The 115,064-nt window shown below is 71.2% G+C and carries 95 protein-coding genes and 2 pseudogenes (2 of these 97 running past the window's edge); 44 read left to right on the top strand and 53 right to left on the bottom strand.

Going from position 1 to position 115,064, the window contains the following annotated elements:
* The 7 genes from WMF46_RS44940 to WMF46_RS44970 all read left to right on the top strand — a co-directional run.
* Positions 1–631: the 3' portion of an MBOAT family O-acyltransferase gene (locus WMF46_RS44940; protein ID WP_437982850.1), read on the top strand. The gene continues 833 nt to the left of window position 1, outside the view; 631 of the gene's 1,464 nt are visible here — the last part of the coding sequence; its start codon lies beyond the left edge, outside the window; its stop codon occupies positions 629–631.
* Positions 632–932: 301 nt separating this feature from the next.
* Complete coding sequence (locus WMF46_RS44945; RefSeq protein ID WP_437982851.1) at positions 933–1,274, top strand: hypothetical protein; 342 nt, start codon at positions 933–935, stop codon at positions 1,272–1,274.
* Positions 1,275–1,476: 202 nt separating this feature from the next.
* Complete coding sequence (locus WMF46_RS44950) at positions 1,477–1,989, top strand: hypothetical protein (RefSeq protein ID WP_437982852.1); 513 nt, start codon at positions 1,477–1,479, stop codon at positions 1,987–1,989.
* A 19-nt stretch (positions 1,990–2,008) separates the two neighbouring features.
* On the top strand, positions 2,009–2,695 hold the full coding sequence (locus WMF46_RS44955) for a hypothetical protein (RefSeq protein WP_437982853.1): 687 nt from the start codon (positions 2,009–2,011) through the stop codon (positions 2,693–2,695).
* A gap of 233 nt (positions 2,696–2,928) precedes the next feature.
* A complete protein-coding gene (locus tag WMF46_RS44960; protein WP_437555623.1) occupies positions 2,929–4,041 on the top strand; it encodes a tryptophan 2,3-dioxygenase family protein in 1,113 nt (370 codons plus the stop codon).
* Positions 4,038–6,083: a DCC1-like thiol-disulfide oxidoreductase family protein gene (locus WMF46_RS44965; protein WP_437982854.1), complete on the top strand. Its 2,046-nt coding sequence runs from the start codon at positions 4,038–4,040 to the stop codon at positions 6,081–6,083. The genes WMF46_RS44960 and WMF46_RS44965 overlap by 4 nt, the downstream gene beginning before the upstream one ends.
* A 9-nt stretch (positions 6,084–6,092) precedes the next feature.
* On the top strand, positions 6,093–8,303 hold the full coding sequence (locus tag WMF46_RS44970; RefSeq protein ID WP_437982855.1) for a hypothetical protein: 2,211 nt from the start codon (positions 6,093–6,095) through the stop codon (positions 8,301–8,303).
* Between the two features lie 83 nt (positions 8,304–8,386).
* Here the strand turns inward: WMF46_RS44970 and WMF46_RS44975 are convergent, their stop codons facing one another.
* The 3 genes from WMF46_RS44975 to WMF46_RS44985 form a co-directional block, all read right to left on the bottom strand.
* Positions 8,387–9,271 (bottom strand): hypothetical protein, encoded by an 885-nt coding sequence (locus tag WMF46_RS44975; RefSeq protein ID WP_437982856.1) that lies wholly within the window; start codon positions 9,269–9,271, stop codon positions 8,387–8,389.
* 547 nt (positions 9,272–9,818) lie between these two features.
* On the bottom strand, positions 9,819–10,730 hold the full coding sequence (locus WMF46_RS44980) for a hypothetical protein (protein WP_437982857.1): 912 nt from the start codon (positions 10,728–10,730) through the stop codon (positions 9,819–9,821).
* Between the two features lie 540 nt (positions 10,731–11,270).
* The gene (locus tag WMF46_RS44985) at positions 11,271–12,167 is read right to left on the bottom strand and encodes a hypothetical protein (protein WP_437982858.1); all 897 of its coding nucleotides are present in this window, start codon (positions 12,165–12,167) and stop codon (positions 11,271–11,273) included.
* 146 nt (positions 12,168–12,313) lie between these two features.
* On the opposite strand from WMF46_RS44985, the gene WMF46_RS44990 reads away from it, so the two are divergent.
* From WMF46_RS44990 to WMF46_RS45025, 8 genes are all read left to right on the top strand, one after another.
* Positions 12,314–12,844, top strand: a complete 531-nt coding sequence (locus WMF46_RS44990) for a hypothetical protein (protein WP_437982859.1) — start codon at positions 12,314–12,316, stop codon at positions 12,842–12,844.
* Between the two features lie 423 nt (positions 12,845–13,267).
* The gene (locus WMF46_RS44995) at positions 13,268–14,362 is read left to right on the top strand and encodes a PEGA domain-containing protein (RefSeq protein WP_437982860.1); all 1,095 of its coding nucleotides are present in this window, start codon (positions 13,268–13,270) and stop codon (positions 14,360–14,362) included.
* Positions 14,363–14,742: 380 nt separating this feature from the next.
* Positions 14,743–15,606, top strand: a complete 864-nt coding sequence (locus WMF46_RS45000) for a hypothetical protein (protein WP_437982861.1) — start codon at positions 14,743–14,745, stop codon at positions 15,604–15,606.
* Between the two features lie 231 nt (positions 15,607–15,837).
* Positions 15,838–16,860 (top strand): hypothetical protein, encoded by a 1,023-nt coding sequence (locus WMF46_RS45005; RefSeq protein WP_437905551.1) that lies wholly within the window; start codon positions 15,838–15,840, stop codon positions 16,858–16,860.
* Positions 16,861–16,917: 57 nt separating this feature from the next.
* Positions 16,918–18,195, top strand: coding sequence for a PP2C family protein-serine/threonine phosphatase (locus tag WMF46_RS45010; protein WP_437982862.1), 1,278 nt, complete (start codon positions 16,918–16,920; stop codon positions 18,193–18,195).
* A 120-nt stretch (positions 18,196–18,315) separates the two neighbouring features.
* A complete protein-coding gene (locus WMF46_RS45015) occupies positions 18,316–21,996 on the top strand; it encodes an FIST N-terminal domain-containing protein (RefSeq protein WP_437982863.1) in 3,681 nt (1,226 codons plus the stop codon).
* 67 nt (positions 21,997–22,063) lie between these two features.
* Positions 22,064–25,423: a protein kinase domain-containing protein gene (locus tag WMF46_RS45020; protein ID WP_437982864.1), complete on the top strand. Its 3,360-nt coding sequence runs from the start codon at positions 22,064–22,066 to the stop codon at positions 25,421–25,423.
* A 224-nt stretch (positions 25,424–25,647) separates the two neighbouring features.
* Positions 25,648–27,324 (top strand): protein kinase domain-containing protein, encoded by a 1,677-nt coding sequence (locus tag WMF46_RS45025; RefSeq protein WP_437982865.1) that lies wholly within the window; start codon positions 25,648–25,650, stop codon positions 27,322–27,324.
* Between the two features lie 117 nt (positions 27,325–27,441).
* Here WMF46_RS45025 and WMF46_RS45030 read toward each other — a convergent pair whose 3' ends face one another.
* From WMF46_RS45030 to WMF46_RS45060, 7 genes are all read right to left on the bottom strand, one after another.
* Positions 27,442–28,107 carry a superoxide dismutase family protein gene (locus WMF46_RS45030; protein ID WP_437982866.1) on the bottom strand — a complete coding sequence of 222 codons (666 nt, stop codon included), beginning with the start codon at positions 28,105–28,107 and terminating at the stop codon, positions 27,442–27,444.
* Between the two features lie 243 nt (positions 28,108–28,350).
* Positions 28,351–29,388, bottom strand: coding sequence for a hypothetical protein (locus WMF46_RS45035; protein ID WP_437982867.1), 1,038 nt, complete (start codon positions 29,386–29,388; stop codon positions 28,351–28,353).
* Between the two features lie 187 nt (positions 29,389–29,575).
* Positions 29,576–30,745 carry a response regulator gene (locus WMF46_RS45040; protein ID WP_437982868.1) on the bottom strand — a complete coding sequence of 390 codons (1,170 nt, stop codon included), beginning with the start codon at positions 30,743–30,745 and terminating at the stop codon, positions 29,576–29,578.
* A complete protein-coding gene (locus WMF46_RS45045) occupies positions 30,742–32,418 on the bottom strand; it encodes an ATP-binding protein (RefSeq protein ID WP_437982869.1) in 1,677 nt (558 codons plus the stop codon). The genes WMF46_RS45040 and WMF46_RS45045 overlap by 4 nt, the downstream gene beginning before the upstream one ends.
* 255 nt (positions 32,419–32,673) lie before the next feature.
* Positions 32,674–33,855: a hypothetical protein gene (locus WMF46_RS45050; protein ID WP_437982870.1), complete on the bottom strand. Its 1,182-nt coding sequence runs from the start codon at positions 33,853–33,855 to the stop codon at positions 32,674–32,676.
* A 121-nt stretch (positions 33,856–33,976) separates the two neighbouring features.
* Positions 33,977–34,657, bottom strand: a complete 681-nt coding sequence (locus WMF46_RS45055; RefSeq protein ID WP_437982871.1) for a sterol desaturase family protein — start codon at positions 34,655–34,657, stop codon at positions 33,977–33,979.
* A 66-nt stretch (positions 34,658–34,723) separates the two neighbouring features.
* Positions 34,724–34,921, bottom strand: a complete 198-nt coding sequence (locus tag WMF46_RS45060; RefSeq protein ID WP_437982872.1) for a hypothetical protein — start codon at positions 34,919–34,921, stop codon at positions 34,724–34,726.
* A 303-nt stretch (positions 34,922–35,224) separates the two neighbouring features.
* Between WMF46_RS45060 and WMF46_RS45065 the strand changes: the two genes are divergently transcribed.
* The 3 genes from WMF46_RS45065 (at position 35,225) to WMF46_RS45075 (ending at position 38,829) form a co-directional block, all read left to right on the top strand.
* Positions 35,225–38,032, top strand: a complete 2,808-nt coding sequence (locus tag WMF46_RS45065; RefSeq protein ID WP_437982873.1) for a DUF4388 domain-containing protein — start codon at positions 35,225–35,227, stop codon at positions 38,030–38,032.
* Positions 38,033–38,177: 145 nt separating this feature from the next.
* The gene (locus tag WMF46_RS45070) at positions 38,178–38,402 is read left to right on the top strand and encodes a hypothetical protein (protein WP_437982874.1); all 225 of its coding nucleotides are present in this window, start codon (positions 38,178–38,180) and stop codon (positions 38,400–38,402) included.
* Between the two features lie 43 nt (positions 38,403–38,445).
* Positions 38,446–38,829: a nuclear transport factor 2 family protein gene (locus tag WMF46_RS45075; protein WP_437982875.1), complete on the top strand. Its 384-nt coding sequence runs from the start codon at positions 38,446–38,448 to the stop codon at positions 38,827–38,829.
* 71 nt (positions 38,830–38,900) lie between these two features.
* Here WMF46_RS45075 and WMF46_RS45080 read toward each other — a convergent pair whose 3' ends face one another.
* Positions 38,901–41,714 carry an AAA family ATPase gene (locus WMF46_RS45080; protein ID WP_437982876.1) on the bottom strand — a complete coding sequence of 938 codons (2,814 nt, stop codon included), beginning with the start codon at positions 41,712–41,714 and terminating at the stop codon, positions 38,901–38,903.
* Positions 41,715–41,810: 96 nt separating this feature from the next.
* Positions 41,811–43,280, bottom strand: a complete 1,470-nt coding sequence (locus WMF46_RS45085) for a hypothetical protein (RefSeq protein WP_437982877.1) — start codon at positions 43,278–43,280, stop codon at positions 41,811–41,813.
* Between the two features lie 474 nt (positions 43,281–43,754).
* Here WMF46_RS45085 and WMF46_RS45090 point away from each other — a divergent pair, with 474 nt between their 5' ends.
* Complete coding sequence (locus WMF46_RS45090) at positions 43,755–45,257, top strand: SBBP repeat-containing protein (RefSeq protein ID WP_437982878.1); 1,503 nt, start codon at positions 43,755–43,757, stop codon at positions 45,255–45,257.
* Positions 45,258–45,383: 126 nt separating this feature from the next.
* Here the strand turns inward: WMF46_RS45090 and WMF46_RS45095 are convergent, their stop codons facing one another.
* From WMF46_RS45095 to WMF46_RS45105, 3 genes are all read right to left on the bottom strand, one after another.
* Positions 45,384–46,514: a glycosyl hydrolase gene (locus WMF46_RS45095; RefSeq protein WP_437982879.1), complete on the bottom strand. Its 1,131-nt coding sequence runs from the start codon at positions 46,512–46,514 to the stop codon at positions 45,384–45,386.
* A gap of 233 nt (positions 46,515–46,747) precedes the next feature.
* A complete protein-coding gene (locus tag WMF46_RS45100) occupies positions 46,748–47,455 on the bottom strand; it encodes a hypothetical protein (RefSeq protein WP_437982880.1) in 708 nt (235 codons plus the stop codon).
* A 209-nt stretch (positions 47,456–47,664) separates the two neighbouring features.
* The gene (locus WMF46_RS45105) at positions 47,665–50,655 is read right to left on the bottom strand and encodes a beta-propeller domain-containing protein (protein WP_437982881.1); all 2,991 of its coding nucleotides are present in this window, start codon (positions 50,653–50,655) and stop codon (positions 47,665–47,667) included.
* Between the two features lie 339 nt (positions 50,656–50,994).
* On the opposite strand from WMF46_RS45105, the pseudogene WMF46_RS45110 reads away from it, so the two are divergent.
* The 4 genes and pseudogenes from WMF46_RS45110 to WMF46_RS45125 all read left to right on the top strand — a co-directional run.
* Positions 50,995–51,102 (top strand): annotated as a pseudogene (locus WMF46_RS45110) (dehydrogenase); the annotation flags it as partial.
* Between the two features lie 379 nt (positions 51,103–51,481).
* Positions 51,482–51,784, top strand: coding sequence for a hypothetical protein (locus tag WMF46_RS45115; RefSeq protein ID WP_437982882.1), 303 nt, complete (start codon positions 51,482–51,484; stop codon positions 51,782–51,784).
* Between the two features lie 238 nt (positions 51,785–52,022).
* Positions 52,023–52,577 carry a hypothetical protein gene (locus WMF46_RS45120; RefSeq protein ID WP_437982883.1) on the top strand — a complete coding sequence of 185 codons (555 nt, stop codon included), beginning with the start codon at positions 52,023–52,025 and terminating at the stop codon, positions 52,575–52,577.
* Positions 52,574–53,554: an HTTM domain-containing protein gene (locus tag WMF46_RS45125; protein ID WP_437982884.1), complete on the top strand. Its 981-nt coding sequence runs from the start codon at positions 52,574–52,576 to the stop codon at positions 53,552–53,554. The genes WMF46_RS45120 and WMF46_RS45125 overlap by 4 nt, the downstream gene beginning before the upstream one ends.
* A gap of 1 nt (position 53,555) precedes the next feature.
* Here WMF46_RS45125 and WMF46_RS45130 read toward each other — a convergent pair whose 3' ends face one another.
* The 3 genes from WMF46_RS45130 to WMF46_RS45140 form a co-directional block, all read right to left on the bottom strand.
* The gene (locus tag WMF46_RS45130; protein ID WP_437982885.1) at positions 53,556–54,893 is read right to left on the bottom strand and encodes a serpin family protein; all 1,338 of its coding nucleotides are present in this window, start codon (positions 54,891–54,893) and stop codon (positions 53,556–53,558) included.
* A 182-nt stretch (positions 54,894–55,075) separates the two neighbouring features.
* A complete protein-coding gene (locus WMF46_RS45135; RefSeq protein WP_437982886.1) occupies positions 55,076–56,029 on the bottom strand; it encodes a class I SAM-dependent methyltransferase in 954 nt (317 codons plus the stop codon).
* A 55-nt stretch (positions 56,030–56,084) separates the two neighbouring features.
* Positions 56,085–57,092, bottom strand: coding sequence for a LysR family transcriptional regulator (locus WMF46_RS45140; RefSeq protein WP_437982887.1), 1,008 nt, complete (start codon positions 57,090–57,092; stop codon positions 56,085–56,087).
* A gap of 51 nt (positions 57,093–57,143) precedes the next feature.
* On the opposite strand from WMF46_RS45140, the gene WMF46_RS45145 reads away from it, so the two are divergent.
* Entirely contained in the window at positions 57,144–57,776 is a 633-nt protein-coding gene (locus WMF46_RS45145) for an NAD(P)H-dependent oxidoreductase (protein ID WP_437982888.1), read from the top strand.
* A gap of 138 nt (positions 57,777–57,914) precedes the next feature.
* Positions 57,915–59,168, top strand: a complete 1,254-nt coding sequence (locus tag WMF46_RS45150) for a P1 family peptidase (RefSeq protein ID WP_437982889.1) — start codon at positions 57,915–57,917, stop codon at positions 59,166–59,168.
* A gap of 72 nt (positions 59,169–59,240) precedes the next feature.
* On the opposite strand, the gene WMF46_RS45155 is transcribed toward WMF46_RS45150, so the two are convergent.
* Entirely contained in the window at positions 59,241–59,672 is a 432-nt protein-coding gene (locus WMF46_RS45155) for a hypothetical protein (RefSeq protein WP_437982890.1), read from the bottom strand.
* 337 nt (positions 59,673–60,009) lie between these two features.
* Between WMF46_RS45155 and WMF46_RS45160 the strand changes: the two genes are divergently transcribed.
* Positions 60,010–60,249, top strand: coding sequence for a hypothetical protein (locus WMF46_RS45160; protein WP_437982891.1), 240 nt, complete (start codon positions 60,010–60,012; stop codon positions 60,247–60,249).
* On the opposite strand, the gene WMF46_RS45165 is transcribed toward WMF46_RS45160, so the two are convergent.
* The 3 genes from WMF46_RS45165 to WMF46_RS45175 form a co-directional block, all read right to left on the bottom strand.
* The gene (locus WMF46_RS45165; RefSeq protein ID WP_272096158.1) at positions 60,246–60,656 is read right to left on the bottom strand and encodes a response regulator; all 411 of its coding nucleotides are present in this window, start codon (positions 60,654–60,656) and stop codon (positions 60,246–60,248) included. The two genes, WMF46_RS45160 and WMF46_RS45165, sit on opposite strands and share 4 nt — an antisense overlap.
* Positions 60,657–60,884: 228 nt before the next feature.
* Positions 60,885–62,123: a hypothetical protein gene (locus tag WMF46_RS45170; protein WP_437982892.1), complete on the bottom strand. Its 1,239-nt coding sequence runs from the start codon at positions 62,121–62,123 to the stop codon at positions 60,885–60,887.
* Between the two features lie 16 nt (positions 62,124–62,139).
* Positions 62,140–62,331 (bottom strand): DUF350 domain-containing protein, encoded by a 192-nt coding sequence (locus WMF46_RS45175; RefSeq protein WP_437547324.1) that lies wholly within the window; start codon positions 62,329–62,331, stop codon positions 62,140–62,142.
* Between the two features lie 215 nt (positions 62,332–62,546).
* On the opposite strand from WMF46_RS45175, the gene WMF46_RS45180 reads away from it, so the two are divergent.
* The 6 genes and pseudogenes from WMF46_RS45180 to WMF46_RS45205 all read left to right on the top strand — a co-directional run.
* Positions 62,547–64,457 carry an insulinase family protein gene (locus tag WMF46_RS45180; RefSeq protein ID WP_437982893.1) on the top strand — a complete coding sequence of 637 codons (1,911 nt, stop codon included), beginning with the start codon at positions 62,547–62,549 and terminating at the stop codon, positions 64,455–64,457.
* Positions 64,458–64,492: 35 nt separating this feature from the next.
* The gene (locus tag WMF46_RS45185; protein ID WP_437982894.1) at positions 64,493–66,160 is read left to right on the top strand and encodes a M16 family metallopeptidase; all 1,668 of its coding nucleotides are present in this window, start codon (positions 64,493–64,495) and stop codon (positions 66,158–66,160) included.
* A complete protein-coding gene (locus WMF46_RS45190) occupies positions 66,157–67,206 on the top strand; it encodes a hypothetical protein (RefSeq protein ID WP_437982895.1) in 1,050 nt (349 codons plus the stop codon). Before WMF46_RS45185 ends, WMF46_RS45190 begins: the two co-directional genes overlap by 4 nt.
* 128 nt (positions 67,207–67,334) lie before the next feature.
* Complete coding sequence (locus WMF46_RS45195) at positions 67,335–69,257, top strand: hypothetical protein (RefSeq protein ID WP_437982896.1); 1,923 nt, start codon at positions 67,335–67,337, stop codon at positions 69,255–69,257.
* Between the two features lie 273 nt (positions 69,258–69,530).
* Positions 69,531–70,958 carry a serine/threonine-protein kinase gene (locus tag WMF46_RS45200; protein WP_437982897.1) on the top strand — a complete coding sequence of 476 codons (1,428 nt, stop codon included), beginning with the start codon at positions 69,531–69,533 and terminating at the stop codon, positions 70,956–70,958.
* A 422-nt stretch (positions 70,959–71,380) separates the two neighbouring features.
* Positions 71,381–73,249, top strand: a pseudogene (locus WMF46_RS45205) (transketolase); the annotation flags it as partial.
* 355 nt (positions 73,250–73,604) lie between these two features.
* Here WMF46_RS45205 and WMF46_RS45210 read toward each other — a convergent pair.
* Both WMF46_RS45210 and WMF46_RS45215 read right to left on the bottom strand, forming a co-directional pair.
* The gene (locus WMF46_RS45210) at positions 73,605–74,066 is read right to left on the bottom strand and encodes a hypothetical protein (protein ID WP_437547332.1); all 462 of its coding nucleotides are present in this window, start codon (positions 74,064–74,066) and stop codon (positions 73,605–73,607) included.
* Between the two features lie 203 nt (positions 74,067–74,269).
* Positions 74,270–75,088: a metallophosphoesterase family protein gene (locus WMF46_RS45215; protein ID WP_437982898.1), complete on the bottom strand. Its 819-nt coding sequence runs from the start codon at positions 75,086–75,088 to the stop codon at positions 74,270–74,272.
* 165 nt (positions 75,089–75,253) lie between these two features.
* On the opposite strand from WMF46_RS45215, the gene WMF46_RS45220 reads away from it, so the two are divergent.
* Together WMF46_RS45220 and WMF46_RS45225 are read left to right on the top strand one after the other, a co-directional pair.
* Complete coding sequence (locus WMF46_RS45220; protein ID WP_437982899.1) at positions 75,254–77,749, top strand: DUF2169 domain-containing protein; 2,496 nt, start codon at positions 75,254–75,256, stop codon at positions 77,747–77,749.
* A 199-nt stretch (positions 77,750–77,948) separates the two neighbouring features.
* On the top strand, positions 77,949–78,272 hold the full coding sequence (locus WMF46_RS45225) for a hypothetical protein (RefSeq protein ID WP_437982900.1): 324 nt from the start codon (positions 77,949–77,951) through the stop codon (positions 78,270–78,272).
* Positions 78,273–78,335: 63 nt separating this feature from the next.
* Here WMF46_RS45225 and WMF46_RS45230 read toward each other — a convergent pair whose 3' ends face one another.
* The 7 genes from WMF46_RS45230 to WMF46_RS45260 all read right to left on the bottom strand — a co-directional run bounded on the left by WMF46_RS45230 (position 78,336) and on the right by WMF46_RS45260 (position 87,737).
* Positions 78,336–78,737 (bottom strand): DUF4150 domain-containing protein, encoded by a 402-nt coding sequence (locus WMF46_RS45230; protein WP_437982901.1) that lies wholly within the window; start codon positions 78,735–78,737, stop codon positions 78,336–78,338.
* A gap of 28 nt (positions 78,738–78,765) precedes the next feature.
* Positions 78,766–79,407, bottom strand: coding sequence for a DUF3540 domain-containing protein (locus WMF46_RS45235; RefSeq protein ID WP_437982902.1), 642 nt, complete (start codon positions 79,405–79,407; stop codon positions 78,766–78,768).
* 88 nt (positions 79,408–79,495) lie between these two features.
* A complete protein-coding gene (locus WMF46_RS45240) occupies positions 79,496–80,566 on the bottom strand; it encodes a pentapeptide repeat-containing protein (RefSeq protein ID WP_437982903.1) in 1,071 nt (356 codons plus the stop codon).
* Positions 80,563–83,193, bottom strand: a complete 2,631-nt coding sequence (locus tag WMF46_RS45245) for a DUF2169 domain-containing protein (protein WP_437982904.1) — start codon at positions 83,191–83,193, stop codon at positions 80,563–80,565. Before WMF46_RS45245 ends, WMF46_RS45240 begins: the two co-directional genes overlap by 4 nt.
* A 98-nt stretch (positions 83,194–83,291) precedes the next feature.
* Complete coding sequence (locus tag WMF46_RS45250; RefSeq protein WP_437982905.1) at positions 83,292–83,483, bottom strand: hypothetical protein; 192 nt, start codon at positions 83,481–83,483, stop codon at positions 83,292–83,294.
* A gap of 111 nt (positions 83,484–83,594) precedes the next feature.
* Positions 83,595–85,946: a type VI secretion system Vgr family protein gene (locus tag WMF46_RS45255; protein WP_437982906.1), complete on the bottom strand. Its 2,352-nt coding sequence runs from the start codon at positions 85,944–85,946 to the stop codon at positions 83,595–83,597.
* Between the two features lie 273 nt (positions 85,947–86,219).
* Positions 86,220–87,737: a hypothetical protein gene (locus WMF46_RS45260; RefSeq protein WP_437982907.1), complete on the bottom strand. Its 1,518-nt coding sequence runs from the start codon at positions 87,735–87,737 to the stop codon at positions 86,220–86,222.
* A 301-nt stretch (positions 87,738–88,038) separates the two neighbouring features.
* Here WMF46_RS45260 and WMF46_RS45265 point away from each other — a divergent pair, with 301 nt between their 5' ends.
* Positions 88,039–89,223 (top strand): 2-isopropylmalate synthase, encoded by a 1,185-nt coding sequence (locus WMF46_RS45265; RefSeq protein ID WP_437982908.1) that lies wholly within the window; start codon positions 88,039–88,041, stop codon positions 89,221–89,223.
* On the opposite strand, the gene WMF46_RS45270 is transcribed toward WMF46_RS45265, so the two are convergent.
* Positions 89,207–89,536 (bottom strand): hypothetical protein, encoded by a 330-nt coding sequence (locus WMF46_RS45270; RefSeq protein WP_437975416.1) that lies wholly within the window; start codon positions 89,534–89,536, stop codon positions 89,207–89,209. The genes WMF46_RS45265 and WMF46_RS45270 overlap by 17 nt on opposite strands.
* An 89-nt stretch (positions 89,537–89,625) precedes the next feature.
* Here WMF46_RS45270 and WMF46_RS45275 point away from each other — a divergent pair, with 89 nt between their 5' ends.
* From WMF46_RS45275 to WMF46_RS45300, 6 genes are all read left to right on the top strand, one after another.
* Complete coding sequence (locus WMF46_RS45275) at positions 89,626–89,799, top strand: hypothetical protein (RefSeq protein WP_437982909.1); 174 nt, start codon at positions 89,626–89,628, stop codon at positions 89,797–89,799.
* 755 nt (positions 89,800–90,554) lie between these two features.
* A complete protein-coding gene (locus WMF46_RS45280) occupies positions 90,555–90,911 on the top strand; it encodes a helix-turn-helix domain-containing protein (RefSeq protein WP_437982910.1) in 357 nt (118 codons plus the stop codon).
* Positions 90,908–91,546 (top strand): ImmA/IrrE family metallo-endopeptidase, encoded by a 639-nt coding sequence (locus tag WMF46_RS45285; RefSeq protein ID WP_437982911.1) that lies wholly within the window; start codon positions 90,908–90,910, stop codon positions 91,544–91,546. Before WMF46_RS45280 ends, WMF46_RS45285 begins: the two co-directional genes overlap by 4 nt.
* Positions 91,547–92,223: 677 nt before the next feature.
* Positions 92,224–92,487, top strand: a complete 264-nt coding sequence (locus tag WMF46_RS45290) for a DUF1883 domain-containing protein (protein WP_437982912.1) — start codon at positions 92,224–92,226, stop codon at positions 92,485–92,487.
* Positions 92,488–92,514: 27 nt separating this feature from the next.
* Positions 92,515–93,030 carry a J domain-containing protein gene (locus WMF46_RS45295; protein WP_437982913.1) on the top strand — a complete coding sequence of 172 codons (516 nt, stop codon included), beginning with the start codon at positions 92,515–92,517 and terminating at the stop codon, positions 93,028–93,030.
* Between the two features lie 51 nt (positions 93,031–93,081).
* Positions 93,082–93,303, top strand: a complete 222-nt coding sequence (locus tag WMF46_RS45300; RefSeq protein ID WP_437982914.1) for a hypothetical protein — start codon at positions 93,082–93,084, stop codon at positions 93,301–93,303.
* Positions 93,304–93,607: 304 nt separating this feature from the next.
* Here WMF46_RS45300 and WMF46_RS45305 read toward each other — a convergent pair whose 3' ends face one another.
* From WMF46_RS45305 to WMF46_RS45330, 6 genes are all read right to left on the bottom strand, one after another.
* Complete coding sequence (locus WMF46_RS45305) at positions 93,608–94,030, bottom strand: hypothetical protein (protein WP_437982915.1); 423 nt, start codon at positions 94,028–94,030, stop codon at positions 93,608–93,610.
* A gap of 2 nt (positions 94,031–94,032) precedes the next feature.
* Complete coding sequence (locus tag WMF46_RS45310; protein WP_437982916.1) at positions 94,033–94,605, bottom strand: hypothetical protein; 573 nt, start codon at positions 94,603–94,605, stop codon at positions 94,033–94,035.
* 2 nt (positions 94,606–94,607) lie between these two features.
* Positions 94,608–95,417, bottom strand: a complete 810-nt coding sequence (locus tag WMF46_RS45315; RefSeq protein ID WP_437982917.1) for a hypothetical protein — start codon at positions 95,415–95,417, stop codon at positions 94,608–94,610.
* A gap of 964 nt (positions 95,418–96,381) precedes the next feature.
* The gene (locus tag WMF46_RS45320) at positions 96,382–97,551 is read right to left on the bottom strand and encodes a baseplate J/gp47 family protein (protein WP_437982918.1); all 1,170 of its coding nucleotides are present in this window, start codon (positions 97,549–97,551) and stop codon (positions 96,382–96,384) included.
* Positions 97,548–98,003, bottom strand: coding sequence for a hypothetical protein (locus WMF46_RS45325; RefSeq protein ID WP_437982919.1), 456 nt, complete (start codon positions 98,001–98,003; stop codon positions 97,548–97,550). The genes WMF46_RS45320 and WMF46_RS45325 overlap by 4 nt, the downstream gene beginning before the upstream one ends.
* On the bottom strand, positions 98,000–98,509 hold the full coding sequence (locus WMF46_RS45330) for a hypothetical protein (RefSeq protein WP_437982920.1): 510 nt from the start codon (positions 98,507–98,509) through the stop codon (positions 98,000–98,002). The genes WMF46_RS45325 and WMF46_RS45330 overlap by 4 nt, the downstream gene beginning before the upstream one ends.
* Positions 98,510–98,838: 329 nt before the next feature.
* On the opposite strand from WMF46_RS45330, the gene WMF46_RS45335 reads away from it, so the two are divergent.
* Positions 98,839–99,129: a hypothetical protein gene (locus WMF46_RS45335; protein ID WP_437982921.1), complete on the top strand. Its 291-nt coding sequence runs from the start codon at positions 98,839–98,841 to the stop codon at positions 99,127–99,129.
* 2 nt (positions 99,130–99,131) lie between these two features.
* Here WMF46_RS45335 and WMF46_RS45340 read toward each other — a convergent pair whose 3' ends face one another.
* The 9 genes from WMF46_RS45340 to WMF46_RS45380 form a co-directional block, all read right to left on the bottom strand.
* Positions 99,132–99,812: a hypothetical protein gene (locus WMF46_RS45340; protein ID WP_437982922.1), complete on the bottom strand. Its 681-nt coding sequence runs from the start codon at positions 99,810–99,812 to the stop codon at positions 99,132–99,134.
* The gene (locus tag WMF46_RS45345; protein WP_437982923.1) at positions 99,809–100,372 is read right to left on the bottom strand and encodes a hypothetical protein; all 564 of its coding nucleotides are present in this window, start codon (positions 100,370–100,372) and stop codon (positions 99,809–99,811) included. The genes WMF46_RS45340 and WMF46_RS45345 overlap by 4 nt, the downstream gene beginning before the upstream one ends.
* Positions 100,369–102,357, bottom strand: coding sequence for a hypothetical protein (locus WMF46_RS45350; RefSeq protein ID WP_437982924.1), 1,989 nt, complete (start codon positions 102,355–102,357; stop codon positions 100,369–100,371). Before WMF46_RS45350 ends, WMF46_RS45345 begins: the two co-directional genes overlap by 4 nt.
* A 203-nt stretch (positions 102,358–102,560) precedes the next feature.
* Complete coding sequence (locus WMF46_RS45355) at positions 102,561–103,076, bottom strand: hypothetical protein (RefSeq protein ID WP_437982925.1); 516 nt, start codon at positions 103,074–103,076, stop codon at positions 102,561–102,563.
* Positions 103,077–103,078: 2 nt separating this feature from the next.
* Positions 103,079–103,579, bottom strand: a complete 501-nt coding sequence (locus WMF46_RS45360) for a hypothetical protein (RefSeq protein ID WP_437982926.1) — start codon at positions 103,577–103,579, stop codon at positions 103,079–103,081.
* A 3-nt stretch (positions 103,580–103,582) separates the two neighbouring features.
* Positions 103,583–105,040 carry a DUF2586 family protein gene (locus WMF46_RS45365; RefSeq protein ID WP_437982927.1) on the bottom strand — a complete coding sequence of 486 codons (1,458 nt, stop codon included), beginning with the start codon at positions 105,038–105,040 and terminating at the stop codon, positions 103,583–103,585.
* Complete coding sequence (locus WMF46_RS45370) at positions 105,041–105,577, bottom strand: hypothetical protein (protein WP_437982928.1); 537 nt, start codon at positions 105,575–105,577, stop codon at positions 105,041–105,043.
* Positions 105,574–105,981, bottom strand: a complete 408-nt coding sequence (locus tag WMF46_RS45375; protein ID WP_437982929.1) for a hypothetical protein — start codon at positions 105,979–105,981, stop codon at positions 105,574–105,576. The genes WMF46_RS45370 and WMF46_RS45375 overlap by 4 nt, the downstream gene beginning before the upstream one ends.
* Before the next feature lie 98 nt (positions 105,982–106,079).
* The gene (locus WMF46_RS45380; RefSeq protein ID WP_437982930.1) at positions 106,080–106,262 is read right to left on the bottom strand and encodes a hypothetical protein; all 183 of its coding nucleotides are present in this window, start codon (positions 106,260–106,262) and stop codon (positions 106,080–106,082) included.
* A gap of 479 nt (positions 106,263–106,741) precedes the next feature.
* Between WMF46_RS45380 and istA the strand changes: the two genes are divergently transcribed.
* Entirely contained in the window at positions 106,742–108,229 is a 1,488-nt protein-coding gene (gene istA / locus WMF46_RS45385) for an IS21 family transposase (protein WP_437982931.1), read from the top strand.
* Entirely contained in the window at positions 108,226–108,987 is a 762-nt protein-coding gene (locus WMF46_RS45390) for an ATP-binding protein (RefSeq protein WP_437982932.1), read from the top strand. The genes istA and WMF46_RS45390 overlap by 4 nt, the downstream gene beginning before the upstream one ends.
* Positions 108,988–109,031: 44 nt before the next feature.
* On the opposite strand, the gene WMF46_RS45395 is transcribed toward WMF46_RS45390, so the two are convergent.
* The 6 genes from WMF46_RS45395 to WMF46_RS45420 all read right to left on the bottom strand — a co-directional run.
* Positions 109,032–109,532, bottom strand: coding sequence for a phage protein Gp36 family protein (locus WMF46_RS45395; RefSeq protein WP_437982933.1), 501 nt, complete (start codon positions 109,530–109,532; stop codon positions 109,032–109,034).
* Between the two features lie 76 nt (positions 109,533–109,608).
* Positions 109,609–110,613, bottom strand: a complete 1,005-nt coding sequence (locus tag WMF46_RS45400; RefSeq protein WP_437982934.1) for a Mu-like prophage major head subunit gpT family protein — start codon at positions 110,611–110,613, stop codon at positions 109,609–109,611.
* Between the two features lies 1 nt (position 110,614).
* Complete coding sequence (locus WMF46_RS45405) at positions 110,615–111,052, bottom strand: hypothetical protein (RefSeq protein WP_437982935.1); 438 nt, start codon at positions 111,050–111,052, stop codon at positions 110,615–110,617.
* 3 nt (positions 111,053–111,055) lie between these two features.
* A complete protein-coding gene (locus WMF46_RS45410; RefSeq protein ID WP_437982936.1) occupies positions 111,056–112,177 on the bottom strand; it encodes a hypothetical protein in 1,122 nt (373 codons plus the stop codon).
* Complete coding sequence (locus WMF46_RS45415; protein WP_437982937.1) at positions 112,167–113,555, bottom strand: phage portal protein family protein; 1,389 nt, start codon at positions 113,553–113,555, stop codon at positions 112,167–112,169. Before WMF46_RS45415 ends, WMF46_RS45410 begins: the two co-directional genes overlap by 11 nt.
* Positions 113,552–115,064: the 3' portion of a hypothetical protein gene (locus tag WMF46_RS45420; RefSeq protein WP_437982938.1), read on the bottom strand. It continues 53 nt past the right edge of the window; the window shows 1,513 of its 1,566 coding nt (coding positions 54–1,566); its start codon lies beyond the right edge, outside the window; its stop codon occupies positions 113,552–113,554. Before WMF46_RS45420 ends, WMF46_RS45415 begins: the two co-directional genes overlap by 4 nt.

Here is a 115,064-nt window from a genome sequence, read left to right on the forward strand (position 1 = left end):
CAAGGCGCACAACCTCGCCGATTTCTGGCGCCGCTGGCACATCTCGCTCTCCACCTGGCTCCGCGACTACCTGTACATCCCGCTCGGCGGCAACCGTGGCTCCGAGCTGGCGACGTACCGCAACCTGATGATCACGATGCTGCTCGGCGGCCTCTGGCACGGGGCATCGTGGAACTTCGTCTTCTGGGGCTTCCTCCACGGCCTCGGCCTCGCCGTGACGCGCGCCTTCCAGCGCTGGCGATCCGCCGGCGAGGGCGAGCGCGGGGGCGCGACCGCGGGCTCGCCCCTCTCCCGCGTTCCCCTCCGCGCGCTGTGCGTGCTGCTGACGTTCCACTACGTCTGCTTCGCGTGGATCTTCTTCCGCGTGCCGACGTTCTCGCAGGCCGTGCTCATCCTGCGGCAGATCGGCACGCTGACGACCTTCCACCCGAACCTCCCGCCCGTGCTCGTCGCGCTCCTCGGGGTCGCGCTCCTGTCCCATTACGTGCCGGAGCGCCTGTACGAGCGCGCGCGCGGCGCCTTCATCGCGGCGCCTGCGCCGGTGCAGGGCGCGCTGCTGTTCCTTGTCGCGATCGGGCTCCACGAGGCGGCGAGCGCGGCCGCGGTGCCGTTCGTGTACTTCCAATTCTGAGAGCGGCGGTCACCCGCTTCGGATACGGGCCCATCTCGGCGTTTTCGGTGCTCAGCGCACTGGAGTGCGCTTCCGCGCCGAAAACGCCGATCTGGACCCGTCTCCTGTGCGGGTGACCGCCGCTCTGGGGCGCGTGTGCAGAGCGTGCGCGACGGGGCGGAGGGAGCGGGCGGGCAAGGCTGCGCAAGAGGCGGAGGGCGCCGGGATCGAGGGCGAGCGCGGTGGGCTCGCCGGCTCGCCGCCGGCTTGCCGCGGTTCATTTCTCGGGATTTCGAGCCGAACGGTGCACTACGCTCCCGCCGTGCGCCCGCCCCCTCTCGCCGCCCTCGCCCCCCTCGCTGTGCTCCTCGCCGGCGCGCTCTCGCTGGCGTGCAGCGTGTCCAACGTGCCAGCGAACGCGATGCCGATGGTCCGGGCGCGCGCCACCTCCGACCTCGATTGCGCCGACAAGGACGTCCGCATCGAGGAGCAGCTCGGCGGTCATTTCAAGGCCGTCGGCTGCGGTCGCAAGGCGTACTACCGGGCCGCCTGCGAGGCGCTCCGCTGCGTGGTGAGCGGCGAGGGCGAGGCGATGGTCCCGTGGCGAGATCGCCCGGATCCGGCCGAGGTCGATCGGCAGCGGAACCGGCTGCCGTTCGAGTAGGCCGGGGCGCATCGGATGAACGCGCCGCGCGCCCGGCGCTCGCCACCGGAGCGCCCGGGCGGTCCGCCGGTGGCAAGCGCCGGCGGACAGCGGCCTTTCGGGCCTTTTTCGGGCACGCGCGGCCGGGCCTGAGGTAGCCTGCGCCGTCCCGGGGCTCTGCCGCGGGTTCGGCCATGGCCTACATCACCACCGAGAGCTGTACGTGACGGACACGGAGCAGGCCGACACCGACGCCCGGCCCGAGCCGGATGCGAGCTCGCCGCCGGACGCGCAGTCCGACGCCGAGCCGCGGCGCCCGCCGAAGAAGCGCGGGAAGCGGCGCGACGAGAAGACGGCGCCGCCCCCCGGCGACGCCGCGCCGGCGCGCCCTCGCCATCCCGAGATCGAGCGCCTCGAGCAGGCGTTCGAGCGCGGCGACTACGCGCTGGTCCGGGAAGGCGCGAGGCGGCTCTTGGCCGGGGAGATCGAGCGCGACAGGCCGAGCCGCCAGCCTCCGGAGGAGGACCATCCCTACCGGGCTCGCGACGACGTGAAATCCTCGCATGACCTGGCGGAGCAGCACGAGCGCGAGCGCGACGAGCTCCGCCGCGCGGCGCGGGCGCTGCTGCGCCGGATCGACCCCGACCCGCTGGCCGTCGTCCTGCTCGTCGCGGCCATGGCGCTGCTCGCGTTCCTCGCGCTCTGGTACTGGTCCCACGGCCACGCGGCCCCGTGATCCCCGAGGAGGCAGCGCGGTGAACGCCGAGCCCGGACGTCCCTCAGGCCGCCCCCCGGCGCGCTGGCTCGCAGCGCTCGCGCTCGCGCTGATCGCCTGCGGGGGCGCCCCCCGCCCGGGTCGGCCCGCGGCGTGGAACGCGGCGCCCGACGGGCAGCGGGGCGCCGCCTCGGGCACGCGGGCCGAGCGCTACTTCCCGCTCGTCGACGGGCACATCTACCACTACGCGACCCTGAGCGAGGGCGGCGAGCAGGGCCTCCTCGTCGCGCGCGTGCACCGCGCGGACGCGCGCAGCGGCGAGCTCCGGTTCCCCTCGGGCGTGAAGCGCTTCGAGTTCACCGGCGAGGGCGTGATCCGCGGCGACACGGGCGTCTTCGTGCTCAAGGAGCCGATCGCGCCCGGCACCACGTGGACCGGCGAGCACGGCGGCCGCGCGCGGATCGCCGCGGTCGACGTGGCGATCGAGGTGCCCGCGGGGCGGTTCACGGGGTGCGTGCAGACCGTGGAGGAGCGCCTCGGCGACAGGCCCGCGCGCTACGTGTCGACGTTCTGCCCGGACGTCGGTGTGGTGGTGATCGAGGCCGCGGGCGGGGCGAGCTACGAGCGGGCCGAGCTCAAGAGCTACGCGCCGCCCGTCGACATGGGCCCCGACGGCGTGCGGCGCGCCCCGGCCGATCCGCCTCCCGGCGGCGCGAGCGCGCCCTGAGCGCGCCGCGCGCGCTCCGCGGTGGAGGGCGCCCGCGTGCGCCGCGCCACGCCGCGCGCGCTCGCCCGGCGGCGCATCCCGTTGCTTTTTGCGCAGACGCGCAATCCGTGCGACCCGTGCCAGGCCCTTCCGTTTCCTGGGGGGCGGGAAGTAGACTCCCGGCGCCGCTCGTGGCGCGGGCGCACCGCTTGCTGCGAACACGCCGCACGAACGCCGCTGGCGGCGCCTCTCGAATCACCAAGGACATGAATTACTGGGATTACATCCACGTCGAGGAGCTGCTCGCCCTCCAGGGTGGATTCGACGACGACGAGCAGAAGGTCGGCAACGACGAGGCCCTGTTCATCGTCGTCCACCAGATCTACGAGCTCTGGTTCAAGCTCATCCTCCGGGAGCTCACCTCGGCGCGCGAGCTCTTCCGCCAGAACCCCGTGCCCGATCAGAAGCTCGCCTCCGCGGCGCGCTCGTTCCGGCGGGTCGTCACCATCTTCGAGCAGGCGATCGAGCACTTCCGGGTCATGGAGACGCTCACGACCCGCGATTACCTCGATTTCCGCGATCGCCTCATCCCCGCGAGCGGCTTCCAGTCGGCGCAGCTGCGCGAAATCGAGCTCCTGCTGGGCCTCGACGACGCGCTCCGGATCCCGCTCGGCCGGGAGGGCAGCTACAAGGAGGCGCTCAAGACCGCGGACGGCGCGCCCTCGGCGGCCACGCGCCGCGTGGAGGCGAGGCTCGCGAGCGGGCCGAGCCTCAAGCACTTCCTGGACGAGTGGCTCTCGCGGACGCCGATCGACGGATCGAGCGAGCCGGAAGGCGTCATGAGCTTCCTGCGCGGCTACACGCGCTCGATGCGCCAGGAGAACGAGCGCCGCGTCCAGATGGCGATCGACAAGGCGCTCACCCCGCCGGACGTCGAGCGGCTCCGCGCGCGCTACGAGGCGGAGAGCGCGGCCGCCGAGGCGTTCCTGCTCGCCGAGGACGATCCGGCGGCCGACGCGGCCACGCGCGAGAAGCGCCGGGCGGTCCGCGCGGCGATCGTCTTCATCGAGAGCTACCGCGAGCTGCCCCGCCTCGCGTGGCCGCGCGAGGTGCTCGACCGCATCCTGGAGATGGAGCAGGCCATGCTCATCTGGCGGCAGCGCCACGCGCGGATGGTCGAGCGGGTGATCGGCCGGCGCACCGGCACGGGCGGCTCCGCGGGCGTCGATTACCTCGACCAGACCGCGCTGCGCTACCGCGTCTTCGGCGATCTCTGGACGGTGCGCTCCCTGCTCTTGCGTAAGCCGAGCGTCCCTGAGCTCGAGCACGCATCGGATTACGGATTCCGTGTCGAGGATTCTCCGTGAAATCACTTCGCGATCACTTCTTGCGTCTTGATGCCCGTTCGCTCGGGTTGTTTCGCATCACCTTCGGGCTGGTCCTTATCGCCGACCTCTTCGGTCGGTGGCGATGGGTGCGGGACTTCTACTCGAACGAGGGCGTCCTCCCGAACCACAACCACCTCTTCAACCTCCGGGGCAAGCAGCAGGTCTTCAGCCTGTTCCACGCCATCTCGACGGAGGGAGAGGCCCACTTCGCCTTCTCGCTGGCGCTCGTCGTCTACGCCCTGTTCCTCATCGGCCACAGGACGCGCGTCTTCCATGTGCTCTCGCTGCTCGTGCTGGTGAGCCTGACGTCGAGGAACGTCCTGCTCGAGAACGCCGGCAACTACGCGGCGATCGCGATCCTCGCGCTCACGGCGTTCCTGCCGTGCGGGAGCCGCTTCTCGCTCGACAGCCTCCGCGCCTCGCTCTCCCTGCGGGACGAGAAGCGCGACACGGAGCTGAACGACAGGTCGAGGGCCTCGGAGGCCGAGATCGCGGCCGAGCGCCTGCCCGGGTGGTCGCCGACGTCGCTCGCCGCGCTGGCCGTGCTGCTGCAGCTCGCCCTCATCTACCTCTGTACGGCGCTCCAGCAGCGCGGCGAGGCGTGGCGCGACGGGACGGCGTTCTACTATGCGCTCCACGCCGAGCGCCTGGCGAGCGACGCGGGCATCTGGCTCCGCGACCTCCTGCCGCTCGGCACGCTGCGCGGGCTCACCTTCGGCACGTGGGCCATGCAGCTCGCGATCCCGGCGCTGCTCTTCGTCCCGGCGCTCTTCCGCTGGACGCGCGGGGTCGCGGCCGCGCTGATGGTCCTGCACGGGCTGATCCTCGGGGTCTTCTTCGATCTCGGGCTGTTCGGCTGGGCGCTCGCCGCCGCGGCGCCGATGGTGCTGCCCGGCGAGCTCTGGGACGTGTACGAGCGCTCCTGGAGCGAGGGGCGCGCGCGCACGCTCGTGTACGACGCCGACTGCGGCGTTTGCCTCCTCCTGGCGCGCCTGGTCAAGCGGCTCGATCTGCGCGAGCACCTGACGTTCCAGGGCAATGTGACGCTCGACGAGCTCTACGTCCGCAACCAGACGGGGGCCGAGGAGCGCGTGCCGATGCCGAAGGAGGTCACGCCGGAGCTCGTGGAGCGGACGGCGCTCGCGATCGACCGGAAGGGGCGCGTGTACATGCGGGGCGCCGCGGTGACCGAGGGGCTCTTGGCGTTGCCGCTCGGCTGGCTCGCCTGGCCGCTCAAGCTGCCGGGCATCTCGCACCTCCTGAACGCGCTCTACGACGTTGTCGCGGCCCGCAGGCACCGCATCAGCGAGCTCCTCGGGCGGCAGGCGTGCGGGGTCCCGCTGCCCGACGAGGGCGGAGCGGACGGCGGCGACGCGGGCCTCGCTCCGGACGTCCCTGCGCCGGCGGTGCGGACGGCGCGGCTCGCGCTGGGGTCGCTGCGGGAGGCGGCGGTGCTCGTGGTGCTCGCCGCGGTGCTGGCGCAGACGGCGAAGGAGAACCCGCTGCCCGGCGCGGCGGCCGTCCCGCAGGGGGCGGTGCTCGCGGGCGTGGCGTCGTGGCCGCGCATGCTGGCGAGGTGGAACGTGATGGCGCCCGAGCCGCCGCGGGCCAACGCGCTGATGGTGATCGACGGCCAGACGCGCGCGTCGGAGCCGATCGATCCGCTGACCGGGGAGGAGCCGCGGCTCCAGCCTGCGGGGCATTCCGGGGCGCGGCTCGGCCAGCTCTGGTCCGACTACCTCGATCGCATCCGGCGGCCGGAGTGGTCCGATTACCAGCGCGCCTTCCGCGACTACCTCGCGAAGGGCGGGCCCCAGGCGTCCGGCAAAGGGCGCGAGGCGTCGCTGTCGGGCTTCGATGCGTACTGGGTCTCGGCGCCGATCCCCGCGCCTGGCGAGCCCGCGCCGAGCAGCTTCGAGCGGGACAAGCTGTTCTCGCACTCGCGAGGTGGCACGGGAAAGCTGGGCGAGCGGAGCCTACCCCTCGCGCCGAGCCTCCTCCGGCACGGCAAGCCGAACTGAGGCGCTCCGATGGGTCGGCCTGACGAGGACCCGAGCGCCGCGGACCCGGACGCGGCGCTCGGACGTGGCGCGGGCGCGCCGCCCGGTGAGGGCGCGTCGACAGAAGATGCGCCGCCCGGCGAGGGCGCGTCGACAGGGGATGTTCCGCCCGGCGAGGGCGCGTCGACAGAAGATGCGCCGCCCGGCGAGGGCGCGCCGCCGGCGCCCGAGGGCGGGGCTCCGAGGCGTCCGGCCGAGGGGCGCCTCCGGCGCGTGGGGCGCTGGATCAAGGAGCGTTACTGCACCATCGACGTGCGCACGCTCGGCCTGTTCAGGCTGGTGCTCGGCTTCCTGCTCTCGGCCGACTGCGTGCGCCACTGGGCCGAGGCGAGCTGGATCTACAGCAACGACGGGGTGCTCACCAACCACTATCACCTCTTCCATCCGAGCAGCGGATACAACTTCAGCCTGTATCACGCGTTCTCGTCGACAGCAGAGGTCCACGTCGCGTTCGCGCTCTCGCTCTTCTGCTTCCTCTGCTTCTTCGTCGGATGGAACACGCGGCTGTTCTCGATCCTGTCGTTCGTGCTCGTGGCGAGCAGGGACAACCGGATCGTCATGATCGAGAACGGCGGCTATGTCGTCGTGAATATCATCACCTGCTGGGCCATGTTCATGCCGACCGGCAGGCGCTTCTCCGTCGACGCGCTGATCCGCTCGTACCGCGAGCGGCGGGAGCGGACGGCCGCCGATCTCGCGGATCGGAGGCGCCCCGAGTGGGCCGAGCGGCCGTACGTCTCGGGGATCGTGCTCCTCGCGATCCTGAACCTGGCGACCATCTATTATTTCAACGTCGTCAACAAGTCGGGCCAGATCTGGCGTCGCGGCGAGACGGTGCACTACGTCTTGCACCTCGATCGCATGGTGACCGGGATCGCCGTCCTCGCGCGGGAGCTCATCCCTTTCTGGGCGATGAAGGGGCTCACCTGGGGCGTGCTCGTGCTCGAGGCGCTGCTCATCACGTGGATCCTCTCGCCCTATGGTCGCCGCTTCACGCGGGCGCTCGCGATGGGGGGGATGTGGGCCCTGCACGGGACGTTCGGGGTGATGATGCGCCTCGGCCCGTTCTCGTGGTTCATGATCGCCTGGTCGTTCCTGCTGCCCACGGCGCAGCACTGGGACGCGCTCGCGCGCTGGTATCGCCGCCGCGCGGAGCCCCGGGTCGTCGTTTATGACGGCGATTCACCGTTCGCGTTCGCGCTCATGCGGTTCCTTGTCCGGCTCGATGCGCTGGAGCTGCTCCGGTTCGAGGAGGCGCGCGCTGTCCCGGCGGGCGGCGCGGAGGCGGACGGGGGAGGGGAGCCCCGGCCGGAGCTCTTCGAGGTGCGCGACGCGAGCGACCCGGCGGATGGTCGGGTGTTCCGCGGTGCGGCGGCGCTGCGCGAGATCGTGCAGGCGCTCCCTGGAGGTCGCTTTGCCTGGCCGTTCGTCTGGGCGCTGGCCCTCGGCGCGCCGGGCGCGCTGCTCGGGGTCGTCTCGAGGCGGCGCGACGGGATCGCGCGGTATTTCGGGCTGGATCGGGCGCCGCGCGGGCGGGGTGCGGGCGGGGTGGAGAGCCCGTCGCCGCTCGCGGAGCGCTTCGCCCGTGGAAGGACGATCGCGCGGGAGGCGCTTATCGCGTACCTCGGGCTCTGCGCGGTGAGCCAGGCCATCAACGAGAACAAGAGCGTTCCGGCGTTCCTCAAGCACACTCAGCCGAAGTTCGTGCAGGCGACGATCGTGTATCCGCGCATCCTCCAGGGGTGGGGGATGTTCGCGCCGAACCCGATCACGGATGACGGGTCGATCAGCGTGGACGCGATCACGGTCGACGGCCGGCATGTGGATCCGTTCACCGGGCTCCCGCCGGATCTGAACCTCTCTGACGCGCGGGGGCTGGGGCTCGGGCAGATCCAGCAGGACTATTTCAACCGGATCCGGCTCGATCGGAACAAGGCATTTCGCAAGCCGGGCCTCCAGGACTACCTGCTCAGGTATCATGAGCGGACCGGGCGGCCGGAGGACGAGATCGTGGCGTACGACGTGTACTGGGTGCGAGATCAGTGCCCGAAGCCGGGGGAGCGCGCGCCGTACAAGAACGAGGCGATCCCGATCCTGTCGTATCGCAAGCCGGGGTATCGTCCGCGGCCGGGGCTGCCAGCGCTGCCGCCGCCGCTCAAGGAAGCGAGCGCGGAGAAATAGGGTGGCGTGCAGGGGACACCCTGCATCGCCGTCTGGCGAGAGGGGCGGCGCGCTCGGCTGCTCCTGGGGCCCGGCGCGTTGGTTCAGGAGCCGGTCGTGGCGAGGAGCTCCCGGGCGTCGCTGATCACGGCGGCGCGGCGGATCCAGCGATCCAGCTCGTCGATGTCGGTGCTCGCGAGGATGCGTTCCCGCACCTCGGCGGGGACCTCGAGCCCGCGGGCCTCGAGGAAGGCGAGCACGTCGTGCGCTTTGGCTTCGACGATTCCCTCCTGCCGACCTTTCGCTACGTAGCCGCGCGCGAATTCGCTCTGAAACTGGTAACCGCTCTTCATCATCGCCTCCAACTTCCGCCTCGCCGCTGCGTTCAGCGAGGATAGCACCAGATCCCCATAGACGGCTCGGCGCTCCTCATCGAGGTTGTCCGCCGCCGCCAAGAAAGCCAAGCCGATCGCCTCCGCCACCTCGCTCTGTCCGTGCGCCATGGCCGAGAGCACGGCGACCTCGGGCGCCGCCTTCGCCTGCTCGGCGTCGGTGACGACCGGGACGCCCTGGGGCCCGAGCACCAGCGGCGTCAGCGTCCAGCCAGGGTGGCCCGTGTCGATCGGCCGCGCGCTCCACCGCGCCATCGCCGCGTTGATGGTCACGACCAGCAGCCGGGTCGGGCAGCGGTGCCGGGCGCGCGTCTGGGTGACGTACACCGGCCAGACGTAGGGCTTGTCCGGGTCCACGCCGAGCTGGACCTCGACCACGATGGCTATCGCGGGCTGCTGCTGCTCGCCGACCAGCAGCACGACGACGACATCCGCCCGGCGGTCGGAGGGCACGATCTCGGTGAAATCGGAGGACTCGACGCGCGCCTCCGTGAACGTCGGGACCGGATGACCGAGCGCGTCGTGCAGCATCTCGGCGGCGAGCGTCGGCCGGTTCTTGAACAGCTCCACCAGGGCTTCATGGGTCACTGAGGGCATCGGGTCTTCTCATGAGTGGTTGCAATCATGCTGGATTTGCGTGGCGCGCCAGGCTCATGCGGTGGGGCCCGCAGGGGCCGAGCGGCGCCTTCCCACTCATGAATTCCGGGGAGAGCCTCGAGGTCGTCACGCCGTGTGACCCGCGTGTGCGCCGGCGGTCATGGCACGCAGCTGAACGAGAGGGAGGGCGCTCGGGCGCACGAGCGGAATCAAGCCTTCGACGGTCGCCAACGCCGTACCGATCCCTCGGGCATGGCGTCCGGTGTGGCTCTTGCGTAGCTGGCCTCCGATTCAGCTCCGGCTTGGACTCCCGGCGCCCTCACTCGGACGACATGGCAAGAGCGGTGTGTTTTCGTTCTGAAAAGCGAGACGATCCCGATCGTGTCGTACCGGAAGCCGCGGTATCGGCCGCGGCCGGGGCTGCCAGCGTTGCCGCCGGTGCTCAGGGAAGCGAGCGCGGAGAAGTAGGGAGGGCAGGGGGCACCCTGCATCGCCGTATGGCGATAGGGGCAGCGCGCTCGGCTGCTCCTGGGGCCCGGGTGTCGGTTCAGGAGCCGGTCGTGGCGAGGAGCTCCTGGGCGTCGCTGATCACGGCGGCGCGGCGGATCCAGCGGTCCAGCTCGTCGAGGTCGGCGCTCGCGAGGACGCGTTCCCGCACCTCGGCGGGGATCTCGAGCCCGCGGGCCTCGAGGAAGGCGAGCACGTCGCGCGCCTTGGCTTCGAGGATTCCCTCCAGCCGCCCCTGCTCCCGGCCCTTCTCCACGCCTTTTGCCACGTAGCTGCGTGCGAACTCGCTCTGAAATTCGTAACCGCTCTTCATCATCGCCTCCAATTTCCGCCTCGCCGCTGCGTTCAGCGAGGATAGCACCAGGTCCCCGTAGACGGCCCGGCGCTCCTCATCGAGCCCCTCCGCCGCCCCCGAAAAAAAGGCCACACCGATGGCTTCGGCCGCCTCGCTCTGTCCGTGCGCCATCGCGGAGAGCACGGCCACCTCGGGCGCCGCCTTCGCCTGCTCGGCGTCGGTGACGACCGGAACGCCCTGAGGCCCGAGCACCAGCGGCGTCAGCGTCCAGCCAGGGTGGCCGGTGTCGATCGGCCGCGCGCTCCACCGCGCCATCGCCGCGCCGATCGTCACGACCAGCAGCCGGGTCGGGCAGCGGTGTCGGGCCCGCGTCTGGGTGACGTACACGGGCCAGACGTAGGGCTTGTCCGGGTCCACGCCCAGCTGGACCTCGACCACGATGGCCATCGCGGGCTGCTGCTGTTCGCCGACCAGCAGCACGACGACGACATCGGCCCGGCGATCGGAGGGCACGATCTCGGTGAAATCGGAGGACTCGACGCGCGCCTCCGTGAAGGTCGGGACCGGATGGCCGAGCGCGTCGTGCAGCATCTCGGCGGCCAGCGTCGGCCGGTTCTTGAAGAGCTCCACCAAGGCTTCGTGGGTCACTGAGGGCATCGGGTCTTCTCATGAGTGGTTGCAATCATGCTGGATTTGCGTGGCGCGCCAGGCTCATGCGGTGGTCCCGCATGGGCCGAGCAGCGTCCTCCCACTCATGAATTCCGGGCAGCTCCGTGAGGTCATCACGCCATGTGACCCGCGTGCGCGCCGACGGTCATGGCACGGGGCTGAACGAGAGGGGAGGGCGCTCGGGCACACGAGCGGAATCAAGCCCTCGACGGTCGCCAACGCCGTACCGATGCCTCGGACATGGCGTCCGGTGTGGCTCTTGCGTAGCTGGCCCTCCGATTCAGCTCCGGCTTGGACTCCCGGCGCCCTCACTCGGACGACATGGCAAGAGCGGTGTGTTTTCGTTCTGAAAAGCGAGACGATCCCGATCGTGTCGTGCCGGAAGCCCGGGTATCGCTCGCGTCCGTGGCTACCGCCACTGCCGCCGGCGCTGAAGGAGGCGAGGGCGGAGAAGTAGGATGTTGTCCGGCCGGCCTGCCATCGCCTGCCAGGACAGAAGCAGCGCGCTTGTCCGCTCCTGGGGCGCTCTCAGGAGCCGGTCGTGGCGAGGAGCTCCCGGGCGTCGCTGATCACGGCGGCGCGGCGGATCCAGCGGTCCAGCTCGTCGAGGTCGGTGCTCGCGAGGACGCGTTCCCGCACCTCGACGGAGACCTCGAGCCCGCGGGCCTCGAGGAAGGCGAGCACGGCCTGCGCCTTGGCTTCGAGGATTCCCTCCTTCCGGCCTTCCTGACGGCCCTTGGCCACGTAGCTGCGCGCGAATTCGCTCTGAAACTGGTAACCGCTCTTCATCATCGCCTCCAAATTCCGCCTCGCCGCTGCGTTCAGCGAGGATAGCACCAGATCCCCGTAGACGGCCCGGCGCTCCTCATCGAGCCCGGCCGCCGCCGCGAAGAACGCCTCGCCGATCGCCTCCGCCGCCTCGCTCTGTCCGTGCGCCATCGCGGAGAGCACGGCCACCTCGGGCGCCGCCTTCGCCTGCTCGGCGTCGGTGACGACCGGGACGCCCTGGGGCCCGAGCACCAGCGGCGTCAGCGTCCAGCCAGGGTGGCCGGTGTCGATCGGCCGCGCGCTCCACCGCGCCATCGCCGCGCCGATCGTCACGACCAGCAGCCGGGTCGGGCAGCGGTGCCGGGCCCGCGTCTGGGTGACGTACACGGGCCAGACGTAGGGCTTGTCCGGGTCCACGCCGAGCTGGACCTCAACCACGATGGCCATCGCGGGCTGCTGCTGCTCGCCGACCAGCAGCACGACGACGACATCCGCGCGGCGGTCGGAGGGCACGATCTCGGTGAAATCGGAGGACTCGACGCGCGCCTCCGTGAAGGTCGGGACCGGATGGCCGAGCGCGTCGTGCAGCATCTCGGCGGCCAGTGTCGGCCGGTTCTTGAACAGCTCCACCAGGGCTTCATGGGTCACAGAGGGCATGGAGTGGTCTCACGAGTGGTTGCAATCATGCTGGATTTGCGTGGCGCGCCAGGCTCATGCGGTGGGGCCCGCATGGGCCGAGCGGCGCCCTCCCACTCATGAATTCCGGGGAGAGCCGTGAGGTCGTCACGCCATGTGAACCACGGGTGCCCCGACGCTCAGTGCTCGGTCCGGCCGTCGTCCCCGAGATCACCGACCCTGTCGAGGCCGAGAAGGAGGCGGAGCTCGCCGTGCTGTCGGCGGTGGCGCACGGCAACGGGCCGAACGGGCTCACCGTGGTTCAGGCGGCGCTCGTTGCCCTCGGTCGGCTCGACCAGGAGCACGCGAGGGTCTACTTTCAGGTCATCTGGAACGGGTTGCGTGAGCCCATGCGGCGGGCTCTGGAGGCGTTGGTCATGGAACGGCAGATCGAAGGCGAGGCGACGTTGCCCCCGTTCGTGCAGAAGCTCATCGATCGCGGCAAGCTCGAGGGCCTCCGTGAGGGCGAGCTCAAGGGCATGCGTGAAGGGAAGCTCGAAGGCAAGAGGGACACCCTGCTTCGGTTGCTCGCGCGGGCCGGGATCGTGCTCAGCGACAGCGAGAGAGAGCGCGTCCAGGCATGCACGGACATGGCGACCCTCGACCGCTGGATCGATAACGTCCTTGGGGCGACGACGGCCATCGAAGTGCTCTCGTGACCGTTGACGGATGCGGGCGATCGGGCTGGCGATGAGATAGCTCACCAGACCGAGAGACTCGTGCTCGGTGCTGATCGAAGAAGGCGAGTAGGGGTCGAATCTACCCCTCTGCCTCACTGTGCTCTGTGCTGGACCGGCGTTGGGCCTGGGACAGCGATGCTCGATGAAGACCGCACGGCGTCTATCGTCGAGCCTGTCGACGAAGCGCCGCAGAACCGACCCTCGCCGCCGGGCGCTCAGGCTTCCGGGGCGCGGCCGCTCGTCCGGAGCGCCCTTGCCGTGAGTCCGAGGGGACGACGGCACGCCGGGGCCTCGGTCGGTTGCATTCCAGAGACGACGTCAAAATCGCCGTGCCAAGGCGCGCCGCGGCGCGGGCGTGCACGGTTGCCGGGCTGGCGACGTCGTTGATAAGGTTGGCTATCCATGACGCGCTTGCGCTTGCGGTCGGTCCTGTTGCGGTGCTGCCTTCTCGGCGCGTTGATCAGCGCCACGGCGCCCTCGCGCGCGGCGCCGCCGCCCGGGGGCTCGCCGCCGGCGGCCGCGGCGCTGCGCCAGCAGGCGCGGATCGCCTTCTTCGGGCGGCGGTGGGCGGACGCCGAGGCGCGCTTCGAGGCCGCCCTGGCGGCGCCCGACGCCGCCGGGATGACCGAGGCGCAGCTGGCCGAGGTCCTCGGGTATCTCGGGCTCTCCGAGCTGGAGCAGGGCAAGCACCGGGAGGCCGCCGAGCACCTGGGGGAGAGCCTCGAACACGACGCAGCCCTGAAGGAGCCGCTCGTCCGCCGGTTCACGACCGGGTTCAACAAGGCGCTGGAGCACGTCGGAAGGATCTACGTGGCTGCCGCCCCGCCCGACGCCGAGGTTCTCCTGGACGACGAGCCGATCGGCACGGGAGCCACGGTCCTCGAGCTGTTCGTCGATCCGGGGAAACACACGCTCCGGGCCCGCCTGCCGGGATACGAGGAGCTCTCTCATCGGGTCGAGATCGCCGGCGGGGCGACGGTCGGCGCGACGCTGACGCTGTCGCGCGTGGCCCCGCCGCCCCCGCCCGCCCCCGAGCCAAGCGCGGCGAAGCGCGGACCGGTCGCGCCGGCCGCGGCCCCGGCGCCTGGGCCCTGGGCGTCGTGGCCGGGAACACTGCGGATCGCGGGGCTCGCCGTCACGACGGCCGCCATCTCCTCGGGGACTGTCTTCATGCTCCGGGCGAACGTCCTCGATGGAGACATCGATGAGCGCGGCGAGGGCCTCAACCGCGATCCAGCATGGACCTCGGACGCGTGCCGCCAGGTGCCGCAGCCCTCCGCATGCCCCGAGCTCCACCGCTTGCGCGTCCAGCGCGACACGTCCCGCGCCCTCGGGGCCGCGCTTGTCGCGACGGGGGTTGTCGTTGGCGCCGCGACCGTTGTGTCCTTCTTCGCGGGCTCCTCGTCCCCGCGAGCGAAGGCGGCGCCGGCCGCCCTCCATGTCTTGCCGGTGACGACGGCTCAGCAGATCGGCGTTGTGGCGCTCGGGGCGTGGTGAGTCCGCCACCCATGAAGGGGATCACCGTCGACGCGGCCGGCGGGGTATCCCCCGCGGAGGCCCGCGACACTCCATCTCCGTGACAGCACGCAGCCCCGTAGCCCGGCAGGCTTTGCCGGTTACGTCATGTGGGTGTCAATGTGCAGATCTGGCAGTCGCCGCGCGCTCTGTCGCCGCGCGCTCCGTCGTCGCGCGCTCCGTCGTCGCGCGCTCCGTCGTCGCCAACGACTCCTGACCTCCTCCTTCATGCTTCATGTCGGTGAGGAGGCGCTGACTCAAAGTTAACCGTGTTGACAAACCGCCGTCGGAAAAGATAGAGGTCGTAGTGTTGTCCTGAGCTTGAAATCGATTCACTTCCCCTCTGCCAAGGAGCACCCCCCATGAGATCGAATCCGCTGCTGAACAAGCCCTGGAGCGCTCATCTCGGCTCGGCGCTGGCGCTGATCGTCGCTCCCCTGGCGCTGGGCTGCGTGAGCGAGATGGGCGATGAGGGCGAGGGGACCCTGGACGAGCCCGTCGGGGAGGCCCAGGCGGCGATCGGCTGGTCGGGGCACAGCTGGGGATGCGGCGGGAGCTGCGAGCTCAACCTGGGGACGGACGTCGACCGGACGTGTTTCCTCGCAGGCGTCTGGGGCAAGCTCGGGGCCAGCTCTCAGGCCGCGGTGCGCGTACAGCGGTCCGGCGGCGATTGGATCCTCGACGTCGACGCCGCCAGCGGGCAGAACCTGGGCGCCAACGCCGTGTGCGTCAACACGGCGGAGAACAGGACGGGTCAATACACCTGGACCTGGGGACCGGGGGAGGGCCTGCCGACGAGCCTGGGATTCGGCACGTCGTCACGGCGGTGCTTCCTCACGCAGGTGATCAGCAACGGCGCGTTCAGGTTCAACAACTGGATCACGGACTACGCGAGGGTGCGAAAGGATGCCTCGGGCGAATGGTTCCTCGAGGGCGTCAGCACCACGGGCGTGGATACCCCGGTGACGGTCACGGTGAAGGCCATCTGCGTGGACGTGCCGCAAAACTACGGTGCATGGCAGTGGCTCGCCGGCAACAACCATCGCATCGATCCTCTGGCGAGCAATTCGGTCGGCGGGGTGGCGTGCGGCATGACAGGGCTGGGCGGGCCCTTCACGTCGAACAACTGGACCGATGGCGCCTGGCTCGAGTACAATCCAACGACGCTCGACTGGGAGCAGCACACCGTCAACAACAAGACGGCCTGGTCTCAGTGCGTCCGGTGACCGGCACGGCGGCTCGACGGAGGAATGCCGTACAGGGCCCGGATCCGGCGCTCGGCGGCGCCGCCGCCTCCGCATGTGCGACCGTCTGCGGCGGCGAGCGTCCCCCGCGCCTCCACGCCCACGCGGCGGCTCGGCGTCTTCACGGCACCTCTCGGACGCGCGCTGTGATGTAATGGGCCGTGTCCACCCCCCGGGCAGCGGCTGCCCAGGGGGATAACCCGCGGTGAGCCCTTGAGCGCCTCTCCTCCCAAAGCGACGATCGCCGTCCTCGAGCGGAACCGCGTCGTCGGCCAGCGCATCGCCCGCGCGATGTCCGCTGCCTCCGGCCTGCAGGACGTCCCCGTCGCCAGCGATCCCGCCGAGCTGCGCGCCCGGCTGTCCGAGCGACCCCTCCTGCTCGGCTGCGACGCCGCCGATCTCGACCTCGCGCTCGAGTGGGTGGCCGAGCGATACCCCAGCATGCACCTGCTCGTGTGGACCTCGGGCAGCACCGACGCGATCCTCCACGCCGCCCTGAAGGAGCCCCGCCTCTCCAGCATCGTCGGCTGGCCGAGCTTCGCCTCCATGCCGCGGCCCTGGGAGATCGCCCTCGCCGTCCGCCGCATCCTCAAGCCGCTCGCCCTGCCGCCTCGGCTCTCCGACCTGCTCTCGTGGGGCGCCACCATCGTGAAATGGCGCCCCCGCACGAGCGACGACCGCGACCGCACCGTCGCCGAGGTCGCGCACTGGGCCGAGCGCTCCGGCGCCCCCGCGCGGGTCGCCGAGCGGATCGCCTCGCTCGCGCACGAGCTGCTCATGAACGCGATGTACGACGCGCCCGTCGACCGCCGCGGCCGGCCCCGCTACGCGCACGACAGGCGGCGCGACCTCGTGCTCGAGGAGAACGAGATCCCCACCCTGCGCCTCGGCACCGACGGCGCGTACCTCGCCCTCCAGGCCCACGATCCGTTCGGCGGCCTCCGGCGGCACCACGTCTTCGAGGGCATCACCCGCGGCCTGAGCGCCCGCGGCGCCGACTCGACGAGCGCCCCCGTGCTCGATACGTCGCGCGGCGGCGCCGGGCTCGGCATGCTCAAGATCTACGCGGCCGGCGCCGTGCTGGTCGTCGATGTCTCGCCCATGGCCTCGACGATGGTCACCTCCTTCTGGGACCTCGACGTCAACCCCCGCGAGTTCCGCTCGCTCCCGGCGTCCCTCCACTTCTTCGAGCGCTCCACGCCGGCGATCGAGACGCTGGAGCGGACCGGGTGGTGACGCCCGCGCTCGCCGCGCGCGGCGCGAGAGGACGGCGAGCCGGCCGAGGCGGGCGCCATGGCTGAGATCGATCCGCTCCTCGCGCGGCAGCTCAGGCGCCTCGGGCTCGAGGACCTCGACGCGCCGCCCGACAAGGAGACCTGGCACAAGGTGGTCGCGCGCATCAGCGAGCACTACCGCCACGTCGCCGACGATCGGAGCCTGCTCACCCGCTCGCTCGACCTCTCCACGAACGAGATGGGCGCGCTGCACCGGCAGCTCCTGGCCGAGCGGGACCGCCTGCGCAGCGTCGTCGTGGCCATCGGGGACGCGCTGACGATCTTCCACGACGCCGCGAGCTCGCAGGTCGAGCCGTCGCGGCCGATCGAGGTCGGCTCGACGATCTCCACGGCCAAGCGGCGCTTCGCGTCGAAGCTCGGCGAGCTCTTCTCCCTGAGCGGCGCGGCGCCCGGCGGCGCGACCCAGGCCGCGCCTGGCAGCGCGACCCAGGACGCCGCAGGCGCGAGCGGCTCGGACGAGGCCATCAACGAGGTCCGCGTGCAGCTGGTCGCGCTCGGGGACCGGCTGGTGCAGCTGCTCTACGACACGGCGGAGAAGGCGTCGCTGAAGAAGCAGCTCGAGGTCGCGCGCGCCGTCCAGCAGATGCTCGTGCCGAGCGAGGACGTCATCGAGCGGCCCTCCCTGCGGCTCGCCAGCCACTTCCAGCCCGCGGCGGAGTGCGGCGGCGACTGGTGGACGTTCCACGATCTGCCGGACGGCAGGCTGCTCACCGTCGTCGGCGACGTGACAGGGCACGGCATCTCGTCCGCCATCATCACGGGGGCGGCGAAGGCGGCCTGCGACGTCGTGCGCACGTTCGCGCGGGAGGCGATCAGCCCGGCGCAGCTGCTGCGGGTCATGAACTGCTCGATCTTCGAGGCGGGGCAGCAGAAGTTCCTGATGACGTGCGCGGCGTGCATCTTCGACCCCGGCGCCGGCTCGATGACCCTCGCGAACGCCGGGCACCCGTTCCCCTACCTGGTCAGGAACAACGCGATCCGGCAGCTCGCCGCGCAGGGAGAGCCGCTCGGGGCGGCGAGCTCGGCCGAGTACACGTCGAGCACCATCGCCCTGGAGGGCGGCGACGCGCTCCTCTGGTTCACCGACGGCGTGACCGAGTGCGAGAACGAGTCGAGCGAGCAGTTCAGCGAGAAGCGGCTGCGATCGCTCTTCCAGAGCGTGGCCGCCAGCGCGCCCGAGGAGGCGAGGGACGCGATCGTCGAGGCGGTGTCCAGGTTCCGCGGCGAGCGCGCCCTCGACGACGACGTGACGCTCGTCGTGGCCCGCGTGTCGTGAGGATTTTGTAGAGGGCCAGGGGGATACGAGCGAGCTCGACCGCCGCGTCATGGCGCCCGCCCCGTCACGTCCCGGCGCCCGCCGTCGCCCGCGTGCTGTAGCCTGAGAGCGCGGAGCTCCATGATCCTCGAGACCTTCCACTACGATCGGGACACCAAGAAGTGGTCCGTGCGGGTGCTGCCGGTGCTCGACAGCGAGCGGACGCTGGTGCTGGCGTTCGGGGCGCCGGAGCTCCTCGACGACCCCGGGGCGATCCGCGAGCTGCGGCGGGCGTACCCGCGGTCGCACGTGGTGGGGTGCTCGAGCGCGGGGGAGATCGCGGGCACGTCGGTGCGCGACGGGACGCTGACGGTGGCGGTGGCGCGGTTCGAGCGGACGACGCTGGCGACGGCGCAGGTGGAGGTGGCGAGCGCGTCCGCGTCGTTCGCCGCGGGGCAGGCGCTGGCGCGCAAGCTGGAGCGGCCGGGGCTGCGCGGGGTGCTCGTGCTGTCGGAGGGGCTCGGGGTGAACGGCAGCCAGCTCGTGCGCGGGCTGAACACGGTGCTGCCGGAGTCGGTGGTGGTGACCGGGGGCCTGTCCGGGGACGGCACGCAGTTCAAGCGGACGTGGGTGTGCGCGGGGGACGTGGTGCGCAGCGGGCTCGTGGCCGCCGTGGGGCTGTACGGCGACCACGTGGTGATCCAGCACGGGTCGAAGGGGGGCTGGGACAAGTTCGGGCCGGAGCGCGTGGTGACCCGCTCGGAGGGCAACGTGCTCTACGAGGTCGACGGCCGCCCGGCGCTCTCGCTGTACAAGGAGTACCTCGGGGACAAGGCGGCGGAGCTGCCGGCGTCGGCGCTCCTGTTCCCGCTGGCGTTGCGCGCGACGGCGCAGGACGAGAAGGCGCTCGTGCGGACGGTGCTGGCGGTGGACCACGACGCGCAGTCGCTGACGTTCGCGGGCGACGTGCCGAGAGGGCACCTTGTGCAGCTGATGAAGGCGGACTTCGAGCGGCTGATCGGGGGCGCGGAGCAGGCGGCGAGGGCGGCGAGCCAGGCGGGAAGGGCGGGCGGGGACAGCGCGCTGGCGATCGCGATCAGCTGCGTGGGGCGCCGGATCGTGCTGGGCGACCGGACAGAGGAAGAGGTCGAGGCGGTGGCGGACGTGCTGCCGAAGGGCACGCAGGTGACGGGGTTCTACTCGTACGGGGAGATCTCGCCGTACGCGACCGGCCACTGCGACCTGCACAACCAGACCATGACCCTCACCGTCCTCTCCGAGGCGCCCACGCCGCTCGCCAGGAGCGAAGGCCCGCGGGAGCGAAGGCCGCGCGCCGCGAAGCGGGAACCGGCCGTGGCGGCGCGCGTCGTCGCGCAGCCGGCCGGCGGGATGGCGGAGTTCGAGGAGCTCGAGATCGCGTCGGACTCGACCTTCACGTCCGAGACCTCCTTCGACGCGCCGGCGTCGGCGTCGAGCGCGACGCCCGGGCCGTCGCCGCTGTCCCCGGGGCCCGAGGGCGAGGAGCCGCGGCCGACCATCCGCGTGCCGCCGCCGAACGGCCGCAGGGCGTCGCGCCCGCACAGCGCCGAGCCCGCCTCGGAGCCGGTCTCGTCGGGGCACAGCCCCACCACCGTGGACCGGCCGCCGCCCGCCGCCTGGGCGCACCGCGCCGCGCCGACGCGGAGCGTGCCGCCCGCCGGCGCCGCCGGCCGCCTCGACAGCCTCGCGTTCGATCGGCGCACGATCGGCGACGTGCTCGTCGTCCGGCTCGCCGGGCGCATGACCGAGGCCTTCAAGGGGGCGGCGCTCGCGCGGGAGCTCGAGGGCAAGGTCCTGCTCGACCTCGCCGGCGTCGAGCGGATCACGTCGTTCGGCGTCCGCGAGTGGCTCCAGATGATCCACGCGGCCCAGCCGCGCCTCCGCGCCCTCTACCTCGCGCGCTGCTCCGAGCCGGTCATCAACCAGCTCAGCATGATCCGGCGGTTCGCCGGCAACGGGCGGGTCGTCTCGTTCTACGCGCCGTACTGCTGCGAGTCGTGCGGCGCCCAGTTCGAGCGCCTCGTCGACTGCGCCCACGACGCGGCCTCGCTCGCCGAGGGCAAGCCGCCCGACGCGGTGTGCCCCCGCTGCGAAGGCGCCGGCGCCTTCGACGACGACGCGGAGACGTATTTCGGGTTCGTCGCCCAGCACGGCGTCGGCGCGATCCCGAAGGAGGTGCGCGAGATCCTCCTCGAGCTCGAGCGGGCCGACGAGCCCGCCGTCGGCGACGTGGTGGAGAAGTCCGTCGAGGGGCGCGTCACCCGCTTCAAGGTGGGCAGCAAGCTGACCGCGACGATCCGCTGGAGCCGCATCATCGACGGCCTCGAGGGCCAGGTCGTCTTCGATCTGAGCAACGTCCCCGCCGTCACCGCCGACGGCGCGGCGCGCTTCGAGTCGGCGCTCCGCAAGCTCGACGGCGCCGTCGAGGCGATCCGCATCGAGGGCTGTCCCCGGCTGCTCGCCGAGCGCACGGCGGGCCCCTCGTGGCCCGAGCTCGCGCGGATCGAGTCCGCGGTCGTCGAGGGCCGCTGCGCGTCCTGCAGCGCGACCCGGACGGTGCTCGTCGAGGTCGATCGACACGCCCCCCTGCTCCGCGGCGGCCAGGACCCGAGCGTCACGTGCAAGCGCTGCAACACGCCGCTCGCCTTCGACGGCTCCCGCTCGCTGCTCTACGTCCTCGGCGCCCACGCGGCGCGCGTCCCCTCGGTCCCGCCGCCGCCCGCCCTGCCTGCGGCGATCCCGCAGCAGCAGCCGGCCGTGGCGTCCGAGGGGCAGGGCGCCGCCGCGCCGCAGCAGCGCGGCGCGGGCGGCAACGCGGGGTTCCTCGCGCTGCTCGGCGGGGTGGCGCTCGCGGCCGCCGGCTTCGCGGCGTGGCGCGGCGGCGTAGGCCCCGCCGCGGCGCCAGCGGCCTCGGCGCCCGCTGCTTCGGCAGCGCCCGCGGCCTCGGCGGCGCCAGCGGCCTCGGCCCCTGCGGCCTCGGCCGCGCCTGCGGCCTCGGCAGCACCCGCGGGCGAGGCGCGCGCGCCGGCGCCGCCCGCGAGCGGCCCCGGTACGGCGGGCTGGTCGGTCATGGACGACCTCCCGCCCGCGTGGGTGGAGCGGCCGTTCGTCGTCGAGGGCGAGAGCGTGCTCGTCGTCGGGCGCGGCGGCCCCGCGGCCAGCGAGTCGGGCGCGCTCGCGGCGGCGCGCAACGGCGCGATCGAGCGCCTCACGTCCGGCCTCGCCGCGGAGCTCGCGGGCTCTCCCGCGGCCGAGCTCCTCGTCGCGCAGCCGCCGGCCGATGCCGGGGCGGCGCAGCGCGCGGAGGTCGTCGAGCGCATCGCCGGGCGCTTCCTCGCGCAGGTCGGCGCGTTCGCGACGCCCGAGCGCGTGGACGCCGTCGTGCGGCGGGAAGGCGACGGCGTGCTCGCCTTCGCGCGGTACAGGCTGTCCCGGCAGAGCTTCGACGCGGCCGCGGAGCTCTACCGCCAGACCGCCACGTTCCAGGGGCTCACCGTGGCGCGCTTCTTCCCGCAGCTCGAGGCGCGGGTACGCACCTCCGGCGAGCTCGTCGTCGTCGCGGCGGAGCGCCCGCGGCGCGGCGCGGATCCAGGGGTCGTCGCGGGGGACGTCGTGCTCTCGGTCAACGATCGCCCCGTCCATTCGGTCGAGATCTTCGGGAAGGCCGCGGCGGACGCGTGGGCGCGCGCGCCGGCCGGTGGTACGATGACCCTCCAGATCGAGTCGCGCGGTGAGCGCCGCAGCGTGAGCTTCGCGAAATCCCAGGCCGAAGGCCCTCGATGAGCACCATGACCGCCCGCCGCGCTCCTGGAGAAGTGACGCCGCCGGCCCGCGCGATGGAGGCGGTCGAATGACCGAGCGCCACGCCGCCGGCCCCATGAGCGTCGGCTCGCGCCACCCCACCACGCTCGGCAGGTACAGCCTGATCAAGAAGATCGGCATGGGCGGCATGGCCGAGATCTGGGTGGCCTCCGTCGCGGGCATCTCGGGCGTGAGGAAGATCTGCGTCGTCAAGCGCATCCTCCCGCACCTCGTCGACAGCCCCGAGTTCGTGCGGATGTTCCTCGACGAGGCGCGCATCGCCGCCACCCTGGACCACCCGAACCTCGTCCAGATGTACGACATCGAGGACGTCGACGGCGTGCCGGTCATCGCGATGGAGTACCTCCACGGCGAGGATCTCAGGACCGTCCGGAAGGCGCTCCGGTCGGCGAACCGGCGGATGCCGATCGAGCACGCGATCACCATCGCGGCGGGCGTCGCGGCCGGGCTCCACTACGCGCACGAGAAGGTCGGCTTCGACGGCAAGCCGCTCGACATCGTCCACCGCGACGTGTCGCCGCACAACGTCATCGTCACCTACGACGGGGCCGTGAAGATCCTCGACTTCGGGATCGCGAAGGCGGCGAACCGCGTCAACGAGACGCGCGACGGCGCGCTCAAGGGCAAGGTCCCGTACATGTCGCCCGAGCAGTGCACGAGCGAGCACCTCGATCGCCGGAGCGACATCTACTCGGTCGGCCTGCTGCTCTACGAGATGTCGACGGGGAGCCGGATGTTCCGGCGCGGCGCCACCGAGTTCGAGCTGATGCGGGCGATCGTGGAGGACCCCGTGCTGCCGCCGAGCGAGGTCTGCGCCGACTACCCGCCGGGGCTGGAGCGCATCCTGCTCAAGTGCCTGGAGCGGGATCGGGAGAAGCGATACGCGACCGCGAGGGATCTCCAGATCGACCTCGAGGCGTTCGCCCGGGAGGAGCGGCTCGCCACCTCGGCGCTCGCCCTGTCGTCGTTCATGTCGGAGCTGTTCGGCCAGCGCGTGGAGGTGTGGCGGGGCTCGCTCGCCTCGGGGGCGGACCTCGAATCGCACATCGTCGAGAAGCAGGAGACGAACCAGAACGAGGACTCCTTCGCGAGCGCGCTCGACGCCGTGGGCGGGGCGCCGCAGGCCGCCGAGACCGGCCGCCCCGGCGGGGTCGCCACGAAGCTTTCGGCGCCGCTCTTCGCGGCGTCGCGGCCCGACGCCGCGGGGGATCTGGACACGCCGCCGCGCTCCAGGAGGCTCCCCGCGCTGTCGCTCGCGGACGCCGGCGCCGGCGTGGAGGGCGCGGAGCCCGAGGGGGCGCACGGGCACGGGCCGCGGGCCCTCACGGTGACCAAGCGGAGGCTGGGCAGCCTGCTGATCGTCTCGCTGTCGGGGCGGATGACCGAGGAGCTCCAGGGCCTCGCGGTCGCGCGCGGCATCTCCGGCCGCGTGCTCTTCGATCTGGGCGGGGTGCAGCGGGTCACGTCGTTCGGCGTGCGCGAGTGGATGGCGATGCTGGCCGAGGTGTCGCGGAGCGCGTCCGAGATCTACATCGGCCGCTGCACCGAGCCGCTCGTGAACCAGATCAGCATGATCCGCCGCTTCTTCGGGGACGGGCGCGTCGTGTCGTTCTACGGCCCGTACCGGTGCGAGCGCTGCGGCGCCGCCTTCGACCGGCTGTTCGACTGCGACAGGGACGCGCACCTCGTCAGGACGCACGAGCCGCCCGCGAGCCCCTGCCCGCGCTGCGGCGCGGCGGCGGTGTTCGACGACGACGCCGAGAGCTACTTCGCGTTCGCGGCGATCCACGCGGGGATCGATCTGCCGGAGGACGTGCGGGCCGCGCTCGACGAGCTCGCGCGGCTCGACGCGGGGACCCACGAGGCGATCGAGAAGACGGTCGACGAGCGCGGGACGCGCATCCGCGTGCGCTGCAAGCTCGACGCGCACGTCCGGTGGAAGCGCGCGCTCGACGGGATCGAGGGGGCGCTGGTGCTCGATCTCGCGGGCGCGGCAGGGGTGACGTCCGAGGGCGCGAGGGCGCTCGCGCTGTCGCTCCGCGCGCTGGGCGGCGAGGTGACGTCGATCCAGATCGAGGGCTGTCCCGTGGTGCTGCTCGAGCACCTCGCCGCCGAGAGCCCCCCGCTGCGAGCGGAGGTGGTCTCGGCGATCGTCGAGGGCACCTGCGAGCGGTGCAACGCGCCCCGGCAGACCCTGCTCGACGTGAAGGAGGCCGCGCTCGCCGCCCGCGAGGACCGGGAGCCGTACGTGCCGTGCAAGCGGTGCAACGCGCCGCTCGCGTTCCCGTGGCTCCGGCCGGCGCTGAAGCGCCTCGGCGCCGCGCCGGAGCCGGCGCCCACGCTCGCCGGAGCGCCCGAGCCGGCGACGAAGCGCTCTGCCGCTGGGGGGCACGTGACGACGGCGGGGGCGCCGGCAGGGGCGCCCGCGGGTGCAGCGGCGCCGGCTGCGGCGCCCGCGGGCGCAGCGGCGCTGGCGGGGGCGGGCGCGGGCGCAGCGGCGCCGGCGGGGGCGTCTCCGCCGGCCACGGCCGTCTCGGCGGCCGGCGGCTCCAGCTCGCGCGGGGTGCTCGCGGCGTTCGCGGCGGGAGCGCTGCTCGTCCTCGCCGTGGCCTTCGCCTACCAGAGCCGGGGACGCCCGCGCACCGCCGCCGGGGCGGACCCGCCGCCCGCGCCGAGCTCGGGGTGGCGCGCGGCGCCGCCGGCCGAGGAGAGCCCTCCGTGGATGGACCGGCCGTTCACCGCCGAGGGCGACGCGATCTTCGTGGTCGGCGAGGGCTCGGGCCCCAGCCGAGAGGCGGCGCTCGCGGTCGCGCGCGCCGACGCGATCTCCCGGCTCGCGAGCAACGTCGTGCCGGCGCTCGCGGGGTCGCAGGCGTACGGCTTCATCCAGGCGCACGGCGGCGGCGCGCGCCGCGCCGGCATGGCGGAGGCCGAGGCGAGCCGCTACCTGAAGCAGGTCGGCGCGTTCGCCACCCCCGAGCGCGTCGACGCGCGCTTCCAGGAGCGCGGCGGCGCGGTGGCGGCCGTCGCGCGCTACCGCATGCGCAAGGAGAGCTTCGACGCCGCCGTGCAGAGCTACCGGAGGACGGTCAGCGCGCTCGGGCTGACCGTGGCCCCCCTCTTCCCGCTGCTCGAAGGCGCGCTGAAGACGAGCGGAGACGCCGTCGTGGTCGCCGTGGAAGACCGCGGCCCCGCCGCGGCCGCGGGCGTCCGCGTCGGCGACGCGGTGGTCGCGATCAACGGCCGGCCGCTCGTCAGCTTTGAAGCGATGCGTCATGCGCTGCCGAGCGCCCAGGAGGGCGCCACCCTCGAGCTCACGCTCGAGTCGGGCGGCGCGCGGCGGACGATCGCGATCAAGGGGCCGAGCGGGGCGCGGGAAGGGGGCTGAGCCAGGGCGGGCCGCGCCGTCGTGGCGCGCTCCCGCGAGCGCCGCGGCGCGCGGTGAGGGCGTCCGCGACATCACGCGGCGCCGGCAGGCGAACGTCGCGCCGGCCGGCCGAGGGCGCAGGGGGCCAGATGCGCGTCGCTTCCTCGGCATCGGCTGTCCGGCCGGCGATCGGCTGCGCTATGCTGGCTGCCGCGGCGCGGCGCTCTCGGTCGGAGGTTTCGAACATGCGCGGCCTGGAAGAGATCGAAGGGCTGGAGGTCGGGACCCTGATCGCCGGCAAGTACCGCGTGGACCGGCTGCTCGACAAGGGCGCGATGGGCGCCGTCGTCGCCGCGACCCACGTCGATCTCGACGAGCTCCGGGCGATCAAGGTGCTGCTGCCGGCCACCGCGGCCGATCCGGAGATGTGCGGGCGCTTCCTGCAGGAGGCGCGGATCGCGTCGCGGCTCAGGAGCGAGCACGCGGTCAAGGTGCACGACGTCGGGCGGCTCGAGAGCGGGCTGCCGTACATGGTGATGGAGTTCCTCGACGGCCGCGATCTGCGGGTCATCCGCAAGCAGCGGGGCCCGCTGCCGGTGGAGGAGGCGACGCTCTACGTCCTCCAGGCGTGCGACGCGCTCGCGGAGGCGCACGCGCTCGGGCTTGTGCACCGCGACGTGAAGCCGGCCAACCTCTTCCTGACGCACACGCGCGAGGGGACGCCGTGCATCAAGGTGCTCGACTTCGGCGTCTCCAAGGCGTCGCAGGCGGCGCTCCTCGGCGTCGCCGAGATGCGGACGAGCACGGGCCAGATGCTGGGGACGCCCCACTACATGCCCCCCGAGCAGATGCGCGGGCAGCGCGACGTCGACGCGCGCGCGGACATCTGGGCGGTCGGGTCGCTCCTCTACGTGCTGCTCACCGGCCGGTATCCCATGCACGCGCGCTCCGTCCAGACAGTGTCGCTCGTGCTCGGGGGCAAGTTCGTGCCGCAGCTGCCGTCGAAGGTCGTCCGCGGGCTCTCGCCGGACATCGATCCGATCATCATGCGGTGCCTCGAGCGGGATCGCGACAAGCGCTGGCCCGACCTTGCGGAGCTCACGCTGGCGCTCCGCCCGTTCGCGCCGCCCGCGGCGCAGCCGCTCGTCGACCGCATCCAGCGCATCCTGCGCGGGAGCCTGCGCGACTCGCTGTCCGGGGTGCGCCCCGGCGTGGATGGCGTCGACGCGGGGGAGCGCGGCGCGATCCTCACCACCATGGGCTCCGGCCCATCCACCGGCGGCGTGGCGATCGAGCTTCGCCCGGAGCTGCCACCTCCCGTGTTCCACGGGGCTCCTGAAGAGGCGGATCCGGTGGAGCGGAGCGAGGCCATCACGGTCTCGGACCGCTCGCGCGTCCGGGCGGAGACCGACCTGGTGGAGCGGAGCGAGGCGGCCACGGTCTCGGACCGCCAGCGCGCCCCTGCGGAGGCGGATCCGGCGGAGCGGAGCGAGGCCGTCACGGTCTCGGAGCGCCCCCGCGCCCGGGCGGAGGCAAGCCCTGCGGAGCGGAGCGAGGCCGTCGCGGTCCCGGACCACGCGGGCGTCCGGGCGGAGGCCCGCCCTGCGGAGCGGAGCGAGGCGGCGGCCGGCTCGGACCGGCCGCAGCCCCGGGTGGAAGCCGGCCGTGTCGGGCTCGGCGCGGCCGGCCCAGCTCCGGAGAGGGCGCGCGTCGAGGAGGACGCCGACGAGACGACGCTCGCGGACACGCTCCGGCGGCTGCGCTCGCCCTTCAGGGCGGGCTTCGTCCTGGCGGCGGTGGCGGCGGCGATCGTCGTCGCGCTGCTGGCCAGCGGAACGCGGCCCGAGGAGCGGCCGGCGGGCTCCAGCGCTTCCGGGCCCCCGGGGGCGAAGGGCGTTCCGGTCAGCGCTCCGCCCCGGTGACACCGGAGAGGGAGACTCCCGCCCTGCGGGCGCTCGGGGAGAGGCCCTCTCGGGACGGGCGGTGAGGTGGAGTCGACATGTCGTGAGCACGGAGCGGCGGGCCGCGCCGCGCGCGCGTCACTTGGCCTGCGAGATGACGCCGCAGCCGATGCGGCCACCGGCGTTGCCGGCGGGCTGGCCGCCGTCATCCGCCTTCTCGTGGACGATGATGGCGCGGCCGAGGAAGGTGTTCGGAGCGCCCTGCTTGAGATTCGCGCCCGTGGCGATGATCTCATGGGTGCCGGTCCCATCGGCCTTGACCTCGATATTGCCGAGATCGCCGAGGTGGCGGGCCGCGGCGTCGGGGAGGCCGTGCGGGTGGTTGTCGGGGTTGTAGTGCGCGCCCGCGCTCTTCGCGTCCGGCGCGCTGCAATCGCCGGTCTCGTGCACATGGACGGCGATCTTGCCCTTGGGAGCGCCCGAGACCTGGACGGCGACCTTCACGCCGCCCTCGACCTCGGTGAAGGTCGCGGTGCCCTTGAGCTTCGACTTGGTCCGCGCCTCGATGGGCACCGAGACGCTCACCGGCGGCGCAGGCGGCGCGGCCGGCGGCGCAGCGGCCTCCGGCGCCGCGGCGCCCGCCGGCGGGCTGGCCTCGGGCGGCGCGGCCGCGGGCGTCTCCGGCGCAGGCTGCGGCTGGGCGGGGACGTCGGGGACCGCAGGGGCCGGCTCGGGCGCGCCGCCACAAGCGGTGGCGCCCAGGACGAACGAGGCAAGCAGCGAGAGACGATAGGCCGGTTTCATCACAGCGGAGACCTCCAGGTTCGTGAAGCGTTGGACCTCCGCCGTCTCGTAGAGCGGTCCTGGCGAGCGATCAATCGGCGAACCCGACATTCGTCAGGTGCGCCGGCTCGAGGCGCGCCGGCGCGCGGCCTGCGCCGCTCGCGCCGGCCCCGGCGCCGCGGGCAGCGCGCGCCCGACCCTTGGACAGAGATCAACGAGGCGCGGAGTCCGCCTCCGCGCCTCGCCGAGCTCAGCGGCGCGCGCTCACTGCGCGGGCGGGCAGCCGATGGGCCCGGTGCCGATCACGACGTCATCGATCCACATCGAGCGGGCGGAATCCGCCTGATAGGACTCCCAGCCGAGGCCGATGCTGTCGAACGCCGGCGCCTTCCACGTGTAGTTCGCCTCGTTGTTGGCGCAGCCCTGGCCCGTCCCGGACACCTTGAGATCGGCCAGCTCCGCTCCATTGAGCCAGAAGCGCATCTCGTTCTTCGGCCCGTCGAAGCTGAACTCGACGCAGGTCCACGCGCCGGTCGGGACCACCGTCGTCTCCTCCGCGTGGTGCCAGCAGTCCGTCTGCGGGCCGGTCTTCGGGTCGCTCCAGTACCCGGGCGTATCGTAGTTCGCCATGAGCTGGCTGCCCGCCGTGACCGGGTGCTGCCCGCCGTAGCGATACTGTGCCGCGTAGGGCATTCCCTCGAAATCGCTGCCAGGGATGGTCCCTGAACCGTCGATGATCGTCCAGTGCACATCCCCCGTCGGCGCAGCCTCGAGGAAGAGCATCATGCGACCATGGATGACGTTCGCCTCGGTGGGCAGGGCGTCGGTGTCCGTGAACTTGATCATGGCCGACTTGTAGTTGTTGTCTCCGGTGCTCGCGGGCGTGGTCACCTTGATGGACTTGGCGCCGCTGTAATGCTTCGTCGTGTCGACCGACACGGTGGAGCCCGCCATGGCCGTGTAGACCGTCCACGCGCCCAGCTTCTCGCCGTTCGCGCCCTGGCCCTCGTACGACTCGAAGTCGTCGCAGAGCAGCGCCGCACAGGCCGGGCCGCCGCCGGTCCCGCCGCCCTCGCCGGCGCCGCCGCCGCCGGTCGCGCCGCTGCTGGTGGTGGCGGCGCCGCCCTCGCCGGCGCCGCCGCCGCCGGTCGCGCCGCCGCTCGTGGCGCCGCCGCCCGTGCCGGTGGTCGAGGACGACGACGACGACGACGTCGTGCCACCATCGTCATCCGAGCACGCAACCGCGCCCGCCGCAAAGGTCGCGAGCAGGCCAAGCAAAGTAACGCTAATTCGAAGATTCATGTTCGTTTCCATCCTCCGCGGCGACTATTGCACGAGGTCATCGCGTGGTTCAAGAACGAACGTTTTCGGCAGATCGCACGATCCAGGCGCTGGAACTCGAATGGCCCCGGCGGTGCGGGGCAACACGAAAATGCCCGGGAGCAGCCTTGAACAGCCAGCCTATCGGGCCGTGAGCGAGCGTGAGCGATCAACCGCCGTCCGCCCCGCTCCGCTCCGCGCCTGAGAGCATCGCCTCCGGCGAGATCGCATAGAGCCTCTCCTCTCCCTGCTTTCCCCGGATCCGCACCAGCGCGGGCATCGCTTCTCCCGGGCTCCCGGCCGCGGTGAACGTCGCCTCATCCATCAGCAGGCCGCCGGCCTTCGCCTGCGCCTGAATCCGAAACGCGGTGTTCACACGATCGCCGATGATGGTGAACTCCCGCCTGCCGCTCGACCCGATGCTCGCCAGGAGGACGGGCCCTGTCGAGAGCCCGAGCCGCGTCGGGAAGGCGGGCCGGCCCTGGGAGCGCTGGTGTTCGTTGAAGGCCGCGATGCTCTGCTGCATCCGCTGCGCCGCCGCGAGCGCGTCACTCGCGCGCCGGAAGAACGCGAGCATGCCGTCGCCAACGTACTTGTCGACCTCGCCCGCGTGGTCGTAGACGATCTGCGCCACCGTGGCCATGTAGAGGCTGAGATCCGCGAGCAGCGGCCCAGGATCCTCGCTCTCCGAGAGCCGCACGAACTCCTCGATGTCGCTGACCAGCACCGTCAGCACCTCGCGCGCCGGCGGGCTCGGCCGGTTCGACGACACGCTCTCCTCGATGCTCTCCCACGCCCGGTCGGACAGGTAACCGCGCAGCGCCGCCTGCATCTGGCGCACCTGCGCGTAGCGCTCCTCGAGCTCCCTCCGCTGCCGCTCGAGCTCCCGGCGCTGCCGGTGCAAGAGCAGCTGCGTCCCCACCCTGGCGAGCACCTCGCGCAGCTCGAACGGCTTCGTGACGTAATCGACGCCGCCCGCGTCGAACGCCATCACCTTGTCGCCGATGCCCGTCATCGCGCTCAGGAAGATGACCGGGATGTCCGCCGTCCCGGGATCCCCCTTGAGCCGGCGGCACACCTCGTAGCCGTCCATGTGGGGCATGCTCACGTCGAGCAGGATGAGGTCCGGAGGCGCCGCCGCCGCCGACATCAGCGCCATGGCGCCGCTGATCGCCGCCCGCACCTCGTAGCCCTGCGCCGTCAGCATCGAGGTCAGGAGCGACAGGTTCGCCGGCATGTCGTCCACGATCAGGATGCTCGGGGGCTCTTCCCTGGGGCGCTCCGGCCGCGCGCCCGGGGCCGCCCCGCGGGGGGCTGGCTTTGCGTCGGTGTCCGTCATGACGGCTCCTCCTCGTCGGCGCTCGATAGCGCCAAGATGCTGTCGAAGCGATACCCCCGCGCGAGCTCGGCCACAGCCCCCGCGAGGTCCGCGTCCTCCGGCCGGAACCGATCGAGCGTCGCCTGGACGGCCTTCGCGTCGAGCCGCGTCGCCGCCCGCCGGAGGTCCTTGCGGAGCGCGGCGGGCAGCCCGGCCGCCGCCCGGGCGAGGTCGACGGCAGGCGCCCCCTGGGCAGCGCCGGGCTCGGCGGCGCGCTCCTCGTACTCGAAGCGGGCCCCGAGGTGCTTGGTCAGGAGGCCGAGGATGTCCGCGTCGCGGAACGGCTTGCTCACGAAGTCGTCGCACCCCGCCTCCGCCGCGAGCGCTCGGTTCTGCTCGAACGCGCTCGCGGTCATCGCCACGACGACCGTCTCGTGCCCCCGCGCGCTCGCCTTGATGCGGCTCGCCGTTTCGTAGCCGTCGAGCAGCGGCATGCGGAGGTCGAGCAGGACGAGGTGCGGCGCCCACGTCTCCCACTGCGCCACGGCGCCGAGCCCGTTCGTCGCGCTGCGCGCCTCGACGCCCACCGAGTCGAGCAGCTTGAGCAGGCAGTGGCGCACGTCCCACCGGTCGTCGACGACGAGCACGCGGTACCTCGGCTGGTCCGGCGAGAGCCCCACGGCCCGGAGCGCCCGCGGCGTCGCACCGCCGGCGGGCGCGTCGGCCAGCGACAGGCGCACGTCGAAGCGGAGCGTCGTCCCGCGGCCGACCTGGCTCTCCACCCGGATGTCGCCCCCCATCATCCGCACGATGCGCCGGCTGATGTGCAGGCCGAGGCCCGTGCCCTCGCGCGACTGGCGCCCGGTCGCGGTCTGCGCGAACGCCTCGAAGAGCTGCGCGAGCTCCGCCGTGGCCATGCCCCGGCCGGTGTCCGTCACCTCGAACGACACCCGCACCCGCCCCGCCGCCGCGCCGTCGTGCGCGCCGCCCTCACGCACACCGCCCTCACGCACGCCGGCAGAGCGCCGCGCCGAGGCGCGCAGCGTGACCGACCCGCGCGGCGTGAACTTCAGCGCGTTGCCGAGCAGGTTGATCAGCACCTGCCGCAGCTTCCCTTCATCGCCGCTGACGTGCCGCGGCACGTCCTGCTCCCGCTCGACCGTGAGCGTGAGGCCCCGCTTCTGGGCCTCGACAGCGAACATCTCCGAGAGCCCCGAGAGCGTGTCGTGGAGGTCGAACTCGGCGTCGACGAGCGTCATGCGGCCCGCCTCGATCTTCGCCATCTCGAGGATGTCGTTGACGAGGCCGAGCAGGTGCTCGCCGCTCTTGCAGATGACCGCGAGGTTCTCGCGGTGCCGGTCGGCGAGCGAGGGGTCGCGCTCCACGAGCTGCGCGAAGCCGAGGATCGAGTTGAGCGGGGTCCTGAGCTCGTGGCTCATGTTGGCGAGGAACGCGCTCTTCGACCGGCTCGCGGTCACGGCCTCGTCCCTCGCCCTGCGCGCCTCCTCCTCGGCCCGCCGCGCCTCGGCGAGCTCCTCGCCGAGCCGCTGCTCCGCGGCGCGGCTGGCCGCGAGCTCCTCCGCCTTCCGCGCGAGCTCGAGCTCGCGCGCGTGGAGCCGCCGGCGGAGCGCCCAGAGGGCGACCAGAAGGAGGGTCCCGACGACCACGGAGGCGGAGATCCCGACGACCTGCATTCGATGTGCCCCACCCGCCTCCTGCACGGCGGGAAAGACCGGAGCGCCGATCCCGTCGGAAGGCACCGATCAGGTTACAGGAGTTCGGGGCAGCCCGTGGGGGCCCGATCGGCCGCGCCGCGCGGCTTTTGGCGATGGAGCGGCGCGCTCGTCAGGCAGACCACGGAATCGACGGAACCGCGCCGCGGCAGCGCGACGCGGCGGTCGGTTCTCCCCAGCGCGTTCACGCGCTGCTCCCCAGCGCGCGTTCACGCGTCATGGCGCGCCGCCGTCCGGCTTCGCTCGCTGCGGGGGGGTGACAACCTCATCCGTCGGCGGCGGGGCGGCGTCTCCGCGCGGCGGCACGCCTGCGTCTCCGCGCGGCGGCGGGGCGGCGTCTCCGCGCGGCGGCGGCGCATCGCTGTCCGCCTGGGCGGGCGGCCGCCTGGGCGGGAGCGCGGGCTGGCGGAGGCCGCGCAGCGAGGCGAGCCGATCGACGAGGACGCCGGCCTCCTCGGCCGACAGCTTGACGCGCGCGTGGAGCGCCTTGCCCTCGGCCGCGATCGCGATGCGCTCGAGCACGGCGCCGAAGCCGATGAGCCGCGTCGCGAAGTCCGCCGCGCGCGTGTCTCGCGCCGCGCGCAGCTCCGCGCCGAGCGCCTCGCAGGGGGCCTCCGCGTCGCAGAGGACGGCGGCGTGGACGGCGATCTCCGGGCCGAGCGCGACGCTGGCGCCGCCGGAGAGCAGGGACGCCGCGGGCGATCGGCCGGAGCCGCTCAGCGCGAGCTCGCGCCCGATCTCGGCGCGCTGCTCGGGCGTGAGCACCACCGTGACGCGCGCCGCCCCCTCGCCCACGGCGCGGGCGATGTCGTCGTGCGCCCCGCTCGCGCCGACGCTCCCGCCGCGGCCTTCGGCGGCGTCGATCATCGCGCGCAGGTACGCGCCCCCGCCGAGCAGGATCGGCCCCCCGGGGCGCACGGCGATCTCGCCGTGGCCCTCGGCGCTCGAGTCCCGCACCGCGCGGAAGCTGCCGATCTTGGAGACGACCGGCCGCCCGCCGCGGGCCTCGATGACCTTGGAGGCGCACGCGAGCAGCGCCTCGTCCTGCACGGCGCCGGCCGCGACCAGCCCGAAGTCGCCGCCCTCGCCCGCCGCCGGGATGGCGATCGCGACCTCGGTCAACGCGGCCACCGGGTCGAAGCCGCACACGTCGCGCACCTTGCCCAGCCCCGGGATCTCGCGCTCCTCGCGCAGGAACGAGGCGAACGCGGGAGAGGCGCGCAGCGCCGGGAGATCGAGCGTCGCGACGAGCATCGCGCCCGCGGGCACGGCGTCGAGCGCGCGCGGCGCGGCGGCGGGGGGGCTCTCCCGCCGGCGGCCGAGGAGCCAGGCGACGCCGCCGCCGAGCAGGACCCCGACGAGCAGGAGGACGAGGCCGTCTCTGGTCCGCGGCTGCACGCGCGACCCGTTAGCACACGGCCGCGGCGGACGCCCCGGCGCCCGCGCCTCGGCGGGGTCAAGGATGGCGCTGCGCCAGGGCGCGCCCTGGCGTTTGCGGCTGCGCGCCCCCGCGCCGCGGCTACGCGCCCTTGCGCGGCGGCGGCGACCAGCGCGTCCCGCGGACGAGATCGAACACGGGCACGGTCACGTTGAAATTCCAGCGCTTCATGAGCCGGGGATCATGGTGCCTGCGGTGGTGCTCGCGGAGCCGCGCGAGCCCCGGGATCCGGTACACCGGGCTGTCCGCCGGCAGGTGATACGCGAGGTGCAGCCACTCGTAGCTGACGAAGAACGCCATCGCCGTCGCGAGGCCGAGCAGCGCCGCGTCCCGCGAGAACAGCGCGCCCGCCGCCGCGGCGAGCGGCAGCAGCGAGGCGAGGACCAGGAGCGCCGAGGCGGGCGGCGTCAGCACCAGCCAGAGCTCGCGCGCGCTCCGCAGCGCCATGTCGTCGGCGGTGAAGGCGAGGTGGTGCTCGCGCTCGTGGCGCTCGCACAGCGCGCCGAGCAGCGGCGCCCGCCGGTGCAGCACCGACCTGTGCGCCCACCACTCGAAGGCGAAGCCGAGCAGCAGCGTCGCCGGCACCGCGAGGAGCTCGACGGCATCGACGGCGTCGAGGAGGCGCACCGCCGCCGCCAGCACGAGCGCGCCGAGCAGCGTGGGCGCCGCGAGGTGGAGCGCCGGGCGGTACCCGCGTGGGATCCGCGCCGCGATCTCCGCGCGCCGCCGCGCCCGCGGCCGCGCCGGCTCGTTCACGACCATCGAAAACTATGAATTCTAAAAAAACAGAACGCAAGCGCGGGCGAGGCCGCCGGCGAGGGGGCGCGCTCAGCTTTCCTGGCGTTCTTCCTGCTGTTCCGCCTGTTCCGCGCCGTCCGCGGGCGCGCCGCCGTCCGTCGCGGGCGCTTCCCGCTCGAACAGCCCGCCGATGGCCTCGCCGATGCGGCCGATCTTCGCGGCGAGCAGCACGACGAGGAGCAGGAAGGCCGCCAGGGCGATCTCGTTGTGGGAAGCGCCGAGCACCATGCGTCGACGTCTACCACGCGGCGCCCACAGCGGGGGGCGCCGCCGCGGCGCCGTACGTGAGCGCGGCGACGCGGCGGCGCCGACCTCGCGCTCGCGGAGGCGATGTCGGCCGGGCGCTCCCAGCGCGGCAGGGGCGGAGACCTCGCCGCGCAGGTGGGGCTGTCGTGGAGGGAGCTGCGCTGCGCGGCGGGAACGCGAGCGGGCCGCGATCGCGTTTGACAGCCCGCCGACGACCGTCGAGAGTCCAGTCGATGCGGGCCCCTGGGCGCTGCTCCGCCGGGCCGCCGCCACAAGATGACCGCCGTGTCCGAGCCCCGCGACGACTACGAAGCACTGCAGGCGCGCCCGCGCGAAGGGGCCATCCTGCTGGTCGACGCGTCGGAGGACGGGGAGGCGATCGGCGCGGCGCTGCGGGGCCGGGGCTTCGAGGTGATCGCGGCGCCGATCGCCGAGCTCGACGCGCGCCTCGCGAGCGACGCGCCGCGCGTCGTGATCGTCGACATCGACGAGCCCGGCACGATCGAGGTGCTCGAGCGCCTCTACCTGCGGCCGGGCGGCGTCGCCGCGTCCGTGCTCCTCGTGGGGGATCCGGTCCGCTCGGCGGAGCTCGATCCCCAGCTGTTCGGGCAGGTGTTCGAGCGCCCGGTCGACACCGCCGAGCTCGCCGCGCACGTGAGCGCGGTCGCCGAGCCCGGGCGGTACCGCGGGGAGCACGCCGTCGAGGCGCGCCTCGCGGCGGGCCTGCCGGGGCCGCTCGACAACGACGTCCCGTCGAACCCCGACTTCTCGAGCGATCTCGACCCGCTCGACGTCGGCTCGGTGCTACCGCCCCCGGAGGAGGACGGCGACGAGGTCGGTCCGCGCCTCCTGCCGGCGCGGATCAGCCCGGAGCTCGAGGAGATCCTCGTCGCCGCCGAGCAGCGGGTCACGGCGAAGGCGCACCCCTCGAGCATCCCGGCGGCCGAGGAGGAGGTCGACCTGATGCTGTCGTCGGAGCTGCTCTCCGCCCTCGACGAGCCCCTGGATCCGGAGGAGGACGAGCCGCGGACCGGCGCGAGCGCGGCCGTCGCCCCGGTGCCCGCCGGGTCGCCCTCGCAGCCGAGGACGAGCGACGGCCCGTACGGCGTCGCACCCGCGCCGCAGCCGGCGGCCACCCGCGCCGAGCACACGGGGCCCGGCGACTCCCTCGTCGAGCTCGCGGAGCCGGGCGACGAGCACGAGGACGAGCGCGACGCCGAGCCCGCGTTCGACGGGGCGCACGCGACGAAGCGCGCGGGCCCCGAGCTCGCGGCGCTCTCGCTCGACAGGGAGGCGCACCCGTACGGCAGGGAGGAGCGCGATCACGGCGGTCCCGCGCGCCGGAGCGGCGGCCGCGACGCCGCGCCGCCGACGCCGCGCGACGCGGGGCGGCCCTACGCCTTCGCGTCGCCGCCGCCGCGCCCCGAGCCCGCGTGGGATCGGTCGCCCTCGCCATCGCCCGCGCCGCGAGAGGAGCCCGCGTGGGACCGCGCCGGCCCTGCGCGCGGCGGCGAGGACGTCGACTGGGCGCGCGCTCCGTCCGGCCGCGTCGAGCCGAGCTTGCGCCAGCGCGTCACCGAGCCGCCTCCCCGGTCGCGCGATGCCCGCGACGCCCGCGCGCCTGGCTTTCCGTCGCCGCCGTCTCCAGGCGTCGCGTTCGTGTCGCCTCCCTCGGTCGAGGTGAAGACCGCGCTGCTGTCGCCCGTCGGGAGGGCCGAGCCCGAGCCGCTGCCGCCCGTGCCGTCCCAGGCCCGCTCCGCGCCGGCGGGGCGCGCCCCGGCGCCTCCTGGCGGGCCCGTCCCGGCGAGCGCGGGCGCCGGCTCGCTCGGGCGCGGCCTCCTGGCGCCGAGCCCGTCTGCCGGGCCGAGCACGGCCGCGTTCGGCCGCGGGCACCTGCCCGCTCCGCCGTCCATGGCCATCTCCGGCGCGTCCCTGCGTGGGCCTGCGCTGCCGCTGGTGCCGCTGGTGCCGCCCGCGCCCGCCACGGTCACCGCGGCCGGGCTCGGCCGCGCCATGGCGCTCGAGCCGATCGACGAGGCGCCGAGCTCCGGCGGGGCGTCCTCGGCCACGGTGCTCGGCCCGGGCGACGCGCCGCGCGCGCTGGCCCGCGCGGTGGGCAGCCGCACCTCCGGCGCCCTCGCGATCACGACCGAGGAGGGCGCGCGGCGCATCGTCCTGCACGAGGGCGATCTCGTCACGGCCGGCTCGAGCATCCCCGAGGAGACGCTGCTCGCCTTCCTGGTCGGGCGCGGCGACCTCGAGCGCGAGGTCGCCGCGCGGCTCGCGGGCAAGCTCCCCGCCTCGGGCCGGCACGCCGGCGCGGCGCTCATCGCGCACGGCCACCTCGGCCAGGACGACCTCTGGCCGGTGCTGCGCGCGCACGCCGAGTGGGTCATCGGCCACGTCGTGCTCGTCGAGGCCGGCACGTGCGACCTCGAGCCCGAGCCGCCGGGCCGCCTCAAGGCGGAGCCGAACGTCTTCGGCGGCGCCACCGGCGCCGAGGTCTTCGTCGAGACGATCCGCCGCGTGATCGCCCCGGAGGTCGCCCTGCGCCGCCTCGGCGGCCCGGGGGCGCGCCTCGACGACGGCGTCCGGCGCAACCTGCTCGGCGAGTGCGCGCTGCGGCGCGAGGAGGAGGAGCTCGTGCGCACCGCGCGCGGGCGCAGCGTCGGCGAGCTCGTGAGCGTGGCGGAGCCCGAGAACGCGAGCGTGCTCTACGCGCTCGTGTGCCTGGAGGTGCTCGACGTCCTCATCCCGCCGTCGATCACCGAGGCGCCGCCCCCGCCGGTGGAGGATCCGCTCGACGAGGAGGCGATCCGGCAGCGCGTGCGGGCGCGGCTCGCGCTGGTGGAGGACGGGGACTATTTCTCGATCCTCGGCATCCCGCGCGACGCGACGAACTACGAGATCCGCCGCGCGTACCTCGCGCTGAGGAAGGCCTTCGAGCCGTCCGCCCTGCTCACCGCCGCGACCGTGGACCTGCTCGACGACGTGCGGCTCGTCATCGAGGTGCTCGACGAGGCCTACGAGATCCTGCGCGAGCCGCACAGGCGCGAGCGGTACCGGCGGGCGATCGAGGCGGGGCCGCCGTAGCGGGGACCGGGGCAGCGCGCGCTCCGTACGGCGCGCGGCGGGCACGGTTGATGAAGGCACGGCGCGGCTGTGCAATGTCACCCTCGTCGAGGAGGGCTCGGGCGCCGCGGCGAGGGCCGCGGCGCGCGAGGGGACGGCAGAGCTCATGGAGCAGCTCGCCGGGTGCCCCGCCGGCGACCCGGGCTGCTCGAGCGCCGCGATCGAGCGCGCGAGCAGCGCCGCCGCCACGGGCTTCGCGGACGGCCTGGGGAGGGCGATGCAGCCCTGGATCATCGGCCTCGCGTTCGGCGGGGGGGTCCTGCTCGCCGCGCTGCTCGCCGTCGCCGTCGCGGTCGTCACGCGGCGGCACGAGCGCTCCGCCGCGCACTGAGAGAGGTCCGCGCCTTGCACGCACCAGCACCGCAGGAGGCACCATGTCCAAGGCGAGCGAGTTCATCGAATCCCTGCGTCGGATCGAGGAGAGCGGCGACGTCGAGCCCATGGCGCGGCTGTTCGCGCCCGACGCCGAGCTCAGCAACTCGACGATCTCGAGGCCGCTCCACGGCCCCGACGGCGCCCGCAACTTCTGGCGCAGCTACCGGCAGACCTTCGTCGAGGTGCGGTCGGAGTTCCGGTGCATCGTCGAGTCGGACGAGGCCGCCATCCTCGAGTGGACGAGCCGTGGAAAGCTAGTCAATGGAGGGGATTTCTCGTACGACGGCGTGAGCGTCATCGAGTACCCGGCCGGCGCCATCAGGAGGTTCAAGGCGTACTTCGATCCGAGGGCCCTCGGGCTTCAGCTGGAGCACGCGGCGTAGCGCCGCGCTTCAGCTGGAGCACGCGGCGTAGCGCCGCGCTTCAGCTGGAGCACGCGGCGTAGCGCCGCGCTTCAGCTGGAGCACGCGGCGTAGCGCCGCTCGCCGGCCCGCGCGATCGCGTCCACAACGATCTCGCCCTGCTCGACGCCCACGAGCGCCGCCGACCCTTCCTCGAGCTGGCCGCGCAGGATGAGCTCCGCGAGCGGCGCCTCGACGAGGCGCGCGATCGTGCGCTTCATGGGCCGGGCGCCGAGCTCCGGGTCGAACCCCCCGGCGTCGAGCAGCGCGTCGATCGCCTCGGGCTCGACCTCGAGCTCCACGCCGCGCGCCTCAAGCTCGCGCTCCAGGCCGCCGAGCAGCCGCCGCGTGATCTCGGCGACGTCCGCCCGCGTGAGCGGCGCGAAGCAGAGGACCTCGTCGATGCGGTTGTAGAGCTCGGGCGGCAGCGTCGCGCGGGCCGCGGCGAGCATCGTCTCCCCGAGGCGCTCGGGCGACACGGCCGAGGAGGCGCGGGCGAAGCCCACGGAGCGCTCGGACCGGAGCGCGCCGGCCTCCGCCGCGCCGAGGTTCGAGGTCATCACGAGGACCGTGTTCGTGAAGTCCACCCGCCGGCCTCGGCCGTCGGTCAGGCGCCCCTCGTCGAAGACCTGCAGGAACGCCTCGAGCACGTCGCGGTGCGCCTTCTCGATCTCGTCGAGCAGCACCACCTGGTAGGGCCTCCGCCGCACCGCCTCGGTGAGCTGGCCGCCCGCCTCGTGGCCGACGTAGCCGGGCGGCGCGCCGACGAGGCGCGCGACGGCGTGCGACTCCGCGTACTCGGAGAAGTCGAGCCGCGTCATCGCGTCGGGCGAGTGGAACAGCGCCTCGGCGATGGCCTTCGCCGTCTCCGTCTTGCCCACGCCGGTCGGCCCCAGCAGCAGGAACGATCCGATCGGGCGGCGAGCGCGCAGGCCGGCCGCGTTCCGGCGGAGCACCCGCGCGATGCGCGAAAGCGCCTCGCTGTGGCCGACGACGTTCTCGGCGAGCAGCGTCTCCAGCGAGAGCATCCGCTCGCGATCGGTCTCGAGAAGCCGCTCGACCGGCAGGTCGGCGAGCTCGGAGACCACCTCGGCGACCTCGGCGGGGCCCACCTGCCGCGCGGGCTGCGCGGGTTCACGGAGCGCCGCGCGCGACGCGCCTGATGCGCCTGACGTCGATGACGCGCGCCGCCGCGTGCGCGCGCCCGCGAGGTCGAGGATCGAGAGCGCCTTGTCGGGCAGCGCGCGCCCGGGCAGGTAGCGCACGGACCAGGCGACGGCCGAGGCCAGCGCCTCGTCCGTGAACGCGAGCCCGTGGTGCGCGCCGAGCCCGACCGCGACGCTCTGGAGCAGCAGGAACGCCTCGTCCTCCTCGGGCTCGTCGATCTCGACGATCGTGAAGCGCCGCGCGAGCGCCGGGTCGGCCTCGATGCTCTTCCTGTACTCCTCGGGCGTGGCGGTGCCGATCAGCGTGAGCTCGCCGCGGGCGAGCGCGAGCTTGATCTCGGCCATCGCCTCGTCGAGCGCGCCGCTGCCGAAGAGCTCCGACAGGCCGTCGATGAACAGGATGACCCGCCCGCCCGCCTCGCGGACCTCGGACCGGAGCGCGGACAGGCGCTCGCTCAGCGCGCCGCGCGCGCCGGTGCCGGCGAGGAGCTCCGAGGGCACGAGCTCGACGACGACGCGCGGCTCCCGCTCGTCGAACGCGAGCCGGTGCGCCACGCCGCGCGCGACCGAGGTCTTGCCGACGCCCGCCGGGCCGAGGAGGCAGGGGTTGTTCGCGTGGCGCTTGGCCAGGACGTCGAGCGCCTGCTCGATCTCGTGCTCGCGGCCGACGATCGGCTCGAGCTCCCCCTGCACCGCCGCGAGCGAGAGGTTGTGCCCGAGCGAGGCGAGGGCCGGGAAGCGCGCGCGGTCGAGGGTGAAGCGCGCCGCGAGGGCGGCGCTCGCGGCGGCGCTCGTGGCGGTCGGCGGCGCGAGCGGCGGGAACGGCCGCCCCGGCGCGGGGGAGGCGGCGGAAGCGGGGGCAGGGGAGGCCGAGGACGCCGGGGAGGGGGTGGGCGTGAGGGCGGCGATCGACTCGGCGGAGGTCAGCGCGTCGGCCGGGGCCGCGGCGGGGCGGGGGCGCCCCGGCGGGAACAGCGGCGTCGGCGGGAACAGCGGCACGGTGACGCCCGGGCCGGCGCCCTTGGAGGGCCGTGACTCCGGCGCGCCGGCGCCCCTGGCGGGCCGCAGCTCCGGGACACCGACGCCGGCGCCCTTGGCGGGCCGCGGCTCCGGGACGGCGACGCCTGCGCCCCTGGTGGGCCGCAGCTCCTGGGACGTGCGCGGCGAGCGCGGCGAGCGCGCCGGATCGGCGGCCTCGCCGCGGGCGCGGCGCGCCGTGCTCGCCGCGGCCGGCGCGGGCGGCGTCTCCGGCGCGCCGCCGTCGTGGAGCAGCCGCGCGGGTGTCCGCCGCGCCTGCACCACGCCGAGCGCGATCTGGAGCGCGGCGGTCCGCAGCCGCGCCAGGTCGACCCCCGACTGGGTGAGCGCGCGGTGCGCGGCCGAGCTGCGGTCGGACAGGAGCGCGAGCAGCAGGTGGAGCGCCGCGGGCTCTTTCGCGGTCGCTCGCTTCGCGACGTCGCGCGCGCCCCCCATCGCCCGGCCGATCGGGTCGGGGCCCTCGTCGTCGACCGAGCGGGTCGCCTTGAGCAGGGCCTCGTCGTCGAGCCGCCGATCGCGGAGCAGATCCGCGGCGGGGCCTCCGCTCAGGGCGATGGCCGCGAGGAGGTGCACGCTCGACAGGCGCTCCTTGCGCTGGGCGGCGAGGTCCTGCGCGAGCTTGCGCAGCGTGACGAGCTCGGCGTGGGAGCGAGGGCTGGTCATCCTTGCAGAGGTCTCCGGGCTCGGGGTTCGCACGCCGGGCGAAGGCGGGCCAAGTTTCGGAGGCCGGCGGCCGCGCGCCGCGTGCCGCGTGCCGCGTCACTGGGGGATCACGTCCTCGGTCTCGCAGACGGGCGTGGCGGGGGCGAACCCCTCGGCGCAACCGAGGCGCACCGCGCGCAGCTGCGAGGCGGACGAGCTCGACGGCCGCTCCGCCCACGCGATCAGGAGCCCGCGACCGCGCTGCGCGAGCATCGACAGGCTGCCTTCCACCTTCCCTCCCGGGAAAAGGGTGGTCATCCAGGTCAACGTGCCCTCCGCGTCGAGGCGGCGGAGCACGATCCGGTCCTTGCCGTGCGTGTTCGTCTCGACGACCGCGACCACCAGGTCTCCGTCCACCTGCTCGGCGGCCAGCGATCCCGCGACGGGCGTGGAGCACGAGGGGACGGTGATGGGGGGCAGCGCGATCTCCCCCGAAGGGGTCATGCGCGCGACGCGCAGCGCGCCCGGCGCGTCCTCGAGCGGCGCGAGGGTCCAGGCGAGCCACGCGCCGTCCGGGCGGGGGGCCATGCGGAGGCGCGCGACCGGCGCGGCCTCGTGGATCGCCTCCTTCGAGGCCATCGCGTTGCCGTTCAGGCCGATGCTGATGCCGTCTGCGGAGTACCGCCCCAGGTAAATGGTCGTCGCCGGTCCGACGCCCGGGTACTTCACGTCGCACGGACGCCACCCGGGCGTCCAGTCGGTGGGCGCGCCCAGCGCGGCGCCGAAGAGCCAGTAGCGCAGCACCCATCCCGTATCCTCTTCATCCACTCCCTTCCACCATGCCGCATCGAAGGCGATGGGCGTTGTTGCGCACCCGACGTACATCCCGGTCCTCGAGCTGCCCACCCCTTTCGACACGGTGCCGACCATCATCGCGTACCGCGGGCCGGGCTCGTGGACCTCGGTGATCGCGAGCTGTTCCACCCCTGAGGAACGAAACGACACCATGCGTTCGCCGTAGTGCGTGCCGACGTGCTGCGACCATGAAGAGAAGGGCTCGCTGCCCTCGCTCCAGGCGCGCGCGGTCCTGAAAAAGCCGCCTGGCGGCAGGGGATCCGGGAAGACGGTCGTATACCGCTCTCGGTAAACGACCACGGACTCGAAGTTGTCATCGTCGTCGAGCGGATAGAGCCGTTCCACCGCGAAGGCCTCGCCCGGGATGGTCTGGTGTTTTGCGTCCAGCGCCAGCGCCGGCTCGCTGAAGGCGGGCGGCTGCGCTGACCAGGGATCCAGGGCGACCCGCTGGACGACCCGGCCCTCCGTCGGTGTCGCGGACGAGGTGTAGAGATAGACCGGCGCGTCCGTGGCCCCGAGGACCCACTGAGGATCGAGCAGGTCCGTGCCCGGCTGCGCGAGGCTCAGCGAGGGCCCCGCGGCCGCGAGGGCGCTGCAGGCGGCTGCCTCGCCGGCGTCGGAGGCCACGGGCGGCTCCTCCACCGAGAGCGCGCGGGGCGGCTCGTCTGGAACCGCCGCGCACGCCGCGAGCGCAGGGAGAGCGAAGAGCGCCAGCCATGTCCCACATCGCATCCGGTACCTCCGAGGTGACGGTCGAGGCTGTGTGGCCGCACCTCGCCGCCGCCATCACCCGTTTTTCGGAACCGGGAGGGGCGCTCCAGCCCCACGCCCTCCGCGAACGGCACGGCGCGCGACCTCGGCCTGGAGCTCAGGCTGCGACGCGCCACGAGCACGGGCTGACCCGAACATTTTTGTTGTGTCCAATACTAAGTTATATTACTTTTCAGGTTCAAGGTTAAGTCTTACTGGAAGCGGTCTGTCTGGCACGCCGTGCAGCGCCAGGGTTCGCGAGATCCGCCCTCCCCTCGCCAGAGGCTGAGGAGAGCGCCGGATCGGCAGACAGCGACCCATGAGCGCGCTGCACGCGCTCGCTGGCCGTCGCCGTCGAGCCCTGCTCGCGACGCGCTCATCGCGGCGCGGTCGCGTCGTTGTCGGATACCCCACGATTGCAGTGAAGAAGAAGCAAGGAGAGGGAGCTTGATTGTCATGAATCGAACGAAGCGGCTCATCCTGGTTGGCCTCATGTACGCAGCCTCCGCGACCACCGCTTGCAGCGGCATGCCGTTGGGCGAGGACGGGCCCGACCCCTCGGAGAGAGTCGCGACCGCACAGCAGCCGTTGTCCCACAGCTGGAGCAAGGCCTTCGGCGCGTCTGGGCACCAGACCGCGTATGATGTCGTCGTGGATGGCTCCGATAATGTCATCACCGTCGGATCCCTCGGATACTCCGGGAGCGTGGACTTCGACGGCGCTGGCGGCGCGGCCGCTGTGAGCACGTCGACCATCGCCGCCTATGTCGCGAAGTTCGACGACTCCGGCGCTCACGTCTGGAGCAAGGGCTTCGATGACGTCGGTTTCGAGAACATTGCGGCCGACAGCGCCGGCAACATCTACCTCGCCGGCTACTCCCAGGCGGAGTACGTCGACCTCGGCGGAGGATCCATCTATGCCGGCGACGGCATGGGCATCGTCGTGGTGAAGCTCGACAGCAGCGGGAACCACGTCTGGAGCCAGGTCTTCAGCGGCTATGGCGCATCGGATTATTCAAACGCCAACGGCGTCGCCGTCGACTCTTCGGGAGACGTCGTCGTGACCGGCGCCGGGAGCGGTTACGTCGAGATCGGGCTTGACGCCAGTTACACAGACTATGTCGGCGCCTTCGTGACGAAGCTCGACGGTAGCGATGGAAGCCCAATTTTTGCCAAGTTCTTCGGGTGGTTCAATTATGCCATCGCGGCACCCTTCAGCATCGCGGTGGATCCAGGCGACGACAGCTTCGCCATCACCGGCCGGTTCGCCGGCTATGTGGATTTCGGCGGTGGCCCGCTGGGCAGCAACAGCGGATGGGTAGGCGACCTCAACTACAGTCGCTCTGACGCGTTCGTGGCAAAGTTCGAGTCCGACGGCGATCACCTCTGGAGCAACAGGTTCGGTGATGATTACTATGCGATCGGCACCGATGTCGTGATCGACGGCTCTGGAAACGTCGACGTGATCGGCTACTTTGACGGCGACATCGACTTCGGGAGCAACACGGCGACGCTCAGCACCCCAGCAGGCGATCAGAGCGATATGTTCCTGGTGCAGTTCAGCGCCGCCGGCACCGATGGTTGGAGCAGCCAGTTCGGCGACACGGGCCTCGATAACCAGGAGAGAGGCATGGGCGTGGCGGTCGACAGCGCAGGAAACGTGAGCATCGCCGGATACTTCAGGAACAGCATCGACTTCGGCGGCTCGACGCTGACCAGCGCCGGGGGCAGCGATATCGCGGTCGCCCAGTTTGACGACACCGGCTCCCACATCTGGAGCCAAAGGTACGGCGGCGCCTACAACGATTTCGGCAACGGCATTGCGGTAGATAGCTATGGGCGGGTGGCGATCACGGGCGAATTCATGGACAGCGTGAGCTTCGGCGGCAGCACCTTCACCGACACGCCCACGCCGTTGCTCGGATCTGGCGATGCCTTCCTCGCCCAGCTCGCTCCCTGAAGCTCGGGCCTCTCGAACCCTCGCGGAGCGCCGCGCCCCGATGATCCTCTCGCTCGAGCCGGCGCCGGTTCCGTAGACGTTCGCAGCCGCGACGACGACGATGACGAAGGCAGCTTCGAGCGCCGGCTACAGCCCCGCGGCGAGGAACCGGGCGAGGAAGCCGCGGGTGCCGGCGTTGCCGAGGGAGTTGCACACCGGCGAGGCGGCGCCGATCGGGCAGTCGACGTCGCGGTCGTAGGACCAGTAGTGGACGCCGGCGAGGCCCTGGGACCTGGCGAAGGCGGCGGTCTCGTCGACGTCGGTCAGCGTGTAGAGCTCGCCGCGGACGTCGTTGCCGCCGATCATCGGGGTGAGCTCGATGTTGGCGTAGGGCACGCCGAAGTGATCGTGCAGGTTGTACGCGGCCTGGATCGCCGACTGGCCCATGTCGCACTGGCCGCCGGACACGACGCACACGCCGGGGCCGGGCGAGCCGTAGTTCATGGTCATCAGGTTGACGGTGACGTAGCTTGGCCAGGTCGCCGCGCTGCCGTCGAAGCCGAAGACGTCGGCGACGGCGGCCATGGCGGCGTCGCCGAGGACGTTGAGGCTCGAGCGGATGTTGCTGCCGAGGGAGCGCGCCGTCGACGCGCCCTCGTTGCTGGCGAGGGTCGCCAGGGTCAGGCTGAAGCGCAGGTTCGGGTACGCGGCGTGCGCGGTCTCGAGCCGCTGCACCAGCGCCGCGATCACCTGGGGTGACTGGCCGGCCTCGATGTCGAGGTCGACGCCGATGAGGTGCGGTCCGGCCCAGCGATCGAGGAAGGCCCCGAAGCCGGCGTCGGAGCCGCAGGTGAACGAGCCCGCCGCGCCGCCGGTCGACAGGATGTAGCCGACGCCGGCGGCCTCGAGCACGGGGACGTTGGCGGCGGCCATCGCCGCGCCGGGCACGCCGCCCCAGCGCTCGTTGCCGCACTCGCCGGTGGCGAAGGCCAGGCTGACGACGTTGCCGCCTGCGGCGTTGAGGTCGTCGGCGAACACGGCCTGGGTCCCCGACACCTTCGTGGAGATCACGCTGGTGTCCCAGTTCATGTTGACGCCGGTGTCCTTGTAGGGGCCGAACAGGAGCGCGCCGTTCCCGTTGCCGGCGTCGCCGCCGCCGTGGCCGTTGCCGCCATCGCCGCCGCCGCCGCCGCCGGTGCCGGTGTCGTCGCCGCCGCCGCACGCGGAGGCGAAGCTCGCCGCGGCGAGCAGGGAGAGGAGGAGGGTGGAGCGCTTCATCGGGTCCTCGTGAGGGGCTTCGGGTTCGAGCCCAGGTTTGTACGAGGATAGAGCTCTGCCCCCGCGCGGGAGGGGCATGCGGCAGAGGACGACGCTGACGACGCGTCACCCTCGCTCGGAGGTTCGATCTCCAGCAGGCTGGTGCGCGCGCCGCAAGCCAGGAGCGCAAAGGCGGGGACGACGGCGAGCGCGCCGCGCCGAGGTCCGCGACGAGCGCCGGCGAGCCGTTCAATCTATCGGAACACCGCCTCGACCTCGGCCATATCGGGGTACGTGAACGTGACCGTCGCTTCAATCGGCGTCGATCCGTCGTACGCGTAGGCCTTGAGCGTGTAGCTGCCCGGCGCGGCGTCCACGGGTCGCGCGCACATCGCGGGGCACAGCTCGCCCGCCTGAGCCGCGGGGCACCCCGCCTCCATTGCGTCGACGCTCTCGAAGATGACGCCGTTCCAGGTGAACGTCAGCTCGCCTCGAGGCGGGAGCGGCTTATAGCCAGCGTCGAGGCAATCTGCGGGGCAGATCGGGGTCCCGTCGTCGCACAGCGGCCTCGCCAGGTTCCTCGGGGCCTCGGCGCCGCTCGACGAGGTCACGATCCACGTCGAGATGCACTGGGTGTCGCCGACCGAGAGCTCGGTCGCCCCTGTGTTTCGGAAGCGGATCGTCACGGGCGTGGCCGTCCCCGAAACGCCGGGCTCGCACGCGCTCGATCCCCCTCCGCCCGCGCCGCCTTGCCCGCCCGCGCCTCCAGCGCCGCCTTGCCCGCCCGCGCCTCCGGCGCCGCCTTGCCCGCCTGCGCCTCCGACACCGCCTTGCCCGCCCGCGCCTCCGACACCGCCTTGCCCGCCCGCGCCTCCAGCGTTGCTGCTCGTTTGCCCCTCGTCGCCGCACGCGGCGAGGCCGAGGACGCTCGCGGCGATGCAACCCATCGCCAACGTTCGCATCTGTGCAAGTCCATTCATGGGCCTGAGACACTCCAATTCTCTGCGCATGATCGTTCGCCTCCTCGCGATGCACTTCGGCTTGCCACCAGACATGCCACTGGGACGGTCATTCAAGAAAATTAGCGCTGGTCGACGCGGCTTGGTCGGAGGACGCGGATTCTCGTGTGGCGGGCGCGGGCGCGGTTCGGCCGCGGGCCGCGCGACGTGGATCAAGGGCCGACGTCCACGGCCTCGAGGCCGTAGCCCCAGGAGCAGAGCGCGCGGTCGCCGGAGAGCGTCGCGTGGACCACATGCCCCGGGAGGTCGCTCTTCTTCTCGAACGAGAGCGCGGTGAGGTCGGTCGCGTCGAGGACGGAGAGCATGGGCCAGTAGTTGTCGACGACGAGGAGGCGCGCTCCGTCCGCAAGGAGCAGCGGGCTATAGCTATGGTCGAAGCCCGCGACCTCTAGCGTCGCGGTGTTCAGGCTGCCCTCCTGCAGCCCGCCGGCCACGAGGATCGAGGACCTTCCATCGTGGGCGGCGTCCTCCACCGACAGGAAGGCGCGGTTCTCGCCGGCGAGCGCCTTCATGACCGCCACGGTGTCGTCCACTGGACTCTCGTCCAGGAGTTGCGCGCTCGTGTCGCCGAGATCGAGGAGCTTGAGCGTCCTCCGCGTGCCCCTGCACACGCCCGGACCGGCGTCATCGCCGGCGGCCGCCGGCGTGAACGCCGCGTTCGACGCGAAGGTGTGAGCACACGCCTCCCTCCCCACGACCGGGGTCTCGACGGTCTCGTAATCCGTCGTGAGCAGCCTGCTCGACGCGCCATCGAACGCGAGCAGCGAGCCGGGCACGTTGACCGGCGCCCGCACCACCGGCGAGGATGGGTCTGCGACGTCGATGCGATCGAGATAGAAGCGCGCCCTGGAGTGATCGTCGGGCAGCGGCGTCCAGCGCGAGACGAGCACCGTGGTGCCGTCGAGCTGAAGGCCCGTGTGACCGGCGCCGTCCGGGAGCGCCAGCGAGCTGTGCCGCGGGTTCAGCGGGTCGGAGAGGTCGAGCAGATCGAGCCACGCCTCGTGAGGGGGCCGGTCCTCCTCGAAAGCGTAGTAGCCGTCATCGCTGACGCCACGGATCACGAGGGTGCTGCCGGCCTGAACCACGGAGTCGCCCGCGGACACGAGAGCGCCGGAAGGATTCGTGTACAGCGCGCCGGGGCTGAAGGGCAGATCACGCTGGGCGACCACGCGCGGCGCGGCCGGGTCCCCGACATCGACGATCGCGAGGCGCGTGAACGCGGAGTCCCATGTCTGCGCGAGCACGTAGACGTGCTGTCCGTGCGCGAAGAGGCGGGCATTGCCGAGGTAGTGCCGGCAGGCGGGGGCATCCGTGTACAGCGCCGCGCCGTCGAGCCTGGCGATCGGCTCGGCGAGGCCTGAGCTCGCGGCCGACGCGATCTCGAGCCAGGCGCCGCCCCCCGTATTCGCGTCTGCGCCGATGCGGACCACGATGTCGTCGACAGCGACCGCGCTGTCGGCGAGCGTCGCGAGCGCGATACCGGCGATCTTGGCCGGGGCGCCGCGATCGTCGATGCCGAAGGCCTCGACGCCCAGGTCGGAGACGGCGACGAGCCGGTCCCCGCTGGCGAGGGCGCGCCGCGCCCGTCCGCGCGTGGCGACGAAGCCGCGCTTCGAGAGGGTGTCGCGCGTGAAATCGATGAGCTGGACGCCGATCGTGACGGGATCGCAGCCGGGAAACGACTTGTCGAAAGTCCGTTCGCTGTAGGGCACGGCGAGGGTGCCGAGGCCGTCGAAGAGAGAGAACGCCTCGTGGATGAGGTCGTGTTCCTCGGCGACGCGTGCCCATTTGCCGCCGAAGGCAACGCGCTCCAGCCTCGTGGGGTTCGCGAGATCGGAGACGTCGAAGAGCGAGACGGCGAGAGATCCTTCGCCGCTGTCGTTGGCGAGCCCGAGGGCGAACAGGCGATCTCCGCGCGGCTCGACGTGAAAGATCGAGCCGGGCTCCTCGATCCCGCCGACCTGGGCGGGGTTCGCCGGGTCGCTCAGGTCGACGGTGAGCACGGGGCTCACGGGCTCCGAGATCACGTAAGCGCGGTTGCCGTCGAAGCGGACCGAGCGCAGCTCCGTGGCCGGATGCACGTCGAGCTCGGTCGCGCCGAGGGGCACGATTTCCTGGGAGGACACGATGGAGAAGGTCTGGATGCCAGGCCTCGCGTCGGGCTGCCAGGGGCCGGGCAGGCTGACGAAGCGGAGCACGCCGTCGTGCTCATCCACCTGCCAGGGGCTCGCGATCTCGCCGGTCACGTCGACGCGCGCGCCCTCGACGAGGGCGCCGCTGGGGTCGGAGATGTCGACGACCTGGAGGGTGGCGCGCCCTTCCTCCTCGCCGCCGTTCCATGTGGCGCTGGCGACATATACGCGATCATCGCTGACGCTCACGCTGGGCCATCCCCAGTAGCCCGAAGGGGCGCTCTCGATGAGCCTCCGCTGATCGATGACCGCGATGTCCGCCGGGTCGCCGACGGCGAGGGAGGTGACGGTGGTGTTCGGCGCGGCGGCGCACCCGAGGCAGGAGCCGTGCTCGTAGGTCACGGCGTGGAGCACGTCGCCGGCGAGGCGCGCCTCGGTGAGCTTGCCCGGCAGATCGAACGAGCCGACGGGCTGGATCTCCGCCGGATCGGAGACATCCAGCACCTCGACGCGGCTCATGAAATCGCGGTGGGACCCGCCCCCCTGCGCGTCGGGCACGACGTGCCTCCACCCGGAGAACAGGGCGTAGAGGACCCCGTCGCGCAGGTACATCGCGACGGGCGAGCCGTACATCCGGCGGGTCCCGAGGACGCGCAGCCCGTCGCGCCGTGAGACATCGATGACGCTGAGCCCCGAGTACCCCGACATCGCGTAGAGCCTGCCGTCCTTCTCCTGGACGATATCGGCGTCGCGGAGTGCGCGCTCCGCGATGGCTCCGCCGCGCGGCGGCACCGGCTCCGGTTCCGGGTCGTCGCCTCCTCCCGTGCCCGAGCTGCCGTCGCCCGAGCCATCACCCGCCGGATCACCGCCGCGGGGACCCGTCGGATTGCCCGAGATGAAGCCGGTCTGGCCGGATGTGCCAGCACCAAGCTCGCAACCGACGAGTCCGATCGACGCCGCGGTCGCAGCGAGGACGAGCCAGCTGGAGCAGGCTCTGAACGGGATGGACATGGCTACCTCTTCTTGACAGCAAGACGCAGGACGCTGCGCCCGTGCAGAGCGCAGCGATCTCGTGGCGCGCTGGCACAATTAGCAAGCGGCGGGCCAGGCGCATTCGCGAGAATTGCGCGTGATTTCGGTGATGCGAGCGCATTATGTGCCACGGTGCACGGGATTCTCGACGCAGTAATGGCCCACGTCGGCACAGGCGCACATCCTTGTCCTGCGAACCGCCCCCTGACCTGCCGGCGCTTCGCATGGGGCGCAAACACTCCATGAGACCGGACGGGTGGGTACCTCGGCAGGGGAATGGTTCATGCGGCCCGTAAAGGTTCCGCCTGCGATGACGTTGCCTTCAGCGTGGAGCAAGGGGCGCGCGAGCCGGTGCGGCTGGCGCTGCTCGACGCGAACGGGCCGACGGGCAGCTTCTCGAACGAGGAGGGACCGCTGCCCTGGTGAGCGAGGTGGCTCGGCGCCCGTTCAAACGCCAGATTCACGGCGTCTCGCCAGGACCTCCGCATGTTCCTGAACAGGGTCTCTCGAGGTGCTGGATGTTCCCTGCTGCGGCAGGTGCTTGACGGCCATGAATGGCTGTCATGCCGCGGATGATTCAGCGCCGCAGCGCGCTGCTCACGCATCGCGCACCTTCACCTGGCCAGCCGACATTTGACGGATGATCTGTGCGCTGCGATCAGCCGCCTGCCACCTGCCGCGCCGGTCGAACCCGGCCCGTCCCCTGCATCGTCATGGGCGCACCCTCGTGTCCGTGGGCGCAACGTCACGAAACGACGCGCCCACGGGCGCAGCCGAAGAGAGAAGGAGCCGACAAATGAAGCATGTGAAGATTCTTGGGCTCATCGCGGTCAGCGCAGGAGTGTGCGGGATCTCTGCGCTTGCTTCTGCGGCGAATACGGTGCCGATCGACGACCTGAACCTCGTCGAGGAGACATCAACGCCACCGTCGCTCGAGAGCGAGCGTTACGCCTTCCGGCCGGCTGTCGGCTACTACCGGCCCGCGGCGGGCTACTACCGGCCCGCGGCGGGCTACTACCGGCCTGCGGCGGGCTACTACCGGCCGGCAGCCGGCTACTACCGGCCGGCAGCTGGCTATTATCGGCCTTATGGGCCCTATCGGCGCTAGGACAGGAGTGGGCTCTACCGTGACGGGCACGGCGCTGGGCGCGATCGTCACGGAATACCGGGTCCGCTTTGCCGGGCGCGGAGTCGAGCATCAGGGACGATTGCGCTGAGGCATCGCACGTCGAGCGTCCTTGTCCGGCCGCGGCCTGCTCTGCGGATCGGCGGCGACGCATTGGAAACGTGGGTGGCGAAGGCGGGTGGCACGCCGCGCGCAATACGGATCCATGGGGGTGAGCTCCATGGACGAGACAGGAAACATAGAAAAGCGCGTGCTCTTCGTGCTTCCCGCCGCTGCGATCCACCTCGGGCTGGTGCTCGTGCTGGGTGTGCTGCATGTGCGCTTGCCGTACGAGGGCTGGGTGGAGCGTGCGGTGGGCTATTATGGCGCGCTTTCCGGGGCCAGCAGCGCATATTCCTTCTTCGCTCCGACCGTCGGACCCCTGCTCTGGGCCACCTTCGAAGTCAGGGATCGCGCGGGAAGCCTGACGACCGAGGCGCTGGAGACAGGAGTGAGCCGCGAAGCGGACCTCCGCGTCAAGAATATCGTCGGTATGTTCTGGGATGAGCAGGACCCGGCCGTAAGGCGCTCCCTGGTTGCGTCCTGGGCAGCGAAGGTGTTCGCCAAGCACCCAGAGGCGGACAGCGTTGTCGTCCGGCTCGAGATTTACGACCTGCCCTCGATGGCGGAGTACCGCGCGGGAAAGGAGCCGCGGTGGAATGTCGAATACAAGGCCAAGTTCAACCTGAAGGCGCGGCTCGCCACCGGCGAGATCAACAAAGAGGCGACGCCGTGAGGCAGCCGATCTATACCCTGCTCCTGCCCAACGCCAGCGGGGCAGCTGCGCGCCTGTGGGGCTCGGTGCGGCGATTCGCGTTCGCGCCCGCGTCGGCGCGGCCCCTGGCGGCGCTCCGGATAGGGCTCGCGTCGGTGCTCCTGGTGCAGGCGGCGCTGATCGCGCCCATCGCTGACGAGCTGTACGGGCGTTCGGGCATCATCCAGGGACAGCTCCTCGACGGGTCTGGCGCGAGCGGCTTCCCCCGGATCGGCCACCTCGTGAATGCACTCTCGCGCTTCGGGGTCGGTGAGAGCTCCGTGATCGCTGGCGTGGGTCTCCTCTACGTGCTGTCGCTGGCTGGCCTCCTGCTCGGCTGGAGGACGAGGGTCTCCGCGGCGTGCGCCTGGCTCTTGCATTTCATGCTGATGATGACCGCGGAGAGGACGAACTACGGGGCAGATCAGTTCGCGAACATCTTCCTGTTCTACCTCATCTTCATGCCTTCTGGAGCTGCGCTGTCGCTCGATCGTGTCTCTGGGCGAGCGCCGCCCGAGCCGAGCGCGTCAGCGCGCCTCGCGCTGCGGGTGGTACAGCTGCACCTGTGCCTCGTCTACCTCTCGAGCGGCGTGGAGAAGGCATTGGGCGCGGCGTGGTGGGACGGCGACGCGATGTGGCGATCGCTCATGCTGCCCGAGTACCGGCGGTTCGATTTCTCGTGGCTCGCTCACCACGCCTGGATCGCCGTGGCCGCGGGGTGGACGGTGCTGCTCGTGGAGATCGGGTACCCGTTCTTCATCTGGCCACGTCGGACCCGGCGGCTCTGGGTGGCGGCCACGGTCGGGTTGCATGTCGGGATCGCGGTCTTCATGAGGCTCGATGTCTTCGGCGCCATCATGTCGGTGTTCACCCTCGCGGCGTTCGGCGTGAAGGCGGACCCTCGACAGGCGCGAGCGCCCTCGGCTGCGGCACGCTGTGCTCGGCGTGGCGAGGCCTGAGTCAGCTCGCGCTGGGGTCGGCGACGCGGCCGACGAACAGGATGCTGCCCGTCGCGTTGTCGCGGATGAGGAACAGGAAGGGGTTCACGAGCGCGAGCGACGCCGGCTGGGGCGCCGACTCGTCGCCGACGATGACCGCGGTCGCGGCCGCCGCCTCGGTGCCGGCCTCGTTCACGCCGACGAACGCCTTGTGGAGGACGTCCTGGATGTAGGGCCGTCCGCTGGAGTTGATGCCGGTGAAGTCCGCGACCCCCGGCGTGAACGCGATCTCCATCCCCATCGCCTCCAGCGTCTTCTTGAGGCTCAGCTCGTATTCGAATTTGAACCTGGGCATCGTGGTGTCGACCAGGTGCTCGCTCATCGCGGAGGCGATGCCGTCGACCTTCGCCGCGTCGAGCGACGCCTCGAACGCGTCGAGCGTGCCCTTCGCCGGCAGGACGATCACCATCGACAGCTCGTCCCCGTCGTAGGGCATCGCGATCGCCTGGTAGCCGTCGCCCTCGGCGTAGGGCATCTCCAGGCTGCCGTGCATCAGGGGCACCGTTACCTCGGTCCCATCGGCCGTCTCGAACGGGCCGTCCTCCGTCGCGGTGGGCTCGAACGGGGTGCGCCACGCCGCGTTGAAGTAGATGGCGTTCGTGAGGACCAGCACCGTCTCGGCGGTGATCGCCGCGACGGGCACCAGCTTTTCGATCTTGCCCTCGGTCTGGTCGCTGACCCAGCCGTTGATGAGATCGACCGATTCCTGCCGGTGGCCCACGAAGTCCACGACGCGCATTCCAGCGCCGTAGTGCAGCCCGAGCGTGTCCAGGAAGGGCGCCTCGAACGAGTAGCCGATCTGCCCCCAGAGCGCGTTCACGACGTTGAGGCGGAAGCCCTCTCCGTCGGCGCCCTGGGCGCCCTGACCGCGGCTCTCGAGCTCCTGGTCGATCCAGTTGAACGCCGGATGGAGCTTGGCCTGCCCGAGGTCGAAGCGCAGCGTGTCGGCCATGGCCGTCTCGGTCTCGCCCTTGGCGCCGGCCCACGTCATCGCGAGCGCCGTCGAGATGCTGTAGGGCGAGTAGAAGACGTTGCCCGGCTCCTCGCGGAGCTGCTGGTAGAGGTCGAGCGCGAACGCGGAGTTGCCCGAGACGAGCGCGGTCTTGTCCTCCGGAGGGACGTCCGGGCTCGAGATGCGCTGCTTGTCCGAGGCGATCACGCAGATGGCCCTGTCGGAGTCGCTGCACTCCTCGTCCCCGGTGTCGGGGTTCGTGTTGGGATCGGTGGACGTCTCGCAACCGAGGATCGCGGTCAGAGACAGGACGAAGAAGGGAGCGCAGGTTCGGATGGTTCGCTGCATGCCGCCCCGTCCAGCATTGGCCGTGCCGCGCTGGCCTCGATCGCGGGCTCGTCTGTTTCCGAGCCGCCGCGCGCGGGGTGCCCGCGAACCCTGACATCTGGCGAGAAACTGGCCCGTTCTGGCACAAGAGGCCCCGTCAGCGCCCGGAGCCGGCTCGCGCACCAGAGACCCCGCAAGGCGCTTCAGCGCGCGGCCAGCATCCAGGCCGGCGCCCACCAGTACCGATGGATCAGCCTTCGGTCGACGCGGGCGAAGCCGGCCTCGCGCAGCTGCGCCGCCCAGTCGTCGATGGGGTGCTCGAACGTGGTGCGGGTGGCGCCGCGGTCCACATAGCCGAAGAGCACCGGCATCAGGAAGCCCTGCGCGACCGTGTCGAGATCGGCGCCGGCGTACTCGGCCAGCCCTTCACCGTAGCGCGCGAGCACGTGCCGCGCGGTGTCCGGCGAGAGCGGCTCGTCCATGCGCGGCGCGTCGAACTCGGCGACGAGCAGGAGATCGCAATGCGCGCGCGCCCAGCGGAGAAGCGCTGGCCTCTCGGCCGGAGCGATCGCGTGCAGGCAGAAGGTCGCCTGCGCCACCGCCCAGCGCCGCGGCGCCATGCCGGGGTCGGCGGCGAGATCCTGGAGTCGCCCGCCGAAGGCCTCGAAGTCGACCCCTCGCGCGGAGAGCGCTGCGGCGCAACGCTCGAGCAGCGGCGCCGCCGGCTCCGCCACGGTGACCCGCCGCACCGCCGGCGTCAGCGCGGGCAGGAGCGCCAGTCCATCGCCGGCGCCGATATCGAGCAGATCGAACGGCGCCTCCGGGTACTGGCCGGCGAGCGCCGCGCTGGTCTCCCGGTAGAGCGGCACATTGCCGCCGCCGCGGATGAAGGCGGCGAACCCCTCCGCGGACACGTAGACATTGCGCTTCCCCTCCCGGGCGACCCGCGCGAGGTGCGCCGCGGCCGCCTGGAACAGGGTGTCTCCCGGCGAGGCCGCCGCGGCGCGGGCAGCGAAGGTCGCGGCGTCCGCGTAGCGCTCGTCGGAGAACGCCAGCATGGCGAGGTAGCAAAGGTCTTCCGGCGACGGCGCCGCGACGGCGGCCGCCGCCGCGTCGAGCCCGGCGGCGCGATGGCGATCCCAGATCCTGTCCAGCATGACTCTGTCCCTTTCTTCCACGGGTTCCCGACGCCGAAGCTCGCCTGCGGACAGGCTACCTGGCGGGCGGGTCTCTGCTCGCATTCGGCTCATGCCCTGCCGGCCGAAGCCGCAATCGCTGCTGAGGATCAGCCGAGCGCCCGCGCGCCCGCGCGCGTCGCGGCGAGCTCAGGAACTGGAGATGCTCTTCGAGGGCGCCCCACACGGCGGCGATGCGCGGCACCTGGCGCAGGCCGCGCGGCGTGACGAGCCAGAGCTCGAGCACCGGGCCTGCGGGAAGGCCCAGATCGAGCTCCACCAGGTCGTCGTCCAGATCGAGCGCGCTGCACGGCAACACCGCGGCGCCGAGCCCCGCGCGCACGGCCTCGATCTGGGCGATGTAGCTGCTCACGATGAGCTTCGGAGCCTTTCTTACATGCCGCTTCTGGTAGTCGTCCTCGACGGTGGGGGTGCGGCCCAGATCGACGCCGATCCAGTCGAGCTCGTCGCGGCCCTTCTTCGAGAGCCTGCGGTGGGCGACAGGCACCGTGGGCAGGGTGACGATCCGCGCGGCCACCAGATCACCGCTCTTCGGCCGGAAGAAGCGCACGGCGATCTCGGCCTCACGGTGGCCCAGATCGGCCACCTCGTAGCTGGTCAGCAGGTGGAGCGAGACGCGCGGGTGCCTCTCGGCGAGCGCCGGGAGCACGCGCGGGATGACGCCGTGTACGGCGATCGACTCCGTGAGCGCCAGTCGGACCAGGCCCTCGGCCTCTCTCTCGTGGCCGCTGGCCTCGCGCGCGAACTGGTCGGCGCCGGCCTCCATCGACTCGACGTGGCGACGGAGCTGCTCGCCGAGCGGGGTGAGCATGGAGCCTCCCGGCAGCCGATCGAAGACCGCCACCCGGAGCGTCCGTTCGAAGGCCGCCATGCGCCGGCTCACCGTCGATTGCTCGATGCCGAGCTTGCGGCCGGCGGCCGAGAAGCTGCCGGCGCGCGCCACCTCCAGGAAGAGGCGCAGATCGGCCCAATCCAGGTCGGCGAGCGGCCTGCCTGCGGGCGGGGGCGCGGGAGGGCGTGCCATGCACCCACGCATGGCACGCCTGCGCAGAACCGTCTACCCAGACGCTGCTGCATGGCCAAGATTGGACGCATGCACCTCGTCATCCAAGGTCACCCCGCCCCCGACAGCCTGAGCGACGCGCTCGCGCGGGCCTACGCCAGCGGCCTCGAGAGAGGCGGAGCCCGCGTCGAGCTCCTGGCCCTGCGCTCGCTCGCCTTCGATCCGCACCTGCGCGCTGGCTTCAGCGGTAAGCAGGAGCTCGAGCCCGATCTCCGCCAGGCGCAGGCCACCATCGAGCGCGCGAGCCACGTGGCCTGGTTCTTTCCCACCTGGTGGGCAGGGCCACCCGCGCTGGTCAAGGGCTTCATCGATCGCACGTTCTTGCCAGGATGGTCGTTCGCCTATCGAAAGCGGAGCGCGCTGCCCGAGGGGCTGCTCGCCGGCCGCAGCGCGCGCGTCGTGACCACGATGGATAGCCCGGGCTGGTGGTACCGATTCTGGCACTGGCGCTCCGTGCACACCTCGTTCATCAACGCGACATTGCGCTTCGTCGGCTTTGGGCCCGTCCGCGAGACCACCTTCTTCGATCAGAAGACGCGGACCCCCGAGCAACGAGCGGCCTGGCTCCGGGAGATGGAGCGCATCGGCGAGCGGGATGCGCGGCAATTTCCTGCCAGATCCTCCCGCACGCTGGCCGTGGCGTGAAGGTCGATTGTGGGGGGTTGGGGGTTGCCGGGGGGTCGAGATGGTGTCGCTCATCCAGGACGGGCAGATCGCGTAAGGACTCTTCTGCGGCTGTTTGGGCGGAGCTCGAGGGCACCGCCGTCAGCTATCCTCCCGCCGATGCGTTGCCTCCGCCTTCGCTCCGGCGCTGCGCTCGCCGCGGCGCTCCTGCTGCCCTCGCTCCTCGCCTGCGCGGGCCCTGCGGCTCGACCCGCCCCTCCCGCACCGAGCGCTGGTCCGCATCCCCCGGCGCCCGCCGGCGAGGCGCGCCGGCGCGCGCGGGATCTCGGCATCGTGATAGGCCGCATGCCCACCGGGAGGCTGAACGCGATCACCGATGTCCCCGGCGTGCGGGTCGGGCACGTGACCCATCGCCGCGGCGCCGGCCGGCTCGACCCGGGCAAAGGGCCGGTGCGCACGGGCGTGACCGTCATCCTGCCGACGTCCGATGATTTCTGGCACAACAAGGTCCCCGCCGCGAGCTTCGTCCTGAACGGGAACGGCGAGATGACCGGCCTCCACTATGTGAGGGAGTTCGGGGTGCTGGAGACGCCGATCGTCTTCACCAACACACTCGCCGTGGGGCGCGCCCTCGACGGGGCAATCCAGTACATGCTCCGGCGCTATCCGGGCATCGGCGTGGACGAGCCCACGGTGACACCGGTCGTCGGAGAGTGCGACGACAGCGCGCTCAACGACATGCGCGGGCTGCACGTGTCGGCCGAGGACGTCCTCGAGGCGGCGGAGCGCGCCGCGGAGGGCCCTGTCGAGGAAGGGGCGGTCGGCGGCGGGACGGGGATGATCTGCTACGAATTCAAGTGCGGTATCGGGACGGCGTCGCGCGTCCTCCCGGAAGCCGCGGGCGGGTTCACGGTGGGCGCCATCGTGCAGGCGAACTTCGGGGCGCGCGGAGAGCTCCGGGTCGACGGGGTGCCGGTAGGGCTGGAGATCCGCGATCTCCTGCCCGTGCTGGAACTTCTCGGCGAAGGCTCGCTGCTCGCCGTGGTCGCGACCGACGCGCCCCTGTCCGCGCGGCAGCTCGAGCGGGTGGCGCGGCGCATCGCGCTCGCCGTGGGGCGCACAGGGACGATCTCGCGCGACGGGAGCGGCGACCTGTTTCTGGCCTTCGCGACGGGCAACCGGGTGCCGGTCGAGCCCGGCGGGCTGACACGGAGTCTCCGCGAGGTGGACGACGCGCGCCTGAACCCGATGTTCCAGGGCGCCGAAGAGGCGGTGGAAGAGGCCATCCTCAACGCGATGACCATGGCGACGACGACCTTCGGACAGGACGACCACGTCGCCCACGCCATCCCCCTCGACCGGCTGCGCGAGGCGATGCGGCGGTACGGGAGGCTCGGTGAGCCGGGGCGCTGAGCCGGATTCGCGCGCCGCGACGCCGGATCGAGCGTCAACATGCGCGCCTCCCTGGAAGAGCGAAGTCCCGACTCAGATGATCAGCAGGAGCTCGAGCTCGCTCTCCTTTCCCGCCGCGCCCCCCGCGGGCACGTGAGGCGCGTTGAGCGGCGCCAGCCGGAGCGCGCCCCACGGCCGCGGGCCCGAGCTCTCCGGCGGAGGCCCGCCGGCGTCGGCCGCGCCGCGGGCGGCCTCGCCGTGCGCGCGCTGCGCGCAGCCGGCGATCGCGGCGCGCACCGCCCGGAGGACGCGCTCCGTGTCGAGCCCCCCGGGCTCCTGAGCCGCCCTGGCGAGGCTCTCGTCGATGCAGGCGGCGCACGGGGCGGAGGTGGCCGCGAGCCGCACCACCAGCGTCGCCTCCAGGCGACCGAGCTCTACCATGTTGAATGGCACCGTGAGCGCCTTGCCGCGGCCCCGGCCGACATCGACGCTGACAAGGAGGGTATCGCCGTCACGTATCACCATGGTTTCCCGGGGAGGGCGGCCACTCACGCGCTCTGGCGCAGACTCACGAAGACTTGTGTTCACAAGGATCCACAGGCGATCGGAGCTCGCCTGTCCGCTCTCCTCCGCAGCGTCGCTGGTGCGGCCTTCTGCCATTCTCACGCCCTCCGAGGAGGCGAACCTACAGCCGTTGGCGGCGGACGGCGATGGCCCTTCCGGACAGACAATGTCCGGACGGGCGCGTCCGCCGAGGACGCCGCGGCGCGCGGTGAGCGCGGCGGACACGGAGGTCCTCGCTGCGTCCGTTGCGCCGTCCGGCGCGAGGCGGTAAGCACAGCCGGCGAGCGGAGGGCGGAGCGTGGATGAGCCGGAGCGGCGCGACGAGGACCCGGACCAGGGCGCGGGCGAGGCCGGGAGCGAGCGCGCGTCGCTCGGCATCCTGTTCCTCGCCGCGGCGTTCGCGCTCGCGCTCCTGCTGACCGTCGTGGCGCTCCTCGCGTTTGCGGCGATGAGCCCGCGGTCGCCGTCGCCGGTCGAGGTCGGCGCGCTGGTCGACGCTCTGGCCGACGTTCTGGCCGCGCTCGACCGGAGGGGCTAGCCGCAGGTCTTCTGGACCACGCCGAGCAGCGCGCTGAAGTCGACGGGCTTCTTCAGGTAGGCCGTGCCCTCGGGCGGGCCGTCGTGGCCGGAGACGATGGTCACAGGGATCGCCGCGAGCGCGTGCACCTGCTTCAGCGCGGCGAGCATCTCCTCGCCGGTCATGATCGGCATCATGAGATCGAGCAGGATGAGCCCGGGCGGCGGGTCCGCCTGGTGCAGGAGATCGAGCGCCTCCCTGCCGTTGCTGGCGCAGTAGACGTCGTAGCCCGACGACTCGAGCATCTCGCGGAGCATCTCCCGGAGCTCGGCGTCGTCGTCGACCAGGAGGACGGGGGCGCGCGGATTCGGGGGAATCGGCGTCACGCGCGGCCCGTTGAGCCCGTCGGTTGGCAAGGGTTCACTCATCGCTGTTACCTCTTCCAGACTGCGCAAGCATGCAGGAGCGATAGCAGGCGAACACCGCGCACGCATTGCATGCCCTCAGCATCGTCGGATCTTCTCCGGACATGGTTCCGGGCTACGCGGGGGCGGCGCCGATCCGCGCCGAGCAGCGGGCGAGGGGCGTGGCGGGAGCACGGGCACCGCGAGCGAAGCCATGCGAAGCGCCGAGGGTTACGGGAGTTGCGCCGCGGGTCAAGCCTCTCCGCTCGCCGGCCGCGTCTTGGCGGCCGTCGCGCTCTCGCGGTGCGCGCCGTCCGCGCGGCCCGGGCCGCCTTCGCCCCCCTCGCTTTCCAGCGTTCCGGGCCGGAACCCGAGCGCGCGCGCCTGGGCAGGGCGGGTGTGGCGACGGCGCCAGACCACGGCGTCGAGCAGGTAATGGGTCGCCTGCGGCAGCGCGAGCAGCGGCACGAGCAGCGCCCGCGCGCGCGGCCCGAGGAGCGGCTCGTCCCCTGTCCGCGCGCCGCCGAAGAGCTCCGGCCGGTCGTGCCAGACCAGCCGGTCCCAGAGCATCTCCTCGACGAACGCGAGCGCCAGCGCGACGCCGAGGAAGGCGAGGAGCCCGGCGGCGAGGACCCGCGCGAGCAGCGAGCGCGGCGCCTCGCGGGCCCGCTCCCGGGCGTACGCGAAGACGAGCGCCATGTACGGGACCCCGTGGACGATCACGTTGGTGACCGTGAACTGGAAGTCGCTGTCGGTCGCGACGATGCCGACGTACCACGTCGCCGCGGTCGTCCCGACGACGACGTGCTTGCCGAGGTTGAGCGGCGCGCGGTCGACGCAGGCCCGCTGGATCGCGCGGGCGACGTACGCGGCGGCGAGCGCGGCGTACACCGCGCCGAGCGGGCCCACCGCGGCCGCGAGCCAGGGCGCGCTCACGAAATCGCCGTCAACGAACCACTGGAACGCGCGCGGTTGGTGAGCGTGCGCGTGCCAGTAAAGGAGCGGCCACCCGGTCGCCGCGTAGACGAGCGCGTCGTCGAGGAGGCGATCGACGCGCGAGCGCTCGCCCGCGAGCGCGCGGTAGATCGCGACCCACCCGACCTGCTGGCGGACGAAGTGGATCACGGCCACGTAGGCGAGCGCGCGCCAGAAGGTCAGCTCGGACGCGAGGTGGAGCGCGACGCCGGCGGCGTAACAGGCGAGCGGCACGCCGGCGTAGAGCGCGGGGTGGCGGCGGAGCTCCTCCGGGTCGAGGTACGTGCGGAAGAGCGTCGTGTGCACGTGCGCCACGTCGACGCCGACCACGAAGAGCAGGAAGCCCCAGGCCGGGAGCGCGCCCCCCGTCGAGAGCGCGGCGAGGGCGAGGGCGACCGCCGCGGAGCCGCCGAACACCGCGAGGTCGACGCGGCGGCTCCACATGAAGCCGCCGCGGGCCGCGCCGCGGGGCCCGGCCGGCAGCGCGCCGAGGAGGTCGGGCCCGGCCGAGGCCAACGCCGAGACCCGCGCGTCAGCCGTGGATGGCCGCGGAGATGATCCAGGCGAGGCCCAGGATCACCGAGCCGATCACGATCGCGAGCGCCGTGTTCTGGTCCTCCTCGATCTCCTTGCGGATCGAGAAGGGGGTGAGCTTCGTGATCAGCATGAACGCCAGCAGGAAGACGATCAGCCCGACGGCAACGAAGACGAGCGTTCCGATCACGGCTTTGATCAAATTTTGAACGTCGGGCATCGGCGGTTCTCTCTGGGCGTGGGGCGTCGCGGGGCGGCGCGCGGCGCGCGCCCGTGACGTCGTGAGCTCGGGGCGCGAGCCTACGCGAGTCGGCCGGCAGGGTGAAGCGCGGTCGCTGCGCCGCGTCGCTCCTCGACGCGCGCGCCCGGGCGGCGACGTGCTATCGCCCTGCGGTGTCCACGACCGTGAGCCGAACCCTGCCCCGCCGCGCCCTCACGGCCGCGCTCGCGGCGCTCGGCCTGCTCTGCGCAGGCGCGCCCCACCTCGCCGCGGCAGCGCCTCCGTCCGGCAAGGCGGCGGGCGTAGCGGCCGGCAAGTCGGCGGGCACGCCGGCCGGCAAGGCGGCGGGCGCGCCCGCCGGCAAGGCGGCGCGCGGCGGGGGCGCGCCGATCGGGAAGGCGGCGCACATGGCGGGGGCGCCGAGGAGCGCCGCGGCGGCTCCGGCGGAAGCGCCGCTCGATCTCGCGCTGCCCGTCGAGCGGGTCACGCTGAAGAACGGGCTGCGCGTGGTGCTGAGCCCGGATGAGAGCTCGCCAACGGTCGCGGTGGCCGTGACGTACGACGCGGGCTCGCGCGACGAGCCGAGCGGCAGGAGCGGCGTGGCGCGCCTCGTGATGGACACGATGGCCCGGGGCAGCCGCAGCCTGCCGGCGGGCGAGCCCCAGCGCCTCGTCGCCGAGCGCGGCGGCGAGCTCCACGCCGAGGCCGACGTCGATCGCACCGCGTACACGGCGGTGCTGCCCGCGAACGAGCTCGCGCTGGCGCTGTGGCTCGAGGCCGATCGCATGCGGGCGCCCGCGCCGAGCGCGGAGGGCTTCGAGGCGCAGCGCAGGGACGCGCTCGAGCGCCGCGGCGCGGTCCTCGGCGCCGCCCACGGCCAGGGCGCGATCCGGCTCCGCGAGCTCGTCTTCCAGGGGTACTGGCCCCACGAGCACCCGGCGCTCGGCGAGGCGGACGATCTCGCGGGCGCCGAGCTCTCGTGGGTCCGCGATTTCCACGCGGCCCACCACGGCCCGAACAGGGCGGTGCTCGCGATCGCCGGCGGCTTCGACGCGGGCGCGGCGATGGCGCTCGTGCACGAGTACTTCGACGGCATCCCGGCCGTCTCCGCCGCGCCCTTCAAGGACGCGCCGTTCCCCGAGCAGACGAGCCAGCGCACCGGCGTCGTGAGGGACAGCGCCGCCCGCGCGCCGTCGATCCTCTACGGGTGGGCCGTGCCGCCGCCCGAGCACCCGGATCACCACGCGCTCGCGCTCGCGGTCTCCCTGCTCGGACGCGGCGAGAGCTCGCGGCTCCCGGCTCTCCTCGTCGGGAACAAGGCGGTCGCGCGGTCGGTGCGGGTCGCGATCGACGGCCACCGCGGGCCCGATCTCTTCTCCATCGACGTGCGGCTCGCCGAGGACGCCCGGGTCGGCGACGTCGAGAAGCTGATCGAGGGCGAGATCCGGGCGCTCGCGACGGCGGGACCCTCGCAGGCCGAGCTGACGAGGGCGCGCCGGCTGCTCCAGTCGGCGTTCGTGGCGGGCCTCGCGGACGCGAGCGCGCGGGCGCGGGCGCTCGGCGAGCACGAGCTCGTCTTCGGGGACGCCGCCCACCTGAACGGGGAGCTCGCGCGCTACTTCGCGGTGACCCGGGAGGACGTGCAGCGCGTCGCGCGCGAGCACCTCGGCCCGACGCGCCGGACGATCGTCGAGACCTATCCCCCTGGGGTGTCGGGAGCCGCCTCGCCGCCGCGCGCGTCGGCCGGCGCGCCGCGGGCCGGAGGCGGGGCGCGCGCCGCGGCGCCGGAGCAGGACGCTGACGTGGCGGCGCCGGGCAAGGGCGCAGAGAAGGCGGCGCCTGGCAAGGGCGCGGGCAAGGCCGCGCCGAGCAAGGGAACGGGCAAGGCCGCGTCGGGCAAGGGCGTGGACAAGGCCGCGCCGGGCAAGGCCGCGTCGGGCAAGGGCGCGGACAAGGCCGCGCCGGGCAAGGCCGCGTCGGGCAAGGGCGCGGACAAGGCCGCGCCGGGCGAGCGCCCGGCGAAGGCGCACGGCGCGGCGAGCCGGCCCGCGCCGGATCCGGCGCCGACGAAGCCGGCGAAGCCCACGAAGAAGTGACGCGAACAGGCGAGCGACGGAGAACGCGTGACGCGATGAACGAGCGAAGCGAGCGACGCGACCTGCGCGGGCGACGGACAGCGCGCCCCTGGCTCTCCTGGACCGCGGCGCTCGCGGCCGTCGTGGCGTGCGGCTGCGCTGCTGGGCGGGCGCCGCAGCCGCCCGCGCAGGCGGGCGCGCCGGCGAGGCCCGCCCCGGCGACGTCTGCGCCAGCGGCGCCGCCGGCCGAGGTCGCTCGCGGGGAGCAGCCGCCGCCGTCCGGCCCCGCGAAGCCCGCGCGCATGCCCGCGATCGCCTGGGCCGAGCTCCCGAGCGGCCTCCGCGTCGCCACGGCGGTGAGCCGCGCGCTGCCGCTCGTGGAGGTCCGGGTGGTCATCCGCGGCGGCTCCGCGGCCGACGGCGAGCGCACGGGGCTCGCCGCGCTCACGGGCGAGCTCCTCCTGCGCGGGGGCGCGGGCGGCCTCCCCGGCCGCGAGCTGCTCGCGCGCGTCGAGTCGCTCGGCGCCTCCCTGCGGGTGGACACAGGCCTCGACGCGACCGTGATCGGGCTGCGCGCGCCCAGCGATCGCCTCGCGGAGGCGGCCCTGCTGCTCGGGCACGTCGTGCAGCGGCCGCGCCTCGACGCCGCGGAGCTCGCCAAGCTGAAGGCCCAGGCCGCCGAGGCGGCGAGGGAGCGCGCGCGCTCGGACGGCCGCTGGGGAGCGCTGATGGTCCTCTTCCGCGACCTCTACGCGCTCCCGACCGAGCTGCACCCCTACGGCTCGTTCGGCGCGACAGCGGCGGAGCTCCCGCGGATCACCGCCGCCGACTGCCGCGCGTTCCACGCGGCGTGGTACGTCCCGAAGAACACCGTGGTGGTGGTGGTGGCGGGCGACACGACGCCCGAGGCCGCGCGCGCGGCCGTGGAGAAGGCCTTCACCGACCGCCGCGGCGCGGAGCCGCCGGCGCTGTCGTTCACCGATCCGGTGCCTCCGGCGTCGCTCAAGATCACGATCGTCGATCGCCCGAAGAGCGCCGAGAGCGAGCTCTTCCTCGGCGTGCTCGGCCCCGAGCGCAGCGCCTCGGAGTGGCCCGCGCTCGCGGTCGCGGGCGAGGTCCTCGGCGGCCCCTCCGGGCGCCTCTCGCAGGAGCTGCTCGAGCCGCGCGGGCCGGCGCGCGAGGTGTCCGCGGCGCCGCTCGACGTCGCGCACGGGCCCGTCCCGCTCCTGGCCCACGTCCGCGTCCCCGCGGCGCGCACGGGCCTCGCCGCGCAGGCGATGCTCGAGCACGCGGAGCAGCTCGCGGCCGCGGCGCCCTCGCAGGAGGAGGTCGACGCCGCGGCGCGGCGGCTCACGGCCGGCCTCGGCCTGGGCCTCGGTACGGCCACAGGGCTCGCGGACGAGATCGCCGTCATGCAGGCGCTCGATCTGCCGGACGACCACCACGAGAGCTACCGCAAGGAGCTCCGGGACATCACGCCGGCCTTCGCCGGCAAGGTCGCGCACGACAACGTGCGACCGGCGCACGCCGCGATCGTCGTGGTGGGCGACGCCCAGGCGATCGGCCCGATGCTGAGCCGCCTCGGGGACGTCAAGGTGGTCGACCCGACCCGCGCCTTCGAGCGGAAGCGCACGATCCCGCGGGACGCGAGCGCCTCGCCCGCCCCGTCGCAGGCCCCGGCGCCCGGCGCTGGCCGCGCGGCGCCGGCAGAGGAGCCGCAGTGACGGCCGTCAGGCGCGGCGGGGGCGCGCGCGCCCCCCGGGCGGCGGCGCGTGGTCTCGCGCCCGCGACGCGTGGTCTCGCGGCCGCGACGCGCGCCTTCGCGCTCGCGGCGGCGCTCGCGGCCGTGTCCTCCCCGGGCGCCGTGGGGGCGCAGCCGAAGCCTGCGCCGGCGGCCGCAGCGCTCGCGGCGTCGACGTCGGCGCCCGGGCAGCTCGACGGCGCGACGTACGACTACGAGCACCCGGCTGCGCCGGCGAGCGGCGCCGCCGAGCAGGGCGCAGCGCAGGCCGGGGCTGCCGCGCCCCCGGTGCCGCCGGAGCGACGCTGGCGGGGTCGCGCCTTCGTGCACCGCCTGGCGGCCGCCGATCCCGCGCGGCCGCTGCCGATCCTCGTGTTCCTGCACGGCACCAACGAGGCGCGGATCGAGCACCGCTGGATGGGGGGCGGCCTGGAGGGCGACGTGCGCCGGATCGCGGCGCAGCTCATGGAGGCGGGCCGGATCCCGCCGATGCTGGTCGCCGCGCCGAGCGCCGTGCTCCCGGCGGCGGTCGCCGTCGCGCGGACGAGCTGGCCTGCCTTCGATCTGGACGCGTTCCTCGACGCCACGGCCGCGCGGCTGCGCGGCGTCGCGACCCTCGACCGCGCGCGCGTCGTCGTCGCGGGCCACTCCGGCGGCGGCTGCAACAAGGCGGGCGGCATCGCGGCCGCGCTCCGCGCGTCCACCCCCGTGCACGCCGCGCTCGTGATCGACACGTGCATGGACGTCGACGTCGCGCTCCCCCTCGCCCGCTCGCGCCCGACCACGCACCTCGTCGTGTCGTGGCAGACGATGACCTGGGCCAAGCGCCCCATCGCCGACTTCCGCCGCGCCTTCGAGCGCGGCGTCGAGGCGCACCCTGCGGCGCCCGGCGTCCTCCGCGAACTCGAGCCGCTCGTCCCGACGGAGCCGATGCCCCACGACGCCATGGTGCCCCTGGTGCTGCGGCGCTGGCTGCCGCCGCTCCTCTCGCCGGACGCGGCGCCGAGCGTGCCCTGCGTCTCGCCGTGACCGCCCCGGGACGCGCCGCCTCCGTTCCCGCTACCCGCGCGGTTCAGAGGCAGCGCCGCGCGTAGAACAGCGCACGAGGGCTGACCGGCACCCCTCGAGCGCGTGCCCCGTGTTAGGTCGTGTACAGGATGAAGCTCAACCTGTTGACCGTCGCACTCGCCGCCTCGGCGGCGGTTGTTCTCCTTGACGCGCAGGCCAGGGCGGACTGCGGCTGTTCAGGGAGCCCGAGCGCCCTCACGTCCGATTCGAGCGGCCCCTGCCTGCGCTACGAGGCGCCATCGGGGCCGAGCAACGACATCACGTTCCGCTTCGATAAGGCCTATGCCTGCGGTCAGTATGCGACGGGCGAGTACTTCGTCATCAGCGAGAACGGCGCCGCCAGCATCACGACCATCACGCCCGAGGCGGCCGGCGGCCGTCACGGTGTGGACGTGAACCCTTCCCCCGACGGGCCGCAGCGGTGGGACGACCGGCTCGACGACCATGCACCGCCCATCAGCCTGCCTTACGCTGCGCCGCCCGGCAGCTCCGTCGTGAAGTACGTGTCCGACAACCCGTCGGGCGATTGCGATGGCGCCGGTGAGAAGTCGTGCGGGCGTTTCGCGGCGGTTGTCACGGTGATCGACGCGCCGCCCGCCGACCCGAGCACGACCTTTCGTCCTCCTTTCATGGGCACGAACAAGCCCATGCTCTCGACCTCCACGCTGCAGACACAGCTCCTGTCCCGTCTGCAGGCCGCGTGCACCGACACCCCCTCGCTGGAGACGGCCCTGGCCTGGACGCGCCACCTCCGCCTCGATTACACGAGCCATTCGGTCACGTGCGACCTCATGCCGCCGGAGGACGCGCTCCCCGACGGCAGGCCGTGGTCGACCGACATCTGGGCGCGCGACACCGACGTCTACGCCTGGCTTCATCTCGCCGATGTTTGCGGCGCGCCGCCCTGCACGCCCGAGGAGGATCTCGCCGCCAAGTTCCCCGTGCTCGTCGGCTACGTGCAGCACGGTATCGACATCTGGGGCGTCGACAGGATGGGCACCAGCCTGTTCCGAGGCGGCGGCGGCAATGGCGGCGGCAAGCTCTTCGCTTATGCCTTCGCGGCCGCGATGCTGGCCGATCCGGCGATGCTGGCGGACCTCTCGGCCGTCGATGCGGGCCGATTCTTCGAGACGGCCAGCTATTACGCCGGCAAGAACGGCACCGCCCTGTGGGGGCAGCCCGTCGGTACGGAGGAGGAGTACTGGGACGACTTCTCCGATCAATCGACCCGGACGATCCGAGATCCCTATGGGTACATCGACGGCGGCTTCGAGCCTGGCGGATGGTATCAAGACAACACGGCCAAACCGACGAAATACTCGGCGCTCCTCGTGCGGCTCATGCCTGCGCTCGCGGCGGCGTGGCCGGTCAACAAGGATGTCCTCCTCTCTTATGCGGATCGCTGGGTCGACCACGGCGCCTTGACACAGCCGGATCCCTGCGCGCCCGTCGGGGGCCAGTACGGCTCCGACCACGGTCCTGACGGGAGCGGAGATTGTATCTCCGGCTCGGGGAGAGTGCCCGAGCTCGATGGGAGCAACAAGGACGGGGGCAATCGTGAACGCGCGATGGGTGAGTGCATGTGGAGCAGCTTCCGGGGCTGCTCCGAGACCTGCTCCTGCCCGGGTCAGTCGTGTGAGCCTGCGAGCCAGTGCGGTGATGGCGAGATCGAGGCTCCCGAGGAATGCGACGGCGATGATGCCGGGAGCTGCCCCGCGGGATGTGTTCCTCCCGGCCAGCCGAACGGTTGCAGTTGCGTGGCCGCTGGCGCCGGTAGCGGCACGGGATCCTCCGTATCCAGCGGCGGCGGCTCCAGCACATCGAACAGCGCAGGTGCAGAAGGCGATGAAGGCGGCGGGTGCACCTGCGGAATGGCCGGTCGAACCGCCCCGACGGGCGCTCCGGCGGCATGGATGGCCGTCTGGGCGGCGGCCCTTCATCGCATCATCCGGCGCCGCCGCATGATTTCCCGCATGGCCGGGCGAACCGGCTGGCGAACGCGCTCACGATGACGTTCTGACCGGGGCGATGGCGCCGTAGGACGCTGATTCACCACCCTTGCGCACCTCATGGTGGATCCGGAGACTCCTGAGCGAGGCGCTTCCGTCGTTCCTGATTCCTGCCTCCCCCGCCCGGTGGTACCGTGGCTGACATGCCCCGGTCTCGGCGTCCAGGAGCGTTGTCGCATCAGCGCGTCAACGAGCCTGGGCACGGCGACGGCACGGAGGGTACCGCTCGTGTGGCAAGCATCGGCTTCCGGTGGACGATCTGACGCCAATGTCCCGATGGCGGACAGCGCGCGTGCCATTGCGGCGCGCTCTGACCGCTCCGGCGACGCCGCTCCCGCTTCTTCTGCAGCCGGGCGGGGCGACGTAACCCAGGACCCGCGGCGCAACCAGCTGGTCGCCGGGCGGTACAAGCTCTCGAGGCTGGTCGGACGCGGCGCCATGGGCGAGGTGTGGCTCGCGCACGACAGGGCCCTGCGGATCGACGTCGCGCTCAAGCTCCTCACGGTCCGGCGCGAGAGCCAGGCCGGCACCGCGCTGGAGCGCTTCCGGTTCGAGGCCCAGGTCGCGGCGCAGCTGGCGCAGAAGACGGACCACGTCGTCGCCGTGCACGACGTCGGCAACGACCCTGCCGCGGGCCCGTACCTCGTCATGGGCCACGTTCGAGGTCGGTCGCTGAGGCAGCTCATGCAGGAGCGGGGGCGGATGTCCCCGGCGGAGCTCGCCCCGCTCCTCGGCCAGATCGGAGAGGCCCTCTCCGTCGCGCACGGCCTCGGCATCGTGCACCGCGACATCAAGCCGACGAACGTGCTGCTCGAGGAGGAGCGCAGCGGTGAGGTGCGCGCCAAGGTCGCGGATTTCGGCATCGCCAAGTGGATCCGAAAGGAGCTGCCAGCCGACTTTCCCCGCCGGACCCTCGGCGGCGTGGTGCTGGGCACGCCGGCGTACCTGAGCCCGGAGCACGCCTGCGATGGGGACACCAACCCGCACTCGGACATGTGGGCGCTCGCGGTCGTCTCCTACGAGGCGCTCACGGGCCGGCTGCCCTTCCCGGGCCACACCATGAGCGACGTGCTCGCCTCGATCCTGGCCAGCGCGCAACCGCCGCGGCCGGCGCTGTACCCGGAGGCCCCGCCGGCGCTCTCGGCCTGGTTCGCGCGCGCTTTCGCCCTGAACCCGACGGAGCGGTTCCCCTCGATCGAGGCCATGGTCGCCGCTTACAAGGCCGCTGTCGGCCCGCCCGGGGCGCCGGCGCGCGCCGAGCGGGCCGAGCCCGCGCGCCGGGGCAAGCTCGGCCTCGCGGCCGGCCTCGTCGTGGCGCTCGGCGTCGTGCTGTCGACCGGCGTGCTGTGGGCGCAAGCCCAGGCCCCCGCCGCGCTGCGGGCGTCGAGCGTCGATGCGCGCGCCGCGTCCGTGGTCCGCGCCGCGCAGGCGCGCATCGCGGCGCAGGCGAGCCCACGCCGAGCAGCGAGATCGGGCGACGCCGCGGCGGTGGAGGCCGCTGTCCCCGCGCCCGACGAGGCCGCTGTCCCCGCGCCCGAGGGGGCCTCCGTCCCCGCGGCCGCGCCGCGCCCCCTCGCCGCGCAGGCCGCGCGCCCGGTCGACCCGCGCCCGGCGCCGCGGAGCGCTCGCATCTCCCGTGGTGACCGCGCGACCGGCGCGCGAAGCGCACCCACCGAACGCGAGCTGCTCAGGACGCGTCACTGAGCGGTCGTTGCCAACCAGCGCGTGAGTGAGCTCGGCGGTTCGACGCACGCCTCAGGCCGCTCGACGATTGCGCCATGCAGGCAGGCTTGGCTGTCATCGTCGTGGCCAGACTCAAGCCTTGTGCCTGGTGGCGCCCTGCTTGCATCAAGACGGCGGCGTCAGGTGAAGCCATGGCGCAAGAAGCCCCCAAGCCGGCCGAGAAGAGACGGCCAAAGCATGTACGCAGCCCCCTGAAAGACGTTGCGCCGAGCCGCCCCCGGGGACTGCCTGCGCAGGATGATCGAGAGCAAGCGGCGAAGGCCGAGAAGGATCGCTCGCCCGCGCCGTCTGGCGAGCGGTCGACCCAGGCGCCCCACGGGGTGCCTCCGCGTGGGCACGAACCGCGCGGCGGGCGCGACCGGACCGAGGGGCAACACCGAGGCAGCGCCGAGCAGGCTCACGGTCAGCGTGAGCTCGCTCAGCAGCTTGGCGTCGATAGCCTCCGCTGCTCGACGATGGCCGGCTCCGGACACCCGACCTCCAGCCTGTCGGCGGCCGATCTCATGGCGGTGCTCCTCCGCGACTACCTCCGCTGGGACCTGAGCCATCCGGAGAACCCGAACAACGATCACGTGATCTTCTCGAAGGGCCACGCCTCCCCGCTGCTCTACGCGATGCTCAAGGCGGCGGGCGTCATCTCCGACGCGGAGCTCCTGTCGTACCGGCGCTTCGGGAGCCCGCTGCAAGGGCACCCGGTGCCGACGCTCCCCTGGATCGACGTGGCGACCGGCTCCCTGGGTCAGGGGCTCCCCATGGGCGTCGGGATCGCGCTCTCCGGGAAGTACCTCGAGAAGGCTCCCTACCGTGTCTGGGTGTTGCTCGGCGACAGCGAGATGTCCGAGGGATCCATCTGGGAGGCGTTCGACCACGCGCGCCACACGAAGCTCGGCAACCTCATTGCCATCCTCGACATGAACCGCCTCGGGCAACGCGGACAGACACCCCTCGGCTGGAACGCCGCGGCCTATGCGGCGCGCGCCCGCGCGTTCGGCTGGCGTGCCCTGGAGATCGACGGCCACGATCCAGCCGCCATCTCCGGCGCCTACGCCGAAGCCCTCCGCGCCTCGGACGCGCCCGTGCTGATCGTCGCGCGCACGGTGAAGGGAAAGGGCGTGTCCCTCGTCGAGGACAAGGACGGCTGGCACGGAAAGGCGCTCGACAAGGCGCAGTGCGCGAAGGCGATCGAAGAGCTGGGGGGCATGCGCGATATCGTCATCACGCCAGAGGCGCCTGCGCCGGGTGAGCCTGCTCCGCGGCCCACCGCCGGGCCGCTGAGGCTCCCCGTCTACGAGCGCTCCACGGCCGTCGCGACGCGGAAAGCCTACGGCGACGCGCTCAAGGCGCTCGGCGCTGCGCGCGCGGATATCGTCGCCGTGGACGCCGAGGTCAACAACTCGACCTTTGCCGATGAGTTCGCGAAGGCTCATCCAGATCGCTATTTCGAGATGTTCATCAGCGAACAGCAGATGGTGGCCGCCGCCGTCGGGCTGAGCGTCCGGCGCTGGTCGCCCTTTGCGTCGACGTTCGCGGCTTTCCTCACGCGCGCCCACGATTTCCTCCGGATGGCCGCGGTGTCGAGGGCCGATATCCGCGTGTGCGGCTCGCACGCGGGCGTATCCATCGGCGAGGACGGCCCGTCGCAGATGGGGCTCGAGGATCTGGCCATGATGCGCGCCGTCCACGGGAGCACCGTGCTCTATCCGTGCTGTGCCAATCAGACAGCTCGGCTGGTGGCTGCCATGGCCGATCAGAAGGGCATCGTCTATCTCCGAACGACGCGCGAGAAGACGCCCATCCTGTACGATGCGACCGAAGCGTTCCCCATCGGCGGGAGCAAGGTGCTGCGCGAGACACCCCACGATCGCGTGACGATCATCGCCGCCGGCATCACCGTCCACGAGGCGTTGAAGGCCCACGCAGAGCTCGAGGCGAGCGGGCTCTCCGCTCGAATCCTCGACGCGTATGGCATCAAGCCGATCGACGCCGCCGGCATCCGGGCGGCGGTGCAGGCCACGGCTGGAAACGCCGTCGTCGTGGAGGATCACTGGGCCGAGGGCGGCCTGGGCGACGCCGTGCTCGAGGCCTTGGCCGGCGAAGAGCCCGTCGTCGCGCGCGTCATCCACCTCGCCGTGAGGGAGATGCCCGGCTCGGGCACCCCGGCCGAGCTCCTGCGTGCGGCGGGGCTCGACGCTGCCTCCATCGCTGGCGCGGCGAAGCGCCTCCTCTCCGGCGACGCACGCTGCGCGCGGTAGCCCTGGCCTCGCGCAAGCCGTCTCGCGCTGACCCGCCTCGGCACCCGCGTGGGTGCCGAGGCGGAGGCGCGGACAAAAAGAAAAAAGAGCGCCCGTCCGACGGTGTGGGGGGGGAAACCGTCCCTCAGGCGCTCCAGGGTCAGGGCTATGCAGGAGCTGGGCCAGGGATCTCCTGACGAGGGTCCGTGAATTTACGTAGGCGTTGTACGGGTGAGGCTTTCGTTTCTGGTGCGGCGGATTTCGTTGATGAAGCGCAGGGGCGCCGTCATCGCGTTCGCGAGCGTTGCACGGTGGCGCTCGGCCGAGCGCCAGGCCAGGCGAGCGCTGCGCCTGAGCAGCCAGGCGAGCGCTTCGCCTAGGCGGGGCGGTGGGGCGTGCCGGCGATGGCTCCTACGCGGCGCGTCTTCGCCACGCGCCTCGCCTGCTGCCGGATGTGCTCCACGGCCTTCTCGAAGAAGGCCTCGGGGGAGGCCTTGCTGACGGTGATCTGCTCTCCGCCGATGAGGACGACGAGGAGGCCCCTGTCGGTCCTGCCCACCGCGAAGAAGTCGACGGTGAACGGCAGCTCTTCCTCGACGGTGAGGGACAGCTGGCACTTCAGGACCTCGCCGACGCCGGGCTGATTCTCGACGACGAACCGCTGCAAGAGCCCGTTGGCGTGGGCGTCTCCGGCGATCCGGTTGAGCGCCCACTTGTCCCTCGGCCACGCCATGTGGTCACGGAGCTCGTATATCCACTGCAAGAGCTCCTCGGCGACCTGGCCGATCGCCGCCTTGGACGCCTCATAGGACAGCTTGATATGCTCGTATTTCGTCATCGGGGCTCCATCGCTCTCCGGCGCGCGCCCTCGAGGCTACCAGATCGCCGCGGCTCGCCGCACGCGGATCGGGCCCCTCCGCCTCGCCAACGCCGCGGGATTCTTCGGCGCCAGCGCGCAGCGCGCAGCGTCGCGGGCGGCCTCGATGCGCTCGCGCTCCCTGGTCTCCGCGCGCCGCGGCCGACGGGAGCGGCCGGGCTCGCTCAGGCGTATTGTTGCAGCAGCGCGCCGCGCATGGGGTTGTCGCAGGCCTTCACCGCCGCGCGGATCGCGTCCCTGTCGACCGGCACCCTGTGCAGGCTGACGTTGACCGCGCCGCCTTGCGCCTCCACGGTCGCGTACTCGGCGTGGTGGAGCAGCGTCGGCGGCCCGCCGTTCGCGTACTCCTTGAACGGCATCCCGACGCTCCCCGGGTTCACGAGGAGCGTGCCGCGGTGCTGGCGGAGCATCTGGAGGTGCGTGTGCCCCCCGGCCATCACCGTCGCAGCGTGGCCCTCGAGGCGGCGATCGAGCTCGTCCGGCGGGGTGTTCGCGAGGAGATCCTCCATGTGAGACCGGGGCGAGCCGTGGAACACGAGGAGCGTCGAGTGAGCGTCGAGCGGGATCTCGAGGCGCGCCTGGAACGTGCGCAGGAAGGCGAGCTCGTCTCTCGACAGCCGGTCACGGCACCAGTCCACCGCGTCGACGACGATGGGGGCCTCGGTGTAGGTGCGGATCAGCTCCGGATCCAGCATGAACTCGTCGTGGTTCCCGAGGATGCAGGGGCACCCGAGCTCCTGCAGCATGTCCAGGATGGCCGAGGGCCGCGGCCCCAGCGTCGCGACGTCGCCGAGGCAGATCACCTGATCGACGCCCGTCGCGCGGATGCTGGCCAGCACGGCCCTGAGCGCCACTTCATTGCCGTGGATGTCGGATATCAGCGCGATCCGCATGGCAAGACCCCCTTCAGCGGCCATCGAGACGTTGGAGCGGCTCTCGGCGCCTCGCGGCGTCCGATCGGCGGACTCGTGACGATAGACCATGTCCGCCGGCGCCTCCAGCCCCCTCGCGCCCGGTCGGGCGAGGTGGCGAGGCGGCGCGACGGCGCGGCGGCGCGACCGCTGGCGGCGATGGACACGCGCGTCACAGCCGCGAAGTTCCCCGAGTCTCCCTGCACGCGCCGGACCACGAGCGGGTAGGATCGGCGCGTGCGCGCGCTCTGGCCGGTGGACATCGTCGCCTTGAATCCCGTGTCGTGCGGCGCGGTCCTGTGGCGCATCGGCGGCGTGCTGCGCGTCACGATCCTCGTGAAGGCGACGTTCGCCCTCGGCGCGGACGGCGACGCGGATCTCGTGGCGCCCGAGCCCGTCGAGCGCGAGGACCGCTTTCACGACGACGACCCCTCGCGGAGCCTGCGCTCGGCGAGCGACACCGCGCCGTACCTCCCCGGCGCCGGCGTCGTGCTCACCGGGCACGCGCATGCGCCGGACGCCACCGGGCCGGTGATCGGCCTCTCGGCGAGGCTCGCGCTCTTCCGCGGTGGGCCGCTGCTCGACAAGACGATCCACGTCTTCGGGGACCCCACGCCCGGCAGCATCGCGCCCACGCCGTTCCAGAGGATGCCGCTCGTGTACGAGCGCGCGGCGGGCGGGCCCAGCCATCCGTGGAACCCGGTCGGCGTCTCCGAGGCCGGCGAGGGCGCGCGAGCCGACGCGCTGGATCCAGCGATGGGCGCAAGGCGAGCGCGCCCGAACCTGGTCAATCCTGCGAGCCCCCACCGGCCCGCGTGCTTCGGGCCGATCGCGTCTCACTGGGCCTTGCGGAAGCGGCTCTTCAACGGCTTCGAGCCAGGCGCCGCGCATCGTTCGGCGCAGCTCGGCTCGCCCGGCGCGGATCCCGCCGCCGCGGGGCGCGCGGAGGTGCTCGACATCCCGGAGGACTTCGACTTTCGCGCCTTCAACCCGGCGCCGTTCGATCAGCAGATCCCCTTTCTGCAAGGTGATGAATGCATCCTCCTCGAGAACCTGAGCGCGGAGAGGGCGTTCGTCTGGACGCGCCTCCCCTCGGCGCGCGCCCGTGTGCGCCGCTACCGCATTGACGCCGCGCTGGTGGGCGGATCGCAGGAGATCCCGCTGGTAGCCGACACGCTCGTCATCGACGGTGATCGACAGATCGCCTCGCTCGTGTGGCGGGGCAACTTCGCGACGGAGAGCGAGGAGGCGCTCCAGGACATCCGCCTGTTCGCGGGTGTCGAGACGCTCAAAGGGACCATTCCGTGGCCGGAGCACGGCGCGCCGCTCCCTGGGGACCCTGCGGCGACGCACCGGAGCTCGGCGCCGGCGGTGCTGCTTGCGAGGCCGATCGTGGCGCCCGCCGGGCTGGTGGAGACAGGCCCGCTCTCGAAGGGAAAGATGGAGATGCCAGTGCTCCCCTTTCGTGATTCGCCTGCCGCGCCGCAGGCTCCTGCTCCTGTCGCCGTGAGCGGGGGCATCACGGGACCGCTGGGCCAGAGGATGCCGATCCCCGAGGACAAGCTCGCGGAGGTCGGGGCAGAGCGGGCGCAGTTCCCGTTGGCAGCGCCGGGGACGAGCGCGTCGCGCGGGGAGGACCCCATCCCGGGCGCGCCGTGGAGCCCCGTGCCCGGGCCTCGGCTCGTCAGCCCCGCTGGCGCCGGGGGCTCGCGGGCCGGGCGCACGCTGGTCGACTCGGGAGATCCTGAGAGCGGTGTCGTGGAATCGGCGCCGCCGCCGGAGCCGCATCCCGTGGCGGCTCCACGGGCGGAGTCATCCGGGTCGACGCTCGCGGCGCGAGAGCCATCGAGGCAGGAGGCGGTCTATCCGCCGGTGGAGGTTGCACCGCCGGAGAAGGTGAGTCCGCCGTTCGAGGTGGCGCCGCCGGCGCTGGCCGAGGTGGCGCTGCCGGAGAGGGTGAGTCGGCCGCCCGAGGTCGTGTCGCCGGCAGCCGTATCGCCGCGTGTGACGAGCGAGCCGCTCGCCGGGCTGGAGGCGCGAAAGCGCGCCGAGGCGAGGCTCGCCGAAGGCGGCGATTTCGATGGAGACGACCTGTCGGGCGGTGACCTTTCGGGGCTCGACTTCAGCGGGCGCTCCCTCGCGCGGTGCGCGCTCCGCGGCGCGAGGCTCCGTGGTGCCCGCCTCGCAGGGGCCAGCCTCGTCGAGGCGACGCTCGACGAGGCCGACCTCCGCGGCGCGGATCTGTCGCGCGCCGATCTCACGAACGCGCGCGCCGACCGCGCGGAGCTCGTCGAGGCTTCGCTCGAGGAGGCGGACCTTCACGGCGCTTCGCTGCGCGGGGCGAACCTAGAGCGAGCGCGGCTCGCTCGTGCCCGCGGCGACGGCGCGACCCTCTCCGCGGCGAACCTGGCAGGCGCCGACCTGGAGGATGCGCGCTTCGTGGGCGCGTCGTTCGCCGGCGCCAACCTGCGTGACGCGAAGGCCGATCGCGGCGATTTCATGTCGGCGCGGTTCGACCGCGCCGACCTCGGCGCAGCCTCGTTCTGCAAGACCCGCCTCGTCGCCGCGGTGCTGGCGCACGCGAAGCTCGATCTGACCGATCTTCGCGGCGCCAACCTGGAGCGTGCCAATCTGCATGGGGCCTCGCGGAGGCGGGCGAAGATCGCGGGCGCCAACATGAAGGAGATCGACGAGACGGCGCCGGTGAGCCTGGAAGATCCCGAAGGCTCGTGAGCGATCGAGGGCCGACTCCTCGTTGGGCCGTTCGTCGCTGCCGCCAGGAAGGGCGCGGGCGGCGGGCGGCTTTGGCGACGTGCCCATGTGGGGATCGGGACCGCGCCGTCGAGACGGCCCTGGGGGCGTCGTGCCTGATCGCCCGGATGGGCAGTGAGCCGCGGTGCTAGGCTCGACAGGATCAAGGAGACCCATCGCCATGAAGATCTCTCGTCAGTGTCCGAAGTGCCAGTCCAGGAAGCTCTGGGTCGTGGAGAAAGCCGAGTCCGCTGGCGACGGCGGGGGAAGCAACACGATGAGCGTGGCGTCCGGGTACGTTCTTAAGGGCCCCACGGACGACTGGGGCTCGCCGCTCGAGACCGTTCATGCGGGCTTCTTCGAGACCTGGATCTGCGCGATCTGCGGCTTCACCGAGTGGTACGCGCGCGACGCGAACGAGGCCCTCGCCCGGCTCGCGTCGCATCCGTGGCGGCCCAAGGTTCGCTACGTCGATGGGGAGGCGACCGGCACGCCGTACCGGTGACTGCGGCGGGGCCGGGCCGGGTGACGGTTCGAGGCGCGCCGGCACCTCCCTTGGCCAACGCCCTCAGGGCGCCAGAACGATCACGTTGGTGACGCTGGGCACGATCTTGGCCCCAGGCGCATTGGTGTTGTTCTGGATCGTCATGCTGGTGAGCCGCGCGAGCGGCATCCCCCCGACCACCACGGTGAACGCCCCTGTCACCGTGCGTGCAGCGCCCATCACGGTGCCAGACGCGACGCCGGTCGCCAGGCCGGCGTTATCACCGTTCGTGAGCATGGGCATCGTGGCCAGGTTGTGCGCCGGCGTGCACGTCATGAGGACGTTCGGCACGAACCCCACGTCGGTGGGCTCCATCGCGATGTTGGGATAAGGCACCGGGACCGGAGCCGGCGCAGGTGGGGCCGGCGTGAGGCACACGTCGGGAAACGCCAGGCACATGCCGCCAGCGCTCGTCTTTGCCAACATATCGGGATCTCCTCTCTTCGCGTAGCGGTCAGCCGAGGTGGATCTGCTCGCCATCGACCTTGGCGAGGACACGGGCCGAGATGATCGCGTTCTCTCCGCGAATGCCGATCAGGTTCTCGGCGCGGAGATCGACGGTCCCCGCGCGTGTCTGATCGATCTCCTCCACGAAGCGGAACACGCGCTTGGCGCGCTGGGTCAAGCGGGTGAGGATGGTGTCGGCCTCCTGCGCCACGAGCGCGATCTTCGTCACCTCGGCCTGCACGAGCCGCCCGAAGAAGCCGAGCTCATCGATCGCAATGGCTCCCTTCTTGGCGCGCACGTGCACCTCGGCGCCCGTCACGGCCACCTCGCGGGCGCCCACGATGTCGACGCGTTCCGACGCGCAGATCGCGATCCGCCCGCCCCGCGCCTGTACCTCCAGGTCGCCGTCGGTCGCGAGCTTGGTAGGCGCGCCGTCGCGACCGTCGAGCACGGCCAGCACATAGACCCCCTCCGGCTCGATGGCGCAGAGCACCTTGTCCCCGGCCTCGGGGGCGACGAGGCAGCTCTTGGCGCGCCGTGCCTCGCAGCTCGACGAGGCGAGGCGCACCAGGAGCGTCGCGCCGACCCGCTCAACGCTCCCTGTCTCGAGATAGGCCTCCGGCCTCGCAAGCTTCTTTACGGCTGTCACGGTATCAACCCTTTCTCCACGTCGTCTGTGCTGTCCCTTGCGGGACATCTCCTGAACGACCTGCTCCTCGCCTCGATTGCAACCTGCTTCACGTCTTCACTGGGGGCGCCGCGCCGTGCGTCGGCTGCCATCGTTCCACCCTGGCCAGCTCCTCGTCGTCGCCAAGCCACCCCGAGAGCCGCGGCAACACCGCGCCGTCGCGCTTCGCGAGGTGGAACCGGGTTCGATACAGGCCGGCTCCAGAGAAATCGGCGGCCGACACGTCGGCGTGCGAGAAGTCCGCCTCCCGGAGCCTGGCATCGACGAACCGCGCTCCAGCTGCCAGCGCGCGACCAAAGTAAGCTTCCTCGAGGAACGCGCCGGAGAGGTCCGCTTTCAGCAGCTCGGCCTTGTCGAACACCGCCTGGGGGAACTGGCCGTTCGAGAGGCGCGCCCCGTGCAGCTTCGCCTCGCCGAAGAAGCACTGCGGCCCCCTCGCGCCCTCCAGCCGGGCTTCGCGCAGGTCGGCTCCCATGAAGTTGCACTGCGCGCAGTCTGCCCCGGCGAAGCTCGCGCCGGCGAGATCGCTCTTCATGAACTGCGTGCGGAACAGCCTTGTATCGGCGAAACCCTTCGGCCCGAGCTTGGCCTCGACGAGCGTCGTCAGCGCGAGGTTCGCGGCGGCGAGGTCGGCCGTGCGCAGATCGGCGCGGTAGAGGGTTGCCTTCTCGAGGTTCGCCCCGGCGAAGCTCGCCCGGTCTGCGTCGATGTCGACGAGGTTCGCTCGGTCGAGGTTCGAGCCCGCGAACGACGCTCCCCGGAGCGAGGTCTTCACCCAGTTCGCGATGGGCGCCTCGATGCGCGCGAACGACGCGCCGTCCGCGGCGCACTCGACGAAGGCAGCCGCGATGTGCTTGCCGCCGTCGAAGCGCGCCCCTTCGAGCCGCGATCGGTAGAAGCTCGCGTGGCGCAGGTCCGCGTCGCGCAGATCGCACCGGGTGAGATCGCACGCGATGAAGCTCGACTCCTTCAGGAGCGCGGCGCGCATCGCCGTGGGGAAGCGCACCTCTTCGAAGCTCGCCCCTGACAGGTCCGCCCCGTCGAGCGCGAGGTGCGACAGGTCGACGTGGCGTATCGGCTCGCCGTGCCGGAGCTTGTCGAGGAGCTCATCGCGGTTCATGAGCCACCTCGCTGGGCGTCCGCTCTCGGGAGGAAGCGCACATGGCCGACCTCGGCCTCGGCGAACGTGGTCCGCTCGTCGCCGGCGACCCGTGATAGATCGGCGCGGAACAGGTTCGCTCCGGTGAAGTCTGCCCCTGTCAGCCGGGCCTTGGAGGCGAGCGCGTCCATCAGATTGGCCCCCTGCAGCGACGCATCTCCGAGGTTGGTCCGGATGAGTAGGCCGCCCTTGATGACGGCGCGCTCCAGGCTGGCCTCGGAGGCGTCACACCCGGAGAGATCGGCGCCGCGCAGGTTCGCCCGGTCGAGCCGTGCGCCTGCGAGGACGGTGCCGCGCAGGTTGGCCCTCTCCATGTCGGCGTCGCTGAAGTCGGCCTCGGGAAAGGACGAACCGTGGACGACGACGCCCTGCTGAAAACACGCTGATCGAAACGACACACGCTTTCCGTGGCAGGCGATGAAGGTCGTCTTCCGGAGCGTGGCGCTCGAGAAGTCGGCGCCATCGAGCGTGCACTCCACGAGGTTCGCGTCCGAGAGATCGGCGCCTGTGAAGCGGGCGCCGGACAGGTCGGCCTTCAGCAGGGTGCACTGCCCGAGCGTGGCGCCCGTGAAGTCCGCGCCTCCCGGCTTCGCCTCGATCCAGTCGGCGCCCGTGAGATCTGCGCCGGAGAAGCGCGCCCCCGCGAGCTCGGTGCGGCTCAGCACCGCCTCCTTCAGGTCGGCGCGCTCGAGCTCGGCGCGGCGCAGCGTTGCTCCTCCCAGGTTCGCGCCGCGGAGCCGCGCCTCGGTGAGGTTCGCGCCGTCCAGGTTCGCCCTGGCGAGCACCGCGCCGTCGAGATTGGCCCGGGAGAGGTCGCACCCCGAGAGATCGGCCGACTCGAGGAACGCGCCGGAGAGGTCCACGCCGGACAGGGACATCCCCGCGAGGTTCGCACCCGTGAAATCGCGGTTCGCCAGGGGCTCGCCGACCTCCATGGCGAGCCTGACGATCACGCGCGCGCGCTCCGATGCCTCGGGTTCCATCGCCGCGGCCGTGGGCTGCAGGTGCCCCATCCGCCGGTACATCTCGAACAGGCCCCGCTCCTGCTCCTCGATCGTCGCGTGATACCCCGGGTCGGCCAGCATCTGCTCCACGTCGTCCAGCACGACGCCGGCCTCGCGCGCCTCCGCCGCCATCGAGCGCAGCGCTGTCAGGTGCGCCTTTGCCGAGAACTTGGGCGGCCCTGCGCCCTCCTTGGCCGCCTTCTCCATGGCAGCATCGAAGTCCTCCCCCCTCTCGGCCCAGGCTCGTCTCGCCTCCTCGCGGGCCTGCGTCTCCGACGCTCGGGCTCGCTCCATCAGCTCCTCGGTCCTCAGGGACGCGGCCTCGACATATGCGGCGAGACCGTCGAGGTCGTCTGGCGGCGGCTCGGGGAGGGGAGGCAGCTCGTCGAGGCCGTGGTCCTTCGGGTCGAGCCCTTCGGCCTCGATGCGTGCCCGCGCCTCCGCGAAGCTCCGCTCCTGGCCTCGACGCAGGTTCTGGGCGGCCAGGTTCTCGCTCTTGACCCAGCGTCCCATGTCGCCAAGGTCGATGTTGGGCGCGACGCCCGACGCGCGCGGCGGCATGAGGTCGCCGTCGGAGATCTCTGCGACCGCGCCCTTGTCCTTGTCGAGGCGGCGCGCGAGGGCTGCCTGGTAGTGCTCGAGCGGGCGTGGCGAGCCGGGCTCCTCGCACGCGCAGAGCAGGTGTACGATGTCGGCCGCGTCGTCCTCGGCGATCGCGAGCACGCCGTGGAAGATGACGACGCCGAGCTCCTCGGCGGGGAACACCCAGACCGTGTCGGGGCGCATCGGGATCTCGAGGAAACGATCGCCTTCCGGGGTGTGGTGGGTGACGAACGATCGCGTCACGAGGTCGGGCAGCCTCCCCTCGAGGCGTGGCTTCTCTGGGTGCATGTTCTCGATGAGGATCTCTTCGTCCCCGCGGAAGAGACCATCGAGCCACTGATCCTCGGGTGCCACGTTGAAGAATGTCGGATCCGTGTCGGCGGGTATGCCGGGGAAGTTCTCGTCGAGCCAGCGTTTGTCGTAGGTGCCGGCGCGCCTCCTGCGCGGCGCGAACGTGATGTCCATCGGCAGGAAGCCGGCGGGCTCCGGGCGCTCCGACGGGGAGCGGATCATGGCGCCGTACTGCTCGACGTTGGGCATCGGGTACACGGAACGACCGCCGAGATCGAGCGACTCGTGGCCTTTGCCGTGAGGGTTCCTGTCGTAGCCGGCCCCTCCGAAGGCGTGCGCCCAGTCGATGCGCAGGGTGGTCATCGGCGCGGGCTCGGTCGGCACGCCGTCGCGCCACGTCCGGTCGCCGACCACGGCGAGGCGCTTGTCGACGCTTCCGATCTGCGCCCTCACGTACGAGGCGCGGGTGGGCACGCCGCCCGGGGCGTGAAAGCTGCCCGCGACGAGCAGCTCGCCGCGCGTCTTGGCGAAGCCTTCGTCGATCGCGCCCTGTTCGCCGAGGGCGCCGGTGACGATGCGCCAGAACGACAGCTCGTCGACCAGGGCGCGAGGGCTAGTGAGTGGGAAGCCCAGCATGGCGGTCACATGGAAGTAGCTCCGCCGCTGGAACTCCAGCACCCGAGTCAGCATGGGAACCTTCATCGGCTTAACGATCTTCACTGGACCTCTCGTCGCGCGTGGGTCTTCGAGTCGTGATGGCCGGTCGAGCTCGTCAACGGCATGATTGATCAGCCGCGGTAGGGCGGGCCTTGAGGGCGTCGCAGCTCGCGGACGTGCTTGCCGTCGACGGGGAGGCGCTCCTTCAGGTAGAGCTCGACGTAGCCGCACTGCTGGCAGACGTACGCCTCGGTATCCCCGCTACGACCGGACGAGCCGTTTCCGATAACTGCGAGCCGAAACGTGAAGTGCTGTTGTTTCATGCCCGCCTCTTCATTGGCGGCGACGTTTTCTACGTACCAGAGGACAGTGTGTTGACACTTGGGGCAGGTTCCTGACAACTTCATTGTTGCCTCTGTCGATTGTCGGAGTGGCTATATCTTGTTGAGGTTGGCCTTGAAGATGTTCAGGCCAGCCGCGAGAAGGTGCGAGCCTAAGGTCGACCACACGAAGCTCGCCGTGTCCTTCTTTGCGCCAATGATGCTCTCCCCCTTATAACCGATGTAGCTCGCCGAGTACGCCGTTGTCTCTATCTTGAGGCCGTTGGCGGCCATGTTGACGGCGGTGTTATCCCACTTGTGAGCGCCGAGGGAGTTTTTCGAGACGAACGTCTCCATGAGAAGATTCGTATGCTTGTACACCTTCGCCGGTGCCGTGATCTCCACCTCCTTTGCGTCGAGCGTGATCTTGGTCGGGCTCGTTATCGTGATCGTCCCGCCCTTGCTCTCGATCGAGATGTTCCCCGTCACGGTGTGCCCCCACGCACCCTTGATGTCCGCCGTCCACCCCTTGCCCACGTCCGTCTTCCATTCCCCGTAGTCGTCGTGGTTCTGTGCGCTGACCTTGTGCAGCCAGCTTCCCGTGACGTCCTGCTTGCCGCCGGGCTCGATGGTCTGGGTGAATCCGCCGTGGATGTCCTGTGTCATGCCGCCGCTCTCGACCTTGTCGGTCCGGCCCGAGCGCACCTTGATGTTCTGGTGGCTGTTGTAAAACTCGTTCGAGTCGCCGTCGACGTTGATCGTGTGGATGCCGGCGTAATGGATGGTCGCGTCGTCGCTGACGTCGACGTAGTACTTGCCGCCGACGTTCTGCCACCACTCGCCGCACACGTTGAAGCCGGCGTTGCCCTCCGTGGAAACGTAGAACATGCAGTCGACGGGCTGCATGTCGGGGTTCGCGTCCGGCGTCTTCGGGGGCACGACGAACGCCTGGTGGGTGGGGCCGCCCATATGGACGTTGGTCGCGCCGACCGGGGTGAACAGGTCGATGTGCTGCTTGCCCTCGAGGTCCTCGACGACCATGTGGTTGCTGCCGCCCGTGCGCAGCACGTTCTGGGTCAGGTTGCGGCTCGTGACCGTGCTCGGCCGGTGGGCGTTCGGCACCACGCCGGCGATGAACGGCCGGTCCGGGTCGCCGCCCTGGAACGACACCATGACCTCGGTCCCCTTGCGCAGTGGGAAGTGCCAGCCCTCGACCGTGCCGCCGTGCGGCTGCATCATGCGCAGGTACGTCGACGTGGCGCCGTCGGGCAGGTCGCTCGCGTCGAACTTGAGGCGGAGCAGGTAACGACCCATGTCGTCGATCTGGGCATACTGGCTGTCGCCTGGCCCGTCGACGACGCCGTTCTCGAAGCCGAAGATGCGCGGCCAAGGCGTCGCCTGGGCCGCCCTGAACTGCACGTCGGCCGGGATCGCCACCACCTCGACGCGGTACGTCTCGTCCACGGCCATCCCCGTGAAGCGCGTGATGTCGAACGAGCCGCCCGTGATCGCGGCCGCGTGCCGCACCTCGACGGCCAGGTAGCGGGTCGGCATGTCCGAAGGCCCGTCCTCCAGCTCGAAGACGTAGCCGGCCCGCAGCCCTGTCGCGTTGCCGGTCGCGTGCAGGGTGAGCTCACGGCACGCCATCGACTCCGCCTTGACCTGGGCCAGCCTCGTCGCCTCGTCCTGCGTGAAGACGCGGTAGCCGTACTCGCGCACCTCACCGTGGCCGCTCTTCGACACGGCGTGCTCCCCCGACACCGAGGCGGCCGGGTTCGCGTAGTTGTAATCGTTGATCCGCACAGCGGCCGGCAGCGCGCTGAGATCGACGTGCACCTCCCGGAAGCACTCGCCCGCCGACACGTCGTGGCTCGAGGTCGGGTGGTAACGAACCCGGCCGTTGCCGCTCAGCGGCTCGTGCTGATCCTTGCTGTCGACGATGACCATGACCTCGGCGCCGCCGTCGTCGACCGGGTGCTCGAAGTGGTAGTAGAGCCCCTCGCGCTCGAGCCATCGATGGGTGAAGTCGAGGTGGCTCTCCCGGTATTGACAGACGAACTCCTCTTCCGGATAGCGGTCCGTGTCGACGCTGAACCGGAAGTCGCTCGTCGTGAGGCCGCCATGCGTGAGCGTCTTCGTCACGAAGGCGTCGATCTTGCTCTTCGTATGGACGAAGCTGCGCACCGAGTGGCGCTGGAGCCACAACCTGGGCACGAGCGACCCATGGTAGAGCGCGCGGTCGGCCGACTCGCGCAGCAGCCGGAGGCGCACGAACACGCCGTGCCAGCACATCGGCGGCGCGTCGGCGCCGCGCTGGAGCGTGAGCGTCGCCGGGGCGTTGATCGCGGCGCGGACGTCGGTGCCCGCTGGCACCGTGAACAGGACGTCGAACTCGAACGGTCGGCACAGCGCCTCGGTGCCCTTGAAGCCGACGGCACGGGCGGCCGGCAGCGCTGCGCAGTGCATGGCAAGAACGTCCACGCTCATGAGCTCCCCACCAGGTTGTGGTCCACCCGAGGCCCCCTTGAACGCAGCGGCCGCGCGCGGACGATGTCACGACAGCTGGCGTTACATCAGAAGGGCGCCCACTTGGCAAGCCCGTGAGCGTCGCCGCACGACTTCGTCGTACGGCGGAAGCGGGGCTCTGCTTACCGCTTCATCTCCACGGCGGAGATCCCAGGTGTAGAGCGCGCCCCCTCCGCGGCCCGACAAGGCTCCTGTCGCGAGCTCCGCTCCCGCTCAGGGCTCGAACTTGACCGCGACCGGCGAAGGCTGGTTTCCGACCGCTTGGCCCACGCCGAGCTGCCCCTCGGCGTTCTCGCCCCAGCAGAGGATCTCGCCTGTCGTCTTCAGCGCGCACGTGTGCTGGTAGCCCCCGGCGAGCTGCGCCACGCCGTTGATGGGCACGTCGACCGGCTGCGTGGACAGCCCCTCGTCGCCGTTGCCCAGGAAGGCGACTCCCCACATCTTGAGCGCCCGCGCGTCGCCGGACACCGCGCCGCTCCGCTCGCGGCCCACGTCGATGCGCGTCGCGCGCGGCACGGCGACGAGCGTCGGCTCCGGCACGGGCCCGGAGCGATTGGCCCCCACCGCGCCGTTGTAGTCGTTGCCGAAACAGTAGACCTCGGCGCCCTTGCGCGCGCACGTGTGCCGGTCGCCCGCGGCCACCTCGTCGACGCCTGCCGCGAGCGGCGCGAGCACGTTCACCGGAGAGGGCGAGCTCGTCTGTCCGCCGTTGCCGAGCTGTCCATCGAAGTTCCTGCCCCAGCAGAGCACGCCCCCGTCGGAGGCCTTGATGGCGCAGGTGTGATCCTGGCCGGCCGCGACCTGCCGGAGTTCGCTCCGGACGAGGATCGGCGTCGCATAGCCCGACTGCTCCGCCGCGCCATTGCCGATCTGGCCTTCCTCGTCGGAGCCCCAGCAGTACAGCTCATCGCCCGTCTTCACGGCGCACGAGTGGGCCGCGCCCAGCGAGATCTGCACGACGTTGATGAGGCTCGCCACCCGCGTCGGTCCGGCGGAATCGAGGTACGAGCCGTTGCCGATCTGCCCGCGCCGGCCGTGTCCCCAGCAGACGACCGTCGTGTCCTCCATCACCGCGCAGGAGTGTCCAGGGGTAATGTTGTCCGTGCGCGAGAATCCGCCGCCCGCGGCCACGTGGATCGCCTTGCCGGGCAGCGACACCCGCGTGGGCCAGGGCAAGGCCGGCTGATCCACCGGCGCTCCGGCCTCCCCGAACGTGTTCCTCCCCCAGCACCAGACGCTGCCGTCCCCTCGCAGCACGCAGGTGTGGGCGAACCCCGCCGAGATCTCGACCGGGTCGTTGCAGAAGGCGCCCTCGGCCCCGTCCACGCACTCCATCGCGCAGCGGCGGCCGCAGGCGCCGCAGTGCTGGGGATCGCGCGCGCTCGTCTCGCAGCCCGGGGTCGCGGCGTCGCAGTCGAGGAAGCCCGCGTCGCACGCGAGGCCGCAGACGCTGTCCTCGCAGGTCGGCTCCGCGTTCTCCCCGGCCGGGCAGTCCTTCGGCGAGGTGCACGCGACGCCCTGGCCGCCGGCGCCGCCCTGGCCGCCACCGCTGCCCTGGCCGCTGGCCCCGCCCTCGCCGCCGGCGCTGGCGCTGCCGTGGCCAGCGCCGCCGCCCTGACCGCCTCCGGCCGACGCGAAGTTCCGCTCGGAGGGCGAGCAGCCGGCGCAGAGCGCGATTGTGGCGATTGTGAGGAATCCCAGCGCGGTCATCGGCAGGCGAAGCCTGTGCATGATCGAAGCTCCCGAAGCGGCAGGTGTCCCGGAGCAGCAAGTTGCTCCTTGGTCAGCTTTTTACGCTGCCGCTCTCCGCGCGGAAAGCCGCACCCGTTGGCGGGCGCGGTGGTCCGGTCCTGCGGGCGTGGCCGCCGGGCGCCGGCTCGATGCGCTCGCGGAGCGGGGCGCGGTGCTCGCCGTGCGCTGCTGGGACCTGCTCCGGCGGCCGACATGAAGTAACCTCTCCCCCAGCGCGGAACGACGCGGCGCGCCGCGCCCGCGCCCCGCCGAGAGCCCCCTTCGAGATGAGATGCAGCGCATGAGCGCCGACGGCCGGGATCCCGGCGCCGCGGCCCCCTTCGACTGGAACCGCGCCGAGCCGGCGCCCGGGGAGCGCCCGCCGCGCCCTGGCGGGCTGCTGTCGCCCTCCGGCTCCGGCGGGCAGCGGCCGCCCCCCGGTGGCCTGCTGCGGCCCCCCGGTGGCCTTCAGCCGCCCCCGGGTGGCCCGCAGCCGCCTCCCGGCGTGCAGCCGCCCCCTGGCGGCCTGGTCGCCGGCGCGTGGGGCGCCGCGTCCGCCGAGGGCGAGGTGTGGCTGCCCTTCGACCGGGGAGCCCGGCCCGTCGAGGTGCTCGACGAGACGCTGCGCGACGGCATCCAGGGCGTCTCCACGGTGAACCCGCCGCGCGCGCTCAAGATCGAGCTCCTCCACGCGATGGCGAGCATCGGCGTCGACGTCGTGAACCTCGGCATGCCGGCGACCGGGCCGCGGCAGTTCGACGACGCGTGCCTGCTCGCCCGGGAGATCGCCGCGTCCCGCCTGCCGCTCGGCCTGACCGCGGCCGCGCGCACCCTCGCCGCGGACGTCGAGGAGGTCGCCCGGGTGGCCGAGCGCACCGGGGCGCCGATCATGGTCTACGCGTTCATCGGCAGCTCGCCGATCCGGCACTTCGTCGAGGGGTGGGGCCCTGATTTCCTGGCCCGCAGCGTCGACGAGGCCGGGCGGGCGGCCGCGGCGGCCGGTCTGCGCTTCTGCCTCGTCGCGGAGGACGCGACCCGCTCGCCGCCCGACATGCTCCGCACGCTCTTCCGCGCCGCCGTCGACGCCGGCGCGGCGCGCCTCTGCCTGTGCGACACGACCGGCCACGTCACCCCGCCGGGCGTCGAGGCGCTCGTCGCGTTCGCCCGGCGCGAGCTGGGCGCGCTCGGGGCGACCGGGATCGAGCTCGACTGGCACGGCCACAACGATCGCGGGCTCGGCCTCGCGGCCGCGCTCTGGGCGGTGGCGAGCGGCGTCGAGCGGGTCCACGCCACGGCGCTCGGCGTCGGGGAGCGGACGGGCAACACCTGCCTCGAGCTGCTCGTCGACAACCTCGGCCGCCTGGGCGCGCGCCCCCCGGTGCCGCGCGAGCGCCTCGCTGCGTACTGCGCGGCCGCGTCGCGTGCGCTCGCCTGGCCCGTCGCGCCGGACCATCCGATCGCGGGGGCGCTCACCCGCCGGGGGTGACGCTGCCCCCGCCGACGCGCGCCAGGGCGGCGCGGACGATGGGCGCAGCGGGCGCGACCGCGTCCGCGAGCTCGCCGACGCGGCCCGCCGCGCGCTCGGCGCGGGCCCACGCCGACGAGAAGCCGAGCGTGCCGGGCGGATGGGCCTCGGCGAGGGCGATGGCCTGCCGGAGGTCGTCGCCGACCGCGGCGATGGCGTGGAGATCTGCCACGCTCGCCCCGCGGGAGCGCGCCTCGGCGTAGAGCGCGCGCACGATGCCGAGCAGGTCGCGGGCGGCCTCCAGCGGGAAGGGGTCGTGGCGGATCGAGAGCACGCCGGCTGCAGATCAGGGGGGCCGGGCGGGGGCGTCAAGCCGGGGGACGTGCGTGCGATGCGGTTTGAAAATTGCAGCGGAAGGCCGTCATGAACCATCGCACGCATGAGCTCGCGAAGACGGACATTCCCGGCGACGACGAGGATGCCCCGCTGCCGCCGAACCCGGGGGATCCGGGGCCGGAGCAGCCGGAGCCGCCGTCGCCCGATCCGACGGAGGACCCGCGCTTCCCGCCGCTGGGCGACTTCCCGCGCGGGGTTTGAGGCGAGGCGAGGAATGTGACTGGGCGCGTGAGGAGTGTGAAATAGGCTCGGACAGGCCGCTGTAGGTGGTTCTCTCGTCAAGCCGTTCAGCGACGCCAAAATTTCTCAGGTCACACGCAGGTCACAAAAGCAAAAGAGACACGGCTCTCGCCGTCGCTCCGTCGTGAAGGCGCCGGGAATCGAACCCGGATCTGAACCGATGGCCAGCATGCGCGAGAGATACGGCAGACGCCGCGTCGGACGCGCCGGAACGGTGTCAGAGGCCATCGAGGGTTCGATTCCTCTCGTACCCTCTCGATCCCTCTCGTGGAGCCCCGTGTCCTGACGTCGGGGCACACGGAGGTCACACGGCGGCGTTCGCCCTCCTCGGCGCGCGCGGGTTGGGGTGCCCGACGATGTGCGAGAGCGCCTGCTGACGAGCACCGACATGGCTGACCTGGACCGCAGCCGGTCGTCAGGCTGCTGGCGTTAGTGGTCAGGGAGCTCTGCGGTGCCTACATGATGACCGGCCGACGAGGGCTCCCAGGCGAAACAGCGCAGACTTCAAGAGACCGCCAGCCGTCCGCTCCGTTCGGCACCGCCGAGCTCCTCCGCCGGGCAGCGCCAAGGCCGGGCAACGCCAGGTAGGAGCATGCTGATTAGTAGAAAATTCTTCCCAGAACGGACGGCATTTCGTTCTTGCAATTTTAAGCCTAGAAGCTAATATCTACGATCGTATATGCGCATTTTATACGCATAGTACAGGAGGAGTCCAAATGAACCCCTTTGGGACACTGCTGCGTGACCTACGCCGGAAGGCAGGCAAGACGCTGGAGGACGTGGCCCAAACACTCGAAGTGTCAATTCCCTATGTTTCTGACGTTGAACGCGGGAATAGGGCTCCGTTCTCACCGGGAAAGATATACGCAGTTGCTTCGCTCTTAAAGGTTGACCCAGAACGCCTCTTAGTTGCGGCGGCCGAGTCTCGTGGTGCTTTTGAACTAGACCCCAAGAAGAGCCAACTGCATCGAGAGGTGGGAGCTGCCTTGATGCGGGGCTGGTCCGAGTTGACTGATGCTGAGCTAGAAAAAATCCGCGCAATCGTTGGTAGACACGCCGTGGAGCTCAAGTGAGTAGATCGCAGAGCGCGTATCCTGCGGACCGGGGTCGCAGTTACCCCGACATTGAGAAAATCGCGGCAGCTCTGCGCAAACGACTCGTTCCCGATCTGACCTACGATGCTGCATTTCCAGCACACACACTCTTCGAATCGCTAGACAGGTTCAGTGTTGCCGTGTCGAGTGTCAACATACCGCTCGACTTCGCGGTTAATGAACTGCCGCAGGGACTGGAAGGGCTTGCAATGCATGACAGTGAGCAGGAGAAGATCCTGGTGGTACTGTCCGTGCCAACCTATGTCGCCCTTCTACGAGGTGAACCCCGCGCTCGTTTCTCTGTGGCGCACGAGATTGGCCATGCTGTCCTGCACCCAACAGAGCTTATTCGACTCTCCAGGATCCCTCACAAGACTGCGGCTTTGAAGAGGGGCGAGTGGTCCACCCACCCAGATTACATGGACACTGAATGGCAGGCGAACGCGCTGGCCGCAGCACTGTTGATGCCCGCCAAGGGACTGTTGCTTCTTGAACAGCACCACGGAGAGCTCGCCGCCGAACGCGTGTGCGACAGATTCGATGTTTCCGTCCAAGCTGCAGAAATCCGTCTGCAAACTTTCGGCAAATATCGAGCCAAGTTGCTCTCCGCCTGAGGAGCCTCGCCCGGCGACTTCTTGCGCCCGGGGGTCTTGAGCAGCACCGAGGGACAGGGAGAGCTCGCCGCTAGCGCTTGTGCGGTAGACTCAAATTCTGTCCACGATGCACAAGTCCTTCTACGGACAATAAGCAATTCTTGTGCCAATGCGCCGCTCGCCTCACGATCCGCGCCTGACGATTTCTTGCGCGGGGGGGGGTTGACGATTTCAGCTGACTGGCTAACTTGGCTGAGACTGGAGGAACACAAAAGGCCGGAACCGCGGTAACGGTCCCGGCCCCCGCAGTAGTCCGAAGTAACCGACAATCGACGCCGCTTACATCCCCCCGCCATGCGGGAAGCTGATTCGGCCGCTGTGATTACTCGTCCTTGGCCAGCACCTTGACGATACACCACGGCGCGGCTGGTGTCAACGGCGTCCTCTACTCGCAAGGAGTGACGACGCGATGGTTTGTACATCTGCATCGTGCTGCTGCGGCCGCCCGATCGTGATCCGCACGATCAACGGGCGCCGTATCCCGATCCACATCCGCTGATGTGGGCGTAGCAGCCGTCTGGGGCGCATGAGGCACCCGGGGTTCGCCAGCACCTGGCAACAGAAGCTGGCGTTTGTTTGCCCGTGCTCCGTGACGGGAGCGCAAGCCTTGTCGTCGACGTGTATCGAGTAGGTGCGATATGAATTTTTTGCATTCGGAAGTGAATACGGGTCCTGGGGATGCGATTGCAGTGACGTTGGAGGGTAATGCTGCCAACGTCCTGGTTATGGACTCGCAGAATTTTCAGAACTACCGTCGAGGCGCTAGCTTCCGCCACTACGGTGGCCATTCCACGCGCCCTCAGGTCATCATCCGTCCGCCTAGCGGCCATTGGCACGTGGTGGTGGACCTCGGCGGCAGGCGCGGGCATGTACGTGCCGGGGTTCAAGTAGTCCAGGGGTAGTCCCAAACTACTGGAAAGGAGTACCCAATGGACAGCAAGCGTAAGCGCACAGTAAGAAGCAGGAATCCTTACAGAGTTCTTGGCGTGAGCGAGACCGCCACCGACGCTGAGCTCAAGGAGCGGTTCCGGCGCCTGGCCAAAGAGTGCCACCCCGACAAGAACGGGGGCGACGCTGCGTCGAACGAACGGATGGCGAAGATCAACGCCGCTTACGACGAACTCCGCGATCCGGCGAGACGGGCAGCTGTTGACGAACGGCTGCGGGCGGAACGGGCCAAGCGTAACGCCGCGCGTATCGCCAAGAAGACACCATGCAGGCCGGAGCCGCCGCCCAGCGACCGGGCGCGCGTGAACTCGATCGTGAAGGCGCCCGAATCGGCAGTTCAGGCCCAGAGGAGTGTCTCTGGATGGGAGGCTTTCCTTAAGGTGGTTGCCATCGGCGGCGCGATTTACGGGGTGGCTCGCGCAGCCGGTCGAGTCGGAACGTACTACGACCCGTCGGTCGACCGGCGCCGCGGTCGCGATGGACGGTTCAGAACTTGATGAAGTAGGCATTCTCAGAATGCGATTTTGCCGATTTGACAGGAGAGGCCAATGGCGTTGACCTTCGCGCAGGTTGTTTCCCAGGTTCAGCGTGGTATTCACCCCGAGCCCAAGCAGGCGATTACTCCCATTGTTGAGCAGGTTAATGCTCAGGATGATCAGATTCGTAAGTTGTTGGAGAAGTCTAAGATTCAGGAGGACATAATTCAGCAGCTGATCCAGAAGCTCGAGAAGATTGAGCGAAATGGACTCGCTCCGAGTTCTGGGCTGTGACCCCCCGGCCTAACGAGTAATGGCGGAATCCTGGTGTCCAACGCTTGGCTGCCAACCAAACACTCACGGCCACTCATCTAGCGAGTCGCCTCTAGGCTCACTGACACCTCGCCGGCCGATGAAGACCACGTCTCCCGGCTGCGGCTCCGGCCAGCGTCGCCTCAACAGGAGCACGGGGCCGCTAGCTCCTCGTGAGGCGGGGCCGCTGGGTCCTCGTGCGGCGTCGACGTCGGCTCTGCCGGCTGCTCCTCCTCCCCAGCCGGCTCGGCCGCTTCATCGTCCTGGTCCCTCGCTGCTGAGCCCGTCAGATCACGACCCACGTCGCGCCGTCGCTCACCAGACGGATCGTGACGCGGGGGGCCGCGGCCCGCGCGACCTGCTGGCCCTTGCCCGCGACCACCTGGATCGCCTCCTCCTCCCCGGCGATCTCCTTGACGAGGATCTCGGCACCGACGTTCCTCGGCGCCGGCGGCAGCCTGATGGTCACCGGGTCGTGCGCGTTGACGCGGACGAGTTCGCCCGGTCGAGCCGCGTAGGTGCCCGTGACGACAGGGCTGACCAGCCACGCCCCCGGGATGAACACGTCGGTCCGGTTCTCGGCCGGATTGTCGGTGCAGATCGCCCCGATGAAGTTGAGCGCGGGCCGCTCCGGCAGTTCGACCCCCGCGGCGAAGATGCGCCGGACGCCGAAGAACAGCGTGTCGATCCAGTTCAGGACCCTCGACATGGTTACCTCTTCAGGTGCAGGACGCGGAGCACGAACGCGTCGTAGACGGCGAGCTGCCCAGGGTCGCCGTTGCGGGTCTTGCCCTGGAGCTTGACGCGGTAGGTGCCGGTCTGGGGAGCGACGAGGACCCCGGAGATGGCCATCGGGGCGCGCAGGTTGCGCAGCTCGGACGCGACGTGCGCGCCCACGGGAAGCAACGTCGACCCGTTCGGCGCGACGGCGACGAGCCGGACACGCGCCTGGTCGCCGGTGCCGCTGGCCAGGAACTCGAGCGTAAAGGAGCAGTCCAGGAGCAGGACGTCGAGCGGCTCCACGTTGGGCACGTCGACGCGGAACACACGGGAGCCGGCGTCGAGCCAGTCGGCGTACGTCGTCGCAGGGGGCAAGCCGACGCCGCCATCCTCATTGCCCCATGACGTGAAGTGCACCGCCTCGATGCGCCGGTTGAAGAGGTAGGCCGTGCGATCCGCGAGCGCCTCGAGCCCGACGTTGACGCTCGCAGCGTCGCGTACGGTGCCGTCGTTCAGGGTCTCGAACGACCCGGGAAAACGGTCCTGCCCGCTGTACTCGGCCATGCTCAGACCTCCACATAGCGGGCGTCGTCGCGCCGCGCCTTCACGCGTTTGCCGGTGTCGTCGTCCTTCGACCAGTGGCCCCATCGCCCATCGGGCATCCCTGGAGCGCCAGGCGGAGACGATGGATCAAAACTCGACGGGTCGTAGGCCAGGATCAGCACCACACACTTCGTGTGCGCGCCCTTCCACTGCTGGACGAGCGCCTTGATGGCCGCGATGTTGCTGATCGGGGTCTGCACGCCGAACGCTTCTCCCGGCTCCCAAATCGAGGTCCCATCGCCCCAATCACCGTCGGCGGTGTAATGGGGCGGATAGATGATGATCCAGAACTCGGACCAGTCGCCCGCCTTGTCCGGGTGCGAGAGCGAGTCCCAATCCCAGTTGTTCGGCTCGGCGCGATGCCAGAGCAGCTCGCCCGAGGGCTCGAGCGTGTACCAGACACCCGAGCGGGTCACGATTCGGATCCTGGGATGCTCCGGATATAGGAAGCCTTGCAGAGCCAGCGCGAGCACGTACGCGTTGCCGGCTGCGCGCCAGTAGTCGAGCCACCGCACGAGCCGCGCGCCGTACGCGGCGTCGCTCTCCGCGGGGCCGCGGACGATCCGTCGATCGCGCCCGATGTACGGCAGTGCGGTCGGCGTCCCGAGGCCGGGCATCCGGGCCTGGAGCCCCTGCACGAGCACCTCGGCACCCGCATCGAGGACGGAGGCCGTCGCGTACAAGTAGCGGAACCCGACGGTTCTCCCGGGCCGGTCCGAGAGCCACGGAGGCACGTACCGGCGGAGCGTCTCGCGAAAGCTCAACCTCGGCACGACGCAGCCTCCTGCTGGCGTTGACGCCAGGTGGCCGTTGCGTAGGCTGCGGCGTCATGCGCGGGGCGGTGTTGGGCGTCGTAGCTGCTGTGCTGCTTGGTGGATGCACCCGCCCTGACGCGGAGAACCTGTTCTGGACCCCGCCGCCCGGTTACGTCGGGACGAGCTCCTCGACGGGCGGCTCGGAGGTCTGCGAACCCGGCCGCCAGATCTCCTGCGCCTGTCCTGGCGGGACGCCGGGCGGTATCCAGATCTGCCTGCCCGACGGGAGCGGCTACGGGCCCTGCGAAGGCTGTGGCGGGCAGGGAGACGGGGGAAGTCGCTCGGCCACCTCGTCGAGCTCGTCCTCTGGCGACGGAGGGGCAGGAGAGGCCGGCTCCGGCGGCACCGGGGAGGGCGGGATCGGCGGGCAGGGCGGATCCGGGGGAAGCGGGGGCGCCGAACCGGAATGCTCGACGCCCGCGGATTGCCCGGGGCTCGACGGCGCGTGCTCGTGGCGCATCTGCGAGGCCGGCGTATGCGACCGGAAGCTCGCACCGGCCGGACCCCTCGCCGTGCAGACCCGCGGCGACTGTCGCGAGCGCCGATGCGACAGCGCCGGCCACGAGCACTCGACGCCTGCGCCCGACGACATCCCAGACGACCACAACGAGTGCACCGCCGATGCGTGCGCAGCGGCCGGCCCGACTCATGAGCCGGTCGCGACAGGCACCGCGTGCTCGACGGGCCTCTGCCAGGATAACGCCTGCGTGGAGTACATTCCTGTACGGTGCTCGACGCCCGATGGAATATTCGTGGACTGCGACGGGATGAGCAGGGATTACGTCGTGAGTTGGCTTGCAGGCCCTGGTACATTCGTTAGCTGTGACGCTTTCCCTGGAAGGGTCGGATACTGTGAGCCGGGATCGTTCTGCCATGTGATCGGGTCCGAGCATGCAGAGGGAACCTGCCTGTAGGCGCATCTTCATACTTGATGCACCGTTGTTGAGTTGGCGGCTCCGGTAGGTACCTCGTTCTCGGCCAGTGTTACGTCTGTGGCCGGGAGAGGCACGTCGGCCTTGATGATAAATGGGGACACGTCCTCGATTTGCCCGATGATGGCGTTCCGGAACACCTGGCCGGGTGAGCGAGAGTTCAAGACGTAGCCACCAATAGGGATGGTTGCCTGGTAGTATCGTATGCGTGAGTCAACCTCGAGCGCCACCTGGGCGTCGTTCAGGTTGGCCTCCTTAGAGATCCACACCTCGCACGTGACCGATAGCGGATGCGGAACGGCGCTTCCAACCGTGCACGTCACGCCGTTCGGAACCACTCGCGTGCGAATCGCCTTGTGGACTGCACCGAGGTCCGTGGAATCGTCGCCGATCGTGCCAGGTACCCCGCCATTGGGGCTAGCAACGTAGACGGTCACCTGCCCGACGGAGCTCGCCTTGCTCACCCACACGCGGTTGACGTTCACGGGAGAGCCGTCAGCCCGCCGCGCGCTCTTGGCCCAGTAGATGTAGGCCGCATCCGGCCCGTTCGGGCTGAGGGCCCCGAGCGAGTCACGGCAGCGCTCGCGGAGCTCGGGATCGGTCTCCCCGTCGCGCCCAACGACCGGCGCGGGGTTCGTGCAGGCGACGCCGCGCATGGTCGTCACGAGCACCGCGATCTGGCCCTGCGCCGCCGAGCTGCGAGAATCTGCCTCCAGCGCTCGGATCGCAACCGTGAGGGTCTGCCCGGCCTCTAGCCTGAAGAACGCGGTGTTCGTGTACTGCCGACCGGTGACCGAGTGCTTGCAGATGAATTCGCCGGGCTCGAACTCGAAGATCCCGCCGCCCGAGTTGACGAGCCGCACCTCTCCCGAGGCGAACGTGGCCTCGATCCGCGTGACCCCGTAGACGTAGTAGGCGAGGAGCGTGAGCCAAATCCCCTCGGCCGTGTCGAGGAAGTTCGCACGGATGGCGAGGGCGATGACCTCGGTGAATCCGGCGAAGATGGCAGCGACGACCGAGATGATCGCCTTGGCTGCGCCGCCGTCCTGCCACGCCGTGACCGGGAGCTTCATCGCGGCGAGCAGCCGATAGATCGAGTCCCGCACCTGCTTTCGAGAGAGCGGTGCCAACAGCTGGTCAATGGGCAGCAGCAGGATCACGACCGAACCTCCAGGAGAGCGACCGTTTCCGCGGTGACCTTGAGCACGAGCGTGAACGGCCCCTCAGCCGTGGTGCAGTGGACCGACAACTCCAGCGTGTCCGGGGCAGGCCGGGATACGCGCGTCGTCACGTCGAAGATCCGCTCGTCCTTGGTGACCTCGGAGCGGATGATCCCCGGGATGGCGGCGAGGTCCGCCGAGGTCATGCCCCGGGAGAGCAGCTCCCGGAGGTCGTAGCCGTAGTCCGGCGCGTCGAGGAGCGCACCGCGCGGCGTGGTGAGCCTGCGGTAAACGGCCTGGGCGAGCGCCCTCGGACCGGACGCGAGCTCCATGAGCTCGGTGAGGTCGTCGGCGCAGTCGAAATCGACCCCGAAACCGAGCGGGTCGGGAACGCCGGCCGTCGCCTCGGCATCCGCGGTCACGCTGGCGAGGACGTCTTCGAAGAGACTCATGCGCGCACCTTCGAGAGGACCTGCGCGGGCGGCGGAACGAGGCTCAGCCGGACCGCCACGACTCCAGGACCCGGCTGGACGCCGGCGATATTCACGAGGTCGCCGTCCCGGACCACGACGGCCGTGGCCGCGCCGAGGTCGACCGCGCCCGCCTCTGCGCCGATCCGCACGGTGTCGATCGCGTCGACGAGCAGGGAGACAGGCAGGAAGGTGCTGCCGCCGTCCCGCGAGAAGCCCGTGACGACGGGAAGCTGCGGGTCGCCCTCGATGAACTCGACCAGCACGAGCGCGCCAGGTGTCAGCTCTGCCGACAGACCGGCCATGCCAGCCGCGATGGGCATGGGGAGGATGTCCGGAAGCCCTGCGCCCTTCCGCACGGCCTGGAGATCCACCCGGTCGCCCGCCATGGCGAGCACGCGGTACCGGTATTTGCCCAGGAAATCGTGGCGGGGGAGCATCTCCCGCACGATCGCCCGCAGTACGCGTAAGAGCCGATCGTCGCTCATGGCGCACCCCCCGCCGAGGAGGGCGTGTTGGCCGGTGCCTTGTGTGTGGAATGTGTCCACAAGGTGCGACCAAAATGACGCCCGAAGGAGCTGTTCGAGCTGGTCGCGAGGCAAAAGCGCGGCGCTGACCGGAACTTATAAACAGGAGGTAGAACCACACGCCGGTCCGTCGTCCGTGCTTCGACACCGTCGGCGCAGAGCCCATACTTCGCGACTAATTGACACCAGTATTTCCTGTATGATTTCGTGCTGTTGTCAGGGGAGAGCGCGGCGTGGGTGCCGACGCGTCGCGCTCCTCCCCTGGCACCTCTTGCAGAGAGGTCTGTGCTATGGCCAGGAAAGCCAGAGCCAAGAGAAAGAATATCGGCACAGGGCCGAGTGCCCAAATCCACGTGACGGACAGCAAGATGGCGAGCATCATTTCGCTCGCGCTCGGAGGCGACGCTGAGTCGATCGCCGTGGGAGAGGTGATCGACGCCGCTGTTGGTGATCTTGAACTTCTTTACGAGGTGCTGAGTGCGCGCGACGAGCGCGTTGCCGCTGGTTCGCTGCATACGATCCAGTGCCGGCTTCGGGCGCTCTCCGAGCTCACCCGTCCGATCTGCATCGAGCTCCGGTAGCATCACGCCGCGAGCTCCTGTCCCCACGCGCTGACGCGTAGCGCCCCCTTGCTCATCTCCACGTCGAGTTGCCGCACCATGAGTGGCCGGTCGAGCCGTGCCCGCAGCACGGAGCCAATCTCCACTGCGCCCGGATCGTCGACAGCAAGCTCCGCCACCTTTGCCCGCGGATCGATGCTCAGCAGCTCGTAAGCCTTGTCGCTCACCTCCACCTGGGCGCGCTGCCCGGCTCGGGTCGTGCCGTCGTACCCGACCCACCACGGCGTCGCGCCGAGGAGCTGCCGGAGCACGCGGGAGGCCGGTGCGATCTGGCGCACGAAGTCGACTGCGAGCCGGCTCTCGACGCCCGCCGTGTCGAAGCTCTCGCCCACGTCGGCCGCCGTGGCGGTCAGCACGCTCCGGAGCGTCACCCCGGCGTCGTTGTGGAAGTGGCGCGCTTTGCACCGACGCGACCAGCCGCCCGCGCCCGCAACGACGCGCACCCGCGTGCTGAGCTGGAACGTGCCCGAGAACGGCGCCAGCACGGAGCCGCGGAGCTCCAAGGGACCGAGTTTCACGACGACCGCGCCGCTGAGCGGCTGCTCCTCGTCGAGCTCCACGTCGGCGTACCAGAGCCCGGCGAAGGGCACGTGAACGCTGGCCGTGAGCACCCGAAGGCCGTTGATGGAAGCGAAGAGCGTCACAGACCCCCCAATGCATCGATGACGGAGAAGTCGTCCGTCGGGTTCTGGATCTGCTTCATGAGCGCCTGCTGCACGCGGTCGTAGTTGTCCTCCGCGGTGGGTTCGTTGAGCTTCGTTGTGCTCCCCTCGGGCTTCGACAGCATGGGCACAGGGGCTCGGAACTGCTTGAACTTGATCTCCGAGAACCACATCCCGGTATCGTCGTGCGGCTGGAGCTGCGAGCGGTCCTCGACGACCACCGAGCGAATACCCAAGTCGTCCAGCGCGGGATGGTAGATATCGAGCGCCTTCGGTCGGACGCCGCGCGGCGGCTTGTCGACGATGAGCTTGAAGCTCTCCCACTCCTCGAAGTGCAGGTCCTCCCAGAGATAGACTTTGACCGAGAACGCCGCGAGTCCATCGCCCGTGTAGACCAGGAAGGCGCCCGAGATGCCGTATCCCTTCCGCTCGTCCCATTCCCGCGGGGAGCCGGCGCCGACCACCTCGGCGAGACCGGGCGTGCGCCTGGAGGCCAGGACGACGACGTTCCAGGGATCGGGCTCGCGGAGCGGGTTGATCATGCCGGCTCCGGATCGAGTGGGATGCCGCCGGTGACCGCCGCGCCTTCGAGCTCCGCCACGAGCCGGGCCAGGAACGTGCGACCGGTCAGCTCGTCTGCGTCTTTCACGCCGTGGATTACGACGTTGTATGTGTCGCCGCCGCCCCGCTGCGCGGTGGCTGCTCCGCGCCCCGAGCCCAAGCCCTTCGCGCCCGTTGCGGCCTCGGCGAGGCCCTGCGAGGCCACGTCCACGCCGGCCGTGCGGCTCTCGATGCCGAGCTCGACGCCCTCGCCATAGAACGCGCCCTTCTCGAACCCGACCTTGGACGGCGAGGCGACCTTCCAGATGCTCGACAGCGCCGCCGTTGCGCTTGCCCCAAGCTCCTTAACGGCGGAGACCACGCGCGAGATGCCGGAGCGAAGCCCAGCCACTAACCCGTCGACGAGGTGCGAACCGAGCGTCGCAAAGTCGACCGCCGCGATGGCGCGGTACGCCGCCACGACAGCGAGGTACAGCCCGTAGACGGCAGCTCCGGCTACGACGAACGGTAGGGACAGCATCAGGACGGCAGCGCCGAGGGCGACGAAGGGAGCCACCAGCGGCGTGGCCAGCACGGCGACCATCACGGCGAGCGCAGCCAGCGAGCCGACCAAGAGCGCGATTGCCGCAATCCCGGCGTACACGCTCACCTTGACGCCATCGATCTTGGACTTCGCGTCGCTGCCTAAGGCTCCTTCAAGCGCGCGCTTGACCCGCACGAACATCAGCACGACGACGAGCGCCGCGATCACCATCCCCTTGAAGAACCCCTGCACGTACGGTGAGACGCGCGCGACGGCCTCGAACACCGGGTTCAGGAGGGTTTCGGCGAGAAGCTTCAGGTTCCGGCCGGTCACGGTGTTCTGGTCGAGAAGCCGGAGCACACCTTGCAATCCGCGCAGGAACGGCTCGATTTTCACATCCTTGAACAGCCCGCCCACGCTCTCGCTGGCACGCTGGAGCTGTGCACCGAAGCCGAGGAGCTGCGCCTTCGCAATGCGCCCGAACTTCGCCTGCACGGCGTCATCGAGCGCCTTGAGACCTTCCTCGACGCGCACGCGGCCGTTGTGGATCGCGGCCATCGCCGTCTGGAAGCTGACGCCCATGCGCTTCGCGAGCGCCTGCCCGACGTCAGCGAGTTTGAGACCCGTTCCGTCCAGCGAGAAGGCGTTGAGGACGAACACCCGCGTACGGGCGGCCTCGGTGGCGATGCCCTGGAGCACACCGCCGGCCGCCTGGCCCATGACCGCCGTCGCCGTCGCGACCGCGGAGAAGGCGGCTTCGAGCGAGCGCCCCTGGAGCCGGGTGCGCCCGAGCGCCAAGGCCATGTCTTGGAGCTGCGCGCGTGCGAGCGCGACGCGACCGGCGAGGAGTTCCACCTGCACGCCGAGCCGCTGGTCCGCACCGGCGCCCGCGTTCACCGCGTCGAACAGGAGCCGTGCCTCTCGGGCTGCGCCGGCCGCATGGAGCGCGAAGACGGCGAGGGCAGCCGTGGCGACGACCGACCCTGCGACGAGCGCGATGAGCGCTGCTGCGAGCACCAGCGCGGCGCCCGCAGCCCCGGCCTTACCCAGGATACTCCGGAGCTGGGACACCCGGCTCGCCAGGCCGCTGATCGGGCCTCCTGCTCCCTGCGCAGCGCCGAGCAGGTCGTCGAGCCCGGTCCCGGTCGCGCGGGCGGCGCTCCGGAGATCGCCGAACGTGCCCCCGAGCTTCACGTAGGATTCCTGAGCGGCGGCGAGAGAGGCGCGCTTCGCGGCGAGCTGGTCGCGGAGCTGCCTCATGACCGCGACGTTGACGGCGCTGCCGCCCTGCAAGCGGCGCATGGCGGACTGGAGCTCGTTGATTGCAGCCTGGTCGGCCTTGATCTTGTCGCGCAGGCTGGCGAGCGCTTGCCCGAGGTCCTTCGCCTTGTCGGCGCCCCTGACATCGAGATCGACCGCAAACCTGGCTTCTTGATCCGCCATGCCTCACCCACCCAAGCTCCGCGCGATCTGCTCGCGCGTGGCCTTCAGCTCTGCCTCGATGCGACGAAGCTCCCGAAGCAGCACGATCGCTCCCGCCGCGCCCCGCACGAACTCCGCCTCGTTCCTGCTGCGCTCCTGGAACAGCGATCTCAGGAGCTCTGCCGACAGCCCGTCATCTCCCCTCGCTCGGTCCGCGAGGGACGCTATTTTCCCCCGAGCTCCTTCCCTCCGAGGCCGGCGAGCTTCAGGACGGCGTTTGCTGTGGAGATGACCACGACAGGCCGGTCCGCGATGATCTCGTCGTACCGGTCGAGCGGCGGGTAGACGACGCAGGGGCGGGCGAGCTCGCGGCAGGCTTGCACCTTGGGGTTCTCGCCGTGCTGGTCCATCCACTTGCGCGCCTTGATGCCGTCCGGCGCTTTCACGATCACCAGCCCCTCGATCGTCTGGATCGCCTCGATCTTCTTGCCGAGCGGACCGTGCTTCGCCTCGGCCTCGGCCAGCGCCTCCTCCTCCTTGCGGCGGCGCCGCGTCTCCTCGATCTGCTCCTTGAGTACCGCAGCCTGCCGGTCGCGTTCGCGCTTCGCTTCTGCGGCGGCGAGGGACTCGCGCTCCGCTTCCAGCTGCTTCTCCAGCTCAGCGATCACGGGGTCCTTCGCGACCTGCTCGCCCGTCGTGGGTCCCTCCTGCCGAGCCTGCATCTCAGCACCGTCGCTCATGCTCAGTACCTCCCTTGCCTGTTGTCGAACAGCGTCATGCCCTGGATGTTGGGCGTCGAAAGCTTGGCGTACATGACTGTGATCGGGATCTCGTCCACGAGCGGATCGGCCCCATTCGAGAGGCTCGCCTTGCGCCCTCCGATGCGGCAGTCGAAGAGCTCTTCGGTGATGGAGATGTCCTCCTCCTCGTATTGCAGCGTGAAATGAAATGGCACTGAGCCGTAGCTCTTGCCGTCGGGGCTCTTGCGAGCGAGCGCCTCGATGAGCGCCAGCGCGCTGGCCTTGTAGGCCTTGATCGAGCTGCCTTCGACCGAGTACTTGCCGCGCGTTACGCCGCGCGGGACGCCCGCGCGATCCATACCCCACGCGAAGGCGCGTTCGAGCTTCTCCTCGTAGTCGACCCCGGTGAACCCGAAGAACTCGTCGTTGTCGACCTTGACGAGGGCAGAGAACCAGCCGACCTCGTAGCCATTGCGCCTGAAGACGTCTTTGCCGATGGCCATGTTTCATCCCCTGACGTTTGCCGTCGCGCTCGCCGACGCGACGAGCGCCACCGTCCCCCGCATCTTTTTGATGTACGCGAGAGGGAGCACTCGAACCTGCCAACCGATCGCGCCGGTGCGCAGCACGTCGTCGGTGCGCGACAAGGTGAACGCCACCGAGGTTCCCTTGCGCTTGGCCACGATCGCATTCCCGAGCCGCGCGTTGAGCTGCCCTTCGATCGAGGTGGCGACCTCGGGATCGATCCGGCCGCTGCCGTCCCGGAGCACTTCGACGCCGCGGCTGAGGATGGGCTCGAGCTCAGTGCGCGCGATGTCGCAGGCGAGGTCGATGACGCGCCCGTACTGGAGGTAGAGGAAGTCCGAGCCTACCGGCGAGAAGAGACGCGGGTTGTTCACCCAGACGCCGGCTCGGTTCTCCCACGACCGCAGAGTCAGGAAGCGTGCATCGTCGAGGCCCGGGAAGACCGTCTCGTCGTGCTCGTCCGGGTTGCCGTTCGCATCCCTGATGAACACGCCAGGAAGGGGCCCGTACGCGAGCTCGGCGAGGTCGATCTCCTCGGAAACGGAGGCCGCGAGCGGCGCGACGGCGAGCGACGGCGGCCTGCGATAGCGGCGCCGCGACACGGAAGAGTCGATTTTCGCGTACCCGGCGCACACGGCCACGCGTCGCGAGGCCGACTCTCCGAAGGCTGCCGAGAGGGCGGCGAGGTAGGCCGCAGGCGTCTCCCCGGCGTTCGGCCTCCTGGCGTGGGCGACAGCGCGCCGGTTGCGCCCGGCCGCGTGCATGGCTTCGAGGCCCGCGTCGAGCGCCGAGAGCGCCATCGAGTCGAGATCGCCGTAGACCTCCAGGGCCGTCCAGCGCGCCCGCGTGTGGCGTAGCGCGGTGATCCCCTCGACGAGCTCGCCCGCGTTCCAGTAGGGCGCTGTGGTCGGGAAAGAGAGCTGGCCGCGAACGCCGATCGTGCCGGCGCCGAGGTTGACCCGCACGTTGCCTGCCTCGGGCAGGACGATCGTGGCCGCCGTGCCGAGCGCCCGCGTAGTCGAGGAGGTGCGCCACCCATCGAGCGAGTACTGGTAGGTGATGCCGTCGATGCCGACGGTTCCCCCGGAGAGGAACCTGATGGCAATCTCGAGCTCGTCCGTCGGCTCGGTCGTGTTGTCGATGGTGCCGACGCTCGTTCCGCCGAGGTTCTGTACGAGCGGCCCGAACCCGCCGGCCACGCTCGCGTCCGCACGGACCGGGAGCACGGTCAGCCCGAAGCGCTCGATCGCGTAGGCGCCTGCCTCGACGAGCGGCCCCCCGATGAACGTGTCGATCAGATCCTGTGTCCGCGTGGTTGGCGTGGGCGTGTAGAGCGGGCCACCTGCCGCCGTGGCGACGATCGCGAGCACGGCATCGGCAGGCGCGCGGATGCCGAGCTGGTTATCGAGGACCTCGATCTCAATGCTGGGAGTCGACATTCAACACCCCTGTTCTTCGACGGTGGGCGTGACCAAGAACGTCTGACCCTGCGCCACGATGGGAGCCTCTCGTCTCGGGCGGGGAAGCGCACAGACGGGCTGCGCGTATTCGAGAAGGAACACGAGCTCCTCGCCAAACCGCTTTTCCACCGGGCCGAGCCGGCGCGGTGCGCTGAGTGTGTAGAACCCCGCCGTGAAGCTGTGGATCGCCTCGACGACGCGTTCGTGCAGCTCGACGACCGCATCCCACTGCACGGCCTCGTCCTGCGGCGCGCTCGCGTCGAAGGTCCACACGTACACGCGCGCGATGAGGAGCCAGTCCCAGAGCGGACGCGGATTCTTGCCCGGCTTCGCCGGGGGGCCGTAGCCGCCCAGCGCGCCGCTGTCGTCGCCTGGCGCGATGACCACGCGGTTCGCCCGACCAGCGCCCTGGTTGATCTGCTTCGCGGGCTCGCGGTTGCCGAACACGACGTTCGCCGTGACGCCGGCCGCCTGGAGGTGGTGCTGCACGTGACGGTAGAGCGCTGTGAGACTCACGGCTTCTTCCCCTTTACGATGTCGCGGAAAGGCGCGACAAAGCCGAGCCGGATAGCGTTGCCCAGCCTCGGCGGTATCGAGCCCTGCGGGATGATTCGGCGCTTCGGTTTGCCGCCTGCGCCGAAGTGGTGGAACACGTGATGCCCGGTGAGGATGATGAGCACGACCGTGCCGATCGCCTTGGCTGCGATGGCGCCCGCTGCGTTCGCGAGGGGCTTCCCTCCGTCGCTCTTTCGCGGCTCCCACGCCGTGCCGTCCGGCGCCCGCCCTGCCGAGGCCGACGCGCGCAGCTCCGCCTCGACGTTGCGTGCCGCGATCGGCGCGGCGAGCTCGGGCAGTCGGGCCAGCTCGCGGCAGCTCGCGATCATCCGCTCCAAGGCGGCGAAGTCGCCGTTATTGGCCATGCCGCGGCTCCCTCGCCTGGGCGTCGGTCCAGAGGTGTCGGTGAGCATCGCGTCCCGCGTCCGATCGGTGAAGACCGCGGCCCCATGATCGGCGGCGTTCACCGTTCACCGCCGGCCCCCACGCCGATCTGGGCCACGCTCGCCTCCGCGGCGTAGACGTTACGCCCGCCGAAAAGTCGAAGGCCCGAGGGCTGCCACCCTCGGGCCTTCTGGAGCTCCGCGTTGCCGGAGTCCCCCACCTTCATCACAAGCCGGGCTCCAGGTCCAGAAAGCGGCGTCATGGAGCCCGTTGCCTTCGTCCGCCTACCGCCTCGCCCACTGCGCCCGCTGCCGCGTCCAGCTTCGCCTCTGCCGTCGCTGCGATCGCGGCCAGCGCCTCTGCCCCGACTGCCGCCCGCTCCAGCGTCGTGAGTCGCTCCGCCGCGCCGGCGCGGCCTACCAGACCCGGCATCGCGCTCGCCGCCTCCATGCCGCTCGCCAGGCCCGGTATCTGGACCGGCAGCGGGACAAGTTCTCCGCGCAGAAAGTGACGCATCACAGGGTGACACAAGCCGCGGCCGCGTCGATGTCCCAGCTCGCGCCGGAGATCACCCCCGGCCGAAAGGACAACGATGACGATTGGATCCGAGATGTCGGCCGCTGCTCGCTCTGCGGAGCGCGGCTTCCGCCCTGGGCCCTGCGCGAGCGGCGCGCTCGGTCAGCTGTTCACCGACGCGCTCCCCGCGTCCCACGAAGCCCTCCGCGGTGACGGGAGGCGGCGGTGATCGCGAAAGAGAAGGAGGCCGAGGTGCTGCGCCTCTACCACGGTGAGAAGTGGCCCGTGGGCACCATTGCCGCTCAGCTCGGGCTGCACCACACCACCGTTCAGCGCGTGCTCGGGCAAGCGGGCGTCGACCCGAAGGTCGTCGCGCCGCGCCCGTCGATGGTCGACCCGTTCGTGCCCTTCATCGTCGAGCAGCTCGGCAAGTATCCCTCGCTGCGCTCGAGTCGCCTCTTCGGCATGCTCAAGGAGCGCGGCTATCCGGGCGGTCCCGATCATCTGCGCAGGGTGATCGGTCGTCTCCGCCCCAAGAAGCCGGCGGAAGCCTTCCAGCGGCTCCGTACGCTGCCCGGCGAGCAAGCGCAGGTCGACTGGGCGCACTTCGGCAAGCTGGCTGTCGGCCGGGCGCTGCGCCCGCTCTGGGCGTTCGTCATGGTGCTCAGCTACTCGCGGCGGATCTTCCTGCGCTTCTTCCCCAGCGCAGCGATGCCCTTCTTCGTTCGCGGGCACGTCGAGGCGTTCGCCGACATCGACGGCGTCCCGCGCGTGCTGCTCTACGACAACCTCAAGAGCGCTGTCGTGGAGCGTCACGGCGACGCGATCCGGTTTCACCCCATGCTCCTGGCTCTGTCGGCGCACTACCGCTTCGAGCCGCGCCCCGTCGCCGTCGCTCGCGGCAACGAGAAGGGCCGCGTCGAGCGCGCCATCCGCTACGTCCGCGAGGCATTCTTCGAGGCCCGGACCTATACCGATCTCGGCGACCTCAACCGACAAGCGACCGAGTGGACCAGCTCCGCAGCGCTCGATCGCTCCTGGGTCGAGGACCGCGCCCGCACCGTGCGGCAGGCCTTCGACGACGAGAGCCGCGTGCTGCTCGGGCACCCCGACACGCCGTTTCCAGCCCATGAGCGCGTCGAGGTCGAGATCGGAAAGACCCCCTACGCGCGTTTCGATCTCAACGACTATTCTGTTCCCCACGACCGGACGAGCCGCACGCTCGTCGTCCTCGCCGACCTCGAACAGGTGCGCATCGCTGACGGCAACGAGATCGTCGCGACCCATGTCCGCTCGTGGGACCGCGGCCAGCAGATCGAGCAACCCGAGCACATCCAGCGCCTGGTCGACGAGAAGCGCCGCGCCCGGGAGCATCGCGGCCTCGATCGCCTCGCCCGCGCCGCCCACAGCAGCCAGGCATTCCTGCGCATCCTCGCCGAGCGCGGAGACAACGTCGGCAGCGCCATCGCCCGGCTTCTGCACCTGCTCGACGCCGTCGGCGCCGCCGAGCTCGAAGAGGCGCTCGTCGAGGTGCTCGAGCGCGACACCATTCACGTCGGCGCCGTGCGCCAGGTGATCGACCGCCGCCGCTCCGAGCGCCACCTGCCGCCTCCAGTCTCGATCCCCGTCACGCGCGGCCAGCACGCCGCCCTCGTCGTCACGCCGCATTCGCTCGCCACCTACGACGCCCTGAAGAAGGACCCGACGCCATGACCGATCTAACGCCCACCGAGACCAAGGCCCGCCTGAAAAACCTCGGCCTGTTTGGCCTGCTCGCCTGCTGGGAGGAGCTCGCCGACAAGCCCTGGCTTCGCGAGGTGCTCGCCATCGAGGAGCGCGAACGCCAAAAACGCAGCCTCGATCGCCGCCTCAAAAACTCCCGCGTAGCCGCCTTCAAGCCCATGGCGGACTTCGACTGGTCCTGGCCCAAGAAAATCGACCGCGAGGCCGTCGACGACCTCTTCGCTCCCGGCTTCCTCGCCACCGGCCACAACGCCGTGCTCGTCGGCCCCAACGGCGTCGGCAAGACCATGATCCTCAAGAACGTCGCCCACCAGGCCGTCGTCCGCGGTCACACGGTCCGCTTCTCGACCGCGAGCGACATGCTTGCCGACCTCGCCGCGCAGGAGTCCTCGGCCGCGCTCGCGCGCCGGCTGCACCGCTACACGGTTCCCGCCCTTCTTTGCATCGATGAAGTCGGCTATCTCTCCTACGATGGCCGCTACGCCGACCTGCTATTCGAGGTCGTCACCCGTCGCTACGACGCGCAGAAGCCGATCCTGCTCAGTACGAACAAGGCCTTCTCCGACTGGGGCCAGGTCTTCCCGCACGCCGCCTGCGTCGTCACGCTCGTCGACCGGCTCGTGCACCGCGCCGAGGTGATCGAGATCGAGGCCGAGAGCTACCGGCTCAAGGAAGCCAAGGAGCTGAGCGCCTCCCGCATCAAGCAGCGCCGCGCCAAGAAGCACTGAGCGGCCTCTTCACCGGTGAACTTCACCGGCGTCGGGTGCGGGTTTCACCGGCACCGGGCGCGGATTTCACCGGTAAACTTCACCGAATCTCCGCGGATCGCCGCGATCATCAACAAGAGGTACGGGTTGCCCTCCGAGTAGCCGAGCGGGCCTCCCTTGTCGATCGCGCTCCCGCCTCCCGGTGTCGTCTGCCTGCGGGGCAGCTCGATCAGTCCCTTCTCGCTGTCCGCGGCCTCCTTGAGCCACGCGAGCGCTTCGTCCTTCTCCTCCTTAATGAGCTGGTCCTGCTCCGACGAGGGATTGAATCCGCGCTTGAGCGTCAGCCGGTACGCGACGACGCGCGCCACATTGTCGACGAGCGAATCGGGGTAAGGCTCCTGGAATGGGGCGGCGTACCTCTTGATGAGCCGGGCATCGAACTGCCCGGAGATCTTCGTCGCTACTCGCAGAGTGATGCCGGGGTACTGGACCTCGAGCTGGGTGATGTCCTCCTCGGGCAGCGTCCCGAGATCCCGGACGTCAGCGATGGTGACGTAGCAGCTCATCGGATCCTCTAATCCCAAAGCCCCGCCGGCTGAGCCGGTCGGGGTGGGGTACAGCAATCAACAGGGAAGGAAGCGATCAGGTCACGATCGTCTCGAAGTCCGCCAGCGACAGCCCAGGGCCGGTCGGCTTGAACTTGAAGAACAGGAAGGGATGGCCGTACTCGACCTGGTTGCGGCCATCGAACGTCCAGCGGAACTTCTTCATCACGTCGAGCTCTGCATGGTCGAGGTGCGAGAAGCTGTTGAGCTTGAAGGGCCGGCGCACCTGGTAGATGAAGGCCGGAAGCGCGTAGCCGATGACCTCGCAGCCGATATACCAGTGACCGTCGACGGTGAGCTCGTGGGGGGCCATGGGCGGGTTGAAACCGTAGGTACGCAGCACGTTGTCTTGTGCGCCGAACTGCGTGGGACCATCGCGACCGAGCGTCTGGGCCGTGAGGATCTCCTTGCCCGTGAGCTCCTGGTAGGGGCTGGTCATGAGCGTCCGTGGGATGAGCTTTCGCGGCTTGTTGTTCGGGCCCCGGATGGTCTTGATGAAGGCGATCGCCCGCGCGAAGTTGCTCGGCGTCAGCGGCGCGTTCGTCAGGACGTTCGCGTACGTGCCCGCGGCGGGACCCAGCACCGGGTTGACGGGGTGTGCGACGTGGAAGAAGTTCACGCCGTCGTAGGCCGGCAGGCCTTCGCCTTCCTCGATGAGCCGGAACAGGCCGTCCTGTGGGAAGTAGGCTTCCTCCCCTGCGATCTGCTGCGCCCACTGCGCGCCGCGCTGAATGCCTTTGCCGTCGACGTCCTCGATCGAGTTGCGTTCGAGCTCGAGCGCGGTGCCGAACTCCTCGTTCTCGATCTTGTGGCTCACCTCGAAGAGGTCCTCGATGGGGAACCGGCCGCCGTTGCCGAGCGGCTGGATGCCGGCCGCATTCAGCATCCACGAGTAGTACTCGGTGCGACCGCTGCTGGGCATCTGCCGCATGAAGCGGTCCCAGATGAGTTCTTGGAGGACCGCGGCCCAGGTGTCCTCGAAGAGGTACTGAAGGTTGTCCTCGAACTGGAGGACGAAGCTCGGAGTGATCTGGACCGACATGTCACGCCTCCAGCTTCACCGCGACGAACCGGCCGTCATCGGTGAGATCGAAGATTTCGCCCGCCGCGCTATTGCCATCGGCCGCGCTTGTGACTGTGAGCGGGCCAGCCCAGAAGCACTGCCCGCCTCGATCAGCCTTCTGCACCGGGGATCCCTCGGTGTCGTTGTTGAGCCAGACGACCTGGAACTCGTGGTAGAAGTCGACTTCTGCGACCTTCGCTCCCGCGGCTCCTCCGGTGTTGCTGACGTCCTGCGTCCACCGGCCGCGCAGCGTTGAGAGCGTCTCCACGCCTGCGGCCGGTTCGCGGTAGTAGCCGCCGTCGAGCACCGCCGGCCGGCCCTTGCGGACGGCGACATTTGCCCCGAGCTGGACGCTCGTGCGGCTGACTCGCTCGACCTGGCCCGCAGTCTGAGGACGGAACTTGCGAACGGAGGCCATGGTTCAGCTCCTCCCGTTGAGCTGGTCGAAGCCGGCGCGGAGTGCGGCGCGCAGCTGGGTCGGCGTGGTGGGGTTGATCCGCATCCCGCCGTCCGCCGTGCGTTCCGGCCCAACGGGACCCCGGTTAATGCCCATCTTCCGGTCGACCTCGGTATCGCGAGCGCCCGGCGCGAGACGCCCGCCGTTGCCCCCGCGCGTCGGGGCGGACGCCCTGGCTGCCCGCTGCGGCTGCTGCGCCGGCTGCTGCTGCCCGTTCGAGGTGGCGTCGAGCAGGCCCTTGACCACGGTGAAGGGCTGGCTGCGTGCCCACCGGAGTTGCTCCTCGGTGAGGACTCCGCCCGCGCGCTCTAGGAGCTGGTCCCGCCTCACCGAGTCGAGGTCGCCCGCGAAGGGCGCGACGGCGGCCCGCACGGTCTCCTTGATGATCGTGACGAGATCGTCGGTCTGCGCCGGCTGCGCCGCGCGTGCGGCCTTGGTGGTGCCGCGCTGGTACACCGGCGGCTTGTCCTCGTCGTCCTGCATGGTGGGCATGGGCTTGTCCTCGTCCTGCATGGCCGGCTGTGTCTCGCTCTCCGGCGTCGCGGAACCGCCGGCCATCGCCGCGATCGCCTTGGTGATCCAGCCCTTCACGTCCTCGGGCACGTCCTCCCGGGCGCTGAGCGCGCCTCCCTCGGTCGCAATGGTCGCGAGATCGTTCGGATCCATTCGATGTGACCTCCCGCCCGCGCGGAGCGGGCGCCTCATCGCTCGGGCCATCGCCCGAACCAACACGTCGCCGTCAGCGGTCCCGCGGAGCTCCGCGAGAAGCGGAGACAGGGACCAGACGAACTGCTCTTCGGTCGCAATCGATGCGGGCTCGCGATTCGCGCCGACGAGCGGTGAGAGCTTCGCGTGGAGCAGCTCGTGGACCACGGTCTCTGCCACACGTGCCTTGTCCTCCGGAGTGCGCGGCGTGCGGATGTAGATTCGCGCGCGCTGGTCGTCGGGGAACGGATCGCACAGCCCGTAGGCCTCGAAGCCGTCCGGCGTCTTGAGGTCGTCGACGAGCTTGAGCTGGATATCCCAGTCCCGCATCCGCAGGCGCTCGGTCCAGTAGGCGAGGAGCCGCGCAACGTCAGGCTGCATAGGGCAACTCCTCGTGCGGTTCGGTCGAGCTAGCGGGCAGTGGCCGCGCAGGAGCACGGGTGAGCTGCGGCGTCCTGGTGTCGGGCTTCGCGTCGCCGTCCATGTCGCCGGCCACGGGGATAGCGAAGCGTGCGGCGAGCGAGCGCGCGTCCACCTGGAGGCCCTGCCGCTGGAGCGCGGCGGCGCAGTCGTCCATCGCCTTGGCCGCGGCGCTGAGGCTCTCGGCCTCGGACTTGAGGTTCGCGGGGGGCCGCGTATCCCAGGCGACCGTCGCCCGTACGCCGAGCGGGAAGCGCCCCTCGGGGAGCACGACCGGGAGGGCCTGCGTGTTCAGCGTGGCCGCGAGCGCCTCGGCGTCGCCCTGGATGAGATCCGCGCGAATCGTCGCGTGGATGTTGGCATTCGCGAACCCCGCACCGCCGGTCACGGTCACGACCTGGCCGGCGACGGAGATCATGAACTCCTGGTTGCTGTCCTCGATGGTCTGCCGGAAGCTCTCGTAGCCGCGGCCGTTGCTTTCCAGGAGTTTGGCATCGTATCCAGGCGTCAAGCCGAATACGGTGTTCACGCCCCACGCCATCACCTTCTGGAACCAGCTCTCCTTCTGCTCCTGCGACGCTCCCTGCGGTGCGACGGCGACCCTCGCCGGATTCGCGAGCTTGGAGTTCCAGTTCTCCCTCAGGAAGAAGGCGTGTTCCTTCGAGATGTACGCGCGCGCCAGCGCCCAGAGCAGCCCGTTGTTCCACGGCTCCTGGCGACCGCCGGGTGTGTAGAGGACCCAGCGGCCATCGCCTGGCGTGATGGGCAGGAGGCCTTCGAACGATCGGTAGTACCAGCGGTCCTCGTGAGCCCGGTAGATGAGGTACTCGGGATCGAGCCGGCAGAAGACGGGGTAGGGCGACCCCTCGACGTCCACGAACTCGCCGACCCCAACCCCGAGCACAACCCCGTCGGCGTCGAGCATCGCCAGCTCGGAGGCGGGGAAGATGGCGTTGAAGGTGCCTTCTCGCCCCTCGGCGCCCTCGAAGAAGGCTACGGCTTCGGGATCCCCGGCGAATCGCTTCGGGAGCCTGACGAGACCGCCTGTCCTTGTCCCGAGCAGGCCCTGCACCACGCCATCGCGCCGCAGTGCGCGGTAGAGCTGGCCGGCGCGCGCTAGATCCCCCTGGCTGGCCTGGTGCTGCGCGTCCTCAACGTCGCGCTGGTACCAGCGGGTGACGTTGACCGGGAGCGGGGCGATCCGCTTCCCCCGCCGACGGCGACGATGCGCCTCGATGCTGCGCGCGGCAGGGCGCGCCGAGGCGATCGGCGACGATGCCGGCGGAGAGACGAGCTCGGCGACCGCAGCCGCCATCGCGCGACGAATGCGGCCCCTCATACGCCGAGGCCTCCCGCGTACGGGTCGAGCGCGCCGCCGTACGGGTCGAGCCGCACGGCGTCGCCGTCGCCGTCGTCGCCGGCAGCGTCATCGTCCGGGTGATCCGGCTGGAAGATCGCCGGCTCCCAGACGCAGAGCGCGAGGGCGTCCGCACGATCGGGCGAGCGCTTGAGGCGCTTGCGCAGGTTGTCCTTGGGCTCGACCTTCCTGCGCTGAAGCATGTCGAACTCGAACTTCGGCGCCGTGAGCTCTGCCGCGAGCTTGCTGTCCTCAGGGATCGCACCGCCCGCCTTCAGCCAGTCCCGCAGCGCGAACCAGAGCTGATCGCGGAGCAGAGGGAACTCGGTCGGGAGCCGCGCCTTCTCGGCAACGTTGACCGGGATGACCTCGATCTCCTCGGAGTAGGCGAGCAGGAAGTGGACGACGCGGATGCCGATGCCGCCGCACGCGTCGACCTTCACGGCCGCCTTCGGTTCGCGCGGATGCCGGTGCCGTCGCACGACCTGCATCACTTCGAACGCGAGCTTCTCCTCGCTGAGGCCGTTCCACGCCGCGACCTCGATCGCCTTGAAGCCCCGGCGCGGGATCGCCACGGCGTCGTCGTCACCGAAGCGCGCGACGTCGACCCCGACGTGCAGCCGCCCTTCGGCCGGCGTGTCGTACCAGCGCTCCTCGGCCTCATCGACCATGTAGAGGGGGATGACGGTGCAGGCGTCCTGCCGGGCGAAGTTGCCGCGGACGCGCACCTGGTAGATGGCCGAGTCCTCGCCCCACTCGAGGCGCTTCTCCTCGATCCACTCCCGCGTCGCGAGCCCCGGGATGACCTCGCACCCCTCGATGACGTTGGGCGTCTCCTCGCTGGAGATGTGGATGGTCTTGTAGAACTCCTTCTTGTCGGTGTGCGACCGGAAGAACTCGCCCTCGCAGCGCGTCGGGTTGCCCGTGAGAAGCACACGCGCGCCACCAGCGCGGTTCCCCTCGATGGCCTCGAAGATGACCTCGGGAATGCCGCTCGCTTCGTCGAGGATGTAGAGCAGGTTCTTGCCGCTCACCCCGGCGACGGCTTCGGCCTCTTTGGCGGTGAAGCCGGTGATCTCGCGGAAGTCCTTGGACTTCAGGCCGGAACGCGCGAGCTCGTGGATGTCGCCGTCGAGCGGGTGCTTCGCCCGCGCGTACATCCGCCGCAGCTCGTACCAGAGGATCTGGTTGACCTGCCGGTCGGTGACCGACGACATGACGACGCGCGCATCGTCGAAGGAGGCGTAGAACCAGAGCGCGATGCCCGCGTCGGTGTTGGACTTACTGACCTTGTGGCCCGAGCGGACCGACACGCGCTTGTGGTCGCGCACGGCCTCGATGACCTCGATCTGCCGGCTCCAGGGCTCGATGCCGAGCACCTCCCGGAAGAAGGCGACGGGGTTCTCGCGGTACCGGGCCGACGGCCAGTGGATGCGCCCCTCGGCCGCGGAGGCGGCGAGGATGGCGGCGGACAGCGCGCCGGCCAGGGTC

The organism is Sorangium sp. So ce117 (assembly GCF_051524395.1).
Taxonomy (GTDB): domain Bacteria; phylum Myxococcota_A; class Polyangia; order Polyangiales; family Polyangiaceae; genus Sorangium; species Sorangium cellulosum_B.

Coding starts and splice junctions, on each gene's coding strand:
- WMF46_RS44970 (WP_437982855.1), top strand. CDS start 6,093: ATGGGTCGGCCTGACGAGGACCCGAGCGCCGCGGACCCGGACGCGGCG.
- WMF46_RS44975 (WP_437982856.1), bottom strand. CDS start 9,271: ATGCCCTCAGTGACCCATGAAGCCCTGGTGGAGCTGTTCAAGAACCGG.
- WMF46_RS44980 (WP_437982857.1), bottom strand. CDS start 10,730: ATGCCCTCAGTGACCCACGAAGCCTTGGTGGAGCTCTTCAAGAACCGG.
- WMF46_RS44985 (WP_437982858.1), bottom strand. CDS start 12,167: ATGCCCTCTGTGACCCATGAAGCCCTGGTGGAGCTGTTCAAGAACCGG.
- WMF46_RS44995 (WP_437982860.1), top strand. CDS start 13,268: ATGACGCGCTTGCGCTTGCGGTCGGTCCTGTTGCGGTGCTGCCTTCTC.
- WMF46_RS45000 (WP_437982861.1), top strand. CDS start 14,743: ATGAGATCGAATCCGCTGCTGAACAAGCCCTGGAGCGCTCATCTCGGC.
- WMF46_RS45010 (WP_437982862.1), top strand. CDS start 16,918: ATGGCTGAGATCGATCCGCTCCTCGCGCGGCAGCTCAGGCGCCTCGGG.
- WMF46_RS45015 (WP_437982863.1), top strand. CDS start 18,316: ATGATCCTCGAGACCTTCCACTACGATCGGGACACCAAGAAGTGGTCC.
- WMF46_RS45020 (WP_437982864.1), top strand. CDS start 22,064: ATGACCGAGCGCCACGCCGCCGGCCCCATGAGCGTCGGCTCGCGCCAC.
- WMF46_RS45025 (WP_437982865.1), top strand. CDS start 25,648: ATGCGCGGCCTGGAAGAGATCGAAGGGCTGGAGGTCGGGACCCTGATC.
- WMF46_RS45030 (WP_437982866.1), bottom strand. CDS start 28,107: ATGAAACCGGCCTATCGTCTCTCGCTGCTTGCCTCGTTCGTCCTGGGC.
- WMF46_RS45035 (WP_437982867.1), bottom strand. CDS start 29,388: ATGAATCTTCGAATTAGCGTTACTTTGCTTGGCCTGCTCGCGACCTTT.
- WMF46_RS45040 (WP_437982868.1), bottom strand. CDS start 30,745: ATGACGGACACCGACGCAAAGCCAGCCCCCCGCGGGGCGGCCCCGGGC.
- WMF46_RS45045 (WP_437982869.1), bottom strand. CDS start 32,418: ATGCAGGTCGTCGGGATCTCCGCCTCCGTGGTCGTCGGGACCCTCCTT.
- WMF46_RS45055 (WP_437982871.1), bottom strand. CDS start 34,657: ATGGTCGTGAACGAGCCGGCGCGGCCGCGGGCGCGGCGGCGCGCGGAG.
- WMF46_RS45060 (WP_437982872.1), bottom strand. CDS start 34,921: ATGGTGCTCGGCGCTTCCCACAACGAGATCGCCCTGGCGGCCTTCCTG.
- WMF46_RS45070 (WP_437982874.1), top strand. CDS start 38,178: ATGGAGCAGCTCGCCGGGTGCCCCGCCGGCGACCCGGGCTGCTCGAGC.
- WMF46_RS45075 (WP_437982875.1), top strand. CDS start 38,446: ATGTCCAAGGCGAGCGAGTTCATCGAATCCCTGCGTCGGATCGAGGAG.
- WMF46_RS45080 (WP_437982876.1), bottom strand. CDS start 41,714: ATGACCAGCCCTCGCTCCCACGCCGAGCTCGTCACGCTGCGCAAGCTC.
- WMF46_RS45085 (WP_437982877.1), bottom strand. CDS start 43,280: ATGCGATGTGGGACATGGCTGGCGCTCTTCGCTCTCCCTGCGCTCGCG.
- WMF46_RS45090 (WP_437982878.1), top strand. CDS start 43,755: ATGAATCGAACGAAGCGGCTCATCCTGGTTGGCCTCATGTACGCAGCC.
- WMF46_RS45095 (WP_437982879.1), bottom strand. CDS start 46,514: ATGAAGCGCTCCACCCTCCTCCTCTCCCTGCTCGCCGCGGCGAGCTTC.
- WMF46_RS45100 (WP_437982880.1), bottom strand. CDS start 47,455: ATGCGAACGTTGGCGATGGGTTGCATCGCCGCGAGCGTCCTCGGCCTC.
- WMF46_RS45105 (WP_437982881.1), bottom strand. CDS start 50,655: ATGTCCATCCCGTTCAGAGCCTGCTCCAGCTGGCTCGTCCTCGCTGCG.
- WMF46_RS45120 (WP_437982883.1), top strand. CDS start 52,023: ATGGACGAGACAGGAAACATAGAAAAGCGCGTGCTCTTCGTGCTTCCC.
- WMF46_RS45130 (WP_437982885.1), bottom strand. CDS start 54,893: ATGCAGCGAACCATCCGAACCTGCGCTCCCTTCTTCGTCCTGTCTCTG.
- WMF46_RS45135 (WP_437982886.1), bottom strand. CDS start 56,029: ATGCTGGACAGGATCTGGGATCGCCATCGCGCCGCCGGGCTCGACGCG.
- WMF46_RS45140 (WP_437982887.1), bottom strand. CDS start 57,092: ATGGCACGCCCTCCCGCGCCCCCGCCCGCAGGCAGGCCGCTCGCCGAC.
- WMF46_RS45145 (WP_437982888.1), top strand. CDS start 57,144: ATGGCCAAGATTGGACGCATGCACCTCGTCATCCAAGGTCACCCCGCC.
- WMF46_RS45150 (WP_437982889.1), top strand. CDS start 57,915: ATGCGTTGCCTCCGCCTTCGCTCCGGCGCTGCGCTCGCCGCGGCGCTC.
- WMF46_RS45155 (WP_437982890.1), bottom strand. CDS start 59,672: ATGGTGATACGTGACGGCGATACCCTCCTTGTCAGCGTCGATGTCGGC.
- WMF46_RS45165 (WP_272096158.1), bottom strand. CDS start 60,656: ATGAGTGAACCCTTGCCAACCGACGGGCTCAACGGGCCGCGCGTGACG.
- WMF46_RS45185 (WP_437982894.1), top strand. CDS start 64,493: ATGAACGAGCGAAGCGAGCGACGCGACCTGCGCGGGCGACGGACAGCG.
- WMF46_RS45195 (WP_437982896.1), top strand. CDS start 67,335: ATGAAGCTCAACCTGTTGACCGTCGCACTCGCCGCCTCGGCGGCGGTT.
- WMF46_RS45200 (WP_437982897.1), top strand. CDS start 69,531: ATGGCGGACAGCGCGCGTGCCATTGCGGCGCGCTCTGACCGCTCCGGC.
- WMF46_RS45210 (WP_437547332.1), bottom strand. CDS start 74,066: ATGACGAAATACGAGCATATCAAGCTGTCCTATGAGGCGTCCAAGGCG.
- WMF46_RS45215 (WP_437982898.1), bottom strand. CDS start 75,088: ATGGTCTATCGTCACGAGTCCGCCGATCGGACGCCGCGAGGCGCCGAG.
- WMF46_RS45225 (WP_437982900.1), top strand. CDS start 77,949: ATGAAGATCTCTCGTCAGTGTCCGAAGTGCCAGTCCAGGAAGCTCTGG.
- WMF46_RS45230 (WP_437982901.1), bottom strand. CDS start 78,737: ATGTTGGCAAAGACGAGCGCTGGCGGCATGTGCCTGGCGTTTCCCGAC.
- WMF46_RS45240 (WP_437982903.1), bottom strand. CDS start 80,566: ATGAACCGCGATGAGCTCCTCGACAAGCTCCGGCACGGCGAGCCGATA.
- WMF46_RS45245 (WP_437982904.1), bottom strand. CDS start 83,193: ATGCTGACTCGGGTGCTGGAGTTCCAGCGGCGGAGCTACTTCCATGTG.
- WMF46_RS45250 (WP_437982905.1), bottom strand. CDS start 83,483: ATGAAACAACAGCACTTCACGTTTCGGCTCGCAGTTATCGGAAACGGC.
- WMF46_RS45255 (WP_437982906.1), bottom strand. CDS start 85,946: ATGCACTGCGCAGCGCTGCCGGCCGCCCGTGCCGTCGGCTTCAAGGGC.
- WMF46_RS45260 (WP_437982907.1), bottom strand. CDS start 87,737: ATGCACAGGCTTCGCCTGCCGATGACCGCGCTGGGATTCCTCACAATC.
- WMF46_RS45265 (WP_437982908.1), top strand. CDS start 88,039: ATGAGCGCCGACGGCCGGGATCCCGGCGCCGCGGCCCCCTTCGACTGG.
- WMF46_RS45275 (WP_437982909.1), top strand. CDS start 89,626: ATGAACCATCGCACGCATGAGCTCGCGAAGACGGACATTCCCGGCGAC.
- WMF46_RS45280 (WP_437982910.1), top strand. CDS start 90,555: ATGAACCCCTTTGGGACACTGCTGCGTGACCTACGCCGGAAGGCAGGC.
- WMF46_RS45290 (WP_437982912.1), top strand. CDS start 92,224: ATGAATTTTTTGCATTCGGAAGTGAATACGGGTCCTGGGGATGCGATT.
- WMF46_RS45295 (WP_437982913.1), top strand. CDS start 92,515: ATGGACAGCAAGCGTAAGCGCACAGTAAGAAGCAGGAATCCTTACAGA.
- WMF46_RS45300 (WP_437982914.1), top strand. CDS start 93,082: ATGGCGTTGACCTTCGCGCAGGTTGTTTCCCAGGTTCAGCGTGGTATT.
- WMF46_RS45305 (WP_437982915.1), bottom strand. CDS start 94,030: ATGTCGAGGGTCCTGAACTGGATCGACACGCTGTTCTTCGGCGTCCGG.
- WMF46_RS45310 (WP_437982916.1), bottom strand. CDS start 94,605: ATGGCCGAGTACAGCGGGCAGGACCGTTTTCCCGGGTCGTTCGAGACC.
- WMF46_RS45325 (WP_437982919.1), bottom strand. CDS start 98,003: ATGAGTCTCTTCGAAGACGTCCTCGCCAGCGTGACCGCGGATGCCGAG.
- WMF46_RS45330 (WP_437982920.1), bottom strand. CDS start 98,509: ATGAGCGACGATCGGCTCTTACGCGTACTGCGGGCGATCGTGCGGGAG.
- WMF46_RS45335 (WP_437982921.1), top strand. CDS start 98,839: ATGGCCAGGAAAGCCAGAGCCAAGAGAAAGAATATCGGCACAGGGCCG.
- WMF46_RS45345 (WP_437982923.1), bottom strand. CDS start 100,372: ATGATCAACCCGCTCCGCGAGCCCGATCCCTGGAACGTCGTCGTCCTG.
- WMF46_RS45350 (WP_437982924.1), bottom strand. CDS start 102,357: ATGGCGGATCAAGAAGCCAGGTTTGCGGTCGATCTCGATGTCAGGGGC.
- WMF46_RS45355 (WP_437982925.1), bottom strand. CDS start 103,076: ATGAGCGACGGTGCTGAGATGCAGGCTCGGCAGGAGGGACCCACGACG.
- WMF46_RS45360 (WP_437982926.1), bottom strand. CDS start 103,579: ATGGCCATCGGCAAAGACGTCTTCAGGCGCAATGGCTACGAGGTCGGC.
- WMF46_RS45365 (WP_437982927.1), bottom strand. CDS start 105,040: ATGTCGACTCCCAGCATTGAGATCGAGGTCCTCGATAACCAGCTCGGC.
- WMF46_RS45375 (WP_437982929.1), bottom strand. CDS start 105,981: ATGGCCAATAACGGCGACTTCGCCGCCTTGGAGCGGATGATCGCGAGC.
- WMF46_RS45380 (WP_437982930.1), bottom strand. CDS start 106,262: ATGACGCCGCTTTCTGGACCTGGAGCCCGGCTTGTGATGAAGGTGGGG.
- WMF46_RS45390 (WP_437982932.1), top strand. CDS start 108,226: ATGACCGATCTAACGCCCACCGAGACCAAGGCCCGCCTGAAAAACCTC.
- WMF46_RS45395 (WP_437982933.1), bottom strand. CDS start 109,532: ATGAGCTGCTACGTCACCATCGCTGACGTCCGGGATCTCGGGACGCTG.
- WMF46_RS45400 (WP_437982934.1), bottom strand. CDS start 110,613: ATGTCGGTCCAGATCACTCCGAGCTTCGTCCTCCAGTTCGAGGACAAC.
- WMF46_RS45405 (WP_437982935.1), bottom strand. CDS start 111,052: ATGGCCTCCGTTCGCAAGTTCCGTCCTCAGACTGCGGGCCAGGTCGAG.
- WMF46_RS45410 (WP_437982936.1), bottom strand. CDS start 112,177: ATGCAGCCTGACGTTGCGCGGCTCCTCGCCTACTGGACCGAGCGCCTG.
- WMF46_RS45415 (WP_437982937.1), bottom strand. CDS start 113,555: ATGAGGGGCCGCATTCGTCGCGCGATGGCGGCTGCGGTCGCCGAGCTC.